Here is an 85,759-nt window from a genome sequence, read left to right as displayed (position 1 = left end):
TGAAGATGAAGCCGTCGGCCCAGCTGCGGATGGCGTCGCAGATCACTTCGTCGGCGGCGATGTAGCCGCCCATGACCCCGAACGCCTTGCCCAGCGTGCCCTCGACGATGTCGATCTGATCCATCACCCCGTCGCGCTCGGCCACGCCCGCGCCGCGCGGACCGTACATGCCCACCGCGTGCACCTCGTCGAGGTAGGTCATGGCGCCGTACTTCTTCGCCAGCGCCACCGTCCCCCGAAGGTCGGCGATGTCACCGTCCATCGAATAGACGCTCTCGAAGGCGATCACCTTCGGCGCAGCCGGATCGGCCTCGATCAGCAGCTGCTCCAGGTGCTCCAGGTCGTTGTGGCGGAACACCCGGCGCTGCTCGCGCTTGCCGGCCCGGATGCCCGAGATCATCGAATTGTGGTTCAGCTCGTCCGAGAAGACGATCAGCCCCGGCAGGATCTTGTACAGCGTCGACAGCGACGCCTCGTTCGACACATAGCCCGAGGTGAACAGCAGCGCCGCTTCCTTGCCGTGCAGGTCGGCCAGCTCGGCCTCCAGCTCCACGTGGTAGTGCGTCGTGCCCGAGATGTTGCGCGTGCCGCCCGAACCAGCCCCCGCCTCCTCGATCGCCTGGTGCATCGCATCCAGCACCACCGGGTTCTGACCCTGGCCCAGGTAATCGTTGGAACACCACACCGTGACGTCCTGCGTCTCACCGTCCGCTCGCGTCCACGTCGCCCGCGGAAACTCACCACGATGACGCTTCAGGTCCGCAAAGACCCGGTAACGTCCCTCCGACCGAACACGGTCCAGAGCGGTGCGGAAGGCTTCCCTGTAATCCATCGACTTTTCCCGGTGCGCGTTCTTGGGAGCGCGCTCGTCCCGGCCCCTGAAATACGTCCGCCTTTTGGCGCCGCGATTTCACGTTGTCCATAAATTCAGAGGTCGCACCCCCTGCAACTTTCGTGACCCTTTCTGCAGAATTCGTGAGTAGGGCTGTCGGCTTGCGACCGGTTCGCACGTCAATGCGGTAAAGGAGCACCCCAATGAGCATTCGCGGAAGCTGTCACTGCGGCCGGATCGCCTTTTCGTTCAGTGAGACGCCCGCCATGGCGATCGACTGCAACTGCTCGATCTGCCGTCGGCGCGGGGCTTTGCTTGCCGCCATGTCTCCCGGCGACTTCCAATTGGAGACGCCGCGGGAAGCGCTGTCGACCTACACCTTCAACAAGCACGTGATTCAGCACAGGTTCTGCGCGACCTGCGGCTGTGCGCCGTTCTCCGAGGGCGAGGTGGGCGGCGCGACGATGGTCATGGTCAACCTGCGCTGCACCGACGCCGACCTCGACGCGATCCAGGTGATGAAGTTCGACGGCGCGGCGCTCTAGACGCTCCGGCCCCGCAGCATTTCGAGAATCGCCGAGAAGTCCTTGGGTCCGCCACCTAGGCGGTCGAACAGGGCGTACAGGCCTTCCGCCGTCGCGCCGAGCGGCGTGGCCGCCCCCGCCTTGGCCGCCGCTTCCTGCGCCAGCTTGAGGTCCTTCAACATCATCGCGGTGGCGAACCCGCCCTCGTAGTTGCGATTCGACGGCGCCGCCGGCACCGGACCCGGGTACGGGCAATAGCTGGTCAGGCTCCAGCACTGGCCCGACGACTTCGAGGCGATCTCGAAGAAGCGCTCACCGTCGAGCCCCAGCTTCTCGGCAAGGGCGAAGGCCTCGCACACGCCGATCATCGAGATGCCCAGGACCATGTTGTTGCAGATCTTGGCCGCCTGCCCTGCTCCGTGGTCGCCCGCGCGGATCGTGGCGCGCGACATAGGTTCGATCGTCGCCTCGACGGCGGCGAAGTCGGCCTCGTCGCAACCGACCATGAAGGCCAGCGTGCCGGCGTCGGCCGCGGCGGTGCCGCCCGAAACGGGCGCGTCGGCGAAACGGAAGCCCGCCGCCTTGGCCTGGGCGGCGACGGCGCGCGCGCTCTCCACGTCGATCGTCGACGAGTCGATTAGGAGGGCCGACTTCGGCGCGTTCGGCAGGATCTGCTCGGCGTACACCTGGCGGACGTGCGGGCCAGCCGGCAGCATGGTGATCACGGCGTCGGCGGTCTTCACCGCATCGGCCACCGAAGGGGCCTTGGCGCATCCCGCCGCGACCGCCTTCTCGACCGCCGCCGCGGAAAGGTCGAAGGCCATGACCTCGCGCCCCGCCTTCGACTGGTTGGCGGCCATGCCGCCGCCCATATTGCCCAGGCCGATGAACGCAACGCGGGTCATGTGAACCTCTTCAGTGGCTTATTTCGGTTTGCGGAACTTGTAGACGAATTGATCCGTGTGGCCGCGCAGCGCCGGATCGAACACGTTCTTCATGTGATCGTCGGACGCGTTCGCCAGCACCTTGCTTTCGCCTTCGTATTTGAAGCCGGCGGCCTCGACGGTCTTGCGGACCGCCGCCGGGTCGATGCGGTGGATAGTGTTGGCCGTCGGCACGACGTCCGCGCCCGGCGCCGCCGCGTGGTCCAGGACGATGAAGACGCCGCCCGGCTTGACGGCCTCATAGATCGTCTTCACGACCCCGGGGACATCCAGGTTGAACCGGGTGAGGTAGAGGTCGTGGTAGTTCTGGGATGTCCAGAACACATCGACCGGCTCCGGCAACTTGAAGCTGCCGATTCCCGTGGAGACGACGGTGATGTTCCCGTACTGCGGATCGGCGGCGACCGCGAGGATCGGAGCCGGTGCGGTGGCGTTGGCGGGCGGCGGATTGGTCACCGCGAACACCTTGCCGTTGGGCCCGACGGCCTTGGCGAAAATCCGGGTGAAATAGCCGCCACCCGGGATGAAGTCGGCCACCTTGTCGCCGGGCTTCACGCCAGCGAAGTCCAGCATCTCGGCCGGCTTGCGGTCCGCGTCGCGCTTGGTGTCGGCCTCGGGCCGGCCCTTGTCCGCGACTGCGGCCGTGATCGCGGCGGATGGGGCCGCCGCCGCCATGCCTGACGAAAGGGCGAGCGCCGCGGCGGCCGCGAGCAGAAGCTTGGTCTTCATCTGGTGTTCCTCCCGCGGCCGGTCGCAGCCGCCTCTGCTCAAGGTAGAGGCGACCACTCCTCGCCGGAAGGCAGGGGCGCGAAAATCGCGTCCAACGTGGCCTCGTCCACGTCCGAGGGCGTCGGCGGACTCCACTTGGGCGCGTTGTCCTTCTCGACGATCACCGCGCGCACCCCCTCCAGGAAGTCGTGCCGCTGAACCACGCGGGCGCCGATCCGGTATTCCATGGCCATGTTCTCGGCGAAGTCCTTCGCCTTCGCGCCGAGCTGGAGCTGGCGGAAGGCCACCTTCATGGTCTGCGGCGACTTGGTCGCCATCACCTTGAGCTGCTCGCGGGCCCAGTCGGTGTCGGCCGCCTCCAGCTTCGCGAGGATGGCCTCGACGCTGTCGCCGGCGAACAGGCGCGCGATCTCGTCCTGATGCTGCGCCAGGCTGGGCCGTCCGGCATCGCCCTCGAACTCGGTGAGGATCGCCTCGACCCGCTGCGGTTCGGCCAGGATGGCGGCCTTGAGGTCGGGAATCCTGGCGCTTTCCACATAGTCCGTGGCGAGCTGCAGCAGTTCGCAATCGGCCGCCTTGATCCGCGCCCCGGTGAGCGCGAGCCAGAGACCGAGGTGGTCCGGCATCCGGCTCAGGTACCAGCCGCCGCCGACGTCCGGGAACAGGCCGATCCCGGTCTCGGGCATGGCGAAGGTCGTTCGCTCCGTCGCCACCCGGAACCGGCACGGGCGCGAGAGGCCGACGCCCCCGCCCATGGTGACGCCGTCCATGATCGCCACGCGCGGCTTGGCATAGTTGAACAGCAGGTGGTTCAGACGGTACTCGACGAAGAAGAACTCGCGCGCCAGCTTGCCGTCGCCGGCCCCGCTGTCCGCAAGCATCCGGATGTCGCCGCCCGCGCAGAAACCGCGCTCACCGGAATGATCCAGCAGCACCAGCTCGACATTCGGATCGTCCCGCCACGCCAGCAGCGCGTCGGTCATCAGCCGGCACATGTTGGTGGTGAGGGCGTGCAACGCCTGCGGACGGTTCAGGGTGATACGCCCGACCTTGCCTTCGACGCGACAGAGGACTTCTGGCTCGCTCATGCCCGGAACAGCTCCCGCGCGGTGATCACGCGCATGATCTCATTGGTGCCTTCGAGGATCTGGTGGACGCGCAGGTCGCGCACGATCCGCTCCAGCGGATAGTCGCGCAGATAGCCGTAGCCGCCGTGCAGCTGCAGCGCCTGGTTGGCCACCTCGAAGCCGGCGTCCGTGGCGAAGCGCTTGGCCATGGCGCAGTACTGCGTCGCCTTGTGGTTCTTGTTGTCCAGCGCGTGCGCCGCGCGGCGCACCATCAGGCGGGCCGCGTCCAGCTCGGTGGCCATGTCCGCCAGCCGCCACTGCAGGCCCTGGAACTCCTTCAGCGCCTGGCCGAACTGCTTGCGCGTGGCGAGGTATTCGCGGGCGGTGTCGAGGGCTAGGCCCGCGCCGCCCAGCGAGCACGAGGCGATGTTGATCCGACCGCCGTCCAGGCCGGCCATGGCGAACTTGAAGCCCTCGCCCTCCCCGCCGATCCGATTGGCCTCCGAGACGCGGCAGTCGTCGAAGTTCACCTGCGCGGTGGGCTGGGCGTTCCAGCCCATCTTTCGCTCCTGGGCGCCGAACGACAGGCCCGGCGTCCCATTCTCGACGACGAAGGCCGACACGCCCTTGGCGCCCTCGCCTCCCGTTCGCGCCATTACGACGTAGACGTCAGAGAAGCCGGCGCCCGAGATGAAGGCCTTCGAGCCGTTCAGGACATACTGGTCGCCATCCTTGCGCGCCGTGGTCTTCAGGGCCGCCGCGTCGGACCCCGAGCCGGGCTCCGTCAGGCAGTAGGACGCCACGAGCTCCATCGTCGTGAGCCTGGGCAGGAAGCGGCGGCGCAGATCGTCCGAACCGAACCGATCGATCATCCAGGACGCCATGTTGTGGATCGAGATGAAGGCGGCGGTCGAAACGTCGCCGTAGCTGAGCTGCTCGAAGACGATGGAGGCGTCCAGGCGCGAGAGGGCCGAGCCGCCGACATCCTCCTGCACGTAAAGGCCGGCGAAACCCAGCTCTGCCGCGGCGCGCAGCACGTCGCGGTCCAGGGTCTTGTCCTCGTCCCAGCGGGCCGAGTGCGGGGCCAGTTCGGCGGCGGCGAAGGCGCGGGCGGCGTCCTCGATCGCGCGCTGGTCTTCGTTAAGGTCGAAATCCATGGCCCGGGGTTGAGCGCGCGGCGTGCGGGGTGTCAATCGTCCGCCGCGGCAGCGCCACACGAGCGTCGCTTTCCCAAGCTCCACTTCCAGTGGGGGGACGCGGATATGACGACCCGGGCGAGATCGGCGCGACGGGCGGTGGCGGGCCGGCACGGCTGGTCCCTGGCGTTCCTCCTATCCGCCTCGCTGCACCTGGTGGTGCTTGGCTGGTTCGGCCTGAAGCGGGCGGTCACCGAATGGCGAGCCGAAGCGCCGGCCGTAAATGTCCAACTTGTCCGATTGCCTCCTCCGGCGCCGCTAAAGGCGCGGGCCTCGCCTAAGCCGGCGGCCGGACGCGCCTCAACTGCCGTCCCGCAGCGGAGCGCCGGACCGCCTCTCGCCTCGAGCGAAGGTGCGATCGCAGGAACGCCGGCGCCGCCTGGGATCGCCATCGATCCGCGCTGGCGGGTCGACCGCAACGGCCCGAACCCACCGCCGCGCCGTGAACCTGACTACAATGAATTCCAGCCCTGCGACCCGCTCAAGGATCCGAAACGCGAGAGCAAGGCGTGCCGCAAGGTCGACGAGATCGCCGAGAGCGTGACCCGCTTCTATGACCCCCAGAAGGGCAAGACCGCGGCCGCCCGTGAGGCCCGGCGCAACGAGGCCCTGAAGCGCTATCGCGATGCGCCGGGCGCATCTGGCTATCCAGGCATCGGCTGCGCCGTCCTGCACCGCTGCTAAGGCTTGCGCCAGCCGCCCTCGCGGGTGCAAACGCGGCGCATGACCAAAGCGCCCCTCGCCGCCTACCCCGCCCTTCGGATGCGCCGCCTGCGCCAGGCCGACTGGATCCGGCGGCTCACGCGGGAGACCATACTGACCCCGAACGACCTGATCTGGTCGATGGTGGTCCACGAGGGCGAGGGCCAGATCCCCGTCGCGTCGATGCCGGGCGTGAGCCGCCTCTCGGTCAAGGATTGCGCCGCCGCCGCGAAGGAGGCCCGATCGCTCGGCATCCCCGCCATCGCCGTCTTCCCGCACATCGACGGCGCCAAGAAGGACGCCAGCGGCAGACTCGCGGCCGATCCTGATGGCGTCGTCTGCCGCGCCGTGAAGGCGATGAAGGACGCCGCGCCCGAGGTAGGCATCATGTGCGACGTCGCGCTCGACCCGTTCACCGACCACGGCCACGACGGGCTGCTGGAGAACGGCCGGATCGTCAACGACGCCACCATCGAGGCGCTGGTGAAGCAGGCGCTGGTCCAGGCCAGGGCCGGCTGCGACATCCTCGCGCCCAGCGACATGATGGATGGCCGGGTCGGCGCGCTCCGCACCGCGCTGGAGAGCGAGGGCCTGCAGGACGTGATGATCATGTCCTACGCGGCCAAGTACGCTTCGGCCTTCTACGGTCCCTACCGCGACGCCATCGGGTCGGGGAAACTGGGGACGGGCTCGGTGGACAACCCGGGCGACAAGAAGACCTACCAGATGGACTCGGCCAACCACGCTGAGGCGCTGCGCGAGGTGGCCCTCGACATCGCCGAGGGGGCCGACATGGTGATGGTCAAGCCGGGGATGCCCTACCTCGACATCGTCCGCCAGGTGGTCGACGCCTTCTCGATGCCGACCTACGCCTTCCAGGTCTCGGGCGAGTACGCGATGATCATGGCGGCCGCCCAGAACGGCTGGCTGGACGAGGAGCGCTCGATCCTGGAGAGCCTGGGCGCCTTCAAGCGCGCCGGCGCGGCGGGGGTCATCACCTACTTCGCGCCGCGCGCGGCGCGGCTGCTCGGCGCCTAGGGCCGACCGGCGCGCGGGCTGTCCACCTCCGCCACCAGGATCCTGCCGGTCTGGGCGGCGGCGGCGGCCTCGTGATCGGAACTGGCCGCGGTGAGCATGAACAGCGTCCGGCCATCGTCACCGCCCAGCATGCAGGCGTAGCAGGGCTGGCCCGTATCGATGACCTCCAGCACCTTGCCGCCCTCCGCGATCCGCATGCATTGTGGCGCGATCGGATTGGCGATCCAGATCGCGCCGTCCGCATCCAGGCAGATGCCGTCCGGAACGGCGGGCGAGGTGGACGCCCAGACACGCCGGTTCGAGAGCGCGCCGCCGGGTCCGATTTCGAAGGCGGTCAGCACCGCGCCCAGGGTCTCGCCCAGGATCAGCGTCCTGCCGTCAGGCGTGATCACCGGGCCGTTGGGAAAGTGCATGTCCTCGGCGGCCACGCTGACCCGCCCGTCCGGCGCCACATAAGCCAGCTTCGCGGTCGGGTGGTTGGCCAGAACGTCGGGCACGCCGCGCGCGGCGATCTCGGCGTCCAGGTCGAAGCCGAAGTTGCCGACGTAGGCCCCGCCCGCGGAATCGACCACCATGTCGTTGCAATGGAACGCCGCGACATGGCCGAGGTCCGCGTGGACGCCGATCCGCCCGTCCGGCGCGCGGCGCAGGAGCTGGCGCCTGGTCATCGAGACGATCAGCATCGCGCCATCTGGCGCCCAGCCCAGGCCCGAGGGTCGGTCGTCGATCTCGAACTCGGTCCGCAGATCGCCCGCCAGCGACACCGATTTCACCGCATGGGCGTAGAAGTCGCTGAACCACAGCCGCCCGTCATGCCAGCGGGGGCCTTCGCCGAAATAGATGCCGCCCGTCAGAACCCGCGTCGTGCGTCCCATCGTCCCTCTCGCCGCAAGGTCTCCCGCGATGATCGTTGAGGTCGTCGGCGCTGTCATCCGTGATGGCGCCGGAAGGCTGCTGACCGTACGCAAACGCGGGACCGAACGCTTCATGCTGCCAGGCGGGAAACCTGAGCCGGGAGAGGACGACCTGTCCGCCCTGGCCCGCGAGCTGGCCGAGGAACTGGGCGTGCGGCTCATGTCGGCGGCTCCGCTGGGCCGGTTCGAGGCCCCGGCCGCCAACGAGCTTGCGACCACGGTGCGGTCTTCGGCCTACGTCGTCGAGATCGACGGCGAAATCGTCGCCCGCGCCGAGATCGAGCAACTGCTCTGGATCGATCCGGCCAGGCCGCCCGCCGTTCCGATCGCTCCGTTGCTGGCCCAGAAAATCCTGCCCGCTCTCAACGCGGCGTCGAGAGCCACGCCCTCAGGATCGGATTGACCTTCTCCGGCGCCTCCTGCTGCACCCAGTGGGAAACGCCCGGCAAGCGTTCGATGGTGAGGTCCCGGACGTATTGGTCCGTGCCGTCGAGCAACTCGATGCCCAGCGCGGCGTCCTCCTCGCCCCAGACGATCAGCGTCGGGGTCTCGATCATGGGCCACGGTCCCGCCAGCTTGCCCTGCAGGCGGAACGCGGCGCGGTACCAGTTGATCATGCCTCGAATGGCTCCAGGCCGCTGGGCGTCCTTCGCGTAGCGATCGAGCACGTCGGGCGTGAAGTGGGTCTTATCGACGGCCATGTCGTAGAAGGCGCGGCGGATGGCGCGCGCGTCGTTGGCCGTCATGGCGCGTTCCGGCACGCCCGGAAGCTGGAAGAAGAACATGTACCAGCTCTTCTTCAGCTGGGCCCATGACCGGCGCAGGTGGGCGCTCATCACGCCAGGGTGCGGCACGTTCATGATCACCAGCCGCTCCGGCGGCCGCGGAGCGTTGGCGGCGAAGGTCCAGGCCAGCCCCGCCCCCCAGTCGTGGCCGATCAGGGTGACCGTCTTGGCGCCGCTCGCGTCGATCAGCGCGGCGACGTCCTCCATCAACCGGTCGATCAGGTACGCGGGGACGTCCTTCGGCTTGGGCTCGGTCTCGCCATAGCCCCGCAGGTCCGGCGCCCAGACGCGGTAGCCCATCTCGGCCAGCAGCGGCAGCTGGTAGCGCCACGAAAAGCGGCTCTCCGGGAAGCCATGCAGGCACAGCGCGAGGTGGTCGCCCGCCCCGGCTTCATCCACGGCGAACCGGAATCCGTTGGCCTCTACGAACCGTGTCTGCATACCGCCCTCCCACAACTGCGGGGCGATGCTAGAGCGTTGCCGTGGCGGAGGCGAAGCCCCTTAGCCGACGGTAAAGTAGGTGCTCTCCCGGTCGATCCCGGGAAGCTGGATCGTACCCTGGTCGGCGAAGCCGATCTTCCGCAGCACCGCCATGGAGGCGAAATTCTCCAGCGTCGTGATCGCCGCCAGCTTCGGGATGCCGAGCGGCCCCTGGGCGTGCGCCAGCACGGCGCCGGCGGCCTCCTGGGCGTAGCCCTGGCCCCAGACCCGCGGCGCGAAGGCGTAGCCGACGTCGGGCACGTCCAATCCGTCGCGCTTCACCAGCCCGGCCAGTCCCACGGCGGTCTGGTCGAGCTTCTGGATGGTCAGCCACATGCCGAAGCCATGCGCGCGATAGCTGCCGATGACCCGTTCGACGATGTACGCACGCGCCTCGTCCTCGGTCCGGACACCACGATCGCCGATGTTCTCCAGGAAGCCGGGCGAGTTCAGGAGTTCGAGGACGAACGGCGCGTCCGTCTCCTCCACCTCCCGCAGGATCAGCCTCTTGGTCTCCAGCACCGTCACCAGTTTTCCCTCCGCACGCAGCACGAAACGTCATCTTAACGCGCTCGCCGCAGTTTGCTTCGGAATCAGCGTTAACCCGGGTGAACCATGGCGGTCGGCGACCAGCCCATCGTAATCAAGAAGGTCAAGAAGGGCGGCGGCGCAGGCCACCACGGCGGCGCCTGGAAGGTCGCGTACGCCGACTTCGTGACCGCCATGATGGCCTTCTTCCTCCTCATGTGGCTGATCAACACGACCAGCCCGGAGCAGAAGCGCGGGATCGCGGACTACTTCGCCCCCGCCAGCGTCTCGCAGACCATGTCCGGCGCGGGCGGCATCCTCGCCGGTTCGGCCCTCGGCAACGACGGCTCCAAGAGCGCAGGCTCCAGCGACGTCATCGAGGAGCTGGCGCCGTCGTCCGAGAACCCCAACGACGGCGACTCGAAGGACGGCAGCAAGCCCCAGCACCCGGAAACCGGCGCGGCGGCTTCGCAGGCCGAGGCCGAGCAGGCGCGCGAGGCCGCGTCGTTCGCGTCGGCGGCCCAGTCCCTGCGCCAGGCCCTGCAGTCGATGCCCGAACTGGCCGAACTGTCTAAGAACATCATCATCGACGAGACGCCGGAAGGCCTGCGCATCCAGCTGATCGACCAGGAAGGCCGCTCGATGTTCAACCAGGGCTCGGCCCAGCCGAACGACCGGGCCAAGCTGCTGCTGCGCGCGATCTCCAAGGTGATCAACCAGCTGCCCAACCGGATCAGCATCTACGGCCACACCAGCGCCAGCTCCGGCGGGATCAAGCCGGCCAGCGACTGGCAGCTCTCCGCGGCCCGCGCCGACGCCTCGCGCGGGGTCTTGCAGGGCGCCGGCGTCGAAGGGGATCGCGTCTATCAGGTGTCCGGCAAGGCGAGCTCCGAGCCGCTCTATCCGGACGACCCGATGCTGCCCGGCAACCGACGGATCGCCATCGTGTTGTTGCGTGAGGCGCCCGTGCTGCCGCCGAACCCGGGGCTCTAAAGGACGCCTTGCTTACCGGCGCGGCATGACGCCTAATCCTATCAGGCGTTTTGTTTCGAAAGCGACATCCGGTCCGTGACGCAGCACTTCCCGACCCGACAGCTCCGGTTCTTCCTGACCGCGCCGTCGCCGTGTCCGTACCTGCCCGAGCGGTTCGAGCGGAAAGTCTTCGCACACCTGCCGCTGTCCGACGGCGCGGCCGTCAACGACAGCCTGACCCAGGTGGGCTTCCGCAGGTCGCAGAACATCGCCTACCGCCCCGCGTGTGAAGCCTGCTCGGCCTGTGTGTCGGCGCGGATTCCGGCTGCGGACTACGTCTTCTCGCGCTCCGAGCGAAAGATCCTCTCGCGGAACGAAGACGTCGAACGCCATCTGGTCGAGGCGGAAGCGACCATGGAGCAGTTCGACCTGCTCCGCCGCTATCTCCTGGCCCGCCACGCCGACGGCGGCATGGCCGAAATGACCTGGCCCGACTACGTCGCCATGGTCGAGGACACGGCGGTCCGCACCCACATCATCGAATATCGAGTGCGCTCGAAGGACGGCGGACCCGGCGATCTGATCGCCTGCGCCCTTGTCGACCTGATGAGCGACGGCCTGTCGCTGGTCTACAGCTTCTACGATCCCACCCTGTCGCGGCGCAGCCTGGGTTCGTTCGCGATCCTGGACCACGTGATCCAGGCGGGGCTGACCCAACTGCCCTACGTCTATCTGGGCTATTGGGTCCGCGGCTCCGAGAAGATGGACTACAAGGTCCGTTTCAGCCCCATCGAACTGCTGAAGCCCGATGGCTGGACCCTCGCCTCGGCGCGCGAGCTCAACAACCTCGACGGACACATCTGAACTGGGGACGGGGGGCGGGCGCCTGTGGCGCTCCGCGTTCGCCGGGCCTAGAACTCCGCCCGTGACATCATCCATCCGAAAAGACGCATGGCGAAGCAGCTTCGGCTGAGCCTGGGGCGCGAGGCCCAGCCTTCCTTCGCGGATTTCGTGCGCGGGCCGTCAAACGCCGACGCGGCCGACGCCGTGCGCGCCTGGCCTGCCTGGCGCGACGGCTGCCTTGCCCTGGTCGGGCCGATGGGGGCCGGCAAGAGCTACCTGGCGCGCGCCTGGGCGGAGGCGGCCGGCGCGCTGATTCTCACGGCCGACGCACCTGACGCCGAGGCGGCCGCGGGCCGGCCCGTACTTCTGGAAGATGCCGACCGCGTCGCGGCCGCGGAAGGGCTGTTCCACCTCATCAACCTGGCAGCCCGCCCCGGCGGCGGCCTGCTCCTGACCGGAAGGACCGCGCCCGTCGCCTGGTCCACCGCCCTGCCCGACCTTCGCTCACGGCTCAACGCACTGCCGGTCGCCGAGATCGGCCCGCCTGACGACGCGGTCCTGGAAGGTGTCCTGCGCAAGTTCTTTCGCGAGCGGAACATCCGGCCGCCGGAGGAGGTCTACCCCTACCTTCTCGCCCGCATGAGCCGATCGATCCCCGACGCCGCCGAGATCGTGCGACGGCTGGACGAGGCGGGTGATGCGGGCTTTCGGCCGGTGACCCGCGTTCTCGCCCGCCAGATTCTGGAGGGTTGATCCGCCCGAAGTCGCGCCCCGCGCGCCCGTAGCCGCAAGAATCTTTCGCGGCGCGATAGACAAAGCGATTCGTTTTCCGGCAGTGGTTTGTCCGCGTGGCGCACCGGCCACGTTCCCGAGACCCGCCGCATGCTCGCGCGGAACCCGGCCAAGGCCGCCCCGGAGCTGGAGCTCAAGTTCCAGCTCGGCGCCGGCGCCGTCGAGGCGCTGCAGGGAGAGGTCTTCCCTCTCGACAAGGCCTCCGTCTCGCAACTTCACGCCGTCTATTTCGACACGGCCGCCCACGCGCTGCGCGACGGCGGCTTCAGCCTACGGGTGCGTCGCAAAGGCGACACCTACGTCCAGACGCTCAAGCACCGCGGCTCCGGCGGCCTGTTTGAACGCGACGAATGGGAACAACAGGTCGACGGCCCCGACCTGGAGCTTTCGGCGCTGGCGGGCACGCCCGTCCTGGCCGCCATCGGCGACGCCCCGCTTTCGCCGGCCTTTATGGTCGAGGTGGAGCGGCGCGCGCACATTTGGACCAAGGGGGGCACGCGGGTCGAGGTCGTGTTCGACACCGGCTTGATCGTGGCGGGCGAACGCCAGGACGCGATCGCCGAGATGGAGCTGGAGCTGCTGGCCGGCTCGCCGCAGGACCTCTTCGACCTGGCTCGCCACCTGCAGTCGCTTGCGCACCTCACCTTGTCCTTCGAGAGCAAGGCCGAGCGCGGCTATCGGCTGGCCGGCCATGATGGCGTCGCCGCTCTCCGGGCGCAGACCTCCCCGGTCACGCCGGAAACGACCGGCGCCGAGGCGTTTCAGCTCATCGCCCGCGACGCGCTGGTTCAGATCGCGGGCAATGCGCGGCTGCTGCAGCGCGCGCACAATCCCGACGTCCTGCACCAGATGCGGGTCGGGCTGCGGCGGCTACGGGCGGGCCTATCCGTTTTCAAGGCCATGCTGGACCCGGAGGGGTTGAACGCGGCCCGCACCGAGACTCGCTGGCTCGCGGCCGAACTCGCCGAAGCTCGCGACATCGACGTCTTCCTCCAGCGCGCGGCGACACCCGACGAGATCGAGGAAAGCCCGGGCCGCGCCGCCTTCTTCCGCGCCCTGCGGATCGCCCAGGCAGACGCCTACGAGCGGGCGCTGGCGGCCGTACGGTCCGAACGGTTCCGCGCCTTGCTGTTCATGCTGGGCGAGTGGATCGAAATCGGCGGCTGGCGCCGACTGGCCAACGACGAACAGCGCGCCCTGCGCGAAGGCCCCGCCGTCGCCCTCGCCGCGCCGATCCTCGACAAGCTCGACCGCCGGGTGAAGCGCCGGTCACGCAAATTCCTGAAGATCGACGCCGCGGCCCGGCACGACCTGCGCAAACAGGCGAAGAAGCTGCGCTACGCCGCCGCCTTTTTCGGAGAAGCCTTCCCAAAGCACCCCAAGCGCCGCCAGCGCTTCGTGATCGCCCTCAAGGCGCTGCAGGATCAGTTGGGAGAGCTGAACGACATGGCCGTGGCTCGCGCCGTCGCGATACGCGCCGTCGGGCGCCGCTCCGGTGAGCTGGCCTTCGCCGCAGGCCTGGAAGTCGGGCGGCTCACGGGTGAGGAAGACGCGGTCATCCACGCGGCCAACAAGGCGCTGAAGGCGTTTCGGAGCATGAAGCCGTTCTGGTCGTCTTCAGACAGCCGCAATGACGGCCTTAACCTTTCCCGAGCACGCTTGCGCAGTGTCTGACGCAGCCAGGGAATCAGGATGCCACCGCCCAACGACGTCGCACCGCTGAGCGCTCAGGCCCCGGCGCCCGCCGAGGCCGCGCCCGTGGCGGCGGAGGATCTCGCCAAATCGCCGGCGCGGTTCTTCAACCGCGAACTTTCGTGGCTGGCCTTCAACCGCCGAGTCCTGGCCGAGAGCATGAACCCGCGCCACCCCTTGCTGGAGCGGCTGCGGTTCCTGGCCATCAGCGCCAACAACCTCGACGAATTCTACATGGTCCGCGTCGCGGGCCTGAAAGCCCAGGTGCGCGAGGGCGTTCGGGCGGTCAGCCAGGACGGGCTCACCGCGGCCGAGCAGCTGCTGCGGGTCAACGAGACCGCCAGCGAACTGATGGCCGACCAGCAGACCCGCTGGCGCGAACTCTGCGCCGAACTGGCCGGCGAAGGGCTCCGCTACATCTCGGCCGACGAGGTGACGGCCGCCGAGCGGGCCAGCCTCGAGCAGCGCTTCCTGAACGAACTCTTCCCCGTCCTCACCCCGCTCGCCATCGACCCCGCCCACCCGTTCCCGTTCATCCCGAACCTGGCCTTCTCGCTGGTCCTCAAGATCCGCCGAATCTCGGACGGCCGGCAGCTCTACGCCCTCGCGCCCCTGCCGGCGCAGGTGGCCCGGTTCTGGGATGTGGCGCCCGGCCGCCAGGCGACGCGGCGAAAGTCGCAACGGCGGGTCATCTCCCTCGAGAGCATGGTCACGCTCTTCCTCGACCATCTGTTCCCCGACTGCGAGATCGAGGAACAGGGCGTGTTCCGCCTGATCCGCGACTCGGACGTGGAGATGGAGGAAGAGGCGGAGGACCTGGTCCGCGAGTTCGAAGCGCGCCTCAAGCAGCGCCGCCTGGGGTCCGTTGTCCGCGTGGAGCTCGAGGCGTCGACGCCGGAAGATCTCCGAGGCTTCATCTCAGGCAGCCTGCACGCCAATCCCGAAGACATCATCGTCATGGATGGCCTGCTGGGCCTGGACGAACTCAGCCAGCTCATCCCGGCCGATCGGCCGGACCTGAAGTTCAAGCCCTTCGAGGCCCGCTTTCCCGAGCGGATCCGCGACCACGGCGGCGACTGCTTCGCGGCGATCCGTGAGAAGGACATCCTGGTCCACCATCCGTTCGAGAGCTTCGACGTGGTGGTCCAGTTCCTGCGCCAGGCGGCCCGCGACCCCAACGTGCTGGCCATCAAGCAGACGCTCTACCGCACATCGAAGGACAGCCCGATCGTCGCGGCCCTGATCGAGGCGGCCGAGAACGGAAAGAACGTCACCGCGCTCATCGAGATCAAGGCGCGCTTCGACGAGGAAGCCAATCTGAAGTGGGCCCGCGACCTGGAACGCGCCGGGGTGCACGTCGTCTACGGCTTCATCGAGTGGAAGACCCACGCCAAGCTGTCGACCGTGGTGCGCCGCGAGGGCGAGCACCTGCGCAGCTACTGCCACTTCGGCACCGGCAACTACCACCCGATCACCGCGCGCATCTACACGGACCTGTCGCTGTTCACGACCGAGCCGCCGTTCGGCCGCGATGCGGCCAAGCTGTTCAACTTCATCACGGGCTACGCCCAGCCCGTGGGCCTGGAGCGCCTCTCGTTCTCGCCCGTCACCATGAAGCGAGACCTGCTGCGCCTGATCGGCCAGGAAGCGGAGAACGCCAAGGCCGGGAAGCCTTCGGCGATCTGGGCCAAGATGAACTCGCTGGTCGACCCCGAGATCATCGACGGCCTCTACGCCGCCAGCCAGGCCGGCGTGTCCATCGACCTGGTCATCCGCGGCATCTGCTGCCTGCGGCCGGGCGTCCCGGGCCTGTCCGAGAACATCCGGGTCAAGTCGATCGTGGGCCGCTACCTGGAGCACGGGCGGATCGTGGCCTTCGCCAACGGCCACCCCATGCCGTCGCACCATGCCCGCCTCTACATGTCGTCGGCCGACTGGATGCCGCGCAACCTCGACCGCCGCGTCGAGGTCATGACGCCCATCGAGAACCCGACCGTGCACCAGCAGGTTCTGCAACAGATCATGCTCGCGAACCTCAAGGACGAAGCGCAAAGCTGGACCCTCGACGCCGACGGCCGCTATAGGCGTGATCCTGCCTGGGACCACCCGAACGCCTTTTCGGCGCACGAGTATTTCATGACCAATCCGAGCCTTTCCGGTCGCGGGCAGAAGGTGAAAGACATGCCGCGCGCGATCGAAAATGTGGCCACGCGAGGATAGCGACACCCGCCCCGAAGGCCGCCAGGCCGCCGTCATCGACGTCGGATCCAACTCGGTCCGCCTGGTGATCTACCGCGTCGACGGGCGCGCGCTGTGGACCATCTACAACGAGAAGGTCGTCGCAGGGCTGGGCAAGGACCTGACCGCGACGCGCCGCCTGTCGCCCGACGGCGTGGAGGCCGCAGTGGGCGCCCTGCGCCGGTTCCGCGCCGCGCTGGACGGCTGGCGCGCGGATTCGGTGACGGCCTGCGCCACCGCCGCGGTCCGCGAGGCGGCTGACGGCAAGGCCTTCCTGAAGCGGGTGAAGGACGAGACCGGCCTCGACGTGCGCGTGCTCTCCGGCGAGGAAGAAGCGCGCTATGCGGCGCTGGGCGTCGTCTGCGGGCAACCCGACGCCGAGGGTGTGGTGGGCGACCTGGGCGGCTCCAGCCTCGAACTCGTGCGGCTGAACAGCTTCTCGAACATCGAGGGCGTCACCGTGCCGCTGGGCCCGTTCGCCTTGGGCGCGCCCAAGCCGCTCAACCTGGACCGGACGCGGCGGCTGATCGACGACCACCTGGCGCCGCTGGCGCCGCGATACGCCAGCCCCGAGTTCCACGCGGTCGGCGGCGCCTGGCGCAACCTGGCCCTGCTGCACATGCAGCTGGCGGACTATCCGCTGCACGTGGCGCACCAGTACGAGATCGGCCGTGGCGACGGGCTGGAGCTGGCGCGGTTCGTCCAGCGGCAGTCGCGGTCGTCGCTGGAGGGCATCGAGGGGCTGTCCAAGAAGCGGTTCGACACCCTGCCCTACGCCGCCGCGGTGCTGGAGCGGCTGATCGAGCGGCTGGGCGTGGAGCGGCTGGTGATCTCGGCCTATGGCGTGCGCGAGGGCCTGCTGCTGGAAGGCATGACGCCCGAGGTGCGGCAGCTGGATCCGCTGATCGAGGGCTGCGAGGCGCTGACGGCGCACCGCGGGCTCTCGCCGGGCCTGGGCCAGGCGCTGGAGGCCTGGGTCGGGCCGCTGTTCGAGAAGCTGCCGCCGCTGTTCGGCGAGCGCGACGGCGTGCTGATGGCCGCCGCCTGCCGCCTGGCCGACCTGGGAGCCTTCCTGCATCCGGACCATCGCGCCGACCTCGCCTTCGAACAGGTGCTGCGGGCGCCGCTCGCCGGCATGAACCATGCCGAGCGGGCCTTCCTGGCCAACGTCGCCTTCGCCCGGCACTCGGCCGCGCCGCAGCCGCCGGACGCCACCGCCGTCGGCCGCATCCTGACGCCCGAACGCCGGCAGCGGGCCCGGGCCCTGGGCTCGGCGATCCGGCTGGGCTCGGACCTGTCGGCCCGCAACCCGCGGCTGCTGGAGCGGTCCAGCGTGACGATCCGCGGCGACCGGCTCTCGCTCACCGCGCTTGGCGACTGGGGCGACATGCTGCTGGGCGAGCAGACCACGCGCCGCGCCCAGACCCTGGCGAACGCGCTGAAGCTGAAACTCGAGATGGGCTAGCAGGGATCGCGCGCGGCGATCCCCACCCGCGGGCCTTCGGCGCCGATCCGATCGAACCACCACCGTAGGGCCCATATGAAGAGGGCGGCGTCCCGGTCGCCCGGAACACCGCCCTCTAAAACAGATCCGTTGGGGGATCTGCGCCTGCTGGTGGGAGGGGGTCCTAGGCTCCGCTGGCAAGCCAGCTCGGCTCGGATCCGTCTCCCGTGCCCCTCCTCCGCTTCCGATCCCGGGTCGCCCCGGAACCATCGTCTCGGGAGAGGCCGCCTGCCCGCTTCGCCTTCCGGTCGCCCGGTCCGCCGCGCCGCAGTTCCTCTCGGCAAGGAGAGGTTCACTTAAGACCGGCCGGCCCGCAACGTTGTCTTGGCGCGGCCCTGTGAAGAGTCCGTGGCGCCGCCGGTGCAGAACCTGTGGACGGTCGGATAACAGCGTCCGAAACCGTCGTTCGATCAGGCGCTTGCAGTTATCCCAAGGATCGCGCGGCTTAGCCGGCCGAGGCGGCTCGCGGGGCGCGGCGGACTTCGACGACGCGGACGCGGGAGCCGTCGAGCACCAGGGCCAGTTCGCCCTTCTTGAGCTTCAACGCGTCCTCGCCGAACGCCTCGCGGCGCCAGCCCTTGAGCGCGCCGACGTCGGCCTCGTCGTCGTTGGCGATCTGCTCCAGGTCGGAGACGGTGGCGATCAGCTTCGAGGCCACGTTGGCCTCCTCGGCGCGCGCCTTCAGCAGCACCTTCAGCAGCTCGACCACGGCGCCGGCGGCCGGCGAGGCCGACTGGCGCGGCTTCTCCACCACGGGGGCGTAGGCCTCGGGATCCCTCAGCGCCTCGCGGATGGCGGCGACCAGGTCGGGCCCGAAGCGCGAGCCCGAGAAGCCCTTGGGCACCGAGCGCAGGCGGTCCAGCGCATCGGCGTCGGTCGGCGCCTGGGTGGCGATCTCGTCGATGGCCTCGTCCTTGAGGATCCGGCCGCGCGGCTGGTCGCGCAGCTGGGCCGTGCGCTCGCGCCAGGCGGCGACGGCGCGATAGACGGCCAGGTACTTGGCGGTGTGCCGGCGCGGGCGCAGCCGCCGCCAGGCGTTCTCCGGCTCGACGTCGTAGTTCGCCGGGTCGGTCAGGTCGTTCATCTCGTCCTGGACCCAGGCGAGGCGCCCTTCCCGCTGCAACCGGTCGCGCAACATCGGGAACAGCTTGGCCAGGTGGGTCACGTCGGCCAGGGCGTAGGTGAGCTGGTTGTCGGTGAGCGGGCGGCGGGCCCAGTCGGTGAAGCGGCTGGACTTGTCGAGCTCGATCTTCAGCATCTGGCGGACCAGGGCGTCATAGGCGATCTGCTCGCCGTAGCCCGCGGCCATGCCGGCGACCTGGGTGTCGAACAGCGGCCTGGGCATGGCCTGCAGGTTGTTGAAGATTTCCACGTCCTGCCGGGCGGCGTGGAAGACTTTCAGGATCGACGTGTCCCGCATGATCGCCAGGAACGGTTCGAGATCCAGGCCCTCGGCCAGCGGATCGATCGTGGCCTCGGCCGACGGCGCCGCCGCCTGGATCAGGCACAGCTTCGGCCAGTAGGTGGTTTCGCGCATGAACTCGGTGTCCACGGCGACGAACGGCTGGCCCTTGATCTTGTCGCAGAACGCCGCGAGTTCGGCGGTGGTAGTGATAGGCGTCATAAATCAGCTATAGCCCCGCGCGCGGACGACTCCAGTCCGCAAGCGCGTCTCTCTGCACTCCAAGTCCGGGTTCGTAAATGTCCGAACGGCCAAACGGTCTCACCTATGCGCAGGCTGGCGTCTCGATCGACGCCGGAAACGAGCTCGTCGAGCGCATCAAGCCGCTGGCGAAATCCACCCGCCGGTCGGGCTCGGAACCGTCGTTGGGCGGGTTCGGCGCCCTCTTCGACCTGAAGGCGGCCGGCTACGACGACCCGCTGCTGGTCACCACCACGGACGGCGTCGGCACCAAGCTGAAGGTGGCCATCGAGACCGGGATGCACGGCACCGTCGGCATCGACCTGGTCGGCATGTGCGTCAACGACCTGCTGGCCCAGGGCGCCGAGCCGCTGATGTTCCTGGACTACTACGCCACCGGCAAGCTGGACGTGGAGGCCGCCGCCTCGGTGGTGGCCGGGATCGCCGAGGGCTGTCGCCAGGCGGGCTGCGCTCTGGTGGGCGGCGAGACGGCCGAGATGCCCGGCATGTACGCCGAGGGCGACTACGACATGGCGGGGTTCTGCGTCGGCGCGGTCGACCGCGACAAGGTGATCCCGCGCCTGGGCGACCAGAGGGCCGGCGACATCCTGGTGGGCCTGGGCTCGTCCGGCCCGCACTCCAACGGCTATTCGCTGATCCGCCGCATCGTCGAGCGCTCGGGCCTCAGCTGGGACGCCCCCGCCCCGTTCGCCGAGGGCAAGACCCTGGCCCAGGCGCTGCTGGAGCCGACGCGGATCTACATCAAGACCGTGCTGCCGCACCTGAAGGCCGGCCGCATCAAGGGCCTGGCCCACATCACCGGCGGCGGCCTGGTGGAGAACCCGCCGCGCGCCATCGCCGACGGCCTGGTCCCGCGCTTCGACTGGAACGCCTGGGCCCTGCCCCCGGTGTTCGACTGGCTGGCCAAGACGGGCGGCGTCTCGGAGCAGGAGATGCGCCGGACGTTCAACTGCGGCCTCGGCCTGGTGCTGATCGTCGATCCGCACGACCTGCCCGACGTGCTGGAAGGCCTGGTGCGCGACGGCGAGGACGCCTTCGTGGTGGGCGAACTGGCGACGGCCTAGCACCGTCCCTCCCTTAATGGGGAGGGACAGGCCGCGCAGCGGCCAGGGTGGGGAGACTTCGATCCTCCCCCTCCTCCGCGTTTTCGCACCACACAGCCCCACCCTGCTCGCCTCCGGCGAGCTGTCCCTCCCCATTAAGGGAGGGACGGTCACGCCGAGCTTTCCCAGTCGAGCTCCTCGACCTGCGCATCGAGCGCCGCCTGCGGCGGGTCGGCCAGCTCGCGCCAGCGGGCGATGGCCTGCGGCGCGAAGCCCAGGTCCAGCGCCACGCGCGCGATCTCGTCGTCCAGCGGGATCGCGGCGAAATCGGATTTCAGGCAAGCCTCGGTGACGGCCACCTCGATCCCCTCGCGCCGCCAGGCGAACGCCTCGCAGGCGGCGCGAGCGACTTCCGCCTCGGACACCTCGACACCCTCGATCTCCAGCCGCTCGGCCTCGTCCCAGCTCAGGCGCATCAGCGCGGTGCGCAGCTCGCCGACCCGGCGCGCGACGGCGGCCCCGCCCGGCTTTGGCGGCGGAATGTCGGCCTGCACGCGGGCGGCGGCGGCCAGGTCGCGCTTCAGCCGCGCCTTGATCGCCAGCGTCTGGCGATACGACCGCGCCGCGCGCTGATAGCTGCGCCCCAGCCGGTTGGCCTCGTCATTGTCCTCGGCGGCCAGCGCCCGGCGCGCGAAGTCCCGCGCCAGCTCCAGGTCATGCCGCGCGATCTCCGCGAGGCCGGCGGCCTCTTCTTCGGTGATGTCGAGGGCGTCCCACATGTCGGGTGGGAATGTAGGGGGCGTGTGCGTCAGAAGCGGACGTGGATTGGAAGGCCTTCAACTGATCATAGACATACGGAAGGTCCCCACCGGCAATCTCTGGTGGTAACCTACAGCGACCCGCAATGGCGTTCGCGGCTGCCGAAGCTACTAAAACGCGAGGAGCCGATCACAGATGCCATCGAGCGTGGGAAACGCGTCGCCAGCTTCCCTCGCGATCGCGAGCTTGGTTCCGATGTGCATCATATTCTTGCCGAAGCCGCCGGGGTAGCCGAACCGATCACTAGCGTCGGCGTGAAGTGCCTCCCAACGGTCCTTGCCTACGTCCGCCTGGAGTGCGTCTCCGAGATTGGTGGGCCAGACCGTGTAACTCGCGTGCGCGATGATGGCGGTAGGGAACGGCTTCGTCGGATCTCCTCCTAGCAATCGGAGAAGCGCCACATTGTCGTTGAGGTGCTTCGGCTGCCTCGACGGATCGGTTTGGTCGCTGTCCGCGTCAAAGATCGTGTACGTGGGTATGGCGAGCCGACGTGCAACAATTAGCGGTCGAATGAGCTCGCTCTTCCCGTTCGCAGGAACGATATGACATCCGCGGCGCCGAAACTCGGTGATCCGGTCCGTGAGGAGTATCCACGAGGTAAGGTAAGCTAGGTCTTCAAGGCCTTCGACAAGAACCAATCGCGGCGTGAAGAACATTTCGTTCAGGCTTGGCTGAAGCGCTTGATTTAGCCGAGCGAGAGTCTGGTCCAACGGCACAACGGCAGCCCCCGTGGCAGTAGCAACATCGTCGCCAACTTGCTGGATCGACGCCTGCCGTACGACTGATTTCCGCTCTTCCGGAATGCGGCGGACCATTCGTACGGCCTCGAAGCCAGCGCCCGTGATGAAGTGTGGGCTATGCGTTGAAACAATCACCTGGGCGTTTCCCTCGCTCAGGCTCTGCAGGACGCCGGATAGGTGCCGAGCCTGTGGAGGGTGCTGGTAGAGCTCCGGCTCTTCTATCCCCAGGATGAGTGTCGGAGCGTCCTGTTCATCAGCCGACGCAAGCTCCTGAAGCAGGGCCAGAAGGTACGACCTTTGTAGGCCATGCCCGAACCGCGCCAATTCACCCTGGAAGTCGCCTTCGCCAGCTACCATTCGCGCGAACGGCTCTTCAACCGACACCGCCTTTTTGCCGTCTTGATCCCAAGTGAGGCTGACCGTTGTTTCCGGGTGGGCCCATTCTCCGAGACGAGCTTGCAGGGCCTTTGACAGTTCTTCGAGCGTCGCCTGTCGCCCATCCAAAAGAGCTTGGTACTGAGTGAGCGCGTCCTGCTTCAGCTTTGCGAGCTCTTCGTCAAACTTTACAGCCCCACGGACCTTACGAGCCAGGAGGCGCCCCAACGCCGTATTGCGCGCTTCGAGCTGTTCCTTGGTCGCATCCTTGACGGCGGGCACATAGACCCATTGCACCTGCTCTGCGAGCCGGTTGGCCCCTTTGCTAAATCCGTAGAACTGGTCGTTACTCGGAATGAGTACACAGGCCTCGGGATGGGCGTCTTCGTACGCGCGAAGCGCACTTCGCATCGCGTCCTTCGTTCTTTCATCGGGCAACTCAGGATGTGCCGCTCGCGCATTTGCGTAGCGATCCCGAAGCACATCGACTTTCTCACCTGCCTTCTCCGCGCCGAAGAAGGCCTTGAAGATCGGAATTCCTAGGCGCTGTCCAAACTGCTCGACTGCAGCATGGCCGGTGGTCGGATCGAAAGTCGCTTCCGCTGAGATTGTGAGGCGTCCCTGCCGCGCGTAGCCCGCAAAGCTCGCCTGCGCCGCCTCGCTCAGGTCTGTGAAGGTGACAGTGATGACGATTGGTTGGTCGGTGTTCTGGAGATGAAAGTCCTGAGCATCCAGCTCGCTCATATTTGTCGAGGCATTCTCGACTTCCCGGAAGAAAATATTCAGCGCGCATAGCACCGTGGATTTGCCGGCTCCGTTGGCCCCGACAAGCGCCGTATAGTCGTCGAAAATTACTTCTTCATCTTCAAACGCACGCAGGTTCTGTATTCGGATTTTCTCGATTTTCATGCCGCCCCCGTCGCCCCTAAACGACACCGCCTTGCTATCATCCCACGGTAGCGCTCGCCATTTAATCAGCGAAGAGCTGTAATCCTAGAGGTCTTGTTGGGTCACGAAGGATCTAGAAATCGGTCGAGAACCGTTAAACTAGGTGAGAGCTGCTGACGGTCCGCTTTGCGGCCCAACCCGTTGCTGGCGCGGGTGGCGGGGCCATCGGCGGTGGCGGTCGCCGGCTGCGGGGCCTGGATCCTGGCGTCGGCGTTCGACGCGCGGTGGCCGTCCGTGGCGATCATGGTGGGGTCCGCGGTCGTGCTGATCTGGGCCTGGTGTGGGCAGCGCCCCCTCCGTCTCGGCGCGGGGCGCCGATCCATCTCCCCCGCTGCGCAGGGGAGGAGCGGGTGGGCGGTCCCCTCCTCCGCAACTTCCCCGCCGATGGCGCGTTCGGCGGCTGAGCCTTGTCGGGAGTTCGCCGTGAAACATGCCTTGCTGTTCCTGCTGCCGGCGGCGCTGGCGGCGTGCGCGACGCCGGGGCGCTATTCCGGGCAGCTTTCCAGCTATGACGGGCTGGAGGCCAAGGACGGGACGGTGCGGACCAGCGTGGTCCGGCGCAGCGACAAGGACCGGCTGGCGGACGTAAGCCGGGTGACGATCCGGCCGGCGCGGCTGGCGCAGAACAAGGACACCGCCTGGCTGACGCCGCAGGAGCGCGAGGTGCTGCTGCGGGAGGTGGACGCGCAGCTGTGTTTCGAGCTGACCGAGCGGTTCGCCCTGGCGCGGCCTGGAGCCACCGGGGCCGAGAAGGCCGACGCCGAGGTGCGGGCGGTGGTGACGCGGGTGGAGCCGACGGGCCGGGCGGCCTCGGCGCTGTCGGCGGCCAGCGGCTTCTTCATTCCCGGGCCCCTGGGCCTGCGCGTGCCGGGCACGGTGGGCGGGCTGGGCGCCGAGGCCGAGATGATCGGGCGGGACGGCAAGCAGGCCGCCGCCCTGGTCTGGAACCGCAACGCCACGCCGATCGGCACCGACGATCCGTCGCTGAGCCGCATCGGCGACGCCCTGCAGTTCGCCGAGCCGTTCGGCGACACGGTGGGGGCGGTGATGACGCCGAAGGACCACAAGAGCCGCAAGATCGAGGACCCGGACCCGTGCGCGGAATACGGCCCGCGGTTCCGGCCCGAGGGCTGGCTGGCGAGCGCCGCCACCGGCCTCTATATCCCCGCCGCCAGCAAGGCGAAGGCCGACAAGGACGAGGACAAGCCCAACTCATGACCGCCCGCCAGATCGCGATCGTCGCCGCCGTGGTGTTCGCCATCGCCTCGCCGATCGTGCAGATGGGCGCCGGCGTGGGCCTGACGGCGGCGGAGTTTTCCCGCAGCGGCGACGGCACCCTGCGGGCGGCCGGCTACGCCTTTTCGATCTGGAGCGTGATCTACGCGGGCCTGGTGGCGTTCGCCATCTATCAGGCCCTGCCCCGCCGGCGGGACGACGCGCTGGTCGACGCGGTGGCGGGGCCGGCGGTGGTGGCGATCGTCGGGACGGGCCTGTGGATCTGGGCCTCGGCGCTGGACGCGCGCTGGCTGACGGTGGCGATCATCGTGGTGTCGGCGGGGTATCTGGTCTGGGGGCTTGTGCGGGCGTTGGGCCCCCTCCGTCTCGACGCGTTTTCGTGGGCCGAGCGGGCCCTGGTGCTGTGGCCGCTGGGGATGCTGGCCGGGTGGCTGACGGTGGCGTCGGCGCTGAACATCCTGACGGTGATGACCGCCGAGGGCCTGCTGGACGGCGTGGCGCGGACGGCGGCGTGCGCCGGGATCGTGGCGGTGCTGATCGTGGCCCTGGCCGTGCTGCGGGCCACGCGGCTGGCGGCCTATGGCGTGCCGGTGGCTTGGGGGCTGGCGGCGGTGTGGGTCGCCGAGCGCGCAGCCAAGGGCGACGTGGCGGCGCTGGCCCTGGGCGCCGCGGTGCTGGTGGGCGCCTATGCGGCGTGGCAGGCGTGGGCGGGGTTGCGGGCGCCGGCGCGGTGACCGCCGAACTCCGCCGGCGTCGCGTCATCGGCTGACGATGGTCGCCAGAAAGGCCTGATGGGCGGCGTCGAGCGCCTCAAGGTCGAAGCGGTTGGCGACCCCGACGCGGCCTTCCTCGACCACCTCCTCGGCCGTCCGGCGAAGGGCGGAGATCCGCTCGTCCCGCGGCTCGATCCCGGCCACCGCGCTCAGCACCGTCATGAGATGAAGCAGCACCGCGGGGGTGCGCCCGGCCGCCTGGCGGATCATCGGGAACATCGCCTGGATCAGGTCGTCGTAGGTGAGGTCCGGGATCAGCAGCCGGGGCTGGCCGTCGTGGCGGATCACGCCGCTGCGGAACTCGCGCGACGCCAGCCGGGCGAGCGTCGCGCCCAGGCGGTCCAGAACGCTGATCGCCGTGCGGGGATCGTTGATGCCGGGCGAGAGGGCCCGCACCGCCACCTCGACGAGCTGCAGGACCGGATAGGTCAGGTCGTCGGCCCCGCCCGCCTGGGCGCTCAGGGCGGTCGCGTCGTGCAACGCCTCGCCGGCGCCCTCCACCGGCGGACTGACCAGGGCGATGGGCGCGCCGGGGTAGACGAACATGCCCGGCCGCACGAGGAGGCGAATGGTCGTGTCGTGCTCCGCCGCCCATTCGGCGAGGCCCCCGGCGTCGATCTGCTGCAGGTAGCCCGAGGTCTCGAACCGGACGGCGGCGGCGCCGCGCCAGTCGATGTCGACGAGGGCGGGCTCGTCCCTGTCTGGCCAGGTCAGGCGATCGATGTCGCGCCGGACGTCGTCATAGACCAGGTCGATCACGGTATCGACGTTGATCCGGGTCGCGACGTGGTGAACGAAGTAGACCATCAGGGCGATGCAGGCGCCGGACAGGACGAGGCCGACCGTGACCCCCAGCGACGGGACGAACGGGCTCTCTTCCCCGCCCCTTACCGACCGCAGGACGATCAGGGCGTAGGCGAAGGCGCCCAGCAGCACCCCGAGGGTCAGCTGGTTGCCGCGGTCCCTGACGAAGTTGCGCAGCAGGCGCGGGCCCATCTGGCTGGACGCCAGGGAGAGGGCGGCGATGGTGATCGAGAACAGGGTGCCGGCGACGCCGATGGTCGACGACGCCATGGCGCCCAGCAGGGTGCGGGCTCCGGTCTCTCCGCCGCCATAGATCCAGCCCGACGGCAGCCAGTCCGGCAGGGCGCCCCAACGCTGGATATCGACCACCAGCAGGCCCAGCCCGGCGAGGAGGACCACGATGGCGGCCGGCAGCACCCAGAAGGCGTCCGCGAGGCTGCGCCAGAACTTCCGAACGCGTGCGATCATCCGGCTCTCCCGCCCGGCGCCGCCATCGGCGTCCGAGGTGGTTCGCAAACCACGAAGCGGCGCCGTGGTTCCGCCGGCGCCGGCGGCGTGCGCCCGGGCGGCCGCTACCGCAGCGACGCGTTGATGCGGTCGAGGGCGGACTGGCCGGGGACGAGTTCGGCTTCGGCGAGCTGGTTGAGGGGCGTGTCCACCGTGCCGACGGCGTCGTGGAGGTCGCCGGCTTCGGGGTCGACGAAGAGCAGGCCGGTGACGATCTGGCCCCTCGCCTGCCGCGCCTGGAGGTAGCCGAGCGCCTGGGCGCGGCTCCCGGGGTTGTAGAGCTCGTTCAGCTTGTGCAGCGACAGGATGGAGCCGTCGTGCTGCTGCACGCGCACCGTCTCGCCGGGCTTGTAGTCCACGTGGATCGGGTCGCGCGGGGTGATGACGTCCAGCCGGTTCACCGCCTCGTTGTGCTCGCGCACATAGTCGAAGCTCTTGGTCGAGCCGTTGTGGTTGTTGAACTGCACGCAGGGGCTGATGCAGTCGATGAAGGCGGCGCCCTTGTGGGCCAGGCCGGCCTTGATGAGCGGGACGAGCTGGGCCTTGTCGCCCGAGAATGAGCGGCCGACGAAGGTGGCGCCCATCTGCAGCGCCAGGCTGACCATGTCGATGCCGGCGTCGTGGTTGACCACGCCGCGCTTGGACTTGGAGCCCTTGTCCGACGTGGCGGAAAATTGCCCCTTGGTCAGGCCGTACACGCCGTTGTTCTCGACGATGTAGAGCATGTTGACGCCGCGCCGGATGGCGTGGGCGAACTGGCCGAGGCCGATGGAGGCGCTATCGCCATCGCCCGAGACGCCCAGGTAGATCAGCTCGCGGTTGGCGAGGTTGGCGCCGGTCAGCACCGAGGGCATGCGGCCGTGGACGGTGTTGAAGCCGTGGCTGGCGCCCAGGAAGTAGTCCGGCGTCTTGGACGAGCAGCCGATGCCGCTGAGCTTGGCGACGCGGTGGGGCGGCAGCTCCAGCTCGAAGCAGGCCTGGATGATCGCGGACGAGATGCTGTCGTGGCCGCAGCCGGCGCAGAGGGTGGAGACCGAGCCCTCGTAGTCGCGCCGGGTGTAGCCCAGGCTGTTGGTGGGCAGGCTGGGATGATGCAGCTGGGGCTTGAGGATGTAGGTCATTCGGCGGCCTCTACACGGCCCGTTCCGGCCTGGGCTGTCTGCATGCGCTGGCCGATGGCGCCGGCGATGAACCGGGCGGTGATCGGCGTGCCGTCGTAGTGGAGGATCGAGACCAGCCTGGCCGGGTCGACGTCGCCCTCGGTGATCACCAGGGTGCGCAGCTGGGCGTCGCGGTTCTGTTCAACCAGGTAGACGCGCTCATGCTGGGCGATGAAGTCGAACACCTCGTCGGCGAAGGGGAAGCCGCGAACGCGCAGGGCGTCGAGGCGCAGGCCCTGCGCCTCCAGCATCTCCAGCGCCTCGTGCATCGCGGGCGTGGTGGATCCGAAGTAGATGACGCCCTCGGTCGCCTTGCCTTTCGCGGGGCGCAGGATGGGGGCTGGGACCAGGCTCTTGGCGGTGTCGAACTTGCGGAGCAGGCGCTCCATGTTGTCGACATAGACCGCCCCCTCCTCCGAGTAGCGGGCGTAGGGATTGCGCGACGTGCCGCGGGTGAAGTAGCCGCCCTTCGTCGGGTGGGTTCCGGGATAGGTGCGGTACGGAATGCCGTCGCCGTCCACCTCCTTGTAGCGGCCGAAGTCGGCGCCCGCCTCGAGCATCTCGGCGGTCATCACCTTGCCGCGGTCGAGCCGGCGGCTGTCGTCCCAGCGGAAGGGCTCGGTCAGCCACTCGTTCATGCCGATGTCGAGGTCGAGCATGACGAAGACGGTGGTCTGCAGCCGGTCGGCCAGGTCGAAGGCCTGGGCGCCCATCTCGAAGCACTCGCCCGGATCGGCGGGCAGCAGCATGGGGTGCTTGGTGTCGCCGTGGCCGGCGTAGGCGGCGGCCAGCAGGTCGGCCTGCTGCGTGCGCGTGGGCATGCCGGTGGACGGGCCGCCCCGCTGGACGTCGAAGATCACCGCAGGAATCTCGGCGAAGTAGCTGAGACCTATGAATTCCGTCATCAGCGAGACGCCGGGGCCGGAGGTGGCCGTGAAGGCGCGGCAGCCGTTCCAGCCGGCGCCGACCACCATGCCGATCGAGGCGATCTCGTCCTCGGCCTGGATGATGGCGCAGCGGGCCTTTCCGGTCTCAGGATCCGTCCGCAAGTCATGGCAATAGCTGGTGAAAGCCTCGGCCAGGGAGGTCGATGGCGTGATCGGGTACCAGGCGCAGACGGTGGCGCCGCCATAGACCGCGCCGAGGGCGGCGGCGTTGTTGCCCTCGACATAGATCCGGTCGCCCACCGCGTCGGCGGGGCGCACCTGCAGCGGCAGCGGAGCCAGGTTGGAGCGGACGTAGTCCAGGCCCATGCGCAGGGCCTCGATATTGGCGGCGATCAGCCGGTCCTTGCCCTTGAAGTCCTCCACCAGCAGGGCCTCGATGGCGAGCGGGTCGATGCCAAGAAGTCCCGCCAAGGCCCCGACATAGATGGTGTTCTTGAACAGCTGGCGCTCGCGCGGAAGCTCGTAGGCCTCGTTGCACATGGCCGTCAGCGGCACGCCGATGATGGTGATGTCGTCGCGGAAACGCGAGAGCGGCATCGGCTTGGTGGAGTCATAGAACAGGAAGCCGCCGGCCTCGATCTCGGCGAGGTCGCGGTCCCAGGTCTGCGGGTTCATGGCCACCATCAGGTCGACGCCGCCGCGCCGCCCCAGGTGTCCCGCCTCGGTGACCCGCACCTCGTACCAGGTGGGCAGGCCCTGGATGTTGGACGGGAAGATGTTGCGCGCCGCGACCGGCACGCCCATCCGCATCACCGAACGCGCGAACAGGCCGTTGGCGCTGGCCGAGCCCGAGCCGTTGACGTTGGCGAACTTGACGACGAAGTCGTTGATCCGGGGCTCACGCACGGGCCGCGCCCTCCGCATGCGTCATCTCGAGATAGAACTTCTGCATGTCCCACGCGCCGGTCGGGCACCGTTCGGCGCAGAGGCCGCAGTGCAGGCAGACGTCCTCGTCCTTGGCCATCACCCGGCCGGTGGGCAGCTTGCCCGAGACGTAGAGGTCCTGGGTCAGGTCGGTCGCCGGCGCCTTCAGGCGGGTGCGCAGATCCGCCTCCCCCTCTTCGCTATCGGCCGCGTCCTCGGTGAAGGTGATGCAGTCCATCGGGCAGATGTCGACGCAGGCGTCGCACTCGATGCACAGCTTGTCGGCGAACACGGTCTGGACGTCGCAGTTCAGGCAGCGCTGCGCCTCGCGCAGGCCCAGCTCGCGGTCGAAGCCCAGCTCCACCTCCAGCCGCACGTCCTTCAGCGCCTCGCCCTTGTCGCGCAGGGGCACGCGGTAGCGGTGGTCGTTGGAGACGTCGTTGTCGTAGCTCCACTCGTGGATGCCCATCTTCTGGCTCACGAGGGTCACGCCCGGCGCCGGGCGGGCGCTCACGTCCTCGCCCTGGCAGAACTTGTGGATCGAAATGGCCGCCTCGTGGCCCTGGGCCACCGCCCAGATGATGTTCTTCGGCCCGAAGGCGGCGTCACCGCCGAAGAAGACGTTGGGCAGCGTCGACTGGAACGTGGCCGGGTCGACCTGCGGCATGCGCCACTCGTCGAACGCCAGGCCGATATCCGTCTCGATCCAGGGAAAGGCGTTCTCCTGGCCCACGGCCACCAGCACGTCGTCGCACTCGTAGTGTTCGTCCGGCTCGCCCGCGGGGACGAGCCGGCGTCGGCCCCGCGCGTCGGTCTCCGCCTTCACGACCTCGAACAGCACGCCGGTGAGCCGCCCATCCTCGTGGGTGAAGGCCTTGGGCACGCGCATGTTGAGGATCGGGATGTCCTCGTGCATGGCGTCCTCCTTCTCCCAGGGGGACGCCTTCATCTCCTCGAAGCCGGAGCGGACGATCACCTTCACGTCTTCGCCGCCCAGGCGGCGCGAGGTGCGGCAACAGTCCATGGCGGTGTTGCCGCCGCCCAGCACGATGACGCGGCGGCCGATCTTCTCGATGTGGCCGAACGAGACCGACGAAAGCCAGTCGATGCCGATGTGGATGTTCGCGGCGGCCTCCTGGCGGCCCGGCAGGTCCAGGTCGCGGCCGCGCGGCGCGCCGGAGCCGATGAACACGGCGTCGTAGTCCTCCGCCAGCAGGGCCTTCAGGCTGTCGATCCGCTGGCCGAAGCGCATCTCCACGCCACCCAGGGCCTGGACGTAGCCGACCTCCTCGTCGATCACCTCCTCCGGCAGGCGGAAGCGCGGGATCTGGCTGCGGATCATCCCGGCGGAGCGGGCCTCGCCGTCGAAGATGGTGAGCTGGTAGCCGAGCGGGGCGAGGTCGCGGGCGACGGTGAGCGAGGCCGGGCCGCAGCCCACGAGGGCGATCTTCCTGCCGTTGGGCGCGGCGGCGGGCGGCGGCATCAGGGAGGTGACGTCGGACTTGTTGTCGGCCGCCACCCTCTTCAGGCGGCAGATCGCCACCGGCTCCTCTTCCACCCGGCCTCTTCGACAGGCGGGCTCGCAGGGACGATCGCAGGTCCGCCCGAGGATCCCCGGGAAGACGTTCGATTTCCAGTTGATCATGTAGGCGTCGGAGTAACGGCCCTCGGCGATCAGGCGGATGTACTCTGGGACGGGGGTATGGGCCGGGCAGGCCCACTGGCAGTCTACGACCTTGTGAAAGTAGTCGGACTCAAGCTCACGCGTGCGCTGCAACACTCGCTTCCTTCCCGGATCGCTCTGCTCCCGGGGCCAGGAAGTCGAACTCTGCGCTGGGCAGAGATGGCTCCGCGCCCCGACGCGGCGTTAGAAAAACACGTTACGTCCGCGCCGCCGCGGAAGCCAACCGATTCCTGATCACGGTTCACCGATTTCTGGCCCGTCAATCCCGAAGACCAGCGGTCACCTGGATATCGCAGGGGCATGACCTTCCACACCACACTGTGATCGCGCCGCGGGCGTTTCGCGCGCCTGGGCCGTTGGCGGCTGTGACAGGTGAATGATACCTTAATCGTGGGAGAGGGCTCCGCCGTGGCGGGGCTGATGGGAGACGACCTTATGGACATGCCGCAGGAACGCGTGCCCGAAACCGTGGCCGCCGCCTTCGAAGACCTTGAAGCCGCTTTCATGCCGCTCGACCCGGCCGAAGCCCTGGACCTGCACCGCGCCATCAATGAGCGCCGCGCCCAGGTGGAGAACGGCGAGGCGTTGAGGCACCTGCGCTCGCTCTAGGGGAACTCGGCGAGCCGGGCCTGCGCAGGCGGCCGGCCCTAGGCGAAGGCCATCAGCGCTCGACCGTCGACCGCTGCATCGGGGCGAGTTTTGCCAGGAAGCGGTTCTGGTCGCGGAAGCCGATCTTCTCCTTCTCCATCGCGGTCTGGAGATGTTCGACCAGGGCGTTGAAGTCGGCGTTTTGTATGCCGAGGTCCTTGTGGGCGCTTCGCATGTCCCGGCCGGAATAGGTGCAGCCGCCATTCAGGATGTAGCAGAACTGCTCCTTCAGCGTCCGGCGCAGCCGCACCATGTCGTGGGCCTCGAAGATGCCCTGGATGCGCGGATCCTTGAGGCTGAGGTCGACGAGTTCATCGACCACGCGGTCCACGCCAGCCTGGCCGTGGAAGGCCTTCCACATGGCGTCGCCCTCGAAGGGCTTGGATCCGGCGTTGGCGTCGGACTGGGTGTAGGGAGCCACGGCCTCCTCGTCGGGGTGCTGCGGATTGGGGTTCTCAGGCGGCGCACCGGCGGCTAGGGCCGCAAGAAGGATGAGGACCTTCATCATCAGAAGCCTGCCTGAACGGAGAGGTAGAGGCCACGCTGGCCCTTGTAGGTGGCGACGGTCCCGAGGTCGGCGTAGGCCGCTGTCACCGAGAGGTTCTTGTTCACCGCATAGGCCGCGAACAGGTCCCACCAGTCGTCTTCCTTGAGCCCCAGGTTGTTGGGCTTGGAACGGTATTCGCCGCCGACCAGCAGGCGCTTCGACAGCAGCACGCCGGCTGAGCCTTCGAACTGCAGGGTGTAGTCGTCCTTGCCGCCAGGGCCGCCGAACCCCAACAGGCCGGTCTGGTTGGCCCGGGTGGCGCGGACCGTACCATTCAAGACGACGCTCTCGGCGAGCAGCACCTTGGTGGCCGAAACGTAGTAGTCGACGCCGTCGTCGTCCTGGCCGCCCAAGAGCGCAATGATCGGGGCCTTGGCGGCGTTCTTATACTGGGCGCCTATCGCGACCTGCGGGACCCAGGTGTCCTGATTGTACACGGCGTCGCCCAGCACCCTGACCTTCACGCCCACCACGTCCTGGTGGAAGGTGAAGCCGTCGCCCAGGCCCAGCTTGGCGCCCGTGCGCTGGGTGTCGAAATTCTGGCGGGCGTACGATAGCTCGATCCGGTCGAAGAGGCCGACCGCTGCGCCGTAGGCCCGGAACTGGTAATCCGGCAGCTCCACCAAGGTGGCGTGAATGTTGGCGCCGACACCGTCGCGGGTCTCGTACCCGGTGATCGTGGCCCAGCTGGCCAGGCCGCCCCCGCCGGAGCCCTCTATGCTCGTTACCCCGCCGGTGAGCAGAAGCTTGCCCAGTGGGCGCAGTTCATCGGCCGAGGCCGCCCCGCCGCACAGAAGTGACGCAACGCCGACCAACAGCGCGATGCAACACCGTCTCATGAACTGCAGCCCCAACACCAGATTGTTCGAGCTCGACTATCAGTTGAAGCTTTACATCTGGTTCAGGCGAACGGCGGTACTGATCACGCCATGAAACCTCTCGTGCTCGGCCTGACCGCCGCCCTCCTGGCCTCTCCGGCGATGGCCGGCGACATCACGGTCGATGTCCGCGATGCGGCCGGCAAGCCCGTGCCGAACGCCGTGGTGATGATCCGTCCGGCAGGCGGTGTCCCTGCCGGCAAGCCCATGCGGGTGAGCTGGCCGATGGTCATGGCGCAGCAGAACGTTCAGTTCAGCCCCTACGTCCTGATCGTGCCACTGGGCTCGACCGTGAGCTTCCCCAACAAGGACAAGGTGCGCCACCACGTCTACTCGTTCTCGGCGCCCAAGAAGTTCGAGCTGAAGCTCTACGGGAAGGACGAAAGCCGGACGGTGACGTTCGACAAGCCGGGCGCCGTCTCGCTGGGCTGCAACATCCACGACTCGATGATAGCTTTCATCTACGTGACCGAGACCCCCTACGCGGCGAAGTCGGGGGCCGATGGGGCGGCCACCGTGCAGGACGTTCCGGGCGGGGCGGGTCAGTTGACGGTCTGGCACCCGGACCTCAAATCTCGCACGCTCGCAGGCCGGGCGTTGGCAGTGGCCGGCGCGGCGCAACGCACCGCCATCACCATCGACCTGCGACCTTCGCAGGCCCGGTAAGGGTATTGGGCTAGATTCGGCTCTGCGCGGGCTGGCTTTCGGTCAGGAACGCCACGAGCTGGTCGAGCGGCTGAGGCTTGGCGATCAGATATCCCTGGGCCATGTCGCAGCCCATGGCGGCCAGCACCGAAAAACAGTCCTCGGTCTCGATCCCTTCCGCGACAACACGCAGCCCCAGGCTGTGGGCCAGGTCGATGGTGGACCGGACGATCAGGGCGTCGCGCTGACTGACGGTCACGTCCTTCACGATGCCGCGGTCCAGCTTCAGCTCGTGGCCACGGATCTGCTTGAGGTAGGCCAGCGACGAGAGGCCTGAGCCATAGTCGTCGATCGAAATGGAGATTCCCATATCAGCGAAGGCGTCCAGCATGCCCAGCGCCACTTCCGGGTTCTCGATCACCGCGGTCTCCGTGACCTCGAAGCAGACCTTGCCTGCCGCCCCCCTCACCGCCTCGGCGCAGAAGGCGACGAAGTCGGGCTCGCCCAGAACGCGGCCCGAGATGTTCACCGCCACGCTGATCTCGTGACCGCGTTCGGCCAGGGCGCGCTGATCCTCGACGGCGCGCCGCACCACCCATTCGGTGAGAGTGCGGATATGGCCGGTCTCCTCGGCCATGGTGATGAAGACGTCGGGGAAGATCATCCCGCGGGTGGGATGGTTCCATCTCACGAGCGCCTCCGTGCCGGTCACGGCGCGCGCGCGCATGTCGTACTTGGGTTGGTGCCAGAGAACGAGCTGGTCCTGCAGGATGCCGGTCAACAGGTTGGACATCAGGCTGAGGTTCGCAGCCGGGTCGCCGTAGGCCTCGGCGTTGAAGACGGCGATTTGCCGGCGGCTCGCGCGCGCCTGATCGAGCGCGATGCTGCCCCGTTCCACCGAGGCGGCGGCCTGGCCGTCCTCGAGCGGCGCCAGGCCAAGGCTGAGCGCCACGTCGATGGGCTCGCCGGCCACGCGCACCGGCCGCTCAAGGGCGGCGATCAGGGACGCCGCGTCGCCCAGGACCACGGTCTCGTCTTCGCCGGTCAGGACGAAGCCGAGCATATCGGCCGAGATCCGCGCCACGCCGCAGGCCGGGGCCAGGCCGGCGAGACGGTCGCCGACCATCCGCACGGTCTCCGCGGCCAGCTTGTGGCCGATGGCGTGGCGCATGTGGCTGAAGCGGTCGAGGCCAAGCACGCACACGAACACCTGGCCGGGTGGCCGGTTCGTGAAGCCCTCGGTCACGCGCTCCAGCGCCAGCCGGTTGGGGAGGCCGGTCTCCAGGTCGTGCAGCGCCTGATGGGTGATCTTGCGCTCGCGCTCTCGCATCTCGGCGGCCATGGCGTTGAAGCTCTCGGCCAGTCGGCCGATCTCGTCGCCGCTCTCTATCGCCACCCGGGCGTCCTCGCCGCGCTGCAGCCGTTGAGCCGCCTCGTCCAGGGCCGAAATCGGCCGGGTGACGCCGCGCGCCAGCGCCCAGCTGCCCCAGCTCACCACCGCCATGCCGGCCAGACCCATCAGGCCGACGATGACCAACAAGGGCCGATAGGGCGCCAGCGCCAGCGCCAGAGGATAGCGCAACAGCAGAACGGCTCCGCCGTTCGCCTCGATGGCGGGCAGGCGCTTCACGAGCGCCACCGTGGGTCCAGTCTCGAGTTTCAGGATCGCGGGCCCGGCGTTGGTCGTCAGCGAGGCGTCGATCACCCTGCGCACGGCCAAGCTATCGAGCTCTGCGCCGGCCCTGGGATTGGTCCAGCTCCCATCCGCTGCGCGATGCAGGACGATGGCGTCGAGGGGAATGGCCGACAGGCGCTCCAGAGCGCGCATCTCCTTGGCGTCCAGGCGGACGGCGAACACCACCCAGCCGATCCGCTCGGGCGACAGCACCGGCGCGCTGACCAACTGGTGCGGCTCGCCGCCCAGCATGAAGACGCCCGACGGGTCGTCTGCGGCCTCAAAGGCCTTGGACAGCGCCGCCCGGTCCACGGCGGCGAAGTCGGCGCCGATGACCTGCCCGTCGGCGTCGACCATGAACGCGTAGTCCACACCCATGCGGCGTCGGAGGTTTTCCAGCGCCGAGGCGATCGTTGGGGCGTCGCGGGTCGCTGCTGCCGCGCGGAAGCCGAAGTCGCGGGAGAGCAGGCTTGCGCCTTCCTGCAGGCGCTCGGACCGCAGCGACCAGACACGATCGAAGACTGTGCCCGTGGCTGCGAGTTCGCTGCGCACCTGCCGCTCGGCAGCGCCCGAGATCGCGAGGAACACGGCGAGCGAGACCACAAGCAGCACCGCGCCGAAGAGGCCCGCGTAGAGGACCGTCAGCCGGGTCGAGATGCGTCTGAACTTCCGCTGGGCCGGCCGCGCCGCCGCGACCGCACGACTGGCGGAGCGGATGACCCGGAACATGGGTGCGAAAGGCCGCATCCGGCTGGCCATACCGAACCTTCCTGAATCGCCCGTAAAGCCTGAAACCGAAAAGCTTTCCGCCTTGCGCAGATCGGGCCGCCCATTCCCGCCGCACCCCGAACGTCTGCTCTTGGCGCGGCGCCGACATCGTCGCGCCCCCTCGGCCACCCGCCGCTGCGCGGGCGGAGGCAAAGAAAAGGCCCCGGGCTTGCGTCCGGGGCCTTCGCTATATCTCAAGCCTGGGTCCCCGCATTCGCGGGGATGAGCGGCCGATTATTCGGAATAGCCGTCCGGCAGGTCGTCTTCCTTCATCAGCTCGTCCTTGCTGACCTTCTTCTCTTTGACCTTGGCCTTGGAGACGATGAGGTCGACCACCTTGTCCTCGAAGATCGGGGCGCGGAGCTGGGCCTGGGCGTTCTGATTCTCGCGCAGCAGGTTGAACACCTGCTGGGCCTGCGGACCGTACTTGATGGCTTCGCGGCGGATCGCCTCGTTCAGCTCCTGCTCGGTCACCTGGACGTTGTTGGCGCGGCCGATCTCGGCCAGCACCAGGCCCAGGCGCACGCGGCGCTCGGCGATCTTGCGGTATTCCTTGGTGAGCTGCTCCTCGGACTTCTCGGCGTCCTCGGGCGGCAGCTGGCCGGATTCCTTGTCCTGCTGCACCTGGCCCCAGATCGAGGCGAACTCGGCCTCGACCATCTTGGGCGGCAGCGGGAAGTCGTGCTTGGCGTCCAGCTCGTCGAGCAGGGCGCGCTTCAGCTTGAAGCGCGAGGCGCCGGCGTACTGTTCTTCCAGGTTGCTCTTGATCAGCTCCTTGAGCTTCTCGAGGCTCTCGAGGCCCAGGCGGGTGGCGAACTCCTCGTCGACGGCGGCTTCCACCGGGCCGCGGACTTCCTTCACCTTCACCTCGAACTCGGCCTCCTTGCCGGCCAGGTTCGCGGCCTGGTACTCAGCCGGGAAGGTCACCTTGACGAGCACGTCGCTGTCGGGCTTGGCGCCGACCAGCTGTTCCTCAAAGCCCGGGATGAAGCTGCCCGACCCCAGCACCAGCGGGGTGTCCTCGGCCGTGCCGCCCTCGAAGGCGACGCCGTCGATCTTGCCGACGAAGTCGATCAGGACCTGGTCGCCGTCCTTGGCCTTCACGGTCTTGCCGGTCTTGGCTTCGTAGTTCTTGTTCTGGCTGGCCAGTTCGGCCACGGCCTCGTCCACTTCCTTGTCGGTGGGCGTGTAGACCGGCTTGGTCAGCGACAGCGTGGCGCCGTCCACCGGCTCGAATTCCGGCATCAGGTCGATCGACAGCTCGTAGGCGAGGTCGGCCTTGCCATCCATCACCGCGTCGATGTCGCCTTCCGGCTTCAGCTCGGGCTCGCCGGCCGGGCGCAGCTTGTTGTCGTCCAGGATCTTCTGGGTGGTCTCGGTCAGGCTCTGCTGGACCACTTCGCTCATCAGCGACTTGCCGTACAGGCGACGGACGTGGGCCGGCGGCACCTTGCCGGGGCGGAAGCCCTTCACGTTGAGGGTCGGGGCGATCTCCTTGATCCGCGCTTCAAGGCGCTCGGCCAGATCGGAGACGGGGACCGTCACGCCGTAAACGCGGCTCAGGCCTTCGCCAGACTTCTCAACGATTTGCATCGACATTCTCAAGTTTCCCGGACCCGAGCGCGTCGGTGCGCCCTGTCCGTCTCAAAGCCAAACGGGGAAGGCCGCCGAACAGGGCCCGGCGGCGCGAAGCGGCCCTTATGTCACGTGAGGCCGGCCCCTCCAAGCCCCCTGCCCCTTGACGCGGACCGCGCCGCCCGCGATGGCAGGGCCCCTACCCCACGCGGATGTGGCGGAATTGGTAGACGCACTGGATTTAGGTTCCAGCGCCGCGAGGCGTGGAGGTTCGACTCCTCTCATCCGCACCATCCTGCTTCGCTCTTCGAGCGTCGCAGGACCGACGGCCGGGAGTTGCGAAGCCGCGAGGCTCCGAAGCCTTGGCGCAGGCGGGCTCCCCACGCTAAAGGCCGGCCATGTCGAACGGCGTGCTCTTCGTCCACAACAACTTCCCCGGCCAGTTCGGGGACCTGGTGCAGACGCTGCTGGCCCGCGGCGTGCCGTGCATCGCGCTGGGCCAGGAGCACTCGACCGCCCTGAACGGCGTCAAGCTCGCCCGATACGCCCTGGCGCGCGGATCGACGCCGGGCATCTTCCACCTGGCCACGCGGGCCGAGGCCGACCTGATCCGCGCGCGCGGCGCCTATGACGCGGCCCAGGCGCTGAAACTTGAGGGCTGGGACCCGGCCGTGATCGTTGGCCACCCCGGATGGGGCGAGATGACGTTCCTCTCCGAGGTCTTCCCGAACGCCAGGACCGTCACCTTCGCCGAGTTCTACTACCACGGCCGCGGCTACGACGTGGGCTTCGACCCGGAGTTCGGGACGCCCGACATCGACACCGTCCTGCGCGCCGACGCGAAGAACGGCATGATGGCCATGGCCTATGCCGAGGCGGACGCGATCGTGACGCCCACCCGCTTCCAGGCCGGGACCCTGCCCCGCCGCTTTCAGGACGCGGTGCGCATCATCCACGAGGGCGTCGACATCGACGCGATCCGGCCGGCGCCCGCGGAACCGTTCGCCCTGGCCGACGGCCGGGTCATCGCGCCCGGCACGCCGGTCATCACCCACGTGAACAACCACATGGAGCCGCTGCGTGGGCTGCACATCCTGGCGCGGTCCCTGCCCCGCCTGCTGGCCGAGGTTCCGGACGCCCAGGTGCTGCTGATCGGGGATCCCACCCGCAAGCCCTACGGGGCGCCGACCGCGGACGGACGGACCTGGCGCGATGTGTGCTTCGAAGGCGTCGACTACGATCCCGCCCGGGTGCACTTCCTGGGCCGCGTGCCGCACGCACGGATGCTGGCGGCGCTGCGCCTGGGCGTCGCCCACGTCTACTACACCTACCCCTTCGTGCTCTCGTGGTCGCTGGCGGAGTCGATGGCCTCGGGCTGCTACGTCATCGGCTCGGACACCGGGCCGGTGCGCGACGCGATCCAGGACGGCGTGAACGGCCGCCTGCTGCCGTTCTTCGACGTCGCGGCCTTGTCGGACGCGCTGATCGCCGCGTGCCGCGACCCCGAGGCCTCGCGCCCGCTGCGCGTCGCGGCCCGGGCGACGGCAGAGAAGATGTTCAGCCGCGCGAAGGGCCGGGAGGCCTGGATCGGGCTGCTGCGCGAGTTGGGGCTGAAGATCCCGGGGTAAGGCGCCCTAGCCGCACTTCACCTGTTTGATGATCCCGGTCTGGGCGTCGAAGAAGAAGTTCAGGCGATTGGGGTTGAAGTCCATGGTCACCGGGCAGGTGGTGCAGGCGACGCGCTGCAGGTCGGGCTTCACGGGCACCGGAATCTCCGAACGCGGCCGTCCGACGAGGTTCTGATAGTCGCCCGCTCGGCACATGTCGGCGACCGGCTCCGGTGGCGGCGGCGGAGCGCTGGGCGGCGGAGGCGGCGGCGCGGGTGCGGGCTCGGGGGCGGTCGAGCAGGCCGCGACGGCCAACAGCGCACCCAGAAGGATCGCGCGCTTCATGCCTGTTTCTCCCATCCCCGAGCCTGCTGCTTCCAGTACGACACCGGCAGGCCGCGGGCCTTCACAGCGCTCCATTGTGCGCGGGCGTTCCGAAGCTGGTCCTCGTCGCCGCCGTCGAACAGCACCACGCAGCGCTTGTAGTCCGCGAGTTCGCCGGGCTCGGCTCCGTCGATCAGGAACAGGGCGTCGGCGGCGTTCGGGTTCTCCGTCCCCGTGGTCAGCAGGACCGGCTGGCGCGCCGCGCCCGGCTCGTCGGCCGGGGCGTGCGGCAGGAAGCTCTCGTCGCGATAGCTCCAGAGCCAGCCGTCCAGATGGTCGATCCGCTCGGCGACGGACGAGCGCACGATGGCCCTCCAGCCCTTCTGCAAGGTCTTCTCGAGGAGTTCCGGCAAGGCCTGGTCCAGCCCGGTGCGTTCCAGGTGGTAGAACCAGACCTCGCAGGCGGCCTCAGCCATCTCAGCCTTCGTACTTGTCCCGCACCATGCGGTTCAGCAGCCGCACGCCGAAGCCGGTGGCGCCGTCGGGGCTGGTGGGGATCGACGAAGGCTTCTTCCAGGCGGTCGAGGCGATGTCGAGGTGGGCCCACGGGGTGCCGTTGACGTACTTCTGCAGGAACAGCGCCGCGGTGATCGAGCCGCCCGGCCGGCCGCCGGTGTTCTTCATGTCGGCGATCATGGAGTCGATCTGCTTGTTGTAGGCCTCGGGCAGCGGCATGCGCCACAGGCCCTCGTCCTCGGCCTTGGCGGCGGCCAGGAGGTTGGCCGCCAGGTCCTCGTTGTTCGAGTAGCAGCCGGCTAGGTCGTTGCCGATGGCGATGATGATCGCGCCGGTCAGGGTGGCGAGGTCGACCATGAACTTCGGCTTGAAGCGGTCCTGGCAGTACCAGAGCGCATCGGCCAGCACGAGGCGGCCCTCGGCGTCGGTGTTCACCACCTCGATGGTCTGGCCCGACATGGAGGTCAGGACGTCGCCGGGCCGGTAGCTGTTGCCGTCGGGCATGTTCTCGACCAGGCCCAGGATGCCGACGGCGTTCACCTTGGCCTTGCGGCCCGCCAGAACGTGCATGAGGCCGGCCACGGCGCCCGCGCCGCCCATGTCCCACTTCATGTCTTCCATGTTCTCGGCCGGCTTGATCGAGATGCCGCCGGTGTCGAAGCAGACGCCCTTGCCGACGAAGGCCACCGGCTGGGCGTTCTTGTCGGCGGCGCCGTTCCAGCGGATCACGGCGAGCTGGCTTTCGCGGATGCTGCCCTGACCGACAGCCAGGAGCGAGCCCATGCCCAGCTTCATCATCTCGGCCTCGCCGAGGATCTCGACCTCGAGGCCAAGGCTCTCCAGCGCCTTCACCCGGGCGGCGAACTCGGCCGGATAGAGGACGTTCGGCGGTTCGGAGACCAGGTCGCGGGTGAAGCTGATGGCGTCGGCCAGGGCGGCCAGCGGCGCGAAAGCAGCCAGCGCCGCATCCGCCTCGGCGGTGGCGACCAGCGTCTTCAGCACCGACGGCTTCTTCTCCGCCGGTTCCTTGGTCCGGTACTTGTCGAACCGATAGGCCGCGAGGCGGACGCCCAGGGCGGCGTGGGCCGCCCGCTCCGCACCGCCCGCGCCTTCCACGACCAGGAGCTCAAGGCCCGACGCCTTGACGGTGTTGTACGCCGTGGCGGCGGCGTGCTCGGCGGCCAGGTCGTCATAGGCCTCGCGCTTGCCAGCGCCCACCAGGACGAGGCGCGCTGCGTCCACGCCTTGCGGCGCCAGGATGTCGAGCGTCTGGCCCTTGCCGCCGGTGAAACGGCTGGCGGCCATGGCCTGACCGATGGGGCCGTCCTGCTTGTCGCCCTCGAAGACGATGCGGGCCACGGCGGCCTTGGCGGTGACGCCCGCGCCAGGGGCGACGAATTCGATATCCATCGGTACTCTCTCTGAGGCTCTGTCTGCGCGCCCACGGTTCGGTTGTGCGGCGCGGCGACGCATGGTTTAGAACAGGTCCGCCGCCGGGGCGCGTCTAATTCTCCGGACTACCCGTTTTTCGCAAGATGCGCCTGATCGACCGATATCTCCTCCGCCAGCTCCTGGGGCCGGTCGTCCTCGCGACCCTGGCGCTGACGGCGGTCGCGCTGCTTTCGCAGAGCCTGGCGGGGCTGGACCTGATCGTGAACCAGCGCCAGAGCGCGCTCGTGTTCCTGAAGGTGACGCTGCTGTACATGCCGCAGCTCATCAACCTGATCCTGCCGATCGCCGTGTTCGTGGCGGCGCTGGTGGCGCTGAACCGGCTGCACACAGAGCAGGAGATCGTGGTCTGCTTCGCGGGCGGCATGAGCCGCTGGCGGGTGATCTCGCCGGCGATCCGGCTGGCCTGCACCATCGCCTTCCTGGCGCTCGTGATGAACATCTTCGTGCAGCCGCTATCGTTCCGGGAACTGCGGCGCGAGCTGTTCCAGGTTCGGACCGACCTGGCCGCTACCCTGGTCCGCGAGGGGGAGTTCACCGAACCGGCCCCAGGCCTCACCGTCTACGCCCAGAGCGTCGACGGCCAGGGCAACCTGCGCAACCTGTTCATCCACCAGATCAAGCCCGACGGCGGCACCACCACCTACACCGCCGAGAAGGGGCGCGTGGGCCGCGCCCAGGGCCGGCCGGTGCTGTTCATGACCAACGGCTCGAACCAGGAGTTCTCGGGCCGCGGGGTGCTGAACTACCTGACGTTCAACGAGTATGTCTTCGACTTGGCGCCGATGGCGAACTCGGACGAGCTGATCCACTACAAGCCGTCCGACCGCTACCTGCACGAGCTGTTCTTCCCGGACCTGCAGCAGGACTGGGAGCGGCGCAACCGGCTGGAGCTGCTGGCCGAGGGCAACGCCCGCCTCGCCTCCCCGCTCTACAACATCGCCTTCATGGCCCTGGCGCTGGCGGCGATCATCGGCGGCGGGTTCTCGCGGCTGGGCTACGGCCGCCGGATCGTGGTGATCGGCGCGATCGCGGCGCTGGTGCGGCTGATGGGCTTCCTGGTGCAGTCGGCCTGCGAGGACAGCGCCTGGCTTAACATCGCCCAGTACGCCGTGCCGCTGCTGTGCATCTGGGGCGCGATGGCGGCGATCTTCCGGCAGAAGGTCAGCCGGCGCATCGACATCACGCGGCCGCGCGCGCCGGCCGGCCTGGCGGGGGCGCAGGCATGATGGGGCTGGGGCGCATCGAGCGCTATGTCGTCGGCTACATGCTGCTGGGCGTGCTGACCTGGCTGGCGGTCATTTCCTCCGTCGTCATGCTGATCCAGTTCGTGGAGCTGACGGGTCAGGTGGGCACCCGCGCCGACGTGGGCGCCGACAGCATCCTGGGCCTGACGCTGCTGCGCGCGCCCTCGCTGATCCAGATCCTGCTGCCGTTCTGCTTCCTGTTCGGCGGCATCAGCGCCTTCGTCGGCCTGAACCGGCGCAGCGAACTGGTGGCCATGCGCGCCGCCGGCATCTCGGCCTGGCGCTTCATCTTGCCCTCGGCCGCCGCGGCCTTCGTGATCGGCGCCGTCGCGGTGGCCGGAATCAACCCGATGGCCGCCGCCCTGAACGCCCGCTTCGAGCTCGAGCGCTCGCGGATGATGGCCAACTACCTCGGCGACCGGCCGCAGGACATCTGGCTGCGCCAGGGCGATGACACCAGCCAGATCGTGATCCACGCCAAGGCCCGCGACACCAAGCGTGGCGCGGTCACGCTGCGCGGCGTCTCGCTGTTCATCTACGAGAAGAACGAGCACGGCACCCCGGTCTTCCGCCGCCGGCTCGAGGCGGGCGAAGCGACCCTGATGCCCGGCTTCTGGCGGCTCAAGGACGTCCGCGAGGCTACGGCCGGCGATTCATCGATCCGCTCGGAGAGCCTTTCGATCCGCTCCACCCTGGACGCCGAAGCGGCGATGGAGCGCCTGGCCTCGCCCGAGGCGATCGCCTTCTGGCGGCTGCCGAAAGCCATACAGCTTACCGAGCAGGCCGGGTTCTCGGCGTCGGGCTATCGCCTGCGGCTGCACCAGTTGCTGGCGACGCCGGTGCTGTTCGCCGCCATGTCGATCCTGGCGGCGGCGTTCTCGCTGAGGCTGGCGCGACTCGGCGGGCTGGCGGGGCTCGCGGGCGCGGGCGTGGCGCTGGGATTCGTGATGTTCTTCTTCAATCAGTTCGCCGGCGCCCTGGCCAAGGCCGACATCATCCCGCTGTTCGCCGCCGCCTGGGCGCCCGCCGTCGTCGCGCTGCTCGCTGGCGTGACCCTGCTTTGCTACACCGAAGACGGTTGAATCGTTTGGCCGCGGGGCGCTAGAGCCTGCGCCAGCAGGCTCGCCGCTTTTCTTGGTGACGCGCATCCTTTGCGCCAAACCGGTTTCCACTTTGTCGGGATGCGCTATGCATCGCAGGCCTGACACAATAGACGCCGCCGGGCGCGTGGCTATCGCGCCATAGGGGATCGAGAGGGTTGATGAGTCCGCGCAGGCGTATGCCGCGATCCGCAGGCAAGCGCGCCCTCCTGGCCGGCGCAGCGATCGCGTTCCTGTGCACGGCGCAAGGCCATGCGCAGGCGTCCAAGGCCCAGCCCGTCGCCGACGGGCTGCAGAAGGACGAGATGTACATGGAGGCCGACGAGGTCATCCGTGACGACGACGCCGGACTCACCACGGCGAACGGCAACATCGAGGTCCGCTACAACGGCCGCACGCTGCGCGCCGACAAGCTGGTCTACGACGACAAGTCGGGCGTGATCCGCGCCTATGGCCACATCGTCGTCGTCAACGCCGACGGGTCGTCCGAGTACGCCGACGAGATGGTGCTCGACGAGGACATGCGCGCCGGCGTGGCGCTGGGCTTCTCAGCCCGGCTGCAGGAGAACGTGAAGATCGCCGCGGCCAGCGCGGCCAAGCGCAACGAGAACATCGAAGAGCTCAACAAGGCGATCTACACACCGTGCGAGATCTGCGCGAAGGACGGCTCGCCGCGCACGCCCACCTGGTCGATCGCCGCCGAGCGCGTGGTGCGCGATAAGAAGCGGCGCATCGTCTACTACCGCAACGCCCGCTTCCGCCTGTTCGGCGTCTCGGTGGCCTACCTGCCCGTCTTCTGGCACGCCGATCCCGCCGCCGAGCGGGTCTCGGGCTTCCTGGTGCCCAAGGGCTCGGTCTCGGACCGGCGCGGCCTGTCGTACGAGCAGCCCTACTACTGGGCGTTCTCGAAGTCGGCCGACCTGATCATCAGCCCGCAGATCAACTCGAAGATCGCCCCGTTCCTGAACGGCGAGCTGCGCAAGCGCTTCTACTCCGGCGATATCGACATCCGCTTCGGCTACACCCATGCCCGCGACTTTGACGGCAAGGGCAACGAGATCGTCGGCACCAGCACCGACCGCAGCTACGTCCTGGGCCGCGGCGCCTTCCAGATCGACGACAAGTGGCTGTGGGGCTTCACCGCCGAGCGATCATCGGACGACCTGATCTTCGACAAGTACGAGATCGGTAAGGTCTACATCAGCCGCGGGCCCTATGTGGCCGACGACCGGCGGCTGATCTCGCAGCTCTATACGATCCGCCAGGACGAGCGGTCCTACTTCTCGGTGGCGGCGATGAGCATCCAGGGCCTGCGCCCCGGCGCCATCGACCCGGTGACCGGCTTCGCCTCGGGCGAGAACGACCGCGTGTTCCCGGTGATCGGCCCGCTGGTCGAGGGCCACTACGAGCCGGCCGGCACCATCGCGGGCGGACGGCTGCGGGCGCACACCAGCGCGGTCGTGCTGAGCCGCGAGCAATCGCAAAGCGACCTCAGCCAGCGCCTGCCCGGCCTGGACAGCGCCCGCGTCACGGGCGAGCTGGACTGGCGGCGCGCCTTCACCTCGAACGGCGGCCTGCGCTTCGAGCCGTTCTTCAACGTGCGCGCCGACGCCTACAAGCTGCACGACATCCTGACGGGCGTGGGTTCCGCCACGCGCAGCGACGAGATGACCCGGGGCCTGGCGACCGCCGGCGTCGACATGACCTATCCGTTCTACAAGCGCACCAAGGACGCCACCGTGATCCTGGAGCCGGTGGTGCAGGTCGCCGCGTCGCCGAACGCCAAGCAGGTGGTGATCGGCCGCGATCCGACCACGGGCGACCCGATCTACCTGAACGAGGACAGCGTCGCGTTCGAGTTCGACGAGACCACCCTGTTCCGCGCCAACAAGTTCCCCGGTTACGACCTCTACGAGGACGGCGTCCGCCTGAACGTGGCGAGCCGCGCGACGGTGATGTGGGACGACGGCCGTCGGGCCAATTTCCTGCTGGGCCGCAGCTTCCGCACCGAGGAGAACGCGGTCTTCACCAACCGCTCGGGCCTGCGCACCAAATCGTCGGACTGGATCGTGTCGGCGGACGCCCAGCCGATCCGCGGCGTCTCGATGTTCGCCCGCGCCCGTCTCGACAGCGACAACCTGGACATCCATCGCCTGGAAGCCGGGGCCAACGTCTACAACAAGCACGGCAACGGCTTCGTCCGCTATCTCACCGACGATTTCGACATCAACGGGATCAAGCGCGAGAACCTTGACCTCGGCGGCGAGCTCTACATCGGCAAGAACTACGGCGTCAGCTTCTACGGCAACCGCGACCTGAACCAGGACTCGTGGGTCATTCGAGACGTCGGCGTCTTCTATCGGGACGACTGCCTGCGGGTGGATGTGATCTATCGCCGCGAGGACACGATCGTCGGTCGTCTGCTACCCAGCGAGTCCGTTTCGGTCCGCCTAACGCTCGCCACATTGGGCGGCTCATTCAATGGCCGGTAAGATGGCTGCAAAACTGCGCCACGAAGGAAGTCTCTGCTCCATGATGCGTTATCTGACCGGCCCCACTGCGCGGAGCGCGGCTTTCGCCTGCGCCCTGGTCGCCGTGGCCGCAGCGCCCCAGGCCGTGGCGCAGCAGCCGGGAAGCGAGGCGGTCGGCACGGCGCCGCCCGACAGCCCGGCCCCGCCCGCGCCCGCCCCGCCCGCCGGCCTTTCCGAATCCGTGGCCGCGGTGGTGAACGACGACATCATCTCCACCTACGACCTGGCCCAGCGGATGCGCCTGCTGATCGCCACGTCCGGCGTGCAGCCGACCCAGGAGAATCTGCCCCAGTTCCAGCGCGAGGCGCTGGTGTCGCTGGTCGACGAGCACCTGCAGTTCCAGGAGCTGCGCCGCGTCGAGAAGGAACAGAAGATCGAGATCCTGGCCGACCAGGCCGAGATCGACGAAGAGATCGCCGCCATGGCGCAGGGCAACAACATGAAGCCCGAGCAGTTCATGGCCTTCCTCGCCTCGCGCGGCATCGGGGTCGACACCCTGCGCCGGCAGATCCAGGCTCAGATCAGCTGGAGCCGCTGGATCCAGGGCCGCTACGGCTCGCGCCTCCGGGTGGGCGACGACCAGATCGCCGCGACCCAGGCCCTGCTGGCCGCCCAGGCCAGCAAGCCCCAGTACAACATCGGCGAAGTGCTGATCGACGCGAACCGCGTGGGCGGCATGCAACAGGCCATGGCCGGCGCCCAGCAGCTGGTCACCCAGATGCAGCAGGGCGCCCCCTTCCCCGCCGTGGCCCGGCAGTTCTCGGCCCTGCCCACGGCGGCCAACGGCGGCGACGCCGGCTGGGTCAGCCCCGGCGAGATGCCGACCGAGGTTCAGGCTGTCCTGGAGCAGATGCGTCCGGGCCAGCTCAGCCAGCCGATCCCGGTGAAGGACGGCGTCTATATCCTCTACCTGCGCGACAAGCGGGCCGGCGGCAACGCGACCCTGGTGAACCTCAAGCAGGTCGCGATCGGATTGCCGCAGGGCGCCAGCGCCGAGGACGAGGCTTCGGCCCGTGCGAAGCTCGCGGCGCTGAAGCCCCAGATCAAGGACTGCGCCGGCCTGGAAGCCGCCGCGGGCGGGACGCAGGGCGCCGTCGCGGGCGACCTGGGCGAAGCCGAACTCAGCGACCTGGCGCCCCAGTTCCGCGAGGCGGCCGAAAAGCTGAAGGTTGGGGAAATCTCCGACCCCATCCGCACCTCGGCCGGCCTGCACCTGATCGCCGTCTGCGGTCGCCGCGCCGCCGGCGGGGCCCAGACCGATAAGGAGCAGATCGAGCGCCGCCTGCGGGGCCAGCAGCTCAGCATGATCGCCCGCCGCTACATGCGCGACCTGCGCAACTCGGCGACGATCGAGACGAAGTGAAGGCTGGCGAGACGACGTGAGGACCGGGCCGCTCGCGCTGACCCTCGGCGACCCGGCCGGCGTCGGCCCGGAGATCGTCGTCAAGGCATGGCGGGCGCTGAAGGACGAGGGTCCGGCGTTCTTCGTCGTCGGCGACGCCCAGGCCGTCCGCTCGGCGCCGACCTCCACGGCCGGCCTCGTGCGCGCCATCTCGTCGCTCGATGAGGTCGAGGGCGCGTTCCCCACGGCGATCCCTGTGTTCGACCTGCCGCTGCGTGGCCCCGTGGTGGCCGGACAGCCGACCCCTGCCGCGGCGCCGTCGATCATCCAGTGGATCGAGACGGCCGTCGGCCTGGCGCTCTCGAAGACCGTGTCCGGCGTGGTCACCGCACCGATCGCCAAGGCTCCGCTCTACGAGGCGGGCTTCAAGTTTCCCGGCCACACCGAGTTCCTCGGCGAACTGACCGCCGCCGCCTCCTACGATGGGGCGCGCGGGCCAATCATGATGCTGACCGCCGCCGACCTGCGCGTGACGCTGGTGACGGTGCACGAGCCGCTGGCGAAGGTCTCGGCCAAGCTCGACATCCAGAGCGTCGTGAACGCCGGCCTCGTGACCGCCCAGGCCCTGCGGCGCGACTTCGGCATCGCCAAGCCGCGGCTGGCCGTGGCCGGGCTCAATCCGCACGCCGGCGAGAGCGGGACCATCGGGCGCGAGGAGGTCGAGATCGTCCAGCCGGCCATCCGCGCGCTGAAGGACCTGGGCGTCGACGCGCGCGGCCCGCACCCGTCCGACACCCTGTTCCACGCCGAGGCCCGCGCGGGCTATGACGCGGCGCTGTGCCTCTATCACGACCAGGCGCTGATCCCGATCAAGATGCTGGACTTCTGGGGCGGCGTGAACGTGACCCTCGGCCTGCCCATCGTGCGCACCTCGCCCGACCACGGCACCGCGTTCGACATCGCCGGCCGCGGGATCGCGCGGCCCGACAGCCTGATCGCCGCCATCCGCCTGGCCGACCAGATCGCGAAGACGCGCCCGTGACCGGCGAGGGCGTGAGCCTGGACTCCCTCCCAACCCTGCGCGAGGCGCTGGAGAGCCATGGCCTATGGGCCAAGAAGGCCTTCGGCCAGCATTTCCTGCTCGACCTCAACGTCACCCGGAAGATCGCGCGCCTGGCGCAGGTCGGCGAAGGCGATCATGTCATCGAGGTCGGTCCCGGCCCCGGCGGCCTGACCCGCGCGCTGCTGGAGACCGAGGCACGGGTTACGGCGATCGAGAAGGACGAGCGCTTCCGGCCGCTGCTGCAGGAGCTGGCCGACGTGGCGCCGAACCTGTCGCTGGTCTTCGGCGACGCGCTGAAGGTGGACGAGGCGCAGATCGCGGGCGGTGCGCCGGCGCACCTGGTCTCCAATCTGCCCTACAACGTCGGCACGCCGCTGCTGATCAAGTGGCTGACAGGCCCTTGGACGCCCGCGTCCCTTACCCTGATGTTCCAGCGCGAGGTGGTGGACCGGATCACGGAGGGGCCTGGCGAGGACGCCTATGGTCGGCTGGGCGTCATCGTGCAGGCGACCTGCAAGGCCCATCGGGTGCTGGACGCGCCGGCCCGCGCCTTTACGCCGCCGCCCAAGGTGGATTCCGCCGTCGTGCGCCTGGAGCCGCTGGCCGAGCGGCCCAGCGCCGAACGTCTCGACGCCCTGCAGAAGATCACCGCCGCAGCCTTCGGCCAACGCCGCAAGATGCTGCGCTCAAGCCTCAAGGTGATGGGCGGCGAGGACCTGATCTCGGCTGCCGGGCTGGATCCGCAGGCCCGCGCCGAGGTGATCCCGGTGGACGGATTCCTCGCGCTCGCCGACGCCTGGCTCGCGCGCCGCTAAGCTCCGAAGATCCAGCCGGGCGGCAGGGTATTCATCTGCACGCCCATCAGGATCATCTGGCCGCCGCCGGCCATGCTGATCATGGTGTCGGCCCCTAACTGGGCCACCGTGTACATCGTGCCCACGTCCAGCAGCACCCGGTCGCCCTGGGCCACATTGAAATCGAGCACGCGGTCGATCCCGGCGTCGCCGAAGGTGTGGAACAGGTCGGCGCCCGAGCCACCGGTGACGGTGTCGTCGCCCTTGTCGCCGGAGACGAAATCGTCGCCAGCGCCGCCAAAGATCGCGTCGTTCTCCTGGCCGCCGCGAACGATGTCGTTCCCGTCGCCGCCCTCGCAGGTGTCGGCGCCGATGTTGCCATAGACGAGGTTGTGACCGGCCGAACCCACCAGGCTGTCGTTGTCCTTGCCGCCGACCACCCAGTCGTCGCCGCCGCCGGAGACGCAGGTGTCGGCGCCCATGTTGCCGTTGATGTCGTCAAAGCCGGCCCCGCCGACGATCGAGTCGTCCCCCTCGTCGCCCCGCAGGTAGCCGTTCCCCGTGATGGTGTCGCCGCCGCCGCCGCCCTCGATCGTGTCGCTCGCGGACGCCCCGCCGAAGATCCGCTCGGCGGCCTGGCCGCCCCGGATCGTGTCGCTGAAGGCGCTGCCGACCACCTGCTCGATGCTGCGGAGGTCATCGCCGCCCGCCGAGCCGTCGAGGCGGATGACGACGCCCCGCCCGGCGCCGGCGTAGTCCACCGTGTCGGCGCCGTCGCCGCCATCGATCGTGTCGCCGTCGCCAAGGGCATGGATCCGGTCATCGCCGGCGCCCGCCGTCACGCTGTCGCGACCCTCGCCGGCGGAGAGCGTATCTGCGGCATCGCGCCCGGTGATGGTATCGGCGAAGCCGCTGCCGATGGCGCGCTCGAATCCGGACAGCGTGTCATTGCCGGCCCGTCCCGCACGAAGGTCGATCTCGACGCCGGAGGCCGCCTGGGCATAGCTGACGGTGTCGACCCCGTCTCCGCCGTCGACGACGGAGGCAGAGGGCTTCTGGCCATCGGTCGGGGCGATCAGGTCGTCTCCGACGCCGCCCTCGATGGTGTCGTGCGCGCCGTGCCCGCTGATCGTGTCGTTGCCGGCAAGGCCCTTGAGCCAGTCGCCGTTGGCCTCGATATAGAGGTCGTAGCCGCCGCCGTCGATCACGTCGTCGCCGCCGAGGAAGGCCTGTTGAAGCCGTGCGGTGTCGCGGGAGCCGATGACCGCGAGGAACTCGGCGACCGGCATGGAGAAGCCTTCGAGCGCGAGGACCAGATATCGACCGGGACCCGTGAGATAGGCCGCAGTCACGATCCCTGCGCGCGGAATGCCGGCGGCGTCGAAGTCGCCGAAGCCGGTCCCCTGCAGCTTGGCGTAGAGGAAGTAGCTGTCGAAGGGGGGCAGCGAGACGTACGAATAGGGGTCGAAGCTGGAGACCAGGTTGACCTCGGTCGAGGTCGCCGCTGTCTCCTGCCGCAGCTCGGCAGTGGTCGCGCCGCGATACCCCCAGGCTTCCATCCGCAGGCGCGCAGGCGTGCTGCGAATGATCGTCATGGGCAAGCAACTCCGGGATTCGACCCCTCCATTTAGACGCGAGCGTCGGACGGGCACAACCACCCCGCCGCCGCTCGCGCCGCCGCGTGGACAACGCCTGCGCCAACCGCTCCAATGCCGCCCGACTCGTAGAGGAGCCGGCATGCTGACCCTTCTGGGCGTCGCCACCGTAGTGGTCGGCTTCGCCGTGCGGCTCAATCCGCTGCTGGTGGTGACCATCGCCGCCTTCGTCACCGGGCTCGCCGCGGGGTTGACGCCCGTCGAGGTGCTGGAGGCGTTCGGCAAGGCGTTCAATGAGAACCGCTTCGTCACGGCCGCCTATCTGGTGCTTCCCGTCGTCGGCGTGGTCGAGCGCGCCGGCCTGCAGGAGCGCGCGCGGTCGCTGATCGCCCGGTTCAAGGGCGTCTCGGTCGGGCCCTTCCTGATCGGCTACCTGGCCTTCCGGCAGCTCACCTCGGCGCTGGGCCTCACGTCCATCGCCGGCCACGCCCAGAGCGTCCGGCCGATGGTCGCGCCCATGGCCGAGGGCGCCGTCGAGGCGCGGACCGGCGAGCTCAGCGACGAGGTTCGTCAGGACACCCGGGCCATGACCTCGGCCACCGACAACATCGGCCTGTTCTTCGGCGAGGACATCTTCATCGCCATCGGCTCGATCCTGCTGATGGTGGGCTTCCTGGCCACCAGCGGCATCGTGATCGAACCCCTTCACCTGTCGATGTGGGCGATCCCGACGGCGCTCGTGGCCTTCGCCCTGCACGCCGGCCGGCTGCTCCTCTTCGACCGCAAGCTGCGTCGGAGCGCCGGCCAATGATCAAGCTCTCCGCCGTCTACGTCCTGTCCGGCCTGGTGTTCGCCGCCTTTGCGGTGCTCAGCGCCATGGACGCCAACAACCGGAAGCGGTTCGGCAACGCGGCCTTCTGGGGGCTGGTCGCTGTGAGCTACCTGGCCGGGGATCGCCTGGGCGACCTCGGCAACGGTGTCCTGGTGCTGGGGCTGGCCGCCATCGCCGGCCTCGGCCTGCTGGGCCGGGGCCAGCCCGCCACCACCTCGCCGGAGGAGCGCAAGGTGCTGGCCGAGCGGTTCGGCGAGAAGCTGTTCATCCCCGCCCTGACCCTGCCTGTGGTGGTGGCGTTCGGCGTCCTCGTGCTGAAGCCGATGGAGTTTGGCGGGACGCCGCTGCTCGATCCCAAGCAGGCGACCCCGCTGTCGCTGGCCCTGGCGGCGGTGATCGCCGTGGGGGTCGGCCTCATCCTGCTGCGCCAGCCGCTGATCAGCCCGCTCCAGGAAGGCCGCCGGCTGATGGACACGGTGGGCTGGGCCGCGCTGCTGCCGCAGATGCTCGCAGCGCTCGGCGCTATCTTCGCCCTGGCCGGCGTCGGCCAGGTGATCGGCGACCTGGTCACCAGCTACATCCCCATGGACGCTCGGCTGACCGCCGTCGCGGTCTACTGTATGGGCATGGCCGGCTTCACGATCATCATGGGCAACGCCTTCGCCGCCTTCCCGGTGATGACCGCCGGCATCGGCTTGCCGATCCTGATCCACAAGTTCGGGGGCGACCCGGCGGTGGTGGCCTCGATCGGCATGCTGTCGGGCTTCTGCGGCACGCTGATGACCCCGCTGGCGGCCAACTTCAACCTGGTGCCGGCCGCCCTGCTGGAGCTGCCCGACCGGTATGCCGTGATCAAGGCGCAGATCCCCACCGCCCTGCCCCTGCTGATCGCCAATGTGGTGCTGATGTATGTCCTCGCCTTCCGATAGCCGCCTGACGCCGGAGCTGGCGTCGCAGTTCGCCCGCCTGGCCCTGGGCCACGTGGGCCGCGAGTATCCGAACAAGATGGACCACGTGCTGGCGGGGCCGGAGGACATCCGCGGCCCGCGCGACCTGCACCCGATCTACTTCGGCAGCTTCGACTGGCATTCCTGCGTCCACGGCTACTGGACCCTGGCGACGGTCCTGCGCCTGCATCCGGAAATCCCGGAGGCGCCGGCGATCCGCGCGCTGTTCGACGACGCGTTCACGGCGGAGAAGGTCGCGGCCGAGACCGCCTATCTCGCCCGGCCCTCGTCGCGCGGCTTCGAGCGGCCCTACGGCTGGGGCTGGCTGCTCAAGCTGCAGGCCGAGCTGATGGCCCACGACGCGCCGTGGGCGGCCACGCACCAGCCGCTGGCCGAGGCCTTCGCCCAACGCTTCCGAGGCTTCCTGCCGATCGCCACTTATCCGATCCGCTCCGGCGTCCATTCCTCGACCAGCTTCGCCATCGCCCTGGCGGCCGACTACGCGCGGGCGACCCGCGACGAGGCGCTGCTGGCGCTGTTCGCCGACAAGGTTCGCGCCTGGCACCTGCAGGATCGCGACGCCCAGGCCTGGGAGCCGTCGGGCGACGACTTCCTGTCGCCGACGCTGATGACCGCAGAGTGCCTGCGCCGCCTGCTGCCGGGAGACGAGTTCGCGGCGTGGTTCGCCGCCTACCTGCCCCGGGCCGACCGGCAGGAGCCCGCGAGCCTGTTCACGCCGGCCGCGCCCTCCGACCGCACGGACGGCAAGATCGCGCATCTGGACGGGCTAAACCTCTCCCGGGCGTGGTGCTGGCGCGAGCTCGCCGCCACCCTGCCCGCGGACCACCCTGCGAAGCGCGTGATGCAGGGCGCCGCGCAGCGCCACCTCGCCGCCAGCCTGCCCCACGTGGCCGGCGACTACATGGGCGAGCACTGGCTGGCGTCGTTCGCCCTATTGGCCCTGACCGCCGCCTAGGCGACGGGCTCGGGCGTCTTCTCCAGCACGAAGTCGTCCGGGTTGGGCGCGAGGGTGGCGCGCCAGTAGTCGATCAGGCCGAAGGGCCAGTTCTGGCTGACGCGACCGAAGCTGTTCTTGTACCAGCTGGACACGTTCGGCGAGCCCCAGGCCCAGCCGGCGTTGGCCTCGTCCACCCGGCGGTTGAAGTCGTCGTGCACCGTCTTCTTCACGTCCATCGCCCGCGCGCCGGTCTCGGCCAGCAGGCGCAGGCAGCCCACGATGTAGCGGACCGAACACTCCGAGAAGAAGATGATCGAGCCATTGACCACGATGTTGGTGTTGGGCCCGTAGGTGATGAAGAAGTTCGGGAAGCCCGGCACGGTCATGCCGAGATAGGCCTTGGCGTCGCCGCCCCAGACATCGTGCAGCTCGCGGCCGCCCTTGCCCTTCACCTTCAGGAACGACAGGAAGTTCGAGGCCTGGAAGCCGGTGCCGTAGATGAGGACGTCGAACTCATGCTCGACCCCATCGGCGGTCTTCACGCCCTTGGCCGTGATCTCCGCGGTCTTCTCGGTCACCAGCTCGACGTTCGGCCGCTTCAGCGCCGCCAGCCACACGCCGTTGTCGAGCACCGCCCGCTTGCCGCCGATCGGATAGTTCGGGATCACCTTCTCGGCGAGGTCGGGACGGTCGGCGAGCTGCACCTGCATGGCCATCGCCGCCATCTCCCGCAGCATGGCGTTCTCAGGCCCCACGGCGGTCGGCGAGCCGTTCCAGGTGGGATCGGACTTCACCATCGGCAGGAAGCCCTCGGTGGTCATCCAGAACAGATAGAACCGGTACCACTTGTCGAAGAACGGCACGTGCTCCAGCACCCACTTCATGCTCTCGGGCACGTCGTCGTGGTAGTGCGGCACGGGCAGGCCCCACGGCGGGGTGCGCTGGAAGACGGTGAGCTTGGCCACGTCCGGCGCGATCTCGGGCACGAACTGATAGGCCGAGGCGCCGGTGCCGATCACCCCGACCCGCTTGCCCTTCAGGTCGACGCTGTGGTCCCACTCCGCCGAGTGGAACGCCGGTCCCTTGAACTCGCCCAGGCCCTTGATGTCCGGGAACCGCGGCCGGTTGAGCTGGCCCACGCAGCTGACGACGGCGCTGGCCTCGATGGCCTCGGTCTTGCCGTCCTTCTTCAGCGTGCAGCGCCAGACCGCGCGGCCCTCGTCCCACTCGACGCTCTCGACCCAGGTCCCGAAGCGGATGTGCTTGCGCAGGTCGTACTTCTTCGCGATCCCGCGGAAGTATTCCAGCAGCACGGGCTGGGGCGAGAAGTGCTGCGGCCACGCGTGGCTGGGCTCGAACGAGTAGCTGTACATGTGGTTCGCGTTGTCCACCCGGCAGCCCGGATAGGTGTTTTCGAACCAGGTGCCGCCGACGTCCTCGTTCTTGTCGACGATCTCGAACGGCACGCCCGCTTGGTTGAGGCGGATGCCGGTCAGCAGGCCCGACATGCCGGCGCCGATCACCAGCACCTTCAGCTTGCGCGCAGCGTCCTGCAGCTTGGGTTGCTCGAACTGGGGATCCTTGCTGCTGCGGCCGTCGATCGTCAGTTCGTCGACCAGGAAGTCCACGTACTGCTCGGGAATCTCGGCGCCCGCGACGAAGTCCATCTGCCGGCGCAGGATCTCGGCGGGCGGCCTCGGCAGGGCCAGCGGCTTGCCGGCCAGGTGCGCGCGGATCGCCTCGGCGGCGGCCTTGCGCGCCTCGTCCTGGCGTTCGGCGGGGATGCCGATGTCGGCGCGGTCCATGGGGTTGTAGACCGGGGTCCACTCGGGCCGCAGCCAGCTGGTGTCGCCGGTCATATGCACCAGCGCGGTCAGCAGCGCCGGCAAATGGACCTCTTTCAGCACCTCCTCGAGGTTCCCGGGAACGTCGGCCATGCTGCTCCTGCCCATAGGTTATCGTTGTTCTGGTACGGGCAGCATGACTCCCGCCGAGGGCCGGCGGAAGCCCTCACGTCGCGTCACCACCCGCTCTTCTGCGCCGCATGGATACGGGCGAGGACCCCGTCGGGCAGCTCCAGCCCGGAGGCGGCCAGGTTCTCGCGCAGGTGTTCGGGCCGGGTGGCGCCGAAGACCGCGGCGCTGACGCCGGGATTGGCCAGCACATAGGCCAGAGCCGCCTGTGATCCCGTCATCTCGGGCAGACGGTGCAGGAACCCGAGGCGCCGGCCACGCGCCAGTTCGCCGCGATGCTTGGCCAGTGCGCGCGCCGCGTACCAGAGGTCTTGCGGCCCCTTCAGGCGGGCCAGAAGCGGCTTGGTGTGCCCCATCGCCAGCGGCATCCCGGCCAGGACGCCTTTCCCGGCCGCGGCCGCCCGGGCGATCAGCGGCTCGCGCTCGGGCCGCAGGACATTGTAGTCGACCATGACCACGTCGAAGACGGGCAGGCCGATGGCATGTTCGATCACGGCCGGATCGAAGCTGTTGAGCCCGATCGCCCGCGCCAGGCCTCGCGCTTTCAGATCGGACAGCGTGGCCTGCATCGCATCGTCAAGCTCGGCGATCGATGGACCGTGGAGTTGCAGGAGGCCCAGGCGGTCCAGGCCCAGGTTCTTCAGGCTCCGCTCCGTACTCGCCACGATGGCCGCCGGCGTCATGTCGCGTGCGATGCGGCCGCCCCCAGCGTGGTACGTCCCAGCCTTGGTGGCGATCACCAGGTTCGATGTGTCGCGTCCCTTCAGCGCCCGGCCCAGCCGGGGTTCGGCCTCGCCGGCCGAATAGCTGGCGCCGGTGTCGAACAGGGTCACGCCGCGATCGAGGGCCTCGTGGACCAGGCCCACCGCCGTCCGCTCGTCGAAGCGGGGCTTGCCCCACCAGCTGGCGCAGCCGAAGCCCAGCTCCGACACGGTCAGGCCGGTGCGGCCGAGCGGGCGATAGCGCATCAGGGGCGCCTGCCGAAGGCGCGTTCGATGGCCGGGACCACGACCGTCTTCCAGGCGTCCGTGGTCGGGATGACCGGATCGAAGTGGCTCGCGCCCTTGATCTCGATGGCCTCGGCCTCGTCGCCCGCGGCGCGCACCTTGGCGGCGTAGGCCTCGCCTGTATCCGGCGGCATCACGTGATCGAACTCGCCGTGGATCATGGTGACGGCGACGCCGCTGGGCAGCAGTTCGGCCGGCGATGTCTCGGGGTAGGTGCGCGGCGGGGCCACCTCAGCGATGGAAGGACCGCAGGCGCCGGCGAACACGCCCGCGTGGGCCTTCAGGTCGCCGATCCCGCCCAGACTAATTACGGCGCGGATCTTCAGCGGATCGGCCCGCCACAGCGGACTGTCCTTGGGCAGCCTGGCGCGCGATGCCGCCCAGAGCCCGAGCTGGCCGCCCGCGGAGTGGCCGACCGCGACGACGCGTTTCGTATCGAGGCCGTACTTCGGCGCCTCTGTGCGCAGCCGGTCCACCGCCTCTGCCACGTCCAGGAACGTGCCGGGATAGCCCGCGCCGGCCTCGCCAAGCTTGCGGTATTCGACGTTCCATACGGCGTAGCCTCGCTTCGCCAGGTCGGCCGCGGCGCCGCTGGTCTGCGCCAGGCCCTCGTACTCCGCCAGGTAACAGCCGCCGTGGAGCAGGACGACGACGGGATGCGGTCCCTTCCCTTTCGGCAGGAACAGGTCGACCACCTGGGCCGGCTCCGGTCCATAGGCGATGCGCGCGTCCGCGGCCGCCTGGGGCTGGGACATGTAGTCGTTGACGGTGGCGGGTTCAGCCATGGCGACGGAAGCCATCAGCGCGGCTGCGACGACCGTCAGCCATAGCCTCATGTTCTCCCCGCGAAGGCTGGTGGGCGGCGAGGGATTCGAACCCCCGACCCCCTCGGTGTAAACGAGGTGCTCTAACCAGCTGAGCTAGCCGCCCATTCTGCGCGTGGTTCTAAAGCAGCCTAGGCCGGCTTGGCGAGAGGCTTGCCCACCGCGTCGTGGCTCAACAGCTTCGAGAAGAAGCGGCCGACGATCAGGAACACCACGCCCGCGCCCGCCGCGATGGCCGCATGCATCAGCCAGAACTGGCTGGCCGGCATGCGCTCCAGGAAGGTGCCCAGGATCCCCACGGTCTGGTTCCCCGCGAAAAGGTGCAGGTAGTAGATGCCGATGATGGTGCCCCCCAGCGCCGCGGGGGCGGCCCGCGCATAGAGCGCCAGCGACACCGGCAGCATGTTGGCGAAGGCGATGCTGTTCAGGATGTGGAACAGGACGCACCACCAGATGCTGACCTGGGTTCCGGTGTGCTCGGCGATGGTGGCGCCCGCGGCCAGGGCCAGGACGCCGGTCACCGAGACGAAGGCGCCGATGGTGAGCTTGCCGATTTCGTCCGGCTCCTTGAAGCGCTTGGCCCAGAGCCGCCAGAAAACGACCATGCCGGCGAGGAACGAGACCGAGGCGATGCTGTCCAGGGTGATCAGCCACGTAGTCGGCACCCGGTCGCCCATGAAGGTCAGGTCGACGCTGCGGTCGGCCCAGACCAGGTAGGCGTTGAAGATCTGCTGGTTGGCCAGCACCGAGGCCGACAGCACGGGCAGCAGCAGGATCAGCAGCAGGACGGTGCGCCCTTCGCCCGGCTTCAGCTTCGGCCGTTCCGTCTTGGCGTCGCGGCGCAGCGGCGGATCGGGCGGCAAGTGGCGGCGCCCCATCAAGTAGATGACCAGGGCGATCAGCATCCCCACGCCGGCCACGCCAAAACCGTAGTGCCAGCCCACCTTCTCGCCGAGTGTCCCGGCGATCAGCGGGGCGGCGATCACGCCCGCATTGATGCCGAGGTAGAAGATCTGGAATGCATCGGCGCGGCGCAGGTCGGTGTCGCCGTAGAGCGCGCCGACCTGGCCGGCGATATTGCCCTTGAAGCAGCCGGTGCCGAGCACGAGGCAGAGCAGCGCCAGCAGGAACGAGACGTCGAAGGCCATCAGGAAGTGGCCCGCCGCCATCAGGAGGCCGCCCAGCACGATCGTCCGGGTCTTGCCCAGCAGCCGGTCGGCGAGAATCCCGCCCAGGATCGGCGTCAGATAGACCAGGCTCGTGTAGAGGCCGAAAATCGCCGAGGCGATGGCCTGGGTCGAGGCACCCGGATGGTAGATCGCCTGGATCACGCGCTCGAAGGCGGCGAACCCGGCGATTTGCTCGACGTGCGGCGTCAGCAGCAGCGCCTTGGTCATGTAGAGGACCAGCAGCGACTGCATGCCGTAGTAGGAGAACCGCTCCCAAGCCTCGGTGAAGGCCAGGAAGCCCAGGCCCTTCGGATGGCCCAGGAAGGCCGTGTCGCTGCGGTTCGCAGCGGTCGCGCTCGTCATCGGATTCTCCAACCCCGGCCGCACCTTAGACGTGGAACCCAGGCCGGATAAAGGCCGCCAGCAGCGCCCACGCGCCAAGGGCCGCGAAGACGACGGCCGCGGCGATCCGCACGTACTTCAGCGGCACGAGTCGGGTGACCGCCCCGCCCAGGAACACCGCCGGCACGTTGGCCAGCATCATGCCCAGGGTGGTGCCGGCCGCGACGACGGCGATGTCCTGGAAGCGGGCCGCCAGCAGAGTCGTCGCGATCTGGGTCTTGTCGCCGATCTCCACGAGGAAGAACGCCACCACGGTGGTGAGGAAGACCCCGCCCGCCGACTTGGCGGCCGCGTCGTCGTCCTCCTTGTCGGGAATCAGCGCCCACGCCGCCATGGCGATGAAGCCGACGCCGACGAGGACCTGGAAGGCCGGGCCGCTGAGGTACTTGGCGACGACGAAGCCAAGCGTGGCGGCCAGGCCATGGTTGGCAAGGGTGGCGACCAGGATCCCGAGGATGATCGGGACCGGCCGCCGGAAGCGGGCGGCCAGCATGATGGCCAGGAGCTGGGTCTTGTCGCCGATCTCGGCGACGGCCACGAGCCCGGTGGAGATCAGGAAGGGTTCGAGCAAGGCGCACACACTTGGGACGCGGCGATGGACACGACGACGCAGCACCTCCGCCGCGCCCGCGGGCTATGGAGGCCGCATCGTCGGTCTCGCCAATCCGGACCCGAAGGTCCGCCGCACGCGCCATGATCCCGAAAGACCAAGTCTGTTGACGCGGGCTCCGCTGTCGCGCGGACGGCTACTCCCCGAAGAGGCGCCTCTCCTAGCCCACGCCATGGCGAAAGCCCAAACGAAAAGAGCGGCCGCGACGAGCGGCCGCTCCTTCCAACCTTTGTCGGTCGCCTAGTTGTTGAGGGTGCTCTTCAGCGAGTCGCCCACCCGGAAGCGGCAGGTCTGGGTCGCCGGGCGCTTCACCTTCTCGCCCGTCTTGGGATTACGCGCCATGCCGGCGGCGCGCTTCACGGGCACGAAACTTCCAAAACCGACCAGTCGCACCTCATTGCCCGCCTTCAGCGAGGTCGAGACGGACTCCATGAAAGCGTCCAGGGCCTCCTTGGCCTGGACCTTGTTCAAGCCCGCCTTGTCGGCGATCTCCGAAACGAGTTCGGCCTTCGTCATATGTGTTTTCTCCCAGCCCGTTCTGTTTTTTTGGCGTGGCGGGTCTTGGGCTGCGCCCCCCTACGCCTTGTTCGAATTCACGCACGGGAAAGCGTGGCCGTCAAACGGCGGCGGCGCGGGAATTCCTTCCCGCGCCGCGCTTGTCACCAAATTTGATCTCCGCCGGCGCGAGGCCGGCGGAGATACCGGTGTTTCTAATCAGTGCAGGCCAACGGCGTCCGCGGCGTCGTCGGGATCGACGGCCACCGACACCGGGGTCGGCTCGGTCCACTCGATCGCCACCGGCTGACGGGTCAGGGCCTTGGCCAGGACCTCGTCCATGGTGTTGACCGGGATGATCTCCAGCGCCGACTTCACGTTGTCGGGGATGTCCGCCAGGTCCTTCTCGTTCTCCTGCGGGATCAGCACGGTCTTCACGCCGGAGCGCAGGGCCGCGAGCAGCTTCTCCTTCAGGCCGCCGATGGCGGTCACCCGGCCCCGCAGCGTGACCTCGCCGGTCATGGCGATGTCGGCCCGGATCGGGATGCCCGTCAGGACGGAGACGATGGCGGTGGCCATGGCCGCGCCGGCGGACGGACCGTCCTTCGGCGTGGCGCCGTCCGGCACGTGGATGTGGACGTCGGTGCGCTCGAAGACCGGCGGCTCGATGCCGAACTTCGTGGCCCGGCTGCGGACATAGCTGTTCGCCGCCGAGATCGACTCCTTCATCACGTCCTTCAGGTTGCCCGTGATCGACATGCGGCCCTTGCCCGGCATCTTGACCGCTTCGATGGTCAGGATGTCGCCGCCGAACTCGGTCCAGGCCAGGCCGGTGATGATGCCGACCGCGTCCTCCGCGTCCGTCTCGCCATAGCGGTACTTCTTGACGCCCGCGTACTTGCCCAGGCGTTCCTCGTCGATGGTGATCGACTTCACGCTCTCGCGGCCCAGGTCACGGACGGTCTTGCGCGCCAGGTTGCCCAGCTCGCGTTCCAGGCTCCGGACGCCGGCTTCGCGGGTGTAGTAGCGGATGAGGCCACGGATGGACTCTTCCGGCACCACGAATTCTTCCGGCTTCAGGCCATGGTCCTTGGTCAGCTTCGGCAGGATGTGCCGCTTGGCGATCTCGACCTTCTCGTCCTCGGTGTAGCCGGGGATGCGAATGATCTCCATGCGGTCCAGCAGCGGCTGGGGCATGTTGAGCGAGTTCGCCGTGGTGACGAACATCACCGGCGACAGGTCGTAGTCGACCTCCAGGTAGTGGTCGGCGAAGGTGGAGTTCTGCGCCGGGTCCAGCACCTCGAGCAGGGCCGACGACGGGTCGCCCCGCCAGTCCGAGCCCATCTTGTCGATCTCGTCCAGCAGGAAGAAGGCGTTGGTCGTCTTGGCCTTCTTCATCGACTGGATGACCTTGCCGGGCATCGAGCCGATGTAGGTGCGCCGGTGGCCGCGGATCTCGGCCTCATCGCGCACGCCGCCCAGGGAGACCCGGACGAACTCGCGGCTGGTGGCCTTGGCGATCGACTTCCCGAGCGAGGTCTTACCGACGCCGGGCGGGCCGACCAGGCACAGGATCGGGCCCTTCAGGGTGCCCACGCGGCTCTGCACCGCCAGGTACTCCAGGATCCGTTCCTTGACCTTGTCGAGGCCGTAGTGGTCCTCGTTGAGGATGTCCTCGGCCTTCCGCAGGTCGATGGTCTTCTGCTTGGCTTTGCCCCACGGAATCGACAGCAGCCAGTCCAGATAATTCCGGACGACCGTGCTCTCGGCCGACATCGGGCTCATGTTGCGCAGCTTCTTCAGCTCCGCGTCGGCCTTCGTCCGCGCTTCCTTGGACAGCTTGGTCTTCTTGATCCGCTTCTCGAGCTCGATCAGCTCGTCGCGGTGGTCGTCCTGTTCGCCCAACTCGCGCTGGATCGCCTTCATCTGTTCGTTGAGGTAGTACTCGCGCTGGGTCTTCTCCATCTGCCGCTTCACGCGGTTCCGGATCTTTTTCTCGGTCTGCATGACCGAGATCTCGCCCTCCATCAGGGCGTAGACCTTCTCCAGGCGCTTCACGACGTTGAAGACTTCCAGAAGCTGCTGCTTCTCGGCGATCTTGACGCTGAGGTGGCCGGCGATCCGGTCGGCGAGTTCGCTGGGGTTGTCGATCTGCGGGATCGCGGCCAGCGCCTCGGGCGGCACCTTCTTGTTCAGTTTGACGTAGTTCTCGAACTGCTCGACGACCGCGCGGCTCAGGGCCTCGGCTTCGGGCGAACCCGCGCCGTCTTCCTGGACCATGGCGATCTCGGCTTCGTAGTAGTCGCCCGAGCTGGTGAACTTGGTCACCCCCGCCCGCGCCTTGCCCTCGACCAGCACCTTCACGGTGCCGTCGGGAAGCTTCAGCAGCTGGAGGATCGTGGCGACAACGCCCACGTCGTAGATGGCGTTGGGCGACGGATCGTCGTCGTCCTTGTCCTTCTGCGTCGCGAGCAGGATCTGCTTGCCTTCGCCGCGCATCGCCTCTTCGAGCGCGCGCACGGACTTCTCCCGGCCCACGAAGAGCGGCACCGGTTGATGCGGGAAGACCACGATGTCCCGCAGGGGCAGGATCGGCAGTATCTTGATCTCTGACATGATGCTTCTGACTCCTGGCGGGCCCCTGTAGCGGCGACCTCGCCTACCGGATCGCAGTCACTCAAACGATGCGCTTGAGTCGGACGACCCGTCCGCCGCTCTACGCGGCTGTTCAACGATTTATGTGGACGGTTTCCAACGCCTTTCAAGCGCCGCAAGAACCGTGCGCGACACTGCGTCCCATCGCCCCAGTTACGCCAGCTTGACTGGGGAAGACGCGGTCGACCGCGCAAGGCCATGCCTCGTTCACGACCGGTGAGATAGGGTTTTGAGCCGTTCGTCTCAAGGGTGTCGTCCTCCCGACCGTCGGGGCTAGGCTCCGGCTTAGCTGCTCAACTGAGGGAACTCCCATGAAACGCTCCCTGTTCCTCGCCGCCGCGGTCGCGCTGCTGACCGCGCCGATGGCCGCGGAGGCCGCCCTGCCCGCTTCGGTCGCCGCCAATCCGGCCCGGGCCGGCGACGCGAAGCTGGATGCGCGCCGCAAGGGCCCCGACATCGTGGCCTTCGCCGAGGTGAAGCCCGACCAGAAGGTCTGCGACCTCATCCCCGGAGGCGGCTACTTCACCCGGCTGTTCAGCCTGGCGGTGGGCCCGGCCGGCCGCGTCTACGCGCTGTGGCCGGACGAGTACGACAAGGTCTCCAAGCCCGACTCGGACGTGATGCGGAAGATGGCGGCCACGGCGCCGTTCACCAACGTGCGCGTCACGACCCAGCCGGCGAAGGCCTTCAGCGCGCCCGAGCCGCTGGACCTCGTCTTCACGTCGCAGAACTACCACGACTACCCCGACCCCTTCATGGGCAGGGTCGACCCCGCGGTGCTGAACGCCGCGGTCTACAAGGCGCTGAAGCCGGGTGGCCTGTACGTGATCGTCGACCATCGCGGCCGGCCGGGCACGGGGATGAAGGAAACCGACACCCTGCACCGCATCGACATCGCCACGGTGAAGCAGCAGGCGGCGGCGGCCGGGTTCAGGTTCGAGGGCGAAAGCAGGCTGCTGGCCAACCCGAAGGACCCCTTGACCGCCAGCGTGTTCGACAAGTCGATCCGCGGGAACACCGACCAGTTCATCCTGAAGTTCCGCAAGCCCGGTTAGGCACGCCGGGGGCTCAAACGAATGGCCCAGGCGGGGGAGCGCCTGGGCCCTCGTGGGCGGCCGGTTCCGCGAGCGTCAGAACCGGGCTCTGGCCCCAACCTTGAAGGCCTGACCGAAGGGATCGTAGTAGAGCCCGTTGCCGAACAGCCGGAGCTGCTTGGGCTCGCCCTTGTCGAACACGTTGTTGATGACGCCGAAGATCTCGTAGCGATCCACGCCATTGGCGTCCGGGAAGGTCATCTTGGCCGACAGGTCGACATAGAGCCGCGCGTCGACGTGATTGATGTTCACGCTGTTCGGGTCGTTGATGCTGTAGCCCTTCTGCCCGGGACCGATCTTCGTGGGGTCGAGGATCGACTTCGGGATGTAGCGGCCGTGCGCGGTGACCGACCAGCGCTCGCGGGAGTAGGTCACCAGCAGGTCACCCCTCCAGCGCGGCACGCCCTGGACGTTCTGGATCGTGCCGGCGTTGCCCGTGACCCCGTCGAACTGAGAGACCAGGCCGGTGCCGCCGATCGTCGACAGGTCGACGACATAGCTGCCGTTGGCCTGGAAATCGAAGTCGCCGCCGAAGGCCGGAAGGCGGTAGTCGGCGACCAGTTCGTAGCCCTCGGCATGCAGGCGGCTCAGGTTCTGGAACGTCGAGTAGACGGTGTTGATCGAGCCGTTGGGGTTGAACAGGATCAGGTTGCAGAGCAGCTTCTGCTGCTTGCAGGCGTTGGCGATCGCCGTGCTGCTCAGGGTGTCGATCGCCCCCTTCACCTTGATGTCGTAGTAGTCGAGCGACAGGTTGAACCTGGGAATGAAGCGCGGGCGGAGCACGACGCCGGCCGTGAAGGTGTCGCCGCGTTCCAGCTCCAGGTTCGGATTGCCGCCGGTCAGCGTCAGCTGCAGCGTCGTGGCGCCGATGAACGGGTCGGGTTGCGGCAGGTTGGTGGTGGTCGCGTTCGGGCTGGATTCCTGCGCCGTCGGCGCCCGGATGTCCCGCGACCGGGTGACGCGGAACGAGATGTCCGGCGTCGGGACATAGACGCCGCCCACCTTCCAGGTCGTCGCGTTGCCGAACGGATTGTAGTGCGTGCGCCGGATGGCGCCGTCGACGTCGAGGGACTGGCCGAGGGGCGAGTCCTTCATCAGCGGCACCCCGACTTCCAGGTAGCCCTCGGTGACCGTGGTCTCGGTGAAGGGCAACGGGGTGGTGGCCGGCGCGATGTAGGCGCCCGCCAGGGTGTTGGCGTCGACGCCGCCCTCGGCGGTGTCGCGCCGCCACTCGACGCCCACCGCGACCTTGACCTCGCCGGCCCAGGTGCTGAACGGCGCCCCGCGCAGGTTGGCCGCAGCGCTCTGCTGCTTGTAGGTGCGGGTCTGGGTTTCGGTCACGTTGTAACGGGCGTCCGCCGCCGGGCTGATCTGGTTGAACCCGAACAGGTTGATCGGGATGCAGCCGTTCGTCGGGTTCGTCAGCGTCGTGCGGCAGATGATCGTGCCGGCCGCGATGCCCGGAAGCCCGGCTGGGGCGACCACGGCGTCGACGGCGTTGTTCCACTCCTTGAGGCGCACGCGCCTGTCGACGACGTCGCTCTCGACCTGGCCGTGGGCATAGGACGCGTCCCAGCTCCAGCCGTCGCCGAACCGGCCCTTCAGAGCCAGGACGCCGCGATAGGTGTCGAGCTTGCTGGTCGCGATGGTGGACGCTCCCAAAGCCCAGGCGCCGTGGTTGACCAGCAGCTTGGTGATCGCGGGATCGGCCGCGAGCACGGTCGCCCGGGTCGCCGCCGAGAGGTAGGGGTTGTTGATGTCGATGGTCGCCGGGCCGTCCAGGGGCACGGTCGACTGCACGGAGCCCTCGACCCGGGAATAGATGAACTCGGCCGACGCGGTGATCGAGTCGGTCACCTCGTACTCGGCGTGGCCCATGGTCGAGAAGTGCTTGGTCGGCACCACCAGAGGGGCCGGCGCCTGGCCGATCAGGTAGGGCTGGGTCTTGTCCCGCCCCTGGGCGAACAACCCGCTCAAGAGGTTGCCGAAGGTATAGGGGACGAGGTCGCCGTTCTCGTTGAACTGCTTGCCGCGCAGGGCGGCCGGCAGCGCGGTGGCCCCCGTGTTGAGCAGCTGCTGGCCGAGGGTGATCGTGCCGCCCGAGCCGTTGGGCTTCTGGGCGCCGGTTAGGATGCCATTCTCGTTGTAGACGAACATGATGTCGTCCAGCACCAGGGTGGCCGGCAGCCCGTTGGTGCTGGTCCGGGTGGCGGCGTTGTAGCCCGGGTTGACCAGGAAGTTGGTGTACTTGGCGCACCAGTCGCGGGTCTCGCACTGGCCGAGGCCGTCTTCCTTCGAGTATTCCGCACCGAACACCACGTGGCCGCGTCCGCCGGCGAAATCCGTCCCGGCCGCACCGGCGGCGTAGTAGTTGCGCCCGTCGCCCTGGCGGGTGACGCCGGTTGAAGCCTCCAGCTTGATGCCGTCGAACCGGTTGTTGAGGATGATGTTCACGACGCCGGCGACCGCGTTCGCGCCGTAGGCCGCCGAGGCCCCGCCGGTCACCACTTCAGATCGCTGCACCAGCAACGAGGGAATGCTGTTGAGGTCGACGGTCCCGTTGTCGCCCGCGGCGACGAACCGGCGGCCGTCGAGCAGGGTGAGGGTCCGGGTGGGACCCAGGCCGCGCAGGTCGAGTGAACGCGCGCCGATGTTGGCCGACACCCGGAAATTGTTGGTGGCCGGCGAGGTGATCGGGCGGAACGAGGGAATCTGGTTGAGCGCGTCGCCGACGTTGGTGACCGCCAGCCTTTCCATCCGTTCCTGGCCGACCACGTTCACCGGGGTCGGCGCGTCATATCCCGACCGCCCGAGCCGCGAGCCCGTGACGACAACCTCCGCCAGCGCCTCGGCGCCGGGCTCCGTCGCGGCCGGCGACTGCGCCGTGGCGGGCGCGGCCTGGACGGCCCACGCCAGCGCGACCACGGCGCTGGACCGATAGAGTGCAAGCAGGCGCTTACCTTTAGCCATGTCCGTCCCTCCCCTATTCAGTTGCGACGCGTCAGGTCCGCGAACCGGTCCCTGCGGTCGTCTCGTCGTCAGAACCCCGCGGCGCGCCGGACCTCGTCCGGCGGGCCGCCCCGATCATTTCGTCAGGCTCGCCGGCATCGGATAGTCGGCCGCATTCGCCACGAGCCCCTCGCGCAGGGAGAAGTCGACCCGCGGCGGCGCGAACACGTCGATCAGCCGGCCGGGCCGGTCGCCGACGTTGCGGCTGGTGTGGATCACCGTCGGCGGGATCACGAGCACCGAAGGGCTGTCCATCTCGACGTGCTCGTCCTCGCGCCAGGTCGCCATGTCGGGCGTCCACGGATAGCGGAGGTGGTGGATGTAGACCCCGCCGATCGCGAGCGAACCCTGCTCGAAGTCGGTGTGCGAATGCGGCGTCAGTCTCGACGTGTCTCGGGGCGTGTTGCGCGCCGTCATCACGTTCAGCATCAGGTTGGTCGAGCGGAAGACCCGCATGTTGGTCTCGGGCCGCACATGATCCGCGAGCGCGTAAGTGCGCAGCCGGAAGCCGCCAACCGGATCCGGCCATGGCTGAAGCGGCGCCACGTCGGCAGGTCGCTCGGCGTAGGCGGCGGCATTGGCGGCGCGGGCGGCGAGGTCGGCGGCCCGGCTGGAGAAGACCCGCACGACCCGGCCTCCGCTGGCGGCCCTGACGGTGCTGGGGCCGGGCGGCACGATGATCAGGCTGTCGGTCGGAACCTCGAGCGTCTCGTCGCCCGCCGTGACGGTGACGGCCACCTGGTCGTTCAGCAGCATGTACTCGTCGGGATTGTCGGACCGGGACAGCATCGTCCCAGCCGCCACGTTGCTGACCACGGTCACGAAGTTGGCTCCGCGGGCGATCCAGGCCTCGGCGCCGGGATCGATATCGGCCAGCGGCGGCTCCTTGTAGTGCCATCCGCCCGATGCGGGACGCGCCGGCGCGTTCATGGCGCGCCGCCCCCGCCTGCGTTGCTCGACCTCATCCCGATCACCTGACGCCTCCCCCTGCATCCAACTTTGCAGCTGGTGTCATCCTGTGGAGCGGCGCGCCGTCGAGAAAGCGACGAGTTGCAGCTTTCCGGAGAGCGAAAGTTTCGAGCGGTGGAAAGCTCCACTTCGCGCGTTGCGCCAGGGTCGGACGCGCGGCGAAGTCGGCCCGGCGGCGCGCACGGGCCCCGCGCAATCCCTTCTGACAACCGGATCCAGATGACCAGCAAGACGATCATCTCCTGCGCCCTGACCGGCAACCTGGTGAAACCGGAGCAGCATCCGGGGCTGCCAGTCACCCCGAAGCAGATCGCCAAGGCCGCCCTCGATGCGCGCGCGGCGGGTGCGGCGATCGTCCACATCCACGTCCGCGACCCCGAGACCGGCCGCCCCTCCATGCGCGTGGATCTCTATCGCGAGGCGGTCGAGCGGATCCGCGACAGCGGCAGCGACCTGATCATCAACCTCACCACGGGCGAAGGCGGGCGGTTCGCGCCGTCGGAGGACGAGCCCCGCCTCGCCGGGCCCGGCACGACCCTGGTGCATCCCATGCTGCGCGTGGCGCACGTGGTGGAGCTGAAGCCCGAGATCTGCTCCCTCGATTTCAACACCATGAACTCGGGCGGCCAGGTGGTGGTCAACACGCCTATGAACGTCCGCAAGATGGCCGAGGCGATCGTCGCCGCCGGCGTTAAGCCCGAGCTCGAGGTGTTCGACACGGGCGACATCCATCTCGCCAAGGACCTGCTGGCGGACGGCACGATCCCGGGAAAGCCGTTCTTCCAGATCGTGACCGGCGTCAGGTACGGCTGCGCCGCCACGGTCGAGACGCTGGCCTACATGAAGTCGATCCTGCCGCCCGACGCGGTTTGGTCGGCGTTCGGCATCGCGGCGCGCGAATACCCGATGCTGGCGGCGGCGCATTTGCTGGGCGGCCAGGTGCGGGTGGGGATGGAGGACAACATCTACATCCGCCGTGGCCAGCTCACCCGCGACAACGCCGAGCTGGTGGAACAGGCCGTGCGGCTGCTGGAACTACTGGGGACCGAGCCGGCGACCCCGGACGAGGCCCGCGCCATGCTCGACCTTCCGCCGCGCTGATGGCCACGCTGGACGCGGTACAGCGGCAGGCCCTGGTCGCCCGGCTCGACGCGGCGCGGCGGGATCGCACGCCGACCGCCCTGCCCCGCGCCGAGCACGCGGACATGACGCTGGCCGAGGCCTACGCCGTGCAGGACGACTGGACGGCGCTGCGCATCGACGGCGAGGGTCGGCGCGCCGTCGGCTACAAGGTGGCCCTGACCACGCGGGGAACGCAGCAGGCGTTCGGCGCGGATGGTCCGATCCATGGGGTCCTGCTCGACGACATGGCGTTCGGCCAGGACCGCCCGATCCCCATGGAGCGCTTCCTCGCGCCACGCGTCGAGATGGAGCTGGCGTTCAGGATGGCGTCCCGTCTCGAGGGGCCGTGCACGGAAGCGCAGGCCCTGGCGGCGGTCGCCTGGATCGCGCCCGCCATCGAGATCCTGGACAGCCGCACCGCGATGCGAGACCCGGCCACGGGGCTGACGCGCTCGGCCATCGACATCGTCGCCGACGCCGGGGGCGCGGCCGGCTTCGTGGTGTCGGACCAGCGGATGGCCCCGGGCGAGATGGACCTCAGCCGGATCGGGGCGGTGCTATACGTGAACGGCGAGGCCGAGGACTCGGGCCTCTTCCCGCTGGTGTTCGGACGGCCCGAGCGCGCCCTCGTGTGGCTGGCCAGCGCCCTGGCCGCGCAGGGCAAGGTCCTGGAGGCCGGCGACACCGTGCTGTCCGGGTCGGTGATCAAGCCCTTTCCCGTGGCGCGCGGCGACCGCTTCGCGTTCGACTTCCACGACGCGGGGCGCATCCGGCTGACGTTCGAGTAGCGCCAGGTTTTCGCCTGGCGAAATACCTGCGCCGCGAGCTTGAACGGATCGGCGGGGCAAGCATCACTGCTCCGCGAACGTCGGCGCAGCCGCCGCCAGGTATGGGCGACAACAGGCGGCCGGCGACTTCGCGGGGAGAAACATGATGAACCTGATCGGCAGGGCGAGCGTCGCCGACGAGGCGCGTTGGCGAGCTTACAATCTGATCGCCTGGAAGATCCTGCCGCTGCTCCTGATCGGCTACACGATGGCCAGCCTGGACCGGGTCAACGTGGCCTTCGCCAAGCTGCAGATGGGCCAGGCGATCGGCCTCACCGAGGCGATGTACGGCTTCGGTGCCGGGATCTTCTTCATCGGCTACTGCCTGGTGGAGATCCCCAGCAACATGGCGCTGCACCGTGTGGGCGCGCGCCTGTGGCTGTCGCGGATCATGATCGTCTGGGGCCTGCTCTCGGCGGCGACCGCGCTCGTCCAGACGCCGATCCACTTCTACGGCGTGCGTTTCATCCTGGGGGTCGCCGAAGCCGGGTTCTATCCGGGGGCGCTCCTGTTCATGACCTACTGGTTCCCGCAGCACCTGCGGGCGCAGGCGATCTCGGTGATGGTGTTGGGCAGCAGCCTGGCCTCGATCATCGGCAGCCCGATGTCGGGCGCCATCATGGGCTTCATGGATGGCTGGCTGGGCCTGGCCGGCTGGCAGTGGGTATTCGTCATCGAGGGCCTGCCGGCGACGATCCTGGGCGTCATCGTGCTCATCGTGCTGCGCAACGGGCCGGCCCAGGCGGGATGGCTCAGCCCCGAACAGAAGGCCCTCGTCCTGGCCGACCTGGCGGCCGAGAGGCAGTCGCAGACCGACGCGGGCGTCGGCCACCGCTTCGCCGACGCGTTCCGCAACCCGAACATCTGGTGCATCGTCCTGGCGAACTTCTGCAACCTCTCGACCCTCTACGGGATCCAGTTCTGGCTGCCGACGATCATTCAGAAGGTCAGCAAGACGACCGTCTTCAACACCGGCCTGATCGCCGCGGGGCTGGCGATCATCCCGTGCATCGTGCTGATCGTGAACGCGCGCCACTCGGACAAGACGCGCGAGCGGCGCTGGCACGCCACCTGCGGCTTCCTGGCGTCGGCCACCGGCCTCTGCCTGGCCGGGACCTTCAGCGACAACACCTTCCTGGCTCTGTCCGGACTGGTGCTGGCGCATTGCGGGTTCGTGGTCGCCTCGGCGACCATCTTCTCGCTGCCGGGCACGTTCGTGATGGGGGCCGCGGCGGCGGCGGGCTTTGCGCTGATCACCACGCTCGGCAACTTCGCCGGCTACTCGACGCCCTTCCTGTTCGGGGTGCTGAACGACGCGACGGGCAGCTTCAGCGCCGGCTTCTACGGCATGGGCTGCATCTCGCTGGTCGGGGCCATCGCCATCCTGTCCACCCCGGCCCTGCGGCGGCCCGCGAAGGCGGAGCCCTCCGTCCACGGCGACGTGGCGCCGGTCGCCGGCGCGGAACGCTGAGGCTTCCTGGATGACCCCGGTCGGCCGCCTTCAGTCGACCGGGGCAGGTTTCAGAGCGCGGCGATATAGCCGCCGTCGAGGGCGATGGTGGAGCCATTGACGTAGGCCCCGGCGCGCGAGGCGAGGAAGATGCAGACGCCCTGGATATCCTCGGGCTCGCCGGGCCGGTTGACCGGAATGTAGGTCTGCACGCTCTTCTTGACCGCGTCGGAGGTCGTGTCCGTCAGGCGGGATTGGAAGGGTCCGGGCGCGATGGCGTTCACCCGGATCTGGTCGGCGCCCAGGCGCTTGGCCAGGGCGCGCGTCAGGTGGTGGATCGCCGCCTTCGAGGCTCCGTAGGGATAAGCCTCCCAGTTGGGGATGTGCAGGCCGCCGATCGAACCGATGTTGATGACGCTGGCGTGCGCGCCCTCGCGCGCGGCCGCACGCAGCAGCGGCAGGGCCTGCTGGGTCAGGAAGAAGGGCGCGCGCAGGTTCACGTCCAGCACGTCGTCCCAGGCTTCCACGGCGACGTCCGCGATGGCGCCCTTGTTGTTGGCCCCCGCGTTGTTGACCAGGATGTCGAGCCGCGGCTCGCGCGCCTCGAGCGCGGCGATCAGGCTGGCCGGCCCGGTCGGATCACCGAGGTCCGCGGCTAGGCCGATGCAGGCGCCGCCGGCCGCGGCGATCTCCGCCGCCGTGGCCTCGGCCCGGGCAAGGTCGCGGGCGGCGATGTAGGTCCTCACGCCACTGCGCACGAAACCCTCGGCGATCATGCGGCCGATCCCGCTGGTCCCCCCGGTGACGAGCGCGACCTTCCCCGCCACGCCGAACAATCCCTCGATCATGCTCCACCCTTCGATGCCTTTCACGCGCACGCCGCGCGGCGGGAGTGTCGCAAACGCCAGGACGCGCCGGAGCGTCCGCCTGGACACTTTCCGCCACGCGAAACATGCGGATATGGTCGTTGTCGAGGACGCGGCCCCCCGGCACCTTCGAGCCGATGTCTCGATCAGGGAGGTAGCGGGGAAGTCCAGTGGAGACGTCGGTCATGGCCAGAGACTCCCGACCGGAGAAGAGCGGAATCCGTTCGGTGGAGCGCGCGATCGAGCTGCTGCAGGCGATGAACCGCCGCCCGCTCTCGACCCTGCATGACCTGCATCGCGAGACGGGCCTGCCCAAGCCATCCATCGTGCGGCTGCTGCGCACGCTGGAGGCCAAGGGGCTGGCCCGGCAATCGGCCAGCTACGGCACCTACCAGCTGCTCGGCCGGGTGAAGACCCTCTCCAGCGGTTTCCACCACGAGCCGCTGGTCATCGAGGTGGCCGAAGAGATCATGATCGATTTCACCAAGCAGGAGGGCTGGCCACTGGCGCTGGCGCTGTTCGACCTGAACGCCATGGTCGTGCGCGCGAGCAGCATCCCCTACACCTCGCTGTCGCTGCTGCATTCCTCGCTGAACATGCGGCTCAGCATGGTCAGCCGCGCGCTCGGCCGCTGCTACCTGGCGCACAGCCCGCCCGGCGAGCAGCAGATCATCCTGGAGATCGTCAAGCGCAGCACCGACCCGGAGGACCGCCCGGCCCACGACGGCGAGGCCATGGCGCGGATGATGGATCATGTTCGCTCCCGCGGTTATGCGACCCGCGCCCCCGGCATCGAGACCCGCTCCTCGACCATCGCCGTGCCGGTGCGCGACGAGGGGCGGCTGGTCGCCTGCCTGGGCTTCACCTGGATCGCCGCCGCCATGCCGATGCAGACGGCGGTGGCGCAGTACCTTCCGCGCGTCGTCGCCACCGCCGAGGCGATCTCGCAGGAACTCGCCCGCCGCTCCAAGCACGAACCTTTGCCTTCGTCCGTGACACCGGGGCCCGAAGATCTTGTCTGATACCTCGACGACCGAGCGCACGATGCGGGCCATCGCTGTCCAGGGCGAGGGCGAGGCCGCGCGGCTGCTGGTGGCTTCGGCGCCTCGGCCGAGGCCCGGCGCGGGTCAGGTCCTGGTCAAGGTGGCGGCGGCCAGCGTGAACCGCCCCGACATCCAGCAGCGCCGCGGGCTCTATCCGCCGCCGCCCGAGGCCTCGCCGATCCTCGGCCTGGACGTCAGCGGAACCGTGGTCGAGGCGGCCGACGACGTGGCTTGGCCGCGGCCCGGCGCGCGGATCTGCGCCCTGGTGAACGGCGGCGGCTACGCCGAATACTGCGCGATCCCTGCCGGGCAGTGCCTGCCCGTGCCGGCCGGGCTCGACCTGGTCGAGGCGGCCTCCCTGCCCGAGGCCTTCTTCACGGCGTGGAACGCGCTGATGGTCCTGGGTCGGCTGGAGCCTGGCGAAGGCCTGCTGATCCAGGGTGGGTCCAGCGGCGTCGGCCTCGCCGCGATCCAGATGGCGACCCAGCTGCGTGACGCCCGCGTCGTCGTCACCGCCAGCACCGAAGAGAAGCGCGCGGCCTGCCTGGCGGCCGGCGCGGGCCACGCCCTCGACTACCGCGATCCCGACTGGCCGCGACAGCTTCGCGTCCTCCTGCCAGGTGGCTGCGACGTGATCGTCGACGCCCAGGCCGGCCCGACGACCGCAGGCCTGCTCGACCTGCTGGCCGAGGGCGGACGCCTCGTGCTGCTGGCCAGCCATGCCGGACGGACGGGCGAGATCGACACGCGCAGCATCGTGCGTCGCCGGCAGACGCTCACCGGGGCGACGCTGCGGCCACGCACGGCGGCGTTCAAGGCCGAGCTCGCGGCGGCGCTGCGGGCCCACGTCTGGCCCCTGATCGAGCAGGGACAGGTCAGCACCCGCATCTGCGCCACCTTTCCGCTCGAGCGCGCGGCGGACGCGCACGCGCTGATGGACGCGAACCGGCAGATCGGCAAGGTCGTGCTGGTCGTGGATCGCGAGCAGCTGGCGGGCGATCCGACCTGACGGCGTCCTAACGGGGATCGCCCAGGATGGCCTTCACCTCGAGATATTCCTCGAAACCGAACACACCGAATTCGCGCCCGTTGCCGGACTGCTTGTAGCCGCCGAACGGAAGGCTGCGGTCGAAGGGAGCTCCGTTGAGGTAGACGCGTCCCGCGCGGATGCGATTGGCCACGGCGCGCGCCCGGTCGAGGTCGGGCGACTGAACGAAACCTGCCAGGCCGAACGGCGTGTCGTTGGCGATCTCGATCGCCTCGTCCTCGGTGTCGTAGCTGAGGATCGACAGCACGGGGCCGAAGATCTCCTCCCGCGCGATGCGCATGTCGGGCGTGACGTCGCCGAACACGGTCGGGCGGACGTGGAAGCCCTGGTTGAGCCCCGCGGGGCGGCCCAGCCCGCCGGCCACCAGGGTCGCCCCCTCGTCGACCCCCGACTGGATGAGCGCCTGGACCTTGTCGAACTGCGCCTGGCTGACCAGCGGACCCAGGGTCGTCGCCGGGTCGAGCGGATCGCCGCCGCGGATCGCCCCGACCGCCTCGCGCGCCGCGTCGAAGGCCGCCTCGCGGGCGGCGCGCGGGATCAGCATGCGCGTGGGCGACTGGCAGTTCTGGCCGCCGTTCGTGTAGCAGGCGTGGACGCCCTGGATCACGGCCGCCTTCAGGTCGGCGTCGTCCAGGATGATGTTGGCCGACTTGCCGCCCAGTTCCTGCGCGACGCGCTTGACCATATCGGCCGCCAGCTTGGCCACCCGGATCCCGGCCTGGGTCGACCCCGTGATGGAGATCATGTCGATGTCCGGGTGGGCCGCCAGCGCCTCGCCGACCGTCGGACCGTCGCCGTTGACCAGGTTGAAGACGCCCCGCGGAACGCCCGCCTCATGAATGATCTGCGCGAGCAGCATCGCGCTGAGCGGCGCGATCTCGCTGGGCTTGAGCACCACCGTGCAGCCTGTCGCCAACGCGGGCGCGACCTTCGACGCCACCTGGTTCAGCGGCCAGTTCCAAGGCGTGATCAGACCGCAGACGCCGATGGGTTCGCGGCGCACGACGCCTACGCCCATCGGTTCCTCGAACCGATACTGTGAGAGTACGCGGGCCGCTTCCTCGAAGTGGAAGAGCGCCACTGTGGCCTGACGCTCGGTCGCGAAGGTGATGGGCGCGCCCATCTCCAGGGTCATCGTTCGGGCGAGTTCCGGCAGGCGATCCCGGAAGCCCTCGATGATCCGGCCCAGATAGCCCAGCCGCTCCTCGATGCTCGTGGCGGCGTAGGCGGGAAACGCCCGTCGCGCCGCGGCCACCGCTCGATCCGCGTCCACGGCCGAACCGAGGCTGATATGGGCGAAGGTGTCCTCGGTCGCCGGATTGACGATGCCGAGCGTGGCGGGCGCAACCGGGTCGACCCATTCGCCGTCGATGTAGAACTTCAGCGCTTCCATCCGTCTTCCCCCTCCCCCGCGCCGCCTGGCGGGCCAGTCGGACCAAATTGTCTCTCTCCGATCCCCGCCCGCCTCGGCAACCGGCCAGGGCCGGCTTTCCGACGGACGGAAACTTTCGCCCAGCGGAAAGACGCGATTCCGGCCGGGAGCCGCGGCGCCGCGCACGGCATAACGGCGAAGCCCGGCGGCTCGCCGATCCGTATTCCGCCGCAGCGCAGCTTCAGGAACCCACGCCATGCCCGATGACAGCCCGACGATCTCGCGCCAGGACCGGATCGCTTCGCTTCTCGTGGGCGCCGTCGACCTGCACTGTCACAGCGGACCCTCGGTCATGCCGCGCGAACTGGATCACGTCGAGGCGCTGCAGGACGCGGCCAGCGCCGGCATGCGCGCCCTGTTGATCAAGGACCACTACTACTCCGCCACGCCGATCACCGAGCTGCTGAACCGCCACTACGGTCATCTGGGCGTCACCCTGCTCTCGGGCGTGCCGCTGAACAACGCGCTGGGCGGTTTCAACCTCTACGCAGTCGACCATGGCATCGCGCTCGGCGCGCGGCTGGTCTGGATGCCCACCTTCACCGCCAAGAACCACATCGACGCCAACGCCAAGTCGCGCGGCTTCCCCCACACGACGATGCCGCTGCTCGAACCCGAGCCGCTGACGGTGCTCGATGCTCAGGGCAAGCTCATCGAGGCCGTGAAGCCGATCCTCGACCACATCGCCAAGCACGACGTGGTGTTGTCGGGCGGGCACCTGCACGTCAGCGAGATCTTCCCGCTATTCGAGGAAGCCAAGCGGCGCGGCGTGAAGCGCCTGCTGGTCAACCACCCGACCTTCCTGATCGGCTGCACCTACGACGACATCCGCGCGCTCGTGGCGCTGGGCGCCTACATCGAGCACTCGTTCTGCATGTTCATCAACGTCGAGCGGGGCAAGCCGCCGCGCTTCCCGCCGGAAGAACTGGACGCCCTGATCAAGGCCGGCGGCGTCGAGCGCACCATCCTGGGATCCGACCTGGGCCAGCGCGGACGCGACCGGCCGGTGGAGGGCTTCCGGTCGGTGATCGAGACCTGCCTCGACCTCGGCTACTCGGACGACGACATCCGCCGCATGATCTCGCGGAATGCCGCCGAGCTGATCGGCCTGGACCAGCCCGAGCCGGGGGCCGCCCAGGCTCCCCACGCGCACTAGGACGGCAAGGGTGACCGTCGCGCCGCGTCCTTCCCCCTACGCCTTCCGCGAACGCCTGCAGGCGCGCGAACCGCTGATCGGGACGTTCATGAAGGTCCCGAGCTCGCACAATACCGAGGTCATCGGCGGTCTCGGCTACGACTTCGTGGTCCTCGACGCGGAGCACGCGCCATGGAGCCGCACCACGCTGGACATGGGCCTGCTCGCGGCCCGGGCATCGGGCACGGCGGGGATCGTCCGCATCGCCCGTCACGACGCGGCGAGCGTGCTGTCCGCCCTCGACGACGGCGCGATCGGCATCATGGCGCCGCACGTGGATTCCGCGCAGAAGGCCCGCGACCTGGTGGCCTGGTCGCACTACCGGGGCGGGTCGCGCGGCGCGGGCGTGGGCCGTGGCGGCGACTACGGCGCGCGCGGCGCCGACCATCAGGCGTTCGCCGACAGGACCACGACCGTCATCGCCATGATCGAGGACAGCCACGCCGTCGAGGCCGCCGACGAGATCGCCGCGACGCCGGGGATCGACGCCATCTTCCTGGGCCGCGGCGACCTTGGTCTGTCGCTCAGCAACGCGACGGGCCCCGCGCCCTCGCTCAAGGAAGCCGTCGAGATCGTCACGGCGGCTTGCCAGCGGCATGGGCGAGCCATCAGCGCGGTGGTCCAGTCCCTGGATTCGGACGAGGCGAAATGGCTGGCCGATCTCGGGGTGACTGCAATGATGGTCGCCTCGGACCAGGGATTCCTCCGGCAGGCCGCCGCGGCGGCCCTGGGGCAATTCCGGGCGATGACGGCGGCCCGAGCAGGCTAGGCGGCAGAACGGACGGGGGTTGGGCGTGTACGCAAGGCTGTTTGACGGACGCTCGCGGTGGCGTGACCTGGTGGCTCTGTGCGGCCTCCTGGCCCTGATCGCGCCGGCCGCCGCGGATGCAGCCCCGCCCCTCGCCATCGTCCGGCAAGGTGCGTTCGAAGCTGGCGGGACGGTGTTGCGGGAGGGGGATCGGACCCTGTCGTGCGACCACGGCTACGTCGAGTACCAGGTCCCCGCCCGGGCCCGCCGCCTCGCGCTCTTCCTGTGGCACAGCTCCTCGGCCCGGGTGTGGCAGACCCGATGGGACGGCGGCGAGGGCTTCCAGACGATCTTCCTGCGCCGCGGCTATCCGGTCTATCTGTGGGACGGTCCCCGCGTGGGCCGGGCGAACTGGGGCTGCCAGCCCTACGCCTACAAGCCCGTCGTGGGCCAGGATCAGCAGAACGCCGTCGCCTGGCGGCTGGGGCCGCGCGAAGGCGAATGGTTCCCTGGCGTGCAGTTCCCGACCGGCGATGCGGACGCCTGGAACCAGGCGGTGCGGGCCCGCTACGACGAGTTCGACACGCCCGAAAACGCCAAGCTCGAAGCCCACGCGGCCGCCGCCGCGATGGACCGGATCGGCCCGTCCGTCCTGGTGACGAACTCGGCGGGCGGGCTGCGCGCGCTGCTGACGGCGCTCGAGAGCGACAATGTGAAGGCGATCGTCGCCTACGAGAATCCCGGCTTCGTCTTCCCGACAGGCTTCGACGGGGCCAAGCCGCCCGACCGTTTCGGCCCGGTGATGGTGTCCCCAGAGGCCTTTGACCGCCTCACGCGGATCCCGATCCAGCTGGTCTTCGGCGACAACCTCGACAAGTCGCCCACCTGGTCCACGCATGCGCGCGAGGCGCGGAAGTTCGTCGACCTGGTGAACGCCCATGGCGGCAAGGCGGAGCTGCTGTTCCTGCCTTCCGTCGGCCTGAACGGCAACACCCACATCCCGTTCGCGGATCTCAACAACGTGGCCGTGGCGGACCAGCTGTCGAGCTTCCTGCATCGCCACGGACTGGACGTGCGTGGCGGCGCGGCGACCGGAAAGGCCAGGGCGACGGCCCCTACCCCCGCGGGCGATCGCCCTTCCAATTGAGCTCGATGGTCACGCCGTTGGGGTCGCGGACGAAGATCTGCTTCACGCTGGTGCCGGGCGTCGCCGTGGCGCGGAAGCCGAGGCCGGTCTTCTCCACCCGGGCCAGGGCCTCGTCGTAGTCCGCGATGTCGAAGGCGAAGTGGTCGAGGCTGGAGCCGTCGGACGCCGCGGCCGGGCGATCCACCTGGACCAGGTGAACGACGTCCTTGTCTCCGGCGTAGAGCCAGGCTCCGGGGAACGGAAATGGCGGTCGCCACCCTTCCTCCAGGCCGAGCACGTCGACCAGCAGCGCCTTGGTGCCGGCGAGGTCGGCGGTGCGGATGTTCACGTGGTCGAGCGCGCGGATCAGCGACATGGGCCCAATGTGGGCCTCCGGAGGTCAGGCCGCCAGCCGTTCCTCGACCCAGTCCAGCCGGTCCTGGCCGAAGAACATCTCGCCATCGACGAAGAAGGTGGGCGCGCCAAAGGCGCCGCGGGCGACGGCGCGCTCGGTCGTCTCCTTGAGGCGGGCCTTGGTCTCATCGGCGTTGATCAGGGCCAGGAACTCGTCGCCGCCCAGGCCCGAACGGGCAAGAACCGGAGCCATTTCAGCGGGATCGCCGAGGTTTTTCGGCTGCTGCCACATGGCGTCGAAGACCGCGGTCACATAGGCCATGAAGCGCGGATCGCCTTGCAGGCCCGCCGCGCCGCGCATCAAGTGAAGGGTGTTGATCGGGAAGAACGGATTGCGGGCGAAGGGCACGCCGTGACGGGCCGCGAACCGAGCAAGGTCGACGCTGGTCCAGGCGCCCTTCGCCGGGATCTCCGCCGGAGAGTGGTTGCCGGTGGCCTTGAAGACGCCGCCCAGCAGGAACGGCTGATAGTCGATCGTGGCCCCGGTGCGTTCGGCGATGGCCGGCAGGCGCTTGAACGCCACGTAGCTAGCCGGGCTGCCCACATCGAACAGAAATTCGACGGTCTTGCCCATCAGAAGCTCTCCATCCAGGGCCGCAGGTCCAGCTCGTGGGTCCAGGCGTCGCGCGGCTGGGTGTGCAGCATCCAATAGGCGTCGGCGATGTGCGCCGGGTTCAGGATGCCGTCCTGGTCCTTGAGCGCGTACCGCTCGGGGAAGTTCTCGGCGATCCAGGCGGTGTCGATGGCGCCGTCGATGATGGTATGGGCCACATGGACGCCCTTCGGCCCCAGCTCGCGGGCCATGGACTGGCTGAGGGCGCGCAGGCCGTGCTTGGCCGAGGCGAAGGCGGCGAAGCCATCGCGGCCGCGCACGCTGGCGGTGGCGCCGGTGAAGATGATCGTTCCCTTCCCGCGCGGCGTCATCCGCTTCGCCGCCTCGCGCCCGGCGAGAAAGCCCGAGAAGCAGGCCATCTCCCACACCTTGAAGAACACGCGGCTGGTGGTCTCGGCGATCGGGAAACGGACGTTCGCGCCGATGTTGAATACGCAGGCCTCGATGGGTGCGATCCTGTCCTCCACCGCGTCGAACAGCGCGACCATCTGCTCCTCATTGCGGGCGTCGACGCCGAACGGGTGAGCCTTGCCGCCCTCGGCGCGGATGGCCTCGGCCAGCGGCTCGAGTTGATCGGCGTTGCGGCGCAGGATGACGGCATCGAAGCCCTCGCGGGCGAAACGGCGGGCTATGGCGCCGCCCAGGGCGTCGCCGGCCCCCACGACGATAATCGACTTGCTCATCCGACGATTAGATGACGACTATCATATAAGCGCAAGCGTTCAGGCGCGGCGCTGACCGCCCGGACGCATCGCGACGGCCGCCAGCATTGCGGCGGCGACGGCCGCCGCCGCGGCCACGACCAGCGCCATGCGAAAGCCCCGCAGGATGGCGTCGGGGGTCGCGCCGCTCAGCGTAAGCCCCACCAGGGCCACGGCCAGCAGGCCGGCCACGCGCGCCACCGCGTTGTTGATGCCCGAGGCCGCCCCCTCGTAGGCGTCGTCCACGGCGCCCAGGACCGCGTCGGTCAGCGGCGCCACCGCCAGGCCGAGGCCGACGGCCATGACGCCGAGCCCGGGAAAGAGGCCGGTCCAGTAGTCGGCGTCGCCGGCTCGCCAGGCCATCAGCCCGAAGCCGGCCGCCACCAGCAGCGGCCCCGTCGCCAGCAAGGTCCGCGCGCCGAGCCGCCCCACGAGCCGCCCGGAGAGCGGCGACAGGACGGCGAGCCCCACCGAGAGCGGCAGGAGCGCCGCGCCGGCCACCGCCGCCGGGTAGTGGTGAACCCGCAACAGCAGGAACGGCAGCAGGAACAGCGCCCCGCCGAATGCGCCGTAGAGCAGCAGGGTATAGGCGTTCAGCCCCGAAAACCGGGCCGAGCGGAACAGGCTGAGCGGCATCATCGGGCTCCTTGCCCGGCGCTCGACGGCGACGAAGCCCGCGAGGCTGGCCGCGCCGAGCGCAAGGGCGGCGAGGACGCCCGGGTGGGCCATGCCCAGCTTGGGCGCGTCGGTCAGGGCCCAGGTGATCGCCGCGAGCCCAAGCGTGACGGCGGCGGCGCCCAGGGCGTCGACCGGACCGGCCTGGGTCCCCTTGCTCTCCTTCGCCGCGGCGGCCACCAGCCACACGGCCAGCCCCGCGATGGGCAGGTTGATGAGGAAGACGGCGCGCCAGGAGACGGTCTCGGCCAGCCAGCCGCCGAGTAGCGGGCCCACGGCGCTCATCAGGCCGCTGGCGCCGGCCCAGATGCCGACCGCCTGTCCCCGCCCCTTGGCGTCGAAGGTGGCGCCCAGCAGGGCGAGGCTGGCCGGCGTCAAGAGCGCTGCACCCGCACCCTGCAGCGCGCGGGCCACGATCAGGATCGGGAGGCTGGGCGCCAGCCCGCAGGCCAGGGAGGCAGCGGTAAAGACCGCCACGCCCAACAGGAAGATCCGCTTACGGCCGTAGCGATCGGCCGCCGCCCCGCCCGCCAGCACCAGGGCGCCCAGCAGCAGGGCGTAGGCGTTCATGATCCATTGGGCGGCCGCGACGTCGCCGCCGAGCTGCTGCTGGATGATCGGCAGGGTCAGGGTGACCGCGGAGCCGTCGATGAAGGCCAGGCTGGAGCCCATCACCGTGCCCGCCAGCACAAGCCGCCGCGCCCTCTCCGGAGTTTTGCTTTCGGCCGCCGCGGCATGCGCGGCCCCGAGCGGACAGGGATCGCCGAGATGGGACATGGCCCACCCTCGCCCGCATCGGCGGCGGCTTCAACGATACCCTGGCATAGCAAAAGGCCCCGCAGTCGCCCGCGGGCCTTCGCGTTTCGGTTTGTGCGCGGGCGGCTTAGGCCGCGCCGCCCTTGTCGCGGCGTTCCGCGTAGATGATCAGCGGCTGGGCCCGGCCCTCGATGACCTCCTGGTTCACGACTACCTCCTCGACGCCCTCGTAAGTGGGCAGCTCGTACATGGTGTCGAGCAGCACGCCTTCGAGGATCGAGCGCAGGCCGCGCGCGCCGGTCTTCCGCTGGATGGCCTTGCGGGCCACCGCGTTCAAAGCGTCATCGGTGAAGGTCAGGCCCACGTTCTCCATCTCGAAGAGCCGCATGTACTGCTTCACGAAGGCGTTCTTCGGCTCGGTGAGGATCTTCACCAGGGCCTTCTCGTCCAGGTCGTCCAGAGTGGCGATTACCGGCAGACGGCCGATAAATTCCGGGATCAGGCCGAAGCGCAGAAGGTCGTCCGGCTCCACCTGGCGGAAGATCTCGCCGGTACGGCGGGCGTCGGGATCGGCCACCTTGGCGCCGAAGCCAACCGAGGTGCCCTGGCCGCGCGCCGAGATGATCTTCTCGAGGCCGGCGAAGGCGCCGCCGCAGATGAACAGGATGTTGGTGGTGTCGACCTGCAGGAACTCCTGCTGCGGATGCTTGCGCCCGCCCTGCGGCGGCACGGAGGCGACGGTGCCTTCCATGATCTTCAGCAGCGCCTGCTGCACGCCCTCGCCCGACACGTCGCGGGTGATGGACGGGTTGTCGGACTTGCGGCTGATCTTGTCGACTTCGTCGATGTAGACGATGCCGCGCTGGGCCCGCTCGACGTTGTAATCGGCGGCCTGGAGCAGCTTCAGGATGATGTTCTCGACGTCCTCGCCCACATAACCGGCTTCGGTGAGCGTCGTCGCGTCGGCGACGGTGAACGGCACGTCGATGATTCGGGCCAGAGTCTGGGCCAGCAGGGTCTTGCCGGTGCCGGTGGGGCCGATCAGCAGGATGTTGGCCTTGCCCAGTTCGACGTCGTTGTTCTTCGTCGCGTGGTTCAGGCGCTTGTAGTGGTTGTGGACGGCGACCGAGAGGACCTTCTTGGCGTGGTCCTGGCCGATTACGTAATCGTCGAGGACCTCACGGATTTCCTTCGGAGTCGGGACACCGTCCTTGGACTTCACGAAGGAAATCTTGTGTTCTTCGCGGATGATATCCATGCACAGTTCGACGCATTCATCGCAGATGAACACGGTCGGCCCCGCAATCAGCTTGCGGACTTCGTGCTGGCTCTTGCCGCAGAAAGAGCAATACAGCGTGCTCTTCGAATCTCCGCTGGCGGCCTTGGTCATGGTCTCATCTCACTCTCTCGACGAGGCCGGCCGCTGGACTGGGCGGCCTCGCCCCGGGCAAATGCGCCCTGGTCTTGCAGGATACGCGCCGCGGGTTGTCCAAGTCTTGACATTCCCCGATCCGGGCCGGGATCACAAGCCTTCGCTGAGGATAGCGACAATCTGCGACGCGAAGCCCGGACCTTGGGCGGCGCGGCTTACCAAATGGGAAACGCGCCGAAATGGCACAAGAGCGTGAAGCGGATGGCCCGGTCCCACCGGTGGTGGCCTTCGATTTCGACGGCACCCTGACGACCAGGGACAGCTACACGGCCTTCCTCAAGTGGCGCACCCCCAGGGTCGCCTGGATCCTGGGCGGGTTGAGACTGGTCCCGGCCGCCGTCTCCTACCTGTTCCATCGCGACCGCGGCCGCATAAAGGCCGCGGCGACCAAGGTCTATCTGGGAGGAGTCAGCCGGGAGCGGCTGGAGGCCGACGCGCGGAAGTTCGCCGGCGAGCATTCGCGCAGTCTGTTGCGGCCGGACGCGGTGATCGCCTGGAAGCGCTGGCGCAAGGAGCGGGTGCGGCTGGTGATCGTGACCGCCTCGCCCGATCTGGTGGTGGCGCCGTTCGCGCGGGGCCTGGGCGCCGACGACATCCTGGGCACGCCGCTGGCCTTCGACGACCGGGGCCGGGTCACCGGCGCCTTCGCCTCGCCCAACTGCCGCGGACCCGAGAAGGTGGTGCGGCTGCGCGCCGCGTTTGGCGAGGATCTGGTGGTGCGCGCAGCCTACGGCGATACGAGCGGCGACACCGAGATGCTGGCGATTGCCGAGGAGCCGTACTTCCGGGTCTTCACCGACAAGCCATGAAGCATGCGGGCGACCACGCGCTGGACCGGTTGGAGCCCCTGCTCGCGCTGGTGCGCGCCTTGCCCGGCCTGACGGAGAAAAGGCGCGGGACCTTCTATCGAAGATCCCGCGCCTTCCTGCATTTCCACGAGGACCCGAAGGGCCTCTTCGCCGACGTCCGAGACGCCGAGGGCCACGACTTCGAGCGGATTGACGTCACAGCCGAAGCCGGGCGACGCCGCCTGATCGAGATCGCGAAGACCCGGCTCTAGGCTTCGTCGTCGCCGTCGCGCTTTTCCCACACATGATCGACCAGGCCCCAGTCGCGGGCCTCCTCGGCCGTCATGAAGTGGTCGCGGTCGAGGGTCTCTTCCACCACCTCGATCGGCTGACCGGTGTGCTTGGCGTAGATCTCGTTCAGCCGGCGCTTGGTCTTCACGATGTCTTCGGCGTGGCGGCGGATGTCCTGGGCCTTGCCCGAGTAGCCGCCCGACGGCTGGTGGACCATGATCCGGCTGTTCGGCAGCGCGATGCGCTGGCCCTTCTCGCCCGCCATCAGCAGGAACGAGCCCATGGAGGCCGCCATGCCCAGGCAAAGCGTGATCACCGGGCTCTTGATGTATTGCATGGTGTCGTAGATCGCGAGACCCGACGTCACCACCCCGCCCGGGGAGTTGATGTACATCTGGATCTCTTTCTTGGGGTTCTCGGCCTCGAGGTGGAGGAGCTGGGCGCAGATCAGGCTGGCCATGCCGTCTTCGACAGGCCCCGCCAGGAAGATGATCCGGTCCTTCAACAGGCGGGAGAAGATGTCGTAGGCGCGCTCGCCACGGCTCGTCTGCTCGACGACCATCGGCACGAGGCCAAGGGCGGTGGTCACGGGATCGCGCATGGGAAGTCCTTCTTGGATATCGGGGCGGACGGCGAACGCC

76 protein-coding genes, 2 tRNA genes and 1 riboswitch are annotated in these 85,759 nt (G+C 68.8%); of the genes, 37 read left to right on the top strand and 41 right to left on the bottom strand.

Annotated features, from left to right (window positions below; translation table 11 throughout):
* A partial coding sequence (hemA, locus tag ACODSY_RS13115; RefSeq protein WP_488952192.1) for a 5-aminolevulinate synthase occupies positions 1-832 on the bottom strand: 832 nt, incomplete at its 3' end.
* A 203-nt stretch (positions 833-1,035) separates the two neighbouring features.
* Between hemA and ACODSY_RS13110 the strand changes: the two genes are divergently transcribed.
* Positions 1,036-1,377: a GFA family protein gene (locus ACODSY_RS13110; protein ID WP_488952191.1), complete on the top strand. Its 342-nt coding sequence runs from the start codon at positions 1,036-1,038 to the stop codon at positions 1,375-1,377.
* Here ACODSY_RS13110 and mmsB read toward each other — a convergent pair.
* Genes mmsB through ACODSY_RS13090 form a run of 4 tightly spaced genes read right to left on the bottom strand, consistent with a single transcriptional unit; the run spans position 1,374 to position 5,253 of the window.
* Entirely contained in the window at positions 1,374-2,261 is an 888-nt protein-coding gene (mmsB, locus tag ACODSY_RS13105; RefSeq protein WP_488952190.1) for a 3-hydroxyisobutyrate dehydrogenase, read from the bottom strand. The genes ACODSY_RS13110 and mmsB overlap by 4 nt on opposite strands.
* 18 nt (positions 2,262-2,279) lie before the next feature.
* Positions 2,280-3,029, bottom strand: coding sequence for a class I SAM-dependent methyltransferase (locus tag ACODSY_RS13100; protein ID WP_488952189.1), 750 nt, complete (start codon positions 3,027-3,029; stop codon positions 2,280-2,282).
* Between the two features lie 38 nt (positions 3,030-3,067).
* Entirely contained in the window at positions 3,068-4,117 is a 1,050-nt protein-coding gene (locus ACODSY_RS13095) for an enoyl-CoA hydratase/isomerase family protein (protein ID WP_488952188.1), read from the bottom strand.
* The gene (locus ACODSY_RS13090) at positions 4,114-5,253 is read right to left on the bottom strand and encodes an acyl-CoA dehydrogenase family protein (protein ID WP_488952187.1); all 1,140 of its coding nucleotides are present in this window, start codon (positions 5,251-5,253) and stop codon (positions 4,114-4,116) included. Before ACODSY_RS13090 ends, ACODSY_RS13095 begins: the two co-directional genes overlap by 4 nt.
* 105 nt (positions 5,254-5,358) lie before the next feature.
* On the opposite strand from ACODSY_RS13090, the gene ACODSY_RS13085 reads away from it, so the two are divergent.
* Positions 5,359-5,976, top strand: coding sequence for a hypothetical protein (locus ACODSY_RS13085; protein WP_488952186.1), 618 nt, complete (start codon positions 5,359-5,361; stop codon positions 5,974-5,976).
* A 39-nt stretch (positions 5,977-6,015) separates the two neighbouring features.
* Entirely contained in the window at positions 6,016-7,032 is a 1,017-nt protein-coding gene (gene hemB / locus ACODSY_RS13080; RefSeq protein ID WP_488952185.1) for a porphobilinogen synthase, read from the top strand.
* Here the strand turns inward: hemB and ACODSY_RS13075 are convergent.
* The gene (locus ACODSY_RS13075) at positions 7,029-7,907 is read right to left on the bottom strand and encodes an SMP-30/gluconolactonase/LRE family protein (RefSeq protein ID WP_488952184.1); all 879 of its coding nucleotides are present in this window, start codon (positions 7,905-7,907) and stop codon (positions 7,029-7,031) included. The genes hemB and ACODSY_RS13075 overlap by 4 nt on opposite strands.
* Positions 7,908-7,935: 28 nt before the next feature.
* On the opposite strand from ACODSY_RS13075, the gene ACODSY_RS13070 reads away from it, so the two are divergent.
* The gene (locus tag ACODSY_RS13070; protein WP_488952183.1) at positions 7,936-8,349 is read left to right on the top strand and encodes an NUDIX hydrolase; all 414 of its coding nucleotides are present in this window, start codon (positions 7,936-7,938) and stop codon (positions 8,347-8,349) included.
* Here ACODSY_RS13070 and ACODSY_RS13065 read toward each other — a convergent pair.
* Both ACODSY_RS13065 and ACODSY_RS13060 read right to left on the bottom strand, forming a co-directional pair.
* Positions 8,309-9,172, bottom strand: coding sequence for an alpha/beta fold hydrolase (locus ACODSY_RS13065; protein ID WP_488952182.1), 864 nt, complete (start codon positions 9,170-9,172; stop codon positions 8,309-8,311). The two genes, ACODSY_RS13070 and ACODSY_RS13065, sit on opposite strands and share 41 nt — an antisense overlap.
* Before the next feature lie 60 nt (positions 9,173-9,232).
* A complete protein-coding gene (locus tag ACODSY_RS13060) occupies positions 9,233-9,763 on the bottom strand; it encodes a GNAT family N-acetyltransferase (RefSeq protein ID WP_488952181.1) in 531 nt (176 codons plus the stop codon).
* A 63-nt stretch (positions 9,764-9,826) separates the two neighbouring features.
* On the opposite strand from ACODSY_RS13060, the gene ACODSY_RS13055 reads away from it, so the two are divergent.
* From ACODSY_RS13055 to ACODSY_RS13030, 6 genes are all read left to right on the top strand, one after another.
* Entirely contained in the window at positions 9,827-10,732 is a 906-nt protein-coding gene (locus tag ACODSY_RS13055) for a flagellar motor protein MotB (protein WP_488952180.1), read from the top strand.
* Between the two features lie 75 nt (positions 10,733-10,807).
* A complete protein-coding gene (locus tag ACODSY_RS13050) occupies positions 10,808-11,575 on the top strand; it encodes an arginyltransferase (RefSeq protein ID WP_488952179.1) in 768 nt (255 codons plus the stop codon).
* 87 nt (positions 11,576-11,662) lie between these two features.
* Positions 11,663-12,307 carry a P-loop NTPase family protein gene (locus tag ACODSY_RS13045; RefSeq protein ID WP_488952178.1) on the top strand — a complete coding sequence of 215 codons (645 nt, stop codon included), beginning with the start codon at positions 11,663-11,665 and terminating at the stop codon, positions 12,305-12,307.
* An 87-nt stretch (positions 12,308-12,394) separates the two neighbouring features.
* Positions 12,395-14,020, top strand: a complete 1,626-nt coding sequence (locus tag ACODSY_RS13040) for a CYTH and CHAD domain-containing protein (RefSeq protein ID WP_488952177.1) — start codon at positions 12,395-12,397, stop codon at positions 14,018-14,020.
* Between the two features lie 18 nt (positions 14,021-14,038).
* Positions 14,039-16,258, top strand: a complete 2,220-nt coding sequence (locus ACODSY_RS13035) for an RNA degradosome polyphosphate kinase (protein ID WP_488952176.1) — start codon at positions 14,039-14,041, stop codon at positions 16,256-16,258.
* On the top strand, positions 16,239-17,741 hold the full coding sequence (locus ACODSY_RS13030; RefSeq protein ID WP_488952175.1) for a Ppx/GppA phosphatase family protein: 1,503 nt from the start codon (positions 16,239-16,241) through the stop codon (positions 17,739-17,741). The genes ACODSY_RS13035 and ACODSY_RS13030 overlap by 20 nt, the downstream gene beginning before the upstream one ends.
* Before the next feature lie 484 nt (positions 17,742-18,225).
* On the opposite strand, the gene rnd is transcribed toward ACODSY_RS13030, so the two are convergent.
* Positions 18,226-19,404 (bottom strand): ribonuclease D, encoded by a 1,179-nt coding sequence (gene rnd / locus ACODSY_RS13025; protein WP_488952174.1) that lies wholly within the window; start codon positions 19,402-19,404, stop codon positions 18,226-18,228.
* Between the two features lie 77 nt (positions 19,405-19,481).
* Between rnd and purM the strand changes: the two genes are divergently transcribed.
* Positions 19,482-20,507 carry a phosphoribosylformylglycinamidine cyclo-ligase gene (gene purM / locus ACODSY_RS13020; RefSeq protein ID WP_488952173.1) on the top strand — a complete coding sequence of 342 codons (1,026 nt, stop codon included), beginning with the start codon at positions 19,482-19,484 and terminating at the stop codon, positions 20,505-20,507.
* A 149-nt stretch (positions 20,508-20,656) separates the two neighbouring features.
* Here the strand turns inward: purM and ACODSY_RS13015 are convergent, their stop codons facing one another.
* Complete coding sequence (locus ACODSY_RS13015) at positions 20,657-21,265, bottom strand: hypothetical protein (protein WP_488952172.1); 609 nt, start codon at positions 21,263-21,265, stop codon at positions 20,657-20,659.
* 150 nt (positions 21,266-21,415) lie between these two features.
* On the bottom strand, positions 21,416-23,329 hold the full coding sequence (locus tag ACODSY_RS13010) for an ATP-dependent nuclease (RefSeq protein WP_488952171.1): 1,914 nt from the start codon (positions 23,327-23,329) through the stop codon (positions 21,416-21,418).
* A 462-nt stretch (positions 23,330-23,791) separates the two neighbouring features.
* Between ACODSY_RS13010 and ACODSY_RS13005 the strand changes: the two genes are divergently transcribed.
* Together ACODSY_RS13005 and ACODSY_RS13000 are read left to right on the top strand one after the other, a co-directional pair.
* Positions 23,792-24,586, top strand: coding sequence for a DUF3313 family protein (locus tag ACODSY_RS13005; RefSeq protein ID WP_488952170.1), 795 nt, complete (start codon positions 23,792-23,794; stop codon positions 24,584-24,586).
* Positions 24,583-25,338 (top strand): hypothetical protein, encoded by a 756-nt coding sequence (locus ACODSY_RS13000; RefSeq protein ID WP_488952169.1) that lies wholly within the window; start codon positions 24,583-24,585, stop codon positions 25,336-25,338. The genes ACODSY_RS13005 and ACODSY_RS13000 overlap by 4 nt, the downstream gene beginning before the upstream one ends.
* 24 nt (positions 25,339-25,362) lie before the next feature.
* Here ACODSY_RS13000 and ACODSY_RS12995 read toward each other — a convergent pair whose 3' ends face one another.
* The 4 genes from ACODSY_RS12995 to ACODSY_RS12980 all read right to left on the bottom strand — a co-directional run bounded on the left by ACODSY_RS12995 (position 25,363) and on the right by ACODSY_RS12980 (position 31,436).
* Positions 25,363-26,649 carry a DUF2254 domain-containing protein gene (locus ACODSY_RS12995; RefSeq protein ID WP_488952168.1) on the bottom strand — a complete coding sequence of 429 codons (1,287 nt, stop codon included), beginning with the start codon at positions 26,647-26,649 and terminating at the stop codon, positions 25,363-25,365.
* Between the two features lie 104 nt (positions 26,650-26,753).
* Positions 26,754-27,809, bottom strand: coding sequence for a 2-oxoacid:ferredoxin oxidoreductase subunit beta (locus tag ACODSY_RS12990; RefSeq protein WP_488952167.1), 1,056 nt, complete (start codon positions 27,807-27,809; stop codon positions 26,754-26,756).
* Positions 27,806-29,641 carry a 2-oxoacid:acceptor oxidoreductase subunit alpha gene (locus tag ACODSY_RS12985; RefSeq protein WP_488952166.1) on the bottom strand — a complete coding sequence of 612 codons (1,836 nt, stop codon included), beginning with the start codon at positions 29,639-29,641 and terminating at the stop codon, positions 27,806-27,808. Before ACODSY_RS12985 ends, ACODSY_RS12990 begins: the two co-directional genes overlap by 4 nt.
* On the bottom strand, positions 29,634-31,436 hold the full coding sequence (locus tag ACODSY_RS12980) for an FAD-dependent oxidoreductase (protein WP_488952165.1): 1,803 nt from the start codon (positions 31,434-31,436) through the stop codon (positions 29,634-29,636). Before ACODSY_RS12980 ends, ACODSY_RS12985 begins: the two co-directional genes overlap by 8 nt.
* 327 nt (positions 31,437-31,763) lie before the next feature.
* On the opposite strand from ACODSY_RS12980, the gene ACODSY_RS12975 reads away from it, so the two are divergent.
* A complete protein-coding gene (locus ACODSY_RS12975) occupies positions 31,764-31,952 on the top strand; it encodes a hypothetical protein (RefSeq protein WP_488952164.1) in 189 nt (62 codons plus the stop codon).
* 52 nt (positions 31,953-32,004) lie between these two features.
* Here ACODSY_RS12975 and ACODSY_RS12970 read toward each other — a convergent pair whose 3' ends face one another.
* On the bottom strand, positions 32,005-32,499 hold the full coding sequence (locus ACODSY_RS12970; protein WP_488952163.1) for a group I truncated hemoglobin: 495 nt from the start codon (positions 32,497-32,499) through the stop codon (positions 32,005-32,007).
* Positions 32,499-33,377, bottom strand: coding sequence for a DUF3034 family protein (locus ACODSY_RS12965; protein WP_488952162.1), 879 nt, complete (start codon positions 33,375-33,377; stop codon positions 32,499-32,501). The genes ACODSY_RS12970 and ACODSY_RS12965 overlap by 1 nt, the downstream gene beginning before the upstream one ends.
* A 90-nt stretch (positions 33,378-33,467) precedes the next feature.
* On the opposite strand from ACODSY_RS12965, the gene ACODSY_RS12960 reads away from it, so the two are divergent.
* Positions 33,468-34,082 (top strand): methylamine utilization protein, encoded by a 615-nt coding sequence (locus ACODSY_RS12960; protein WP_488952161.1) that lies wholly within the window; start codon positions 33,468-33,470, stop codon positions 34,080-34,082.
* A gap of 10 nt (positions 34,083-34,092) precedes the next feature.
* On the opposite strand, the gene ACODSY_RS12955 is transcribed toward ACODSY_RS12960, so the two are convergent.
* Positions 34,093-36,495: a bifunctional diguanylate cyclase/phosphodiesterase gene (locus tag ACODSY_RS12955; protein WP_488952160.1), complete on the bottom strand. Its 2,403-nt coding sequence runs from the start codon at positions 36,493-36,495 to the stop codon at positions 34,093-34,095.
* 243 nt (positions 36,496-36,738) lie between these two features.
* Positions 36,739-38,097 (bottom strand): trigger factor, encoded by a 1,359-nt coding sequence (gene tig, locus ACODSY_RS12950; RefSeq protein ID WP_488952199.1) that lies wholly within the window; start codon positions 38,095-38,097, stop codon positions 36,739-36,741.
* 190 nt (positions 38,098-38,287) lie between these two features.
* On the opposite strand from tig, the gene ACODSY_RS12945 reads away from it, so the two are divergent.
* Together ACODSY_RS12945 and ACODSY_RS12940 are read left to right on the top strand one after the other, a co-directional pair.
* Positions 38,288-38,372, top strand: a tRNA-Leu gene (locus ACODSY_RS12945).
* Positions 38,373-38,477: 105 nt separating this feature from the next.
* On the top strand, positions 38,478-39,707 hold the full coding sequence (locus tag ACODSY_RS12940) for a glycosyltransferase (protein WP_488952159.1): 1,230 nt from the start codon (positions 38,478-38,480) through the stop codon (positions 39,705-39,707).
* Positions 39,708-39,713: 6 nt separating this feature from the next.
* Here ACODSY_RS12940 and ACODSY_RS12935 read toward each other — a convergent pair whose 3' ends face one another.
* Genes ACODSY_RS12935 through ACODSY_RS12925 form a run of 3 tightly spaced genes read right to left on the bottom strand, consistent with a single transcriptional unit; the run spans position 39,714 to position 41,936 of the window.
* The gene (locus tag ACODSY_RS12935) at positions 39,714-40,031 is read right to left on the bottom strand and encodes a peptidase inhibitor I78 (RefSeq protein ID WP_488952158.1); all 318 of its coding nucleotides are present in this window, start codon (positions 40,029-40,031) and stop codon (positions 39,714-39,716) included.
* On the bottom strand, positions 40,028-40,486 hold the full coding sequence (locus ACODSY_RS12930) for a DNA polymerase III subunit chi (protein WP_488952157.1): 459 nt from the start codon (positions 40,484-40,486) through the stop codon (positions 40,028-40,030). The genes ACODSY_RS12935 and ACODSY_RS12930 overlap by 4 nt, the downstream gene beginning before the upstream one ends.
* 1 nt (position 40,487) lies before the next feature.
* Positions 40,488-41,936: a leucyl aminopeptidase gene (locus ACODSY_RS12925; protein ID WP_488952156.1), complete on the bottom strand. Its 1,449-nt coding sequence runs from the start codon at positions 41,934-41,936 to the stop codon at positions 40,488-40,490.
* A 125-nt stretch (positions 41,937-42,061) separates the two neighbouring features.
* On the opposite strand from ACODSY_RS12925, the gene lptF reads away from it, so the two are divergent.
* From lptF to rsmA, 6 genes are all read left to right on the top strand, one after another.
* Complete coding sequence (gene lptF / locus ACODSY_RS12920; protein ID WP_488952155.1) at positions 42,062-43,204, top strand: LPS export ABC transporter permease LptF; 1,143 nt, start codon at positions 42,062-42,064, stop codon at positions 43,202-43,204.
* Positions 43,201-44,304, top strand: a complete 1,104-nt coding sequence (locus ACODSY_RS12915) for an LptF/LptG family permease (RefSeq protein ID WP_488952154.1) — start codon at positions 43,201-43,203, stop codon at positions 44,302-44,304. The genes lptF and ACODSY_RS12915 overlap by 4 nt, the downstream gene beginning before the upstream one ends.
* Before the next feature lie 197 nt (positions 44,305-44,501).
* Positions 44,502-46,814, top strand: a complete 2,313-nt coding sequence (locus ACODSY_RS12910) for an LPS-assembly protein LptD (RefSeq protein WP_488952153.1) — start codon at positions 44,502-44,504, stop codon at positions 46,812-46,814.
* 40 nt (positions 46,815-46,854) lie between these two features.
* Positions 46,855-48,216, top strand: a complete 1,362-nt coding sequence (locus tag ACODSY_RS12905) for a peptidylprolyl isomerase (protein ID WP_488952152.1) — start codon at positions 46,855-46,857, stop codon at positions 48,214-48,216.
* 16 nt (positions 48,217-48,232) lie between these two features.
* On the top strand, positions 48,233-49,237 hold the full coding sequence (gene pdxA / locus ACODSY_RS12900) for a 4-hydroxythreonine-4-phosphate dehydrogenase PdxA (protein ID WP_488952151.1): 1,005 nt from the start codon (positions 48,233-48,235) through the stop codon (positions 49,235-49,237).
* 11 nt (positions 49,238-49,248) lie between these two features.
* Entirely contained in the window at positions 49,249-50,073 is an 825-nt protein-coding gene (rsmA, locus tag ACODSY_RS12895) for a 16S rRNA (adenine(1518)-N(6)/adenine(1519)-N(6))-dimethyltransferase RsmA (RefSeq protein WP_488952150.1), read from the top strand.
* On the opposite strand, the gene ACODSY_RS12890 is transcribed toward rsmA, so the two are convergent.
* Positions 50,070-51,647 (bottom strand): calcium-binding protein, encoded by a 1,578-nt coding sequence (locus ACODSY_RS12890; RefSeq protein WP_488952149.1) that lies wholly within the window; start codon positions 51,645-51,647, stop codon positions 50,070-50,072. The two genes, rsmA and ACODSY_RS12890, sit on opposite strands and share 4 nt — an antisense overlap.
* Positions 51,648-51,789: 142 nt before the next feature.
* Between ACODSY_RS12890 and ACODSY_RS12885 the strand changes: the two genes are divergently transcribed.
* From ACODSY_RS12885 to ACODSY_RS12875, 3 genes are read left to right on the top strand one after another with little or no spacing between them, the layout of a single operon-like run.
* Positions 51,790-52,458, top strand: coding sequence for a DUF969 domain-containing protein (locus ACODSY_RS12885; RefSeq protein ID WP_488952148.1), 669 nt, complete (start codon positions 51,790-51,792; stop codon positions 52,456-52,458).
* Positions 52,455-53,408, top strand: a complete 954-nt coding sequence (locus tag ACODSY_RS12880; RefSeq protein ID WP_488952147.1) for a DUF979 domain-containing protein — start codon at positions 52,455-52,457, stop codon at positions 53,406-53,408. Before ACODSY_RS12885 ends, ACODSY_RS12880 begins: the two co-directional genes overlap by 4 nt.
* Entirely contained in the window at positions 53,389-54,402 is a 1,014-nt protein-coding gene (locus tag ACODSY_RS12875; RefSeq protein ID WP_488952146.1) for a DUF2891 domain-containing protein, read from the top strand. Before ACODSY_RS12880 ends, ACODSY_RS12875 begins: the two co-directional genes overlap by 20 nt.
* Here ACODSY_RS12875 and ACODSY_RS12870 read toward each other — a convergent pair.
* From ACODSY_RS12870 to lon, 8 genes are all read right to left on the bottom strand, one after another.
* Positions 54,399-56,321, bottom strand: coding sequence for a flavin-containing monooxygenase (locus tag ACODSY_RS12870; protein WP_488952145.1), 1,923 nt, complete (start codon positions 56,319-56,321; stop codon positions 54,399-54,401). The two genes, ACODSY_RS12875 and ACODSY_RS12870, sit on opposite strands and share 4 nt — an antisense overlap.
* 83 nt (positions 56,322-56,404) lie before the next feature.
* On the bottom strand, positions 56,405-57,325 hold the full coding sequence (locus ACODSY_RS12865; RefSeq protein WP_488952144.1) for an aldo/keto reductase: 921 nt from the start codon (positions 57,323-57,325) through the stop codon (positions 56,405-56,407).
* The gene (locus ACODSY_RS12860; protein ID WP_488952143.1) at positions 57,325-58,200 is read right to left on the bottom strand and encodes an alpha/beta hydrolase; all 876 of its coding nucleotides are present in this window, start codon (positions 58,198-58,200) and stop codon (positions 57,325-57,327) included. Before ACODSY_RS12860 ends, ACODSY_RS12865 begins: the two co-directional genes overlap by 1 nt.
* A gap of 17 nt (positions 58,201-58,217) precedes the next feature.
* Positions 58,218-58,294, bottom strand: a tRNA-Val gene (locus tag ACODSY_RS12855).
* A gap of 25 nt (positions 58,295-58,319) precedes the next feature.
* Positions 58,320-59,720: a peptide MFS transporter gene (locus tag ACODSY_RS12850; protein ID WP_488952142.1), complete on the bottom strand. Its 1,401-nt coding sequence runs from the start codon at positions 59,718-59,720 to the stop codon at positions 58,320-58,322.
* A gap of 25 nt (positions 59,721-59,745) precedes the next feature.
* The gene (locus ACODSY_RS12845) at positions 59,746-60,330 is read right to left on the bottom strand and encodes a TMEM165/GDT1 family protein (protein ID WP_488952141.1); all 585 of its coding nucleotides are present in this window, start codon (positions 60,328-60,330) and stop codon (positions 59,746-59,748) included.
* A 79-nt stretch (positions 60,331-60,409) separates the two neighbouring features.
* A riboswitch (yybP-ykoY riboswitch) is annotated at positions 60,410-60,521 on the bottom strand.
* Positions 60,522-60,609: 88 nt separating this feature from the next.
* The gene (locus tag ACODSY_RS12840; protein WP_488952140.1) at positions 60,610-60,885 is read right to left on the bottom strand and encodes an HU family DNA-binding protein; all 276 of its coding nucleotides are present in this window, start codon (positions 60,883-60,885) and stop codon (positions 60,610-60,612) included.
* Positions 60,886-61,083: 198 nt separating this feature from the next.
* Complete coding sequence (gene lon, locus ACODSY_RS12835; protein ID WP_488952139.1) at positions 61,084-63,480, bottom strand: endopeptidase La; 2,397 nt, start codon at positions 63,478-63,480, stop codon at positions 61,084-61,086.
* Between the two features lie 350 nt (positions 63,481-63,830).
* On the opposite strand from lon, the gene ACODSY_RS12830 reads away from it, so the two are divergent.
* The gene (locus ACODSY_RS12830; RefSeq protein WP_488952138.1) at positions 63,831-64,574 is read left to right on the top strand and encodes a class I SAM-dependent methyltransferase; all 744 of its coding nucleotides are present in this window, start codon (positions 63,831-63,833) and stop codon (positions 64,572-64,574) included.
* 75 nt (positions 64,575-64,649) lie between these two features.
* Here ACODSY_RS12830 and ACODSY_RS12825 read toward each other — a convergent pair whose 3' ends face one another.
* Both ACODSY_RS12825 and ACODSY_RS12820 read right to left on the bottom strand, forming a co-directional pair.
* The gene (locus ACODSY_RS12825) at positions 64,650-67,583 is read right to left on the bottom strand and encodes a TonB-dependent receptor plug domain-containing protein (protein WP_488952137.1); all 2,934 of its coding nucleotides are present in this window, start codon (positions 67,581-67,583) and stop codon (positions 64,650-64,652) included.
* Between the two features lie 114 nt (positions 67,584-67,697).
* Positions 67,698-68,552 carry a cupin domain-containing protein gene (locus ACODSY_RS12820; protein ID WP_488952136.1) on the bottom strand — a complete coding sequence of 285 codons (855 nt, stop codon included), beginning with the start codon at positions 68,550-68,552 and terminating at the stop codon, positions 67,698-67,700.
* A 258-nt stretch (positions 68,553-68,810) separates the two neighbouring features.
* On the opposite strand from ACODSY_RS12820, the gene ACODSY_RS12815 reads away from it, so the two are divergent.
* The 3 genes from ACODSY_RS12815 (at position 68,811) to ACODSY_RS12805 (ending at position 72,011) form a co-directional block, all read left to right on the top strand.
* Positions 68,811-69,692 carry a beta-keto acid cleavage family enzyme gene (locus ACODSY_RS12815; RefSeq protein ID WP_488952135.1) on the top strand — a complete coding sequence of 294 codons (882 nt, stop codon included), beginning with the start codon at positions 68,811-68,813 and terminating at the stop codon, positions 69,690-69,692.
* Positions 69,692-70,501, top strand: a complete 810-nt coding sequence (locus ACODSY_RS12810; protein ID WP_488952134.1) for a 2-keto-4-pentenoate hydratase — start codon at positions 69,692-69,694, stop codon at positions 70,499-70,501. Before ACODSY_RS12815 ends, ACODSY_RS12810 begins: the two co-directional genes overlap by 1 nt.
* A 145-nt stretch (positions 70,502-70,646) precedes the next feature.
* On the top strand, positions 70,647-72,011 hold the full coding sequence (locus ACODSY_RS12805) for an MFS transporter (RefSeq protein ID WP_488952133.1): 1,365 nt from the start codon (positions 70,647-70,649) through the stop codon (positions 72,009-72,011).
* Between the two features lie 50 nt (positions 72,012-72,061).
* Here the strand turns inward: ACODSY_RS12805 and ACODSY_RS12800 are convergent, their stop codons facing one another.
* The gene (locus tag ACODSY_RS12800) at positions 72,062-72,838 is read right to left on the bottom strand and encodes an SDR family oxidoreductase (RefSeq protein WP_488952132.1); all 777 of its coding nucleotides are present in this window, start codon (positions 72,836-72,838) and stop codon (positions 72,062-72,064) included.
* Positions 72,839-73,041: 203 nt separating this feature from the next.
* On the opposite strand from ACODSY_RS12800, the gene ACODSY_RS12795 reads away from it, so the two are divergent.
* Entirely contained in the window at positions 73,042-73,878 is an 837-nt protein-coding gene (locus tag ACODSY_RS12795) for a DNA-binding transcriptional regulator (RefSeq protein WP_488952131.1), read from the top strand.
* Between the two features lie 22 nt (positions 73,879-73,900).
* Entirely contained in the window at positions 73,901-74,908 is a 1,008-nt protein-coding gene (locus ACODSY_RS12790; protein WP_488952130.1) for an NAD(P)H-quinone oxidoreductase, read from the top strand.
* Positions 74,909-74,915: 7 nt separating this feature from the next.
* Here ACODSY_RS12790 and ACODSY_RS12785 read toward each other — a convergent pair whose 3' ends face one another.
* Positions 74,916-76,340, bottom strand: a complete 1,425-nt coding sequence (locus ACODSY_RS12785; RefSeq protein WP_488952129.1) for an aldehyde dehydrogenase family protein — start codon at positions 76,338-76,340, stop codon at positions 74,916-74,918.
* A 235-nt stretch (positions 76,341-76,575) separates the two neighbouring features.
* Between ACODSY_RS12785 and ACODSY_RS12780 the strand changes: the two genes are divergently transcribed.
* The 3 genes from ACODSY_RS12780 to ACODSY_RS12770 are packed head-to-tail and all read left to right on the top strand — an operon-like array spanning position 76,576 to position 79,469.
* A complete protein-coding gene (locus ACODSY_RS12780; protein ID WP_488952128.1) occupies positions 76,576-77,535 on the top strand; it encodes a DUF6282 family protein in 960 nt (319 codons plus the stop codon).
* Between the two features lie 10 nt (positions 77,536-77,545).
* Positions 77,546-78,343 carry an HpcH/HpaI aldolase family protein gene (locus tag ACODSY_RS12775; protein WP_488952127.1) on the top strand — a complete coding sequence of 266 codons (798 nt, stop codon included), beginning with the start codon at positions 77,546-77,548 and terminating at the stop codon, positions 78,341-78,343.
* A gap of 25 nt (positions 78,344-78,368) precedes the next feature.
* On the top strand, positions 78,369-79,469 hold the full coding sequence (locus ACODSY_RS12770) for an alpha/beta hydrolase (RefSeq protein ID WP_488952126.1): 1,101 nt from the start codon (positions 78,369-78,371) through the stop codon (positions 79,467-79,469).
* Here the strand turns inward: ACODSY_RS12770 and ACODSY_RS12765 are convergent.
* From ACODSY_RS12765 to clpX, 5 genes are all read right to left on the bottom strand, one after another.
* Positions 79,438-79,824 (bottom strand): VOC family protein, encoded by a 387-nt coding sequence (locus ACODSY_RS12765; protein WP_488952125.1) that lies wholly within the window; start codon positions 79,822-79,824, stop codon positions 79,438-79,440. The two genes, ACODSY_RS12770 and ACODSY_RS12765, sit on opposite strands and share 32 nt — an antisense overlap.
* A 24-nt stretch (positions 79,825-79,848) precedes the next feature.
* The gene (locus ACODSY_RS12760; protein WP_488952124.1) at positions 79,849-80,436 is read right to left on the bottom strand and encodes a 2-hydroxychromene-2-carboxylate isomerase; all 588 of its coding nucleotides are present in this window, start codon (positions 80,434-80,436) and stop codon (positions 79,849-79,851) included.
* On the bottom strand, positions 80,436-81,158 hold the full coding sequence (locus ACODSY_RS12755) for an SDR family oxidoreductase (protein ID WP_488952123.1): 723 nt from the start codon (positions 81,156-81,158) through the stop codon (positions 80,436-80,438). The genes ACODSY_RS12760 and ACODSY_RS12755 overlap by 1 nt, the downstream gene beginning before the upstream one ends.
* 39 nt (positions 81,159-81,197) lie before the next feature.
* The gene (locus tag ACODSY_RS12750) at positions 81,198-82,628 is read right to left on the bottom strand and encodes an MFS transporter (RefSeq protein WP_488952122.1); all 1,431 of its coding nucleotides are present in this window, start codon (positions 82,626-82,628) and stop codon (positions 81,198-81,200) included.
* Positions 82,629-82,734: 106 nt separating this feature from the next.
* The gene (clpX, locus tag ACODSY_RS12745; protein ID WP_488952121.1) at positions 82,735-83,997 is read right to left on the bottom strand and encodes an ATP-dependent Clp protease ATP-binding subunit ClpX; all 1,263 of its coding nucleotides are present in this window, start codon (positions 83,995-83,997) and stop codon (positions 82,735-82,737) included.
* A 221-nt stretch (positions 83,998-84,218) separates the two neighbouring features.
* Here clpX and ACODSY_RS12740 point away from each other — a divergent pair, with 221 nt between their 5' ends.
* Positions 84,219-84,848: an HAD-IB family hydrolase gene (locus tag ACODSY_RS12740; protein WP_488952120.1), complete on the top strand. Its 630-nt coding sequence runs from the start codon at positions 84,219-84,221 to the stop codon at positions 84,846-84,848.
* The gene (locus tag ACODSY_RS12735; RefSeq protein ID WP_488952119.1) at positions 84,845-85,099 is read left to right on the top strand and encodes a hypothetical protein; all 255 of its coding nucleotides are present in this window, start codon (positions 84,845-84,847) and stop codon (positions 85,097-85,099) included. Before ACODSY_RS12740 ends, ACODSY_RS12735 begins: the two co-directional genes overlap by 4 nt.
* Here ACODSY_RS12735 and ACODSY_RS12730 read toward each other — a convergent pair.
* Positions 85,096-85,719 carry an ATP-dependent Clp protease proteolytic subunit gene (locus ACODSY_RS12730; RefSeq protein WP_488952118.1) on the bottom strand — a complete coding sequence of 208 codons (624 nt, stop codon included), beginning with the start codon at positions 85,717-85,719 and terminating at the stop codon, positions 85,096-85,098. The genes ACODSY_RS12735 and ACODSY_RS12730 overlap by 4 nt on opposite strands.
* Positions 85,720-85,759: the final 40 nt, after the last annotated feature.

This window comes from Phenylobacterium sp. FG114 (genome assembly GCF_057809855.1).
The sequence above is the reverse complement of the archived record's forward strand: the minus strand, read 5'-3'. Positions and strand labels throughout refer to the sequence as shown.

Bases quoted from the DNA above. Each gene is read 5' to 3' on its own strand.
- ACODSY_RS13110 (WP_488952191.1), top strand. From the start codon at position 1,036: ATGAGCATTCGCGGAAGCTGTCACTGCGGCCGGATCGCCTTTTCGTTC.
- mmsB (WP_488952190.1), bottom strand. From the start codon at position 2,261: ATGACCCGCGTTGCGTTCATCGGCCTGGGCAATATGGGCGGCGGCATG.
- ACODSY_RS13100 (WP_488952189.1), bottom strand. From the start codon at position 3,029: ATGAAGACCAAGCTTCTGCTCGCGGCCGCCGCGGCGCTCGCCCTTTCG.
- ACODSY_RS13095 (WP_488952188.1), bottom strand. From the start codon at position 4,117: ATGAGCGAGCCAGAAGTCCTCTGTCGCGTCGAAGGCAAGGTCGGGCGT.
- ACODSY_RS13090 (WP_488952187.1), bottom strand. From the start codon at position 5,253: ATGGATTTCGACCTTAACGAAGACCAGCGCGCGATCGAGGACGCCGCC.
- ACODSY_RS13085 (WP_488952186.1), top strand. From the start codon at position 5,359: ATGACGACCCGGGCGAGATCGGCGCGACGGGCGGTGGCGGGCCGGCAC.
- hemB (WP_488952185.1), top strand. From the start codon at position 6,016: ATGACCAAAGCGCCCCTCGCCGCCTACCCCGCCCTTCGGATGCGCCGC.
- ACODSY_RS13075 (WP_488952184.1), bottom strand. From the start codon at position 7,907: ATGGGACGCACGACGCGGGTTCTGACGGGCGGCATCTATTTCGGCGAA.
- ACODSY_RS13070 (WP_488952183.1), top strand. From the start codon at position 7,936: ATGATCGTTGAGGTCGTCGGCGCTGTCATCCGTGATGGCGCCGGAAGG.
- ACODSY_RS13065 (WP_488952182.1), bottom strand. From the start codon at position 9,172: ATGCAGACACGGTTCGTAGAGGCCAACGGATTCCGGTTCGCCGTGGAT.
- ACODSY_RS13055 (WP_488952180.1), top strand. From the start codon at position 9,827: ATGGCGGTCGGCGACCAGCCCATCGTAATCAAGAAGGTCAAGAAGGGC.
- ACODSY_RS13045 (WP_488952178.1), top strand. From the start codon at position 11,663: ATGGCGAAGCAGCTTCGGCTGAGCCTGGGGCGCGAGGCCCAGCCTTCC.
- ACODSY_RS13035 (WP_488952176.1), top strand. From the start codon at position 14,039: ATGCCACCGCCCAACGACGTCGCACCGCTGAGCGCTCAGGCCCCGGCG.
- ACODSY_RS13030 (WP_488952175.1), top strand. From the start codon at position 16,239: ATGTGGCCACGCGAGGATAGCGACACCCGCCCCGAAGGCCGCCAGGCC.
- rnd (WP_488952174.1), bottom strand. From the start codon at position 19,404: ATGACGCCTATCACTACCACCGCCGAACTCGCGGCGTTCTGCGACAAG.
- purM (WP_488952173.1), top strand. From the start codon at position 19,482: ATGTCCGAACGGCCAAACGGTCTCACCTATGCGCAGGCTGGCGTCTCG.
- ACODSY_RS13015 (WP_488952172.1), bottom strand. From the start codon at position 21,265: ATGTGGGACGCCCTCGACATCACCGAAGAAGAGGCCGCCGGCCTCGCG.
- ACODSY_RS13010 (WP_488952171.1), bottom strand. From the start codon at position 23,329: ATGAAAATCGAGAAAATCCGAATACAGAACCTGCGTGCGTTTGAAGAT.
- ACODSY_RS13000 (WP_488952169.1), top strand. From the start codon at position 24,583: ATGACCGCCCGCCAGATCGCGATCGTCGCCGCCGTGGTGTTCGCCATC.
- ACODSY_RS12995 (WP_488952168.1), bottom strand. From the start codon at position 26,649: ATGATCGCACGCGTTCGGAAGTTCTGGCGCAGCCTCGCGGACGCCTTC.
- ACODSY_RS12990 (WP_488952167.1), bottom strand. From the start codon at position 27,809: ATGACCTACATCCTCAAGCCCCAGCTGCATCATCCCAGCCTGCCCACC.
- ACODSY_RS12975 (WP_488952164.1), top strand. From the start codon at position 31,764: ATGGGAGACGACCTTATGGACATGCCGCAGGAACGCGTGCCCGAAACC.
- ACODSY_RS12970 (WP_488952163.1), bottom strand. From the start codon at position 32,499: ATGATGAAGGTCCTCATCCTTCTTGCGGCCCTAGCCGCCGGTGCGCCG.
- ACODSY_RS12965 (WP_488952162.1), bottom strand. From the start codon at position 33,377: ATGAGACGGTGTTGCATCGCGCTGTTGGTCGGCGTTGCGTCACTTCTG.
- ACODSY_RS12960 (WP_488952161.1), top strand. From the start codon at position 33,468: ATGAAACCTCTCGTGCTCGGCCTGACCGCCGCCCTCCTGGCCTCTCCG.
- ACODSY_RS12955 (WP_488952160.1), bottom strand. From the start codon at position 36,495: ATGGCCAGCCGGATGCGGCCTTTCGCACCCATGTTCCGGGTCATCCGC.
- tig (WP_488952199.1), bottom strand. From the start codon at position 38,097: ATGCAAATCGTTGAGAAGTCTGGCGAAGGCCTGAGCCGCGTTTACGGC.
- ACODSY_RS12940 (WP_488952159.1), top strand. From the start codon at position 38,478: ATGTCGAACGGCGTGCTCTTCGTCCACAACAACTTCCCCGGCCAGTTC.
- ACODSY_RS12935 (WP_488952158.1), bottom strand. From the start codon at position 40,031: ATGAAGCGCGCGATCCTTCTGGGTGCGCTGTTGGCCGTCGCGGCCTGC.
- ACODSY_RS12930 (WP_488952157.1), bottom strand. From the start codon at position 40,486: ATGGCTGAGGCCGCCTGCGAGGTCTGGTTCTACCACCTGGAACGCACC.
- ACODSY_RS12925 (WP_488952156.1), bottom strand. From the start codon at position 41,936: ATGGATATCGAATTCGTCGCCCCTGGCGCGGGCGTCACCGCCAAGGCC.
- lptF (WP_488952155.1), top strand. From the start codon at position 42,062: ATGCGCCTGATCGACCGATATCTCCTCCGCCAGCTCCTGGGGCCGGTC.
- ACODSY_RS12915 (WP_488952154.1), top strand. From the start codon at position 43,201: ATGATGGGGCTGGGGCGCATCGAGCGCTATGTCGTCGGCTACATGCTG.
- ACODSY_RS12910 (WP_488952153.1), top strand. From the start codon at position 44,502: ATGCCGCGATCCGCAGGCAAGCGCGCCCTCCTGGCCGGCGCAGCGATC.
- ACODSY_RS12905 (WP_488952152.1), top strand. From the start codon at position 46,855: ATGATGCGTTATCTGACCGGCCCCACTGCGCGGAGCGCGGCTTTCGCC.
- ACODSY_RS12890 (WP_488952149.1), bottom strand. From the start codon at position 51,647: ATGACGATCATTCGCAGCACGCCTGCGCGCCTGCGGATGGAAGCCTGG.
- ACODSY_RS12885 (WP_488952148.1), top strand. From the start codon at position 51,790: ATGCTGACCCTTCTGGGCGTCGCCACCGTAGTGGTCGGCTTCGCCGTG.
- ACODSY_RS12880 (WP_488952147.1), top strand. From the start codon at position 52,455: ATGATCAAGCTCTCCGCCGTCTACGTCCTGTCCGGCCTGGTGTTCGCC.
- ACODSY_RS12875 (WP_488952146.1), top strand. From the start codon at position 53,389: ATGTCCTCGCCTTCCGATAGCCGCCTGACGCCGGAGCTGGCGTCGCAG.
- ACODSY_RS12870 (WP_488952145.1), bottom strand. From the start codon at position 56,321: ATGGCCGACGTTCCCGGGAACCTCGAGGAGGTGCTGAAAGAGGTCCAT.
- ACODSY_RS12865 (WP_488952144.1), bottom strand. From the start codon at position 57,325: ATGCGCTATCGCCCGCTCGGCCGCACCGGCCTGACCGTGTCGGAGCTG.
- ACODSY_RS12860 (WP_488952143.1), bottom strand. From the start codon at position 58,200: ATGAGGCTATGGCTGACGGTCGTCGCAGCCGCGCTGATGGCTTCCGTC.
- ACODSY_RS12850 (WP_488952142.1), bottom strand. From the start codon at position 59,720: ATGACGAGCGCGACCGCTGCGAACCGCAGCGACACGGCCTTCCTGGGC.
- ACODSY_RS12840 (WP_488952140.1), bottom strand. From the start codon at position 60,885: ATGACGAAGGCCGAACTCGTTTCGGAGATCGCCGACAAGGCGGGCTTG.
- lon (WP_488952139.1), bottom strand. From the start codon at position 63,480: ATGTCAGAGATCAAGATACTGCCGATCCTGCCCCTGCGGGACATCGTG.
- ACODSY_RS12830 (WP_488952138.1), top strand. From the start codon at position 63,831: ATGAAACGCTCCCTGTTCCTCGCCGCCGCGGTCGCGCTGCTGACCGCG.
- ACODSY_RS12825 (WP_488952137.1), bottom strand. From the start codon at position 67,583: ATGGCTAAAGGTAAGCGCCTGCTTGCACTCTATCGGTCCAGCGCCGTG.
- ACODSY_RS12820 (WP_488952136.1), bottom strand. From the start codon at position 68,552: ATGAACGCGCCGGCGCGTCCCGCATCGGGCGGATGGCACTACAAGGAG.
- ACODSY_RS12815 (WP_488952135.1), top strand. From the start codon at position 68,811: ATGACCAGCAAGACGATCATCTCCTGCGCCCTGACCGGCAACCTGGTG.
- ACODSY_RS12810 (WP_488952134.1), top strand. From the start codon at position 69,692: ATGGCCACGCTGGACGCGGTACAGCGGCAGGCCCTGGTCGCCCGGCTC.
- ACODSY_RS12805 (WP_488952133.1), top strand. From the start codon at position 70,647: ATGAACCTGATCGGCAGGGCGAGCGTCGCCGACGAGGCGCGTTGGCGA.
- ACODSY_RS12800 (WP_488952132.1), bottom strand. From the start codon at position 72,838: ATGATCGAGGGATTGTTCGGCGTGGCGGGGAAGGTCGCGCTCGTCACC.
- ACODSY_RS12795 (WP_488952131.1), top strand. From the start codon at position 73,042: ATGGCCAGAGACTCCCGACCGGAGAAGAGCGGAATCCGTTCGGTGGAG.
- ACODSY_RS12790 (WP_488952130.1), top strand. From the start codon at position 73,901: ATGCGGGCCATCGCTGTCCAGGGCGAGGGCGAGGCCGCGCGGCTGCTG.
- ACODSY_RS12785 (WP_488952129.1), bottom strand. From the start codon at position 76,340: ATGGAAGCGCTGAAGTTCTACATCGACGGCGAATGGGTCGACCCGGTT.
- ACODSY_RS12780 (WP_488952128.1), top strand. From the start codon at position 76,576: ATGCCCGATGACAGCCCGACGATCTCGCGCCAGGACCGGATCGCTTCG.
- ACODSY_RS12765 (WP_488952125.1), bottom strand. From the start codon at position 79,824: ATGTCGCTGATCCGCGCGCTCGACCACGTGAACATCCGCACCGCCGAC.
- ACODSY_RS12760 (WP_488952124.1), bottom strand. From the start codon at position 80,436: ATGGGCAAGACCGTCGAATTTCTGTTCGATGTGGGCAGCCCGGCTAGC.
- ACODSY_RS12755 (WP_488952123.1), bottom strand. From the start codon at position 81,158: ATGAGCAAGTCGATTATCGTCGTGGGGGCCGGCGACGCCCTGGGCGGC.
- ACODSY_RS12750 (WP_488952122.1), bottom strand. From the start codon at position 82,628: ATGTCCCATCTCGGCGATCCCTGTCCGCTCGGGGCCGCGCATGCCGCG.
- clpX (WP_488952121.1), bottom strand. From the start codon at position 83,997: ATGACCAAGGCCGCCAGCGGAGATTCGAAGAGCACGCTGTATTGCTCT.
- ACODSY_RS12740 (WP_488952120.1), top strand. From the start codon at position 84,219: ATGGCACAAGAGCGTGAAGCGGATGGCCCGGTCCCACCGGTGGTGGCC.
- ACODSY_RS12735 (WP_488952119.1), top strand. From the start codon at position 84,845: ATGAAGCATGCGGGCGACCACGCGCTGGACCGGTTGGAGCCCCTGCTC.
- ACODSY_RS12730 (WP_488952118.1), bottom strand. From the start codon at position 85,719: ATGCGCGATCCCGTGACCACCGCCCTTGGCCTCGTGCCGATGGTCGTC.